This window comes from Runella aurantiaca (assembly GCF_003339505.1).
Lineage (GTDB): Bacteria > Bacteroidota > Bacteroidia > Cytophagales > Spirosomataceae > Runella > Runella aurantiaca.
In genome coordinates, this window is record NZ_QPIW01000009.1 from 1 (window position 1) to 114,296 (window position 114,296).

The 114,296-nt window shown below is 44.7% G+C and carries 112 protein-coding genes, 1 tRNA gene and 1 pseudogene; 57 read left to right on the forward strand and 57 right to left on the reverse strand.

The window, feature by feature from the left end:
* The 12 genes and pseudogenes from DVG78_RS30340 to DVG78_RS12585 all read right to left on the reverse strand — a co-directional run.
* Positions 1-292, reverse strand: a pseudogene (locus tag DVG78_RS30340) (hypothetical protein); the annotation flags it as partial.
* 52 nt (positions 293-344) lie between these two features.
* Positions 345-1,424 (reverse strand): iron-containing alcohol dehydrogenase family protein, encoded by a 1,080-nt coding sequence (locus DVG78_RS12540; protein WP_114461433.1) that lies wholly within the window; start codon positions 1,422-1,424, stop codon positions 345-347.
* 62 nt (positions 1,425-1,486) lie between these two features.
* The gene (locus DVG78_RS12545) at positions 1,487-1,996 is read right to left on the reverse strand and encodes a DUF6169 family protein (RefSeq protein ID WP_114461434.1); all 510 of its coding nucleotides are present in this window, start codon (positions 1,994-1,996) and stop codon (positions 1,487-1,489) included.
* Complete coding sequence (locus tag DVG78_RS30060; RefSeq protein ID WP_158550018.1) at positions 1,986-2,147, reverse strand: hypothetical protein; 162 nt, start codon at positions 2,145-2,147, stop codon at positions 1,986-1,988. The genes DVG78_RS12545 and DVG78_RS30060 overlap by 11 nt, the downstream gene beginning before the upstream one ends.
* Before the next feature lie 130 nt (positions 2,148-2,277).
* Complete coding sequence (locus DVG78_RS12550; RefSeq protein WP_114461626.1) at positions 2,278-3,486, reverse strand: DegT/DnrJ/EryC1/StrS family aminotransferase; 1,209 nt, start codon at positions 3,484-3,486, stop codon at positions 2,278-2,280.
* 117 nt (positions 3,487-3,603) lie between these two features.
* Positions 3,604-5,253: a hypothetical protein gene (locus DVG78_RS12555; RefSeq protein ID WP_147277068.1), complete on the reverse strand. Its 1,650-nt coding sequence runs from the start codon at positions 5,251-5,253 to the stop codon at positions 3,604-3,606.
* Positions 5,254-5,331: 78 nt separating this feature from the next.
* A complete protein-coding gene (locus DVG78_RS12560) occupies positions 5,332-5,913 on the reverse strand; it encodes a peptidylprolyl isomerase (RefSeq protein WP_114461436.1) in 582 nt (193 codons plus the stop codon).
* A gap of 105 nt (positions 5,914-6,018) precedes the next feature.
* A complete protein-coding gene (locus tag DVG78_RS12565) occupies positions 6,019-7,143 on the reverse strand; it encodes an efflux RND transporter periplasmic adaptor subunit (protein ID WP_114461437.1) in 1,125 nt (374 codons plus the stop codon).
* A gap of 99 nt (positions 7,144-7,242) precedes the next feature.
* A complete protein-coding gene (locus DVG78_RS12570; protein WP_229598214.1) occupies positions 7,243-8,388 on the reverse strand; it encodes a TolC family protein in 1,146 nt (381 codons plus the stop codon).
* A 411-nt stretch (positions 8,389-8,799) separates the two neighbouring features.
* The gene (locus DVG78_RS12575; RefSeq protein ID WP_114461438.1) at positions 8,800-11,937 is read right to left on the reverse strand and encodes an efflux RND transporter permease subunit; all 3,138 of its coding nucleotides are present in this window, start codon (positions 11,935-11,937) and stop codon (positions 8,800-8,802) included.
* Between the two features lie 47 nt (positions 11,938-11,984).
* Positions 11,985-12,701, reverse strand: a complete 717-nt coding sequence (locus DVG78_RS12580) for a VIT1/CCC1 transporter family protein (protein WP_114066448.1) — start codon at positions 12,699-12,701, stop codon at positions 11,985-11,987.
* A gap of 183 nt (positions 12,702-12,884) precedes the next feature.
* Positions 12,885-13,265, reverse strand: a complete 381-nt coding sequence (locus DVG78_RS12585) for a hypothetical protein (RefSeq protein WP_114461439.1) — start codon at positions 13,263-13,265, stop codon at positions 12,885-12,887.
* Between the two features lie 305 nt (positions 13,266-13,570).
* Between DVG78_RS12585 and DVG78_RS12590 the strand changes: the two genes are divergently transcribed.
* Together DVG78_RS12590 and feoB are read left to right on the forward strand one after the other, a co-directional pair.
* Complete coding sequence (locus DVG78_RS12590) at positions 13,571-13,798, forward strand: FeoA family protein (RefSeq protein ID WP_114066446.1); 228 nt, start codon at positions 13,571-13,573, stop codon at positions 13,796-13,798.
* A gap of 6 nt (positions 13,799-13,804) precedes the next feature.
* Positions 13,805-15,934 (forward strand): ferrous iron transport protein B, encoded by a 2,130-nt coding sequence (gene feoB, locus DVG78_RS12595; protein ID WP_114461440.1) that lies wholly within the window; start codon positions 13,805-13,807, stop codon positions 15,932-15,934.
* 66 nt (positions 15,935-16,000) lie between these two features.
* Here the strand turns inward: feoB and DVG78_RS12600 are convergent, their stop codons facing one another.
* Positions 16,001-16,918 carry a histone deacetylase family protein gene (locus tag DVG78_RS12600; protein WP_114461441.1) on the reverse strand — a complete coding sequence of 306 codons (918 nt, stop codon included), beginning with the start codon at positions 16,916-16,918 and terminating at the stop codon, positions 16,001-16,003.
* A gap of 70 nt (positions 16,919-16,988) precedes the next feature.
* On the opposite strand from DVG78_RS12600, the gene DVG78_RS12605 reads away from it, so the two are divergent.
* Positions 16,989-17,597 (forward strand): DUF4136 domain-containing protein, encoded by a 609-nt coding sequence (locus DVG78_RS12605; protein ID WP_114461442.1) that lies wholly within the window; start codon positions 16,989-16,991, stop codon positions 17,595-17,597.
* Positions 17,598-17,665: 68 nt separating this feature from the next.
* Entirely contained in the window at positions 17,666-18,334 is a 669-nt protein-coding gene (locus tag DVG78_RS12610) for an OmpW family outer membrane protein (protein ID WP_114461443.1), read from the forward strand.
* A gap of 73 nt (positions 18,335-18,407) precedes the next feature.
* Here the strand turns inward: DVG78_RS12610 and DVG78_RS12615 are convergent, their stop codons facing one another.
* The 3 genes from DVG78_RS12615 to DVG78_RS12625 are packed head-to-tail and all read right to left on the reverse strand — an operon-like array spanning position 18,408 to position 19,711.
* On the reverse strand, positions 18,408-18,830 hold the full coding sequence (locus DVG78_RS12615) for an OsmC family protein (RefSeq protein WP_114461444.1): 423 nt from the start codon (positions 18,828-18,830) through the stop codon (positions 18,408-18,410).
* Between the two features lie 39 nt (positions 18,831-18,869).
* Positions 18,870-19,235 carry a DUF3471 domain-containing protein gene (locus DVG78_RS12620; protein WP_114461445.1) on the reverse strand — a complete coding sequence of 122 codons (366 nt, stop codon included), beginning with the start codon at positions 19,233-19,235 and terminating at the stop codon, positions 18,870-18,872.
* 32 nt (positions 19,236-19,267) lie between these two features.
* Positions 19,268-19,711, reverse strand: a complete 444-nt coding sequence (locus DVG78_RS12625; protein ID WP_114066439.1) for a peptidylprolyl isomerase — start codon at positions 19,709-19,711, stop codon at positions 19,268-19,270.
* Positions 19,712-19,907: 196 nt separating this feature from the next.
* Between DVG78_RS12625 and DVG78_RS12630 the strand changes: the two genes are divergently transcribed.
* On the forward strand, positions 19,908-21,140 hold the full coding sequence (locus tag DVG78_RS12630) for an NAD(P)/FAD-dependent oxidoreductase (RefSeq protein WP_114461446.1): 1,233 nt from the start codon (positions 19,908-19,910) through the stop codon (positions 21,138-21,140).
* Positions 21,141-21,173: 33 nt separating this feature from the next.
* Here the strand turns inward: DVG78_RS12630 and DVG78_RS12635 are convergent, their stop codons facing one another.
* Complete coding sequence (locus DVG78_RS12635) at positions 21,174-22,139, reverse strand: NAD(P)/FAD-dependent oxidoreductase (protein WP_114461447.1); 966 nt, start codon at positions 22,137-22,139, stop codon at positions 21,174-21,176.
* Between the two features lie 136 nt (positions 22,140-22,275).
* A complete protein-coding gene (locus DVG78_RS12640; protein WP_114461448.1) occupies positions 22,276-22,998 on the reverse strand; it encodes an SGNH/GDSL hydrolase family protein in 723 nt (240 codons plus the stop codon).
* Between the two features lie 110 nt (positions 22,999-23,108).
* Here DVG78_RS12640 and DVG78_RS12645 point away from each other — a divergent pair, with 110 nt between their 5' ends.
* A complete protein-coding gene (locus DVG78_RS12645; RefSeq protein WP_158550019.1) occupies positions 23,109-23,645 on the forward strand; it encodes a DinB family protein in 537 nt (178 codons plus the stop codon).
* A 69-nt stretch (positions 23,646-23,714) separates the two neighbouring features.
* Here DVG78_RS12645 and DVG78_RS12650 read toward each other — a convergent pair whose 3' ends face one another.
* From DVG78_RS12650 to DVG78_RS12660, 3 genes are all read right to left on the reverse strand, one after another.
* On the reverse strand, positions 23,715-25,004 hold the full coding sequence (locus DVG78_RS12650) for an adenylosuccinate synthase (protein ID WP_114461450.1): 1,290 nt from the start codon (positions 25,002-25,004) through the stop codon (positions 23,715-23,717).
* 3 nt (positions 25,005-25,007) lie between these two features.
* Positions 25,008-25,508: a Fur family transcriptional regulator gene (locus tag DVG78_RS12655; protein WP_114066434.1), complete on the reverse strand. Its 501-nt coding sequence runs from the start codon at positions 25,506-25,508 to the stop codon at positions 25,008-25,010.
* Positions 25,509-25,625: 117 nt separating this feature from the next.
* Entirely contained in the window at positions 25,626-27,887 is a 2,262-nt protein-coding gene (locus DVG78_RS12660) for a RelA/SpoT family protein (RefSeq protein ID WP_114066433.1), read from the reverse strand.
* A 251-nt stretch (positions 27,888-28,138) separates the two neighbouring features.
* Here DVG78_RS12660 and DVG78_RS12665 point away from each other — a divergent pair.
* The 4 genes from DVG78_RS12665 (at position 28,139) to DVG78_RS12680 (ending at position 31,183) form a co-directional block, all read left to right on the forward strand.
* A tRNA-Leu gene (locus DVG78_RS12665) sits at positions 28,139-28,220 on the forward strand.
* A 151-nt stretch (positions 28,221-28,371) separates the two neighbouring features.
* A complete protein-coding gene (tig, locus tag DVG78_RS12670) occupies positions 28,372-29,712 on the forward strand; it encodes a trigger factor (protein WP_114461451.1) in 1,341 nt (446 codons plus the stop codon).
* A gap of 93 nt (positions 29,713-29,805) precedes the next feature.
* Positions 29,806-30,375 (forward strand): Crp/Fnr family transcriptional regulator, encoded by a 570-nt coding sequence (locus DVG78_RS12675; RefSeq protein ID WP_114461452.1) that lies wholly within the window; start codon positions 29,806-29,808, stop codon positions 30,373-30,375.
* An 88-nt stretch (positions 30,376-30,463) separates the two neighbouring features.
* Positions 30,464-31,183: a sterol desaturase family protein gene (locus DVG78_RS12680; protein ID WP_114461453.1), complete on the forward strand. Its 720-nt coding sequence runs from the start codon at positions 30,464-30,466 to the stop codon at positions 31,181-31,183.
* 93 nt (positions 31,184-31,276) lie between these two features.
* Here DVG78_RS12680 and DVG78_RS12685 read toward each other — a convergent pair whose 3' ends face one another.
* From DVG78_RS12685 to DVG78_RS12700, 4 genes are all read right to left on the reverse strand, one after another.
* Positions 31,277-31,858, reverse strand: coding sequence for an O-methyltransferase (locus DVG78_RS12685; protein WP_114461454.1), 582 nt, complete (start codon positions 31,856-31,858; stop codon positions 31,277-31,279).
* 71 nt (positions 31,859-31,929) lie between these two features.
* Positions 31,930-32,721: an alpha/beta hydrolase gene (locus tag DVG78_RS12690; RefSeq protein WP_114461455.1), complete on the reverse strand. Its 792-nt coding sequence runs from the start codon at positions 32,719-32,721 to the stop codon at positions 31,930-31,932.
* A gap of 30 nt (positions 32,722-32,751) precedes the next feature.
* A complete protein-coding gene (locus DVG78_RS12695) occupies positions 32,752-33,858 on the reverse strand; it encodes an alcohol dehydrogenase catalytic domain-containing protein (RefSeq protein ID WP_114461456.1) in 1,107 nt (368 codons plus the stop codon).
* A 44-nt stretch (positions 33,859-33,902) separates the two neighbouring features.
* Positions 33,903-34,685, reverse strand: a complete 783-nt coding sequence (locus DVG78_RS12700) for a hypothetical protein (RefSeq protein WP_114461457.1) — start codon at positions 34,683-34,685, stop codon at positions 33,903-33,905.
* Positions 34,686-34,825: 140 nt separating this feature from the next.
* Here DVG78_RS12700 and DVG78_RS12705 point away from each other — a divergent pair, with 140 nt between their 5' ends.
* Entirely contained in the window at positions 34,826-35,668 is an 843-nt protein-coding gene (locus DVG78_RS12705) for a universal stress protein (protein WP_158550020.1), read from the forward strand.
* A 99-nt stretch (positions 35,669-35,767) separates the two neighbouring features.
* Here DVG78_RS12705 and DVG78_RS12710 read toward each other — a convergent pair whose 3' ends face one another.
* From DVG78_RS12710 to DVG78_RS12725, 4 genes are read right to left on the reverse strand one after another with little or no spacing between them, the layout of a single operon-like run.
* Positions 35,768-36,544: a hypothetical protein gene (locus DVG78_RS12710; protein ID WP_147277069.1), complete on the reverse strand. Its 777-nt coding sequence runs from the start codon at positions 36,542-36,544 to the stop codon at positions 35,768-35,770.
* A gap of 12 nt (positions 36,545-36,556) precedes the next feature.
* Entirely contained in the window at positions 36,557-37,480 is a 924-nt protein-coding gene (locus DVG78_RS12715; RefSeq protein ID WP_114461460.1) for a hypothetical protein, read from the reverse strand.
* Positions 37,477-39,372: a M56 family metallopeptidase gene (locus DVG78_RS12720; RefSeq protein ID WP_114461461.1), complete on the reverse strand. Its 1,896-nt coding sequence runs from the start codon at positions 39,370-39,372 to the stop codon at positions 37,477-37,479. The genes DVG78_RS12715 and DVG78_RS12720 overlap by 4 nt, the downstream gene beginning before the upstream one ends.
* Positions 39,373-39,396: 24 nt before the next feature.
* Positions 39,397-39,759, reverse strand: a complete 363-nt coding sequence (locus tag DVG78_RS12725; RefSeq protein ID WP_114066420.1) for a BlaI/MecI/CopY family transcriptional regulator — start codon at positions 39,757-39,759, stop codon at positions 39,397-39,399.
* 139 nt (positions 39,760-39,898) lie between these two features.
* Between DVG78_RS12725 and DVG78_RS12730 the strand changes: the two genes are divergently transcribed.
* The 6 genes from DVG78_RS12730 to DVG78_RS12755 all read left to right on the forward strand — a co-directional run bounded on the left by DVG78_RS12730 (position 39,899) and on the right by DVG78_RS12755 (position 44,875).
* Complete coding sequence (locus DVG78_RS12730; protein ID WP_114461462.1) at positions 39,899-40,741, forward strand: dienelactone hydrolase family protein; 843 nt, start codon at positions 39,899-39,901, stop codon at positions 40,739-40,741.
* A 350-nt stretch (positions 40,742-41,091) separates the two neighbouring features.
* A complete protein-coding gene (sufC, locus tag DVG78_RS12735; protein ID WP_114066418.1) occupies positions 41,092-41,847 on the forward strand; it encodes a Fe-S cluster assembly ATPase SufC in 756 nt (251 codons plus the stop codon).
* A 79-nt stretch (positions 41,848-41,926) separates the two neighbouring features.
* Positions 41,927-43,246, forward strand: a complete 1,320-nt coding sequence (sufD, locus tag DVG78_RS12740) for a Fe-S cluster assembly protein SufD (RefSeq protein WP_114461463.1) — start codon at positions 41,927-41,929, stop codon at positions 43,244-43,246.
* A 136-nt stretch (positions 43,247-43,382) separates the two neighbouring features.
* Positions 43,383-44,315: a D-2-hydroxyacid dehydrogenase gene (locus DVG78_RS12745; RefSeq protein WP_114461464.1), complete on the forward strand. Its 933-nt coding sequence runs from the start codon at positions 43,383-43,385 to the stop codon at positions 44,313-44,315.
* 48 nt (positions 44,316-44,363) lie between these two features.
* The gene (locus DVG78_RS12750; RefSeq protein WP_114461465.1) at positions 44,364-44,585 is read left to right on the forward strand and encodes a hypothetical protein; all 222 of its coding nucleotides are present in this window, start codon (positions 44,364-44,366) and stop codon (positions 44,583-44,585) included.
* Positions 44,582-44,875: a type II toxin-antitoxin system RelE/ParE family toxin gene (locus tag DVG78_RS12755; protein ID WP_114461466.1), complete on the forward strand. Its 294-nt coding sequence runs from the start codon at positions 44,582-44,584 to the stop codon at positions 44,873-44,875. The genes DVG78_RS12750 and DVG78_RS12755 overlap by 4 nt, the downstream gene beginning before the upstream one ends.
* A gap of 164 nt (positions 44,876-45,039) precedes the next feature.
* On the opposite strand, the gene DVG78_RS12760 is transcribed toward DVG78_RS12755, so the two are convergent.
* From DVG78_RS12760 to DVG78_RS12785, 6 genes are all read right to left on the reverse strand, one after another.
* Positions 45,040-45,411 (reverse strand): hypothetical protein, encoded by a 372-nt coding sequence (locus DVG78_RS12760; RefSeq protein WP_114461467.1) that lies wholly within the window; start codon positions 45,409-45,411, stop codon positions 45,040-45,042.
* Positions 45,412-45,882, reverse strand: coding sequence for a hypothetical protein (locus DVG78_RS12765; RefSeq protein WP_147277070.1), 471 nt, complete (start codon positions 45,880-45,882; stop codon positions 45,412-45,414). It lies immediately after the preceding gene.
* 65 nt (positions 45,883-45,947) lie between these two features.
* Positions 45,948-48,275: a TonB-dependent receptor gene (locus DVG78_RS12770; RefSeq protein WP_114461469.1), complete on the reverse strand. Its 2,328-nt coding sequence runs from the start codon at positions 48,273-48,275 to the stop codon at positions 45,948-45,950.
* Positions 48,276-48,293: 18 nt separating this feature from the next.
* Positions 48,294-49,154, reverse strand: coding sequence for a DUF4249 domain-containing protein (locus tag DVG78_RS12775; protein WP_158550021.1), 861 nt, complete (start codon positions 49,152-49,154; stop codon positions 48,294-48,296).
* 107 nt (positions 49,155-49,261) lie between these two features.
* Positions 49,262-50,332: a DUF4848 domain-containing protein gene (locus tag DVG78_RS12780; protein ID WP_114461471.1), complete on the reverse strand. Its 1,071-nt coding sequence runs from the start codon at positions 50,330-50,332 to the stop codon at positions 49,262-49,264.
* A 150-nt stretch (positions 50,333-50,482) separates the two neighbouring features.
* A complete protein-coding gene (locus DVG78_RS12785; protein ID WP_114461472.1) occupies positions 50,483-51,139 on the reverse strand; it encodes a Crp/Fnr family transcriptional regulator in 657 nt (218 codons plus the stop codon).
* 401 nt (positions 51,140-51,540) lie between these two features.
* On the opposite strand from DVG78_RS12785, the gene DVG78_RS12790 reads away from it, so the two are divergent.
* Both DVG78_RS12790 and DVG78_RS12795 read left to right on the forward strand, forming a co-directional pair.
* Positions 51,541-53,862: a glycoside hydrolase family 65 protein gene (locus DVG78_RS12790; protein ID WP_114461473.1), complete on the forward strand. Its 2,322-nt coding sequence runs from the start codon at positions 51,541-51,543 to the stop codon at positions 53,860-53,862.
* Between the two features lie 170 nt (positions 53,863-54,032).
* Positions 54,033-54,932 carry a glycosyltransferase family 2 protein gene (locus DVG78_RS12795; RefSeq protein WP_114461474.1) on the forward strand — a complete coding sequence of 300 codons (900 nt, stop codon included), beginning with the start codon at positions 54,033-54,035 and terminating at the stop codon, positions 54,930-54,932.
* A 66-nt stretch (positions 54,933-54,998) separates the two neighbouring features.
* On the opposite strand, the gene DVG78_RS12800 is transcribed toward DVG78_RS12795, so the two are convergent.
* On the reverse strand, positions 54,999-55,886 hold the full coding sequence (locus DVG78_RS12800; RefSeq protein WP_229598215.1) for an alpha/beta hydrolase: 888 nt from the start codon (positions 55,884-55,886) through the stop codon (positions 54,999-55,001).
* Between the two features lie 257 nt (positions 55,887-56,143).
* Positions 56,144-56,737, reverse strand: coding sequence for a 2OG-Fe(II) oxygenase (locus tag DVG78_RS12805; protein WP_199563243.1), 594 nt, complete (start codon positions 56,735-56,737; stop codon positions 56,144-56,146).
* A gap of 255 nt (positions 56,738-56,992) precedes the next feature.
* On the opposite strand from DVG78_RS12805, the gene DVG78_RS12810 reads away from it, so the two are divergent.
* On the forward strand, positions 56,993-57,520 hold the full coding sequence (locus tag DVG78_RS12810) for a GNAT family N-acetyltransferase (RefSeq protein ID WP_114461477.1): 528 nt from the start codon (positions 56,993-56,995) through the stop codon (positions 57,518-57,520).
* A gap of 44 nt (positions 57,521-57,564) precedes the next feature.
* A complete protein-coding gene (locus DVG78_RS12815) occupies positions 57,565-58,077 on the forward strand; it encodes an FKBP-type peptidyl-prolyl cis-trans isomerase (RefSeq protein ID WP_114461478.1) in 513 nt (170 codons plus the stop codon).
* A gap of 80 nt (positions 58,078-58,157) precedes the next feature.
* On the opposite strand, the gene DVG78_RS12820 is transcribed toward DVG78_RS12815, so the two are convergent.
* The gene (locus DVG78_RS12820; protein ID WP_229598216.1) at positions 58,158-59,228 is read right to left on the reverse strand and encodes an agmatine deiminase family protein; all 1,071 of its coding nucleotides are present in this window, start codon (positions 59,226-59,228) and stop codon (positions 58,158-58,160) included.
* A gap of 121 nt (positions 59,229-59,349) precedes the next feature.
* On the opposite strand from DVG78_RS12820, the gene DVG78_RS12825 reads away from it, so the two are divergent.
* The gene (locus tag DVG78_RS12825) at positions 59,350-59,886 is read left to right on the forward strand and encodes a DsrE family protein (protein WP_114461479.1); all 537 of its coding nucleotides are present in this window, start codon (positions 59,350-59,352) and stop codon (positions 59,884-59,886) included.
* Positions 59,887-59,938: 52 nt separating this feature from the next.
* On the opposite strand, the gene DVG78_RS12830 is transcribed toward DVG78_RS12825, so the two are convergent.
* From DVG78_RS12830 to DVG78_RS30640, 3 genes are all read right to left on the reverse strand, one after another.
* Positions 59,939-60,199 (reverse strand): hypothetical protein, encoded by a 261-nt coding sequence (locus DVG78_RS12830; RefSeq protein WP_114461480.1) that lies wholly within the window; start codon positions 60,197-60,199, stop codon positions 59,939-59,941.
* Between the two features lie 53 nt (positions 60,200-60,252).
* Positions 60,253-60,510 (reverse strand): integrase core domain-containing protein, encoded by a 258-nt coding sequence (locus DVG78_RS30635; protein ID WP_147277071.1) that lies wholly within the window; start codon positions 60,508-60,510, stop codon positions 60,253-60,255.
* A 134-nt stretch (positions 60,511-60,644) separates the two neighbouring features.
* Complete coding sequence (locus DVG78_RS30640) at positions 60,645-61,052, reverse strand: IS3 family transposase (RefSeq protein ID WP_510186799.1); 408 nt, start codon at positions 61,050-61,052, stop codon at positions 60,645-60,647.
* A gap of 47 nt (positions 61,053-61,099) precedes the next feature.
* Here DVG78_RS30640 and DVG78_RS12845 point away from each other — a divergent pair, with 47 nt between their 5' ends.
* Both DVG78_RS12845 and DVG78_RS12850 read left to right on the forward strand, forming a co-directional pair.
* Positions 61,100-61,405 carry a transposase gene (locus DVG78_RS12845; RefSeq protein ID WP_114461483.1) on the forward strand — a complete coding sequence of 102 codons (306 nt, stop codon included), beginning with the start codon at positions 61,100-61,102 and terminating at the stop codon, positions 61,403-61,405.
* Between the two features lie 2 nt (positions 61,406-61,407).
* On the forward strand, positions 61,408-62,232 hold the full coding sequence (locus tag DVG78_RS12850) for a DDE-type integrase/transposase/recombinase (protein ID WP_229598217.1): 825 nt from the start codon (positions 61,408-61,410) through the stop codon (positions 62,230-62,232).
* Between the two features lie 270 nt (positions 62,233-62,502).
* On the opposite strand, the gene DVG78_RS12855 is transcribed toward DVG78_RS12850, so the two are convergent.
* Together DVG78_RS12855 and DVG78_RS12860 are read right to left on the reverse strand one after the other, a co-directional pair.
* Positions 62,503-62,799 carry a helix-turn-helix domain-containing protein gene (locus tag DVG78_RS12855; protein WP_114461484.1) on the reverse strand — a complete coding sequence of 99 codons (297 nt, stop codon included), beginning with the start codon at positions 62,797-62,799 and terminating at the stop codon, positions 62,503-62,505.
* Positions 62,800-62,818: 19 nt separating this feature from the next.
* A complete protein-coding gene (locus DVG78_RS12860; RefSeq protein ID WP_114461485.1) occupies positions 62,819-63,232 on the reverse strand; it encodes a hypothetical protein in 414 nt (137 codons plus the stop codon).
* Positions 63,233-63,283: 51 nt separating this feature from the next.
* On the opposite strand from DVG78_RS12860, the gene DVG78_RS12865 reads away from it, so the two are divergent.
* Positions 63,284-63,565 carry a helix-turn-helix domain-containing protein gene (locus DVG78_RS12865; protein WP_114461628.1) on the forward strand — a complete coding sequence of 94 codons (282 nt, stop codon included), beginning with the start codon at positions 63,284-63,286 and terminating at the stop codon, positions 63,563-63,565.
* Positions 63,566-63,586: 21 nt separating this feature from the next.
* Here DVG78_RS12865 and DVG78_RS12870 read toward each other — a convergent pair whose 3' ends face one another.
* Together DVG78_RS12870 and DVG78_RS12875 are read right to left on the reverse strand one after the other, a co-directional pair.
* Positions 63,587-63,892, reverse strand: a complete 306-nt coding sequence (locus DVG78_RS12870; RefSeq protein WP_114461486.1) for a helix-turn-helix domain-containing protein — start codon at positions 63,890-63,892, stop codon at positions 63,587-63,589.
* A gap of 90 nt (positions 63,893-63,982) precedes the next feature.
* Positions 63,983-64,390 carry a hypothetical protein gene (locus DVG78_RS12875; RefSeq protein ID WP_114461487.1) on the reverse strand — a complete coding sequence of 136 codons (408 nt, stop codon included), beginning with the start codon at positions 64,388-64,390 and terminating at the stop codon, positions 63,983-63,985.
* Positions 64,391-64,631: 241 nt separating this feature from the next.
* Between DVG78_RS12875 and DVG78_RS12880 the strand changes: the two genes are divergently transcribed.
* Positions 64,632-65,750: a DNA polymerase III subunit gene (locus tag DVG78_RS12880; protein WP_114461488.1), complete on the forward strand. Its 1,119-nt coding sequence runs from the start codon at positions 64,632-64,634 to the stop codon at positions 65,748-65,750.
* Between the two features lie 93 nt (positions 65,751-65,843).
* Complete coding sequence (locus tag DVG78_RS12885; RefSeq protein ID WP_114461489.1) at positions 65,844-66,107, forward strand: GlsB/YeaQ/YmgE family stress response membrane protein; 264 nt, start codon at positions 65,844-65,846, stop codon at positions 66,105-66,107.
* A gap of 73 nt (positions 66,108-66,180) precedes the next feature.
* Here the strand turns inward: DVG78_RS12885 and DVG78_RS12890 are convergent, their stop codons facing one another.
* The 4 genes from DVG78_RS12890 to DVG78_RS12905 all read right to left on the reverse strand — a co-directional run bounded on the left by DVG78_RS12890 (position 66,181) and on the right by DVG78_RS12905 (position 75,531).
* The gene (locus tag DVG78_RS12890) at positions 66,181-69,546 is read right to left on the reverse strand and encodes a VCBS repeat-containing protein (protein ID WP_114461490.1); all 3,366 of its coding nucleotides are present in this window, start codon (positions 69,544-69,546) and stop codon (positions 66,181-66,183) included.
* Positions 69,547-69,663: 117 nt separating this feature from the next.
* Complete coding sequence (locus tag DVG78_RS12895; RefSeq protein WP_114461491.1) at positions 69,664-70,374, reverse strand: hypothetical protein; 711 nt, start codon at positions 70,372-70,374, stop codon at positions 69,664-69,666.
* A gap of 162 nt (positions 70,375-70,536) precedes the next feature.
* The gene (locus DVG78_RS12900) at positions 70,537-72,396 is read right to left on the reverse strand and encodes a RagB/SusD family nutrient uptake outer membrane protein (RefSeq protein ID WP_114461492.1); all 1,860 of its coding nucleotides are present in this window, start codon (positions 72,394-72,396) and stop codon (positions 70,537-70,539) included.
* Positions 72,397-72,414: 18 nt separating this feature from the next.
* Positions 72,415-75,531 (reverse strand): SusC/RagA family TonB-linked outer membrane protein, encoded by a 3,117-nt coding sequence (locus tag DVG78_RS12905; RefSeq protein WP_114461493.1) that lies wholly within the window; start codon positions 75,529-75,531, stop codon positions 72,415-72,417.
* 208 nt (positions 75,532-75,739) lie between these two features.
* Between DVG78_RS12905 and DVG78_RS12910 the strand changes: the two genes are divergently transcribed.
* The 3 genes from DVG78_RS12910 to DVG78_RS12920 all read left to right on the forward strand — a co-directional run bounded on the left by DVG78_RS12910 (position 75,740) and on the right by DVG78_RS12920 (position 78,058).
* Positions 75,740-76,225 carry an ATP-dependent zinc protease family protein gene (locus tag DVG78_RS12910; RefSeq protein WP_114461494.1) on the forward strand — a complete coding sequence of 162 codons (486 nt, stop codon included), beginning with the start codon at positions 75,740-75,742 and terminating at the stop codon, positions 76,223-76,225.
* A gap of 109 nt (positions 76,226-76,334) precedes the next feature.
* A complete protein-coding gene (gene rimK / locus DVG78_RS12915; RefSeq protein WP_114461495.1) occupies positions 76,335-77,237 on the forward strand; it encodes a 30S ribosomal protein S6--L-glutamate ligase in 903 nt (300 codons plus the stop codon).
* 113 nt (positions 77,238-77,350) lie between these two features.
* Positions 77,351-78,058, forward strand: a complete 708-nt coding sequence (locus DVG78_RS12920; RefSeq protein WP_114461496.1) for an NUDIX hydrolase — start codon at positions 77,351-77,353, stop codon at positions 78,056-78,058.
* Here the strand turns inward: DVG78_RS12920 and DVG78_RS12925 are convergent.
* Positions 78,055-78,777 carry a DUF3667 domain-containing protein gene (locus tag DVG78_RS12925; RefSeq protein ID WP_158550022.1) on the reverse strand — a complete coding sequence of 241 codons (723 nt, stop codon included), beginning with the start codon at positions 78,775-78,777 and terminating at the stop codon, positions 78,055-78,057. The genes DVG78_RS12920 and DVG78_RS12925 overlap by 4 nt on opposite strands.
* Before the next feature lie 274 nt (positions 78,778-79,051).
* Here DVG78_RS12925 and DVG78_RS12930 point away from each other — a divergent pair, with 274 nt between their 5' ends.
* The 15 genes from DVG78_RS12930 (at position 79,052) to DVG78_RS13000 (ending at position 93,485) form a co-directional block, all read left to right on the forward strand.
* Positions 79,052-80,068 carry a glycoside hydrolase family 5 protein gene (locus tag DVG78_RS12930; protein WP_114461498.1) on the forward strand — a complete coding sequence of 339 codons (1,017 nt, stop codon included), beginning with the start codon at positions 79,052-79,054 and terminating at the stop codon, positions 80,066-80,068.
* A gap of 154 nt (positions 80,069-80,222) precedes the next feature.
* Entirely contained in the window at positions 80,223-82,178 is a 1,956-nt protein-coding gene (locus DVG78_RS12935) for a sialate O-acetylesterase (protein WP_199563244.1), read from the forward strand.
* A 24-nt stretch (positions 82,179-82,202) separates the two neighbouring features.
* On the forward strand, positions 82,203-83,192 hold the full coding sequence (gene mgrA / locus DVG78_RS12940; protein WP_114461629.1) for an L-glyceraldehyde 3-phosphate reductase: 990 nt from the start codon (positions 82,203-82,205) through the stop codon (positions 83,190-83,192).
* A gap of 213 nt (positions 83,193-83,405) precedes the next feature.
* Positions 83,406-84,599 carry a mechanosensitive ion channel domain-containing protein gene (locus tag DVG78_RS12945; RefSeq protein WP_114461500.1) on the forward strand — a complete coding sequence of 398 codons (1,194 nt, stop codon included), beginning with the start codon at positions 83,406-83,408 and terminating at the stop codon, positions 84,597-84,599.
* A 62-nt stretch (positions 84,600-84,661) separates the two neighbouring features.
* A complete protein-coding gene (locus tag DVG78_RS12950; protein WP_114066385.1) occupies positions 84,662-85,273 on the forward strand; it encodes a fumarylacetoacetate hydrolase family protein in 612 nt (203 codons plus the stop codon).
* An 86-nt stretch (positions 85,274-85,359) separates the two neighbouring features.
* Positions 85,360-87,366, forward strand: a complete 2,007-nt coding sequence (locus tag DVG78_RS12955) for a M23 family metallopeptidase (protein ID WP_114461501.1) — start codon at positions 85,360-85,362, stop codon at positions 87,364-87,366.
* Positions 87,299-87,748 (forward strand): thioredoxin-dependent thiol peroxidase, encoded by a 450-nt coding sequence (bcp, locus tag DVG78_RS12960; RefSeq protein ID WP_114461502.1) that lies wholly within the window; start codon positions 87,299-87,301, stop codon positions 87,746-87,748. The genes DVG78_RS12955 and bcp overlap by 68 nt, the downstream gene beginning before the upstream one ends.
* 89 nt (positions 87,749-87,837) lie before the next feature.
* Entirely contained in the window at positions 87,838-88,695 is an 858-nt protein-coding gene (locus tag DVG78_RS12965) for a transketolase (RefSeq protein ID WP_114461503.1), read from the forward strand.
* A gap of 12 nt (positions 88,696-88,707) precedes the next feature.
* Positions 88,708-89,298, forward strand: coding sequence for a Uma2 family endonuclease (locus DVG78_RS12970; protein ID WP_114461504.1), 591 nt, complete (start codon positions 88,708-88,710; stop codon positions 89,296-89,298).
* Between the two features lie 16 nt (positions 89,299-89,314).
* Positions 89,315-90,301 (forward strand): AAA family ATPase, encoded by a 987-nt coding sequence (locus DVG78_RS12975; protein WP_114461505.1) that lies wholly within the window; start codon positions 89,315-89,317, stop codon positions 90,299-90,301.
* On the forward strand, positions 90,298-90,861 hold the full coding sequence (locus DVG78_RS12980) for a DUF4276 family protein (protein WP_158550023.1): 564 nt from the start codon (positions 90,298-90,300) through the stop codon (positions 90,859-90,861). The genes DVG78_RS12975 and DVG78_RS12980 overlap by 4 nt, the downstream gene beginning before the upstream one ends.
* 21 nt (positions 90,862-90,882) lie before the next feature.
* Positions 90,883-91,839, forward strand: coding sequence for a transketolase family protein (locus DVG78_RS12985; protein WP_114066378.1), 957 nt, complete (start codon positions 90,883-90,885; stop codon positions 91,837-91,839).
* Between the two features lie 78 nt (positions 91,840-91,917).
* Positions 91,918-92,475 carry an RNA polymerase sigma factor gene (locus DVG78_RS12990; protein WP_114066377.1) on the forward strand — a complete coding sequence of 186 codons (558 nt, stop codon included), beginning with the start codon at positions 91,918-91,920 and terminating at the stop codon, positions 92,473-92,475.
* A 112-nt stretch (positions 92,476-92,587) separates the two neighbouring features.
* Complete coding sequence (locus DVG78_RS12995) at positions 92,588-93,025, forward strand: hypothetical protein (RefSeq protein WP_114461507.1); 438 nt, start codon at positions 92,588-92,590, stop codon at positions 93,023-93,025.
* A 34-nt stretch (positions 93,026-93,059) separates the two neighbouring features.
* Entirely contained in the window at positions 93,060-93,485 is a 426-nt protein-coding gene (locus tag DVG78_RS13000; protein ID WP_114461508.1) for a Spy/CpxP family protein refolding chaperone, read from the forward strand.
* Positions 93,486-93,560: 75 nt separating this feature from the next.
* On the opposite strand, the gene DVG78_RS13005 is transcribed toward DVG78_RS13000, so the two are convergent.
* A complete protein-coding gene (locus tag DVG78_RS13005; RefSeq protein WP_114461509.1) occupies positions 93,561-93,911 on the reverse strand; it encodes a LytR/AlgR family response regulator transcription factor in 351 nt (116 codons plus the stop codon).
* A 121-nt stretch (positions 93,912-94,032) separates the two neighbouring features.
* Between DVG78_RS13005 and DVG78_RS13010 the strand changes: the two genes are divergently transcribed.
* The 3 genes from DVG78_RS13010 to DVG78_RS13020 all read left to right on the forward strand — a co-directional run bounded on the left by DVG78_RS13010 (position 94,033) and on the right by DVG78_RS13020 (position 96,395).
* Positions 94,033-94,554, forward strand: coding sequence for a 3'-5' exonuclease (locus DVG78_RS13010; protein WP_114461510.1), 522 nt, complete (start codon positions 94,033-94,035; stop codon positions 94,552-94,554).
* Positions 94,555-94,645: 91 nt separating this feature from the next.
* The gene (locus tag DVG78_RS13015) at positions 94,646-95,200 is read left to right on the forward strand and encodes a TetR/AcrR family transcriptional regulator (RefSeq protein ID WP_114461511.1); all 555 of its coding nucleotides are present in this window, start codon (positions 94,646-94,648) and stop codon (positions 95,198-95,200) included.
* Positions 95,201-95,306: 106 nt separating this feature from the next.
* On the forward strand, positions 95,307-96,395 hold the full coding sequence (locus tag DVG78_RS13020) for an MBL fold metallo-hydrolase (protein WP_229598218.1): 1,089 nt from the start codon (positions 95,307-95,309) through the stop codon (positions 96,393-96,395).
* 43 nt (positions 96,396-96,438) lie between these two features.
* Here the strand turns inward: DVG78_RS13020 and DVG78_RS13025 are convergent, their stop codons facing one another.
* The 4 genes from DVG78_RS13025 to DVG78_RS13040 form a co-directional block, all read right to left on the reverse strand.
* Entirely contained in the window at positions 96,439-96,702 is a 264-nt protein-coding gene (locus tag DVG78_RS13025; RefSeq protein WP_114461513.1) for a NifU family protein, read from the reverse strand.
* 36 nt (positions 96,703-96,738) lie between these two features.
* A complete protein-coding gene (locus DVG78_RS13030) occupies positions 96,739-97,845 on the reverse strand; it encodes an Mrp/NBP35 family ATP-binding protein (protein WP_114461514.1) in 1,107 nt (368 codons plus the stop codon).
* A gap of 204 nt (positions 97,846-98,049) precedes the next feature.
* Positions 98,050-99,486 (reverse strand): PQQ-dependent sugar dehydrogenase, encoded by a 1,437-nt coding sequence (locus tag DVG78_RS13035; protein ID WP_114461515.1) that lies wholly within the window; start codon positions 99,484-99,486, stop codon positions 98,050-98,052.
* Between the two features lie 150 nt (positions 99,487-99,636).
* A complete protein-coding gene (locus tag DVG78_RS13040; RefSeq protein ID WP_114461516.1) occupies positions 99,637-100,965 on the reverse strand; it encodes a spinster family MFS transporter in 1,329 nt (442 codons plus the stop codon).
* Positions 100,966-101,314: 349 nt separating this feature from the next.
* On the opposite strand from DVG78_RS13040, the gene DVG78_RS29900 reads away from it, so the two are divergent.
* From DVG78_RS29900 to DVG78_RS13070, 7 genes are all read left to right on the forward strand, one after another.
* Positions 101,315-101,527: a hypothetical protein gene (locus DVG78_RS29900; RefSeq protein ID WP_147277072.1), complete on the forward strand. Its 213-nt coding sequence runs from the start codon at positions 101,315-101,317 to the stop codon at positions 101,525-101,527.
* Positions 101,528-101,650: 123 nt separating this feature from the next.
* Complete coding sequence (locus DVG78_RS13045) at positions 101,651-102,721, forward strand: sensor histidine kinase (protein ID WP_114461517.1); 1,071 nt, start codon at positions 101,651-101,653, stop codon at positions 102,719-102,721.
* 57 nt (positions 102,722-102,778) lie between these two features.
* Positions 102,779-103,558, forward strand: coding sequence for a LytR/AlgR family response regulator transcription factor (locus DVG78_RS13050; protein ID WP_114461518.1), 780 nt, complete (start codon positions 102,779-102,781; stop codon positions 103,556-103,558).
* A 168-nt stretch (positions 103,559-103,726) separates the two neighbouring features.
* Positions 103,727-104,956: a hypothetical protein gene (locus DVG78_RS13055; RefSeq protein ID WP_199563245.1), complete on the forward strand. Its 1,230-nt coding sequence runs from the start codon at positions 103,727-103,729 to the stop codon at positions 104,954-104,956.
* Between the two features lie 100 nt (positions 104,957-105,056).
* Complete coding sequence (locus DVG78_RS13060; protein ID WP_114461519.1) at positions 105,057-106,721, forward strand: DUF8832 domain-containing protein; 1,665 nt, start codon at positions 105,057-105,059, stop codon at positions 106,719-106,721.
* Between the two features lie 78 nt (positions 106,722-106,799).
* Complete coding sequence (locus tag DVG78_RS13065) at positions 106,800-108,230, forward strand: MBL fold metallo-hydrolase (RefSeq protein WP_114461520.1); 1,431 nt, start codon at positions 106,800-106,802, stop codon at positions 108,228-108,230.
* A gap of 23 nt (positions 108,231-108,253) precedes the next feature.
* The gene (locus tag DVG78_RS13070) at positions 108,254-108,718 is read left to right on the forward strand and encodes a hypothetical protein (RefSeq protein ID WP_114461521.1); all 465 of its coding nucleotides are present in this window, start codon (positions 108,254-108,256) and stop codon (positions 108,716-108,718) included.
* Positions 108,719-108,744: 26 nt separating this feature from the next.
* On the opposite strand, the gene DVG78_RS13075 is transcribed toward DVG78_RS13070, so the two are convergent.
* Positions 108,745-109,257, reverse strand: coding sequence for a hypothetical protein (locus DVG78_RS13075; RefSeq protein WP_114461522.1), 513 nt, complete (start codon positions 109,255-109,257; stop codon positions 108,745-108,747).
* A gap of 118 nt (positions 109,258-109,375) precedes the next feature.
* On the opposite strand from DVG78_RS13075, the gene DVG78_RS13080 reads away from it, so the two are divergent.
* Both DVG78_RS13080 and DVG78_RS13085 read left to right on the forward strand, forming a co-directional pair.
* On the forward strand, positions 109,376-109,747 hold the full coding sequence (locus DVG78_RS13080; protein WP_114461523.1) for a BlaI/MecI/CopY family transcriptional regulator: 372 nt from the start codon (positions 109,376-109,378) through the stop codon (positions 109,745-109,747).
* A gap of 62 nt (positions 109,748-109,809) precedes the next feature.
* The gene (locus DVG78_RS13085; RefSeq protein WP_158550024.1) at positions 109,810-111,198 is read left to right on the forward strand and encodes a M56 family metallopeptidase; all 1,389 of its coding nucleotides are present in this window, start codon (positions 109,810-109,812) and stop codon (positions 111,196-111,198) included.
* Positions 111,199-111,253: 55 nt separating this feature from the next.
* On the opposite strand, the gene DVG78_RS13090 is transcribed toward DVG78_RS13085, so the two are convergent.
* Positions 111,254-114,244, reverse strand: a complete 2,991-nt coding sequence (locus tag DVG78_RS13090; protein ID WP_114461525.1) for a leucine--tRNA ligase — start codon at positions 114,242-114,244, stop codon at positions 111,254-111,256.
* Between the last annotated feature and the right edge of the window lie 52 nt (positions 114,245-114,296).

The window sequence follows — 114,296 nt, forward strand, 5'->3', positions numbered from 1 at the left end:
TTGACTGTGCAAAATCGTTACGATTTGCTCCTCTGTAAAATTGCTTTTTTTCATTTGGATACCGTTTAAAAGTGAAATTTATAATTTTTTCTACTTTTAAATGGATACGGTTCGGGGAATGAGGACATAGGCAGTAAGCATATAATTGGCAAACTGGATGTGTATGTTTTTGAAGCTGTTGTAAAAAATAGTGATAATTAGTATCCTTTATAAACAAGTTGTTGTTATGAACAGCATGATTGAATACATGGTAACAGCGACTGGGTTCAAAGTTATCAAGATGTTTGCCCATTTTATAGTAAATTAACCTTAATAAGGTTTCAAACCTTATTAAGGTTATCCAATTATAGTCTCCTGAAAATTGCTTCTATGTCCTCAATCGTTACTTTTTCTTTCCAGTCGTACCCTACTGCGTGGTTCCACATGTGGTCTAGTTTATAAGAAACATGCGCCATGGCGTTGATTTGGGCGTCGGTCCAGTCTTTAGATAACCCTTGCGGAAGCGTAATGTTGTGTTTGGCAACCATTTCCTTAAACTCTGCTACGCCTTCTGGATAATAGTCTGCCAGATGGTTGAACGCAATGCAGTTGGAATAGCAATGGCGCATTCCCAAAATTTTGGAAAGCCCGTAGCTAATTGCATGACATATACCCACTTCTGAGTAGGTCAGGCTCAAACCACCCATGAGCGACGCCACCATGAGTTTATCGTCGTTTTCGGTGGTTTGCCCGCTGTTTTCTCCCAGATAAATCTCGCGGCAAAGTTTCATGGATTGCTCAGCGTATGCGTGTGAATACGCGTTGTTGAACTGCCCATTTTCGGACTCGATGCAGTGAATGTAGGTGTCCATCCCCACATAAAACCACCAATCGCGCGGTACTGTGGCAATCAGGTCTGGGTCGAGGATTACCTGATTAAACACCGTCCATTCACATTTTAACCCTAATTTCTTCTCGGGGCCCGTCAATACGGCGGTCATGGATACTTCCGCACCCGTTCCAGAGATAGTAGGAACACCGACGTGATAAATGCCAGGTACTTTAATCAAATCCAAGCCTTGATAAAGGGTCGAAGAACCTTCATTTGTTACCATCAGGGATACGCACTTGGCAATGTCCATAATGGCACCGCCGCCGATACCGATGATGCCCGATGGAAGGCCTTTGGTGGCCAAAATCTCGTCGCGGAGCGTGTCAATCTGTTCGGTTGTTGGCTCGTGTGGGTCTACGTCAATGAAGTAAACCGTATCTTCGGGCAATAAAGGCAGACGACTTTCAAGGTCTTTGCCTTTAAAGTAATTGTCTACGATAAACACCATGTAGCGATTGTTTTCGCGGCGGTGCGGGGCGATGATGTCGCCCAATTGGTTAAAACTTCCCCGTCCAAAAACGGTTTTCTCGATTCCTTTGAAATTTTTATGCATAACTTAATTTCGTTGCGGTTGGCCGCGTGTGTACCCTTATGAGGAATACAATTTTAGGTTATTTATTTAGGTTGATTATATCTATCGGCTAATTCATCCAAAGCGGTAATGATTTGAATTTTGAGTTGATTTTCAGATTTGAAAATAAGTGAAGCGGAATAGCTGAAACCGTCAGCTTCGTGGAAACCTTGGTCAATTTTCATAAAGCCTCTACCTTCAAAATTAAGATAGACAAACCAGCCGTCAAATTTGCGTTTACGCGCTTTCCCTCTGCCGTCGCTGTCATCACAAACGTAAATAGCTATATTCTGCTCTTTTTTGAAAAAATCTTCTGCTATTGCAGCGATTGTATGTAAAATTTGCTCGTCGGGTGGAATAGGCCCTTCCGGCTTTTCAATGCGTGCAATGACCAATTCATATACATGGTCTGCAATGGCTGGGTCAGCATCAAGGACGTAGAAACTGGGCTTGAATTTAACAAGGTAGCCTACTTTAAATTTTGTAAAGAAGAAGTAAACATTGTCTTTACCTCCCAAAAACTCAATTTGGTAGGGAGTTTGACTATTTCCCATTTGCTTTTTTCAATCGTTCGATAATAGCCCGATATTTAGGATTCGTCCGAGCTTCCTCCTGCATTTCTTTTTGTGTTTGGCGCTTACTTTCCATCAACCAACGCCCCAGACTTTTGGGTGGTTCGGTAAGTTTTTGTTCCGGTGTTTTCATTGGTCTTGCCGTTATGTTATACTTTTGACTTTTTATGGTCTTTCTGCAAAATGCTTTTTAATAAAAGCAATATCAAAATCAATAAACATAATTTTGATATTGCTTAGTTTCCTTTATGCAGGGTTGAAAATTAACACGTATACGCCACCATGGCTTTCCGAATGGCTGCTTCCAGCTTATTGGCCAACGTTTCTAACTCTGTCTGGGTCCAAGTGACACGAATGCCAAACGAAATCAAACGCCCGATAACTTCCTGTGATTTCGGTAGTTCTACATTGGCGTAATCTTGGGGTGCACCCAATACCTGCACGGCCAGCTTGCCAGCAGTGCGCATTTCTTTGATGTGGTCCCACTGATTGATGAAGTGGTACATGTTGGTAAACCAATAGTTAAAACCACCTACACCCGCAGCATTGAGTTCATTGACCACGGATTGTGCCGAATCGGTATCTGGTAGCAACAGGTTTAAGAACGTCGCAGAGTCGCCGTCTGGATCGGGGATACGTGCAAAACTTACGCCCGGTACATTGGCCAACCGGTTCATCAACCATTTTTTATGTTCATTGTTTTTCTCCACCATAAACGGAACCCGGCGCGTTTGGGCCAAACCTACGGCGGCGTGCAGTTCCGAAATGCGGTAGTTAAATCCAATAACAGGGTGCTGTTCCATGCCGCGATTGGAGCCGATGTGGTCGTGGCCGTGGTCTGAGTAGGAATCCGCTATTTTGTAGGCTTGCTCGTCGTTGGTGACAAAAACGCCACCTTCACCCGCCGTGGCAATTTTGAAGAAATCGTAAGAATACGCCCCTGCCTTGCCCCAAAGCCCCGTGAACGTACCTTTGTAGCTCGCGCCCATGGCTTGTCCTGCGTCTTCGACCAACACCAAATTGTGTTCCTTGATGACTTCCATGATGGCGTCCATGTCGGCCATTTGTCCGCACATGTGTACGAGACAAACTCCTTTTGTTTTGGGAGTGATGGCTTTGCGAATTCCATCGGCAGAGAGACAGAGTGTTTCGTCAACTTCGGCAAAAACGGGCAATGCCCCAATCATCAAAGCCGCCTCAACGGTGGCGATGTAGGTAAAAGGCGGAACGATGATTTCGTCACCGGCACCGATGCCCGCGGCCACCATGGCGCATTGGGCTGCCGTGGAGCCGCTTGATACCGCATGGGCATATTTAGCATTTACCACTTTACACACTTCCGCTTCCATTTCGCGGGCTTTCCAGATATTATTGCGTTGGGCTTCGTGGTTATAACGGAAAAAGATTCCGGTTTCTAACACATCGTTGATTTCTTTGCGCTCTTCGGCGCCGTATAATTCAGTTCCCGGCATATTGTTGTTTTTTTTTATTGAAACAAACTTTTGAGTATAGTCAGAAAAGTACAAACTCAAAGTGTTTTGAATGCCACAAAGTTAGTGATTTTACGAACTAGCCATGCACTTTTTATCCTATAAACGAAAGCTCACATTGGTTTTTATGGGAGGGTAATTGACGGGTTTATCGGAGAAAAAAAGAAAGTAAAGGGCGTACTTGCCTTTCATAAAGTGTTTTTTGGGGAGAATAATTTCTAATTGAGGTAATGAGACGCCGCGCCTGGCGTTTTCGAGGTGTATGTCGACAAGGATTGTCTGGTCGTTATCGGGTTGCGTAAATATACTCTTCTGACAATCAAACGGCAAGGAGTCGTTTTGGAAGACCAAATATTTAAGAAAAATTTCCTCAAATACTTTTTCAGCCTCCATCGGTTCAAGAATACTAATATGTAAATGGAGATTCTTTTGGGTGGTATAGGCTTTGTCTACACGGAGTTTTACGGTTTGTATCAGCAGATAACGATTGAGGCTGTCATAATAGCTCTTGGGATAAACTGGGTGTGGAATTGGATAGCTATAGAAACCGTTTTGCGCTAACCTATCTAAAATCTTAACTTCCATACAGGTATACCCCGACCGATTGAGGTGGTAGTTTTCCATTGCCATCAGGAGGCTGTTTTTCGTAGCATCTGCAGTTTTCAGTTTTATCGTGATGTATTTCAGATGGGCTGAAATGGAAAGAAAGGTCAGCCCTACAAACACGTATGTTTGAAGAGATGGTACATTTTTCAAAAAATCATACATTATCACGACCGAAGCCGCGGCTAAAAGCATAGAATAAATGACGTAACGTTCAGCCAAAGCCAAACTGATGTCGTGTTCATAACGTGAAAGAGCAGTTAAAACACTAATGGCAATCCCATACGTGAACAGTAGAAAAATGAAGGGATTTTGCTGATAATATCGGCGAATAATAATGGTTAAAAACAGTCCTAAAAACAAAACACCTACGATTTTGGCAAGCCAAATCAGCTGGGCCATTCCTCCCAGAAATGTCAGTAAAAAGGAAAAAGCTTCTGGTAGTTGCTCAAAAAGATTTTCGGCGGTGGGATGCTTGTAAATTTTTTGATAATCATAGAAATACCCCCCCAGTATCAAAATGCCAAAGAGAATCCAGTAGGTAAGCAGTCGATAGCGGCGCTGAAAAAAGAAGACGCATCCAATCAAACCAAAGCAAACAACGCCTCCGCCATTGGAAAAAATACCCAAAAGGGTGAATAAAAAAACGTAAAAAGTATTGAAAAAAGAATCAGGACTTTTGAGCGAAAAGTGAAATGCGGCAATACAAAATAGAACCGAAAACAAATTGGCATTTTGCATGGCCGCAAATGTGTTTGAAAGGGGCGCAAACAAAATGAACGCAATGGGAATAAGAAGCCAAGGTGTTTGTTTTAAATTTTGGTAAAAAATCCATACCACAAAAGGTAGGCAAAGATTGCCTGCAATAATCCACCAACGCAAGTCTATGTATCCTGAAATACTGTATTGCAACAATGCAAAAAGGCGGGTTACCAAGATTCTGTGTTCATTGTGCTGGCTAAACAGAATCTTAACTTTTTCCGAAAATGTATCAGCTTCGTGAAGCTGATTAAACATTTCCATCGTAAAAATATCGTCTCCTGTGGGCAGGTTAGTGAGGTATCTGTAAATAATGTACGTGAGCAGCAACCCAGGAATAACACACACATACAGTCCGTATCTTTTCAAATATGGTACAATAATCACGAGGAAAGTAGTTGAGGTAAAAAAACTCCCCCTTGTTAAAGAGGGGGGAATTTTAAAGAAATGAAATAGAAAAGGACTTTAGCGCGGTTTGTAGCCTTTTTCCCTTAATTCTTTGGCTGTTAACTGAATAACGCTCACTTTGAGAGAGATGGGCGACAACGGCGCGTCAAGTGAGTCAGTTTTGACGGCAGTGATGGCATCTACTACGTCCATGCCTTTGAATACTTGACCAAAAACCGTGAATTTATCGTCCAAACGGGCAAGGCCGTTTTTGTTTTGAACAATGTAAAACTGGCAACCCGCCGACAGCATTTCGGGGTTGTTGTCGCGCCCAGCTCCAACGGCACCGTATATATGACGTATTTCTTTCCGAAATTCGGGCTTTAATAAGTAAGGCGAGTCTGAAAATCCAGCGGGCGTATCGGGGCAGCCGCCTTGCGCTACAAAGTTGTTGATGACGCGGTTGAATGTGAGAGTATCCCAGTAATGTTGATTGGCGAGTTTGATAAAGCTCGCTTTATGGTTGGGCGTTTCGTCGTAAAGCTGGAAAAGTATCTCGCCTTTAGGGGTTTTGATTTGCCCTACGGCATACGTTTTTTCTTTATAAACAGAGCTTACGAGGACGATGGAAAGGGTGAGCAATGTGAGAGTTTTAAACATATCAGAAAGAGTAGGAGATGACGTTTCTCCAAAAATAAGCAAGAATCAGCAGAATTGAAAAAGTGGCCATTCTGTAAATGGCCACCGAGTTACCTTTTAAATTTCTTACTCTTCTTCTCCCAATCCTTTGGTCAACTCTGCCTGCACCGTTTGCGCACCCGTGATAACGATGGGAACGGAAGGCTTTTTGGTAAAAATGACTTCCACGAACCCATCTTGCGTCACGCCCGTTTTGACGTCGATGGGCTGGTAAACGCCTTGGGGTGTTTTGATAAATACATGGGCGGCTTCGCCCGTGCGCACCACCGCCGATTCAGGTAAGGTTTCGGCCTGACGTGGGAAGGCTTCAAGTTTACCATTGATGTATTGGCCCTCCAACAGGCGTAAGCCGTTGAGGTTGGCGTAGGCGTCTACGGTACGGCTCGTGGGGTCGAAGTTATTACCCAGCCCCGTGATGGTTGCCGAGCCTCCCGTAAATATCACCTTTTGCCCTACTTTGACTTGTGGGAGGTCTTTTTCAAATACTTTCAACACCAACCGAGCACCCGATTGATTCACAATTTCAAACAAAGATTCGCCCGCTGAGATGGATTTTCCAATCGTGGCATCGGTCATTTTGACCACGCCCGCAATGGGCGACCGTACGGCAATGGTACGCACGATTTGGTTTGTTTTTAGGTTTTTAGGGTCGATTCCAACAACCTGCAATTTGGCTTCCAATCCTTGTTTAGCTGCTTCGAGTACGCGGGCGTCAGATTCTGCCTGCTGAAGTTTGCGTTTTGCACCGACGTCTTCCTGCGTGAGGGTAGCTTGGCGTTGACGTTCTTGCTCCGCAAAAGTCAATTGTCCAACTGTTTTCCAGTAATCTTCCTGTAACTGAATGAGTTCCAGGCTTTCAACGGTGGCCAAAGTGCTGCCTTTACCCACTTGACTTCCTGCCAATACGTTGATACTGCGCACGATGCCACCGAGTGGAAAACTCACCGATGCAGTTTGTTGGGGTGGCGCTTCCACAACGCCGTTGAGGATAATGGCGTCATACACCATCCGCATTTCTGGACTGCCGAGGGTAATTCCGAAGTTTTTTTCTTGCTCGGCCGTGAGTTTGAGTTCGGTGGGAACGGCGGCAGTGGCTTCTTCGGTTTGGGCAGTTTCGGTTTTGGAACAGCTCAGGAGAAGAAGGCAAAAGGTAAAAGGCAAAAGATTTATCAATGCAGGTGTATTTTTCATTTTCTAATTATTTTCAATTTCAACATTCTTTAATTGGTCTATCGTTATTCAAAAAATCGCCACTGCGGCAGACTGCTCGTATATTCATCCCTTGTCATTCTATTCAATTCCTAGCCACTTCTCCAACTCAATGACCGTTTGGCTGAATTGAAGCTGTTGGTTGAGATAACCCTCACGGATTTGCCACGCCTGACGGGTATTCTGAAAAAACTCAATGTATTCGATGTCGCCCAAACGAAATTGTTTATAGGTAGTTTTTAGTAGTAAATCAGCCTGTGGCAGTGCTGATTGCTCGTAGTAAAGAAGGGTATTTTGAAGTTTGGCCAAGGTTTCGCGTAAGATTTTGACATTGGCTTCGGTTTGAAACTGCACCGCTTTCAGTTGATTTTCGGTGGCCTGTTCGCTGATTCGGGCGGCTTCGATGCGGGCTTTTTGGGGCTTGGTGTTGAGCGAAATACCTAATCCCCCCGAAACGTAAGTAAAACCCAACCGTTTTTCAATGGATTGATTGGCCACTCCAACGCGCCAGTCGGGCTTGAGTAGGGCACGCTCTAAGTCCGTAAACGTGCGACTGAGTCGGTTTTCTTCTTCTGCCAATGCCACATAACGATTGGTGCCTTCCTGCATCGCCGAGGAGCGCTGCAAACTCACTAACGTATCTATTAGAATGGGTTCATTGGAATACAACAACGCCTGTAAGCCCATGTAAGACGTTTGTATTTCGCGTACCAAAACTGCCTGACGGTTTTGCGTTTCGCGGCGATTTGTCTCCGACGCAACGAGCTCCAATTGGGTACTTTCACCCGTTTTGTAGCGAACAGTCGCCGCCTCTACCGCTTTTTGATAGAGGGTATCCTGCCCGCGGAGCAATTGTTGGAGGCGGTACAGATACAGGAGTTGATAGTATTGCTGTTTTACGTTAAAGACCAAGTCATTACGCTGAATATCCTGTTGCTTTTGGGTTACATTCACTTGCTGCGTCAGTACTTTTTCTCGACTACGATACACCCCGAACGGCTCAAAACTTTGCACCGCACTCAGCGTATAATCCAAGGGGCGATTCTGAATTTGCCCCGCCAATAAATCGGCGGATAATTTAGGCAACGACCACGCCGATTTCACCAACGCTTGCTGCGACTGTACGTTGAATTGCGTGGTTTTGAGCGTCAGGTTTTGCTGCGTTGCGCGTTCGATTGCTTGGGTGAGGGAGAGCTGGGCTTGGGAGGTAAGCGAAAGCGTCAGCACCAGTGAAAAAATGAATCCTTTCGGGGTGGCGAAAAAAAGGCATTTGTCACCCTGAAAGGGTCTAAGTCGTTGCCTTTTCGATTTAAAGCTACTATGCGAATTGTGGCCCTTTTCAGGGTGACAAATTACATTTCCTCTATTTTTTCGTTTAAAAATTTCCATGTTGGGTTGAAGTCGTTTATGAGTGCTTCTTTTTTATCTCTTTTAAAAAGCTTGATTTCTTTCTCCGATTCTATGGCATGCCATACAAATTGAAATCGCTGCCAAAACACGTGGTAAATACATTTGTACTTTCCAGCAAAACTTTTTTTTGTGCCTTTGGCATCGGTTTCATGTTCTTTCAGTCGTCGTAAAACCTTTCTGACTTCCTACTTCATTTTAAGTGTCCGCACTTTGAGATTTTAGATCCTTTCAGGATGACAAATCATTGCTTTTGTCTTTCGTAAATAGCGCATACAGCACGGGTAGTACGACTAGCGTCAAAAGGGTGGCGGATAAAATTCCTCCAATCACTACTGTAGCCAAAGGTCGTTGAACTTCTGCTCCGCCGGAGTTTGAAATGGCCATCGGAAGAAAACCCAACGATGCCACGGTAGCGGTGATGAGAACGGGACGAAAACGAACTTCTACCGTACGCATGATGCGCTCTCTAAGGTTACTAATTCCTTCTTTTTCAAGGTCATTGAGGTAACTTATCAGTACAATGCCGTTCAAAACCGCTACTCCAAACAAGGCAATAAAACCTACCCCCGCCGAGATGCTGAACGGCATGTCGCGCAGCCAAAGGGCAATGATGCCACCGATGGCCGACATAGGTACCGCCGTAAAAATGAGCAAGGATTCTTTGATGGAATGAAACGTGAAGTAAAGCAGTGCAAAAATCAGGAACAGTGCCAAAGGAACCGCAAAACTCAGGCGGTCTTTGGCGCGCTGGAGGTTTTCAAAGGCCCCGCCGTAGGTGTAAAAATACCCCGAAGGAAGCGTTGTTTTTTGTTCAAGCTGCGTTTGTACATCATTGACTACGCTCTCAATGTCGCGGTTGAGGACGCCGATACCGATAGTGATGCGGCGGCGGGTTTCTTCGTGCGAAATCTGAGCGGGGGCTTTGCGAAAATCAATGAGCGCTACTTCTGCCAATGGCACAGTGCCACCCGAAGGCAGGGGCACAAGCAACTGACGAACATTTTCAATGTCCTGACGGTGAGCGGAGTCAAGGCGTACCACCAACTCAAAGCGACGTTCTTCTTCGTAGACGGTTCCGGTGGTTTCACCCGCAAATCCAGAGCGAACCAAGCGGTTGAGGTCGGCGATGTTGAGTCCGTATTGGGCTATTTTAGCGCGATTATAGGTAATGCTTATTTGCGGTAACCCCACAATTTGTTCTACCCGCACACTGGCTACGCCATTCACTTTTTCAATGATTTTGGCGGCGGTATTGGCCCGTTCGTAAAGAATGTCCAAGTCATTACCAAACAGCTTGACCACTACGTCAGAGCGTACGCCCGTAATCATTTCATTGAAACGCATCTGAATCGGTTGCGTCATTTCTACGCTGGTACCAGGGAGCTCTTCGGCCAAAACGGCGGCCATTTTCTCCGACATTTCTTCGCGGTTTTGGGCGCTTTTCCATTCCGAAATGTCTTTCATGTTTATCATCTGGTCTACCATCTCGATGGGCATCGGGTCGGTGGGAATTTCGGACGCCCCCACGCGGCCCACAATTTGTTGGATTTCGGGAAAATGCTTTTTTAGAATTTGGTGGGCTTTATTGGCTGAATTGATGGTTTCGGTCAATGAAGTTCCCGAGGCAGTTCGAAAATCAATGGCCAAATCGCCTTCGTCGAGGGTGGGTACAAACTCGCCGCCTAACTGTGAGAAAATATAAAGTGAAACCCCAAAAAGGGCAACGGTGATGCCAACGGTCGCTTTTTTCCAGTTCAAAGCCCAGCGAATCATGGGTTCGTATCCGCGATAGAGCCACTTAAGAAAGCGCTCCGAAAAAGTCCAGTGTTTGTTTAGATTTTTGCCCATGACCAACGATGACATCATCGGTACGTAGGTCAACGATAGTACGAATGCCCCAAAAATGGCAAAACCCACCGTGAGCGCCATGGGCTTAAACATTTTGCCCTCTATGCCCACCAACGATAAAATGGGCAGGTACACCATCAAAATGATGATTTCCCCAAAAGCCGCCGACGTACGGATGCGCTTGGCGGTTTCGTACACCATGTTGTCGCGCTCGGCAGGGTCGTCTACGTTGTTTCGTTTGTTTTCCTCGTACCACACCTGAAATCGGTGAACGATGGCCTCCACAATAATCACGGCTCCGTCTACAATTACCCCAAAGTCAATGGCACCGAGCGACATGAGGTTGGCCGAAATGTCAAACGTGTTCATCATGCCAATCGTAAAAAGCATGGCGAGTGGAATCACCGATGCCGCTACCAAACCCGCGCGCAGACTCCCCATGAGCATGACCAAAACCACAACGACGATAAGTCCGCCGAGGAGTAGGTTTTCGGTAACGGTCGAAATGGTTTTGTTAATCAACTTTGTTCGTTCAATAAACGGCACGATTTCAATGCCTTCGGGTAGGGTCTTTTGAATACGGGCTACCCGTTCTTTCACGGCGTTTACGGTGTTGGCAGAGTTGGCTCCTTTGAGCATCAGCACGATACCACCCACGGCTTCCCCTTCGCCATTACGGACCAACGCTCCGAAGCGGTTGGCGTGCCCAAAACCGACGCCCGCCACGTCTTTGACCAAAACAGGGATGCCGTTCACATTCTTAACCACAATCTGTTCAATGTCAGAAAGGCTTTTGACGACGCCTTCGCCCCGGATAAACTGCGCTTGGCCTACGCGCTCAATGTAACTGCCGCCCGTGTTGGCGTTGTTGGTTTGGAGCGCCGTAAATAACTCAGGAAGCGTGATGTTGTGACTGCGTAGGCGCTCGGGGTTGACGCTTACTTCGTATTGTTTGACAAACCCTCCGAAACTGCTGATTTCAATTACACCCTCAATACCTACCAACTGCCGTTTGACTATCCAGTCCTGAATGGTACGAAGTTCGGTCAGGTCGTACTTGTCGTGAAAACCTTCTTTGGTAGCAAGTGTGTATTGGTAAATTTCACCTAATCCCGTTGTCAGTGGTGCAATCATCGGTTTGCCGAATTCCGTGGGAATATCAGCTTCCACCATTTTGAGCTGTTCGGATACCCATTGTTTGCCCCTGACAATATCCATTTCATCTTTGAACACGACTGTGACCACCGATAGGCCCAGTTTGGAAACGGAACGGATTTCGGTGACATCCGGAATATTGGCCAATGAAAGCTCAATAGGAGTAGTGACAAACTGTTCTACCTCCTGCGCGGCGAGGGTAGGGGTAAGGGTTAGGATTTGAACTTGGTTGGTGGTAATGTCGGGAACGGCATCGACGGGCAAACGCGAGAGCGAGTAGCCGCCCCAAATCACCAATGCCAGCACGGCCAACCCGATGATAAGTTTGTTTTTGATACTGTAATGAATCAGTGAATCAATCATGGTACGTTTTTAAGTTGTATTTGAGAAGTCAGGGTTGGTTATTAAGTTTAATCGAACAATTTTGCCACTCCGAAAGCGGCGGCGGCGGCTACTGCGCCGATGAGGGTTACTTTCAACGCGCCTAACCAAGGCGCTTGGCCAGTGGCTCTGCTTTTGAAATACCCAAACACAAACAAACAAAGCAGCGTCATTGCCGCTGACCATGCCAAGCCTTCGGTAGGTGTACTCGTTATAAAATAGGGCAATAAAGGAACAAAGCCTCCCATTGCGTACGAAATACCGATGGTAAGTGCGCTTTTACGGGCCTGATTTGGGTCGGGTTTTTGTAGCCCTAGCTCATATTTCATCATAAACTCCACCCATTTGTCTTTATCTTTGGCAATGTCTTCAACTACCTGATTCTGCAAGGGTTCGCTTATGCCCATATCGGCAAAGATTTCCTTGATTTCCGCTTTTTCTCGCTCTGGTAAATGGTCTACTTCCCAGTATTCACGTTTGAACTCCGCATCGTAATGTTCTACTTCGGTTTGTCCAGCCAGAAAACCGCCTAATCCCATTGCGATAGAACCCGCCACGATTTCGGCGATTCCAGCCGTGATAACCAGCGCGTTGCTGTCAACAGCGCCGCTTAATCCCGCCGCTAGGGCAAAAGGAACGGTCAAGCCGTCAGACATACCAATGACGATGTCGGTAATGAAAGCCGAACTGCTCAAGTGTTCTTCTTTGTGAAGAATAGAGCCTTCATGATGGCGAATGGTATCCATGAGGAGTAATGCTTAAAATTTTATGTGATAGAGTTTGCCTGAATGATTAAGAAGTAGGAGCTTACGCTTCGGCCAGAGTTTGTGAAAAAATTCAGAAATAGCGATACGTAAAATAGAAACGAACTTAGTCGGCTGCGTAAACGCATCCGAAAAGAGCCAATGCTCCCATGAAGGAAAATAAAACTACGCTCGGGGTGGACAAATCAACGCCTTGAAGGAGAGAAAGGCGTACGAATTAAGCCATTGGAAATTGGCTTTTTTGGCAAAAACAGGTAGACTGTAATGTTCAAGGGCAATCGTCACCGACGGCAAAACACAAAGACCCGCTACGCCGTTGAAATCAACACTCGGAAGGTGGTGTTTGGTTTGTTTGGTATGGTTTGAATCGGCAGAATAATGCATGAGCATAAACTGCCAAAAGCTCAATGGTTGGGGCGATTCCTGCTTATGTTCTTCAAAGTGGGCCCATACTTCTGGCGAGCGCAGCAGGTCAGCCGCCGCCCGGGGGAGGAGACTTTGTGCCAGCACCACAAATGCCAAACTGTATGCTACCAAAACTTTCATTAAGAAATGTTGTTAATCAACAAAAATAGGTTTATCCGTCGAAGAATCGACTCGTCGTGTTCATTTTGTTGGGAATTTAGAATTAGTATAGATATTATTATCTGTAAAGTATTGATTTGTAATAAATTATATTTTTTGTTTTGGAAGGATGACGCTTGTCATTTGATATTCTTGCAATAGAAATGTTATTTTGTAGTTGTTTATTTAAACTCAATCTAAATAAATTCGTTATTAACCATTATTTAGCTCTTTCATTGATTTGAAAGGCGAAAAGATAAAAACGAATAACGGACGGAGAATACAGAATGAAAACCATTGCTGATTTAAAAATAGGAGAACGCGCTTTTGTAAAGGCATTTCGCCAAGTGGATTTATCGTTGAAATTGCTGGAAATGGGCTGCCTGCCCGGTTCTGAAGTAATGTTGGATTTTATAGCCCCCTTTGGCGATCCCCTCGGTATTCAGGTCAATGGCTACTGCCTTGCCCTGCGCAAAGACGAAGCAGCAACGGTTTTGGTTGAAGATAGCATTTAATACACTTTGAAAAAGACACCCACCATAGCCCTTATCGGCAATCCCAATAGCGGCAAATCTTCCTTATTTAATCAACTCACCGGCTTGCGCCAAAAGGTGGGAAACTTCCCAAGCGTAACGATTGAAAAAAAATCGGGAACGTGGTTGTTGGACCCCAAAACTGAGTCCATCGTCATTGACTTGCCCGGTTTGTACAGCTTGTACCCCAAGTCGCTGGATGAACGGGTGGTGATTGATATTTTGGCCAATCCCGCCCATGAAAACTACCCCGATGTGGTGGTGATGGTAGCCGATGCCTCCAATCTTAAACGCAATTTATTGCTTTTTACGCAAGTGGCAGATTTGGGGCTGCCCGTGGTGTTGGCGTTGAATATGCTAGATGTGGCGCGTGACAAGCACCTTCAGGTCAATGCCGTAAAATTGGCCATGAAACTTGGCGTACCCGTGGTGCGTATCAATGCTAGAGTGGGCGAAGGCTTAGATAATTTGAAGCAAGCCGTCGTGCAAACTCTCGAAAGACCCGTAATCACGACGCTGAATCAAAAATATTTTTTTAATCCTGCCGATCAATTCCCAGAATTAATCAACGACGTTAAGCGTACCAATCAACTTTCCAATAATTATCTGGCGTTGCACTACGTGCAGCAGCACGATATTTTTTCGTTTTTGAACACCGAAAAAAGAGTCGCTTTTGACCAACTCATTGAGAAGTATGACTTCAAAGAAAGTGGGTTTCAGGCCGCCGAAACCATGCATCGCTACGCGGTGATTGATGGTTTGGTCAAGGATTCGGTCAAAGCGGCGGATGATTTTTTGGTAAAACCGCTGTGGACCAAGCGACTAGATGCCATTTTGCTGCATCCTTTTTGGGGGTATGCGGTGTTTTTGATGGTGTTGCTCACCATTTTTCAAGCCGTTTTTACGCTCGCCACCTACCCGATGGATATGATTGATGCGGGTGTGTCGGCGCTGAATGATTGGCTAAAACAACAGCTGCCGCCCGGAGCTTTAACAGATTTATTGACCGATGGACTCATTGCGGGTATTGGCGGCGTGGTGATTTTTATTCCTCAAATTGCCTTTCTCTTTTTTCTGGTGGCTTTGTTGGAAGAATCTGGCTATATGGCCCGGGTGATGGTCATTATGGATAAACTGATGCGTAAATTCGGTCTAAACGGCAAAAGTGTGGTGCCGCTGATTTCGGGCGTGGCTTGTGCAGTACCCGCCATTATGTCGGCGCGAAGCATCGGGAACCGTAAGGAGCGTTTGCTTACCATTCTCGTAACTCCCCTGATGAGCTGCTCGGCACGTTTGCCCATTTTTACCATTTTGATTGCTTTGGTGGTTCCTGCAACGCCCGTTTTGGGCTTTTTTACCTTGCAGGGATTGACGCTGATGGGGCTTTACCTGCTGGGTCTGGTGAGTGCGTTGCTTTCAGCTTGGGTCATCAAAGGAATGGTGAAAAATACCGAGCGCGGTTATTTTGTGATGGAAATGCCGACCTACAAGACTCCAAGGTGGTATCATGTGGGCTTGTCGGTGTGGGACAGCGTCAAATCTTTTGTGACCGAAGCGGGAAAAATCATCGTAGCGATTTCGATTATTTTGTGGGTGTTGGCGTCGTATGGCCCAGGCGATACGATTGCGCGGGCGGAAGAAACGGTCCAGAAATCCAATCCTGCACTGGAAGGCGCCACGCTCGACAATGCCGTTGCGGCTTATAAATTAGAACATTCTTACGCGGGGCATTTCGGTAAATTCATTGAACCAGCCATCGCGCCTTTGGGCTATGATTGGAAGATTGGCATTGCCTTGCTGGCGTCATTTGCGGCCCGTGAGGTATTTGTCGGAACGATGAGTACCATTTACAGCATCGGCAGCGCCGCAGATGACGACAATGGCACCATTAAAGCCCGAATGCGTGCCGAAATCAATCCCAAAACGGGTAAGCCAATGTACACGCCTGCGTTGGCGTTTTCGCTGTTGATTTTCTACGTATTTGCCATGATGTGCATGAGTACCATTGCGGTTGTCTACCGCGAAACCCACGGCTGGAAATGGCCCCTGATTCAGTTGGCTTATATGACGGCGCTGGCGTATGGACTGGCTTTTGTGACGTATCAGTTGTTGAAATAATTATTTATGCGTCCGAATTTATGCGTTCGACGGTTTTGAACCGTCAGACGCATAACGGAAGTTTTATCAAAAATACATTTTCTGCGCAATCCGAAAGGTGTTGCAGTGTGCTTCTACAATGTCGGCAATGCGCGGGGAATACCCCCCACCCATCGACACCACCACGGGAATATGGTGCGCTTGGCATTGTTCAAACACAAATTCATCGCGTTGGCGACAACCTTCGATACTTACTTTAAGGTTACCCAATTTATCCGTCCCCAAAATGTCAACGCCCGAAATGTAAAAGGCAAAATCGGGGTTTTGCTGTTCAAAAAGAGAAGGTAACGTTTGGGTAAGAAGTCCTAAATATTCGGCGTCTTGGGTGCCCGTTGGCAGGGCAATATCTAAGTCAGAGATTTCTTTGTGCAAAGGATAATTGTCTTTACCGTGCATTGAAAAAGTAAACACGCGCGGGTCGTTCTGAAAGATAACGGCAGTGCCGTTTCCTTGATGCACATCTAAGTCAATGACCAGTATCTTAGTAGCTAATTTGTTTTCCAACAGATAATTAGCGGAAATGGCAACGTCATTCAAAAGGCAAAAACCTTCGCCACGGTCGGCGTAAGCATGGTGCGTTCCACCAGCTACGTTCATCGAAATACCGTATTTTAAGGCATGGTGCGTACATTCAATCGTGCCTTGGGCAATGCGGGTTTCGCGCTCAATGAGCCGCGCCGACAACGGAAAACCGATGCGTCTGACCATCTTTTCTGAAATCCGTAACTGCTTCAAATCTTCCCAATATTGGCGGGTATGTACGCCCAAAATCCAACGCTCGTCTAACGTGCCGGGCGAAAAGAAATTTTCGGTTGAGCAAGTGCCTTCGTAGAGGAGTTGCTCAGGAATGATTTCGTATTTGAGCATTGGGAAACGGTGTGGTTCGCCATTGGGGCCTGTTGGTAACTGATGACAGAAAATAGGGTCGTTGGCAATATAGAGCATGAATGGATGAAATGATTTGGGGGATATTTTCGTTAATAACAGACACACATTTAATCAATTTCGTAAAACAATGAAAGTTAATTATTTGAACATCATGATGGGGCTTGCGGTGGCGGCAATGAGCTGGTCGTGTAGCCCAGATGCCTTACAGGACCTAACGCCGGAGGATTCACAAGTGTTTATAACAAACTACGAGAAAAACACCAATTTCGGAAATTATAGCACTTTCAGCTTGGCGGATAGTGTATTTGTGGTTCAAAATGACCGCTCGGGAGTAGCCACGACGGCGTTGGATTTTCGCGTGTTGAGCCGCGTGGCCGAAAATATGACCAAGCGAGGCTACGCCCGGATAGACAAGACTGCCAAGCCTGATTTTGGGGTAAACGTGCTTCGTATCAGCGAAACTCAGACGGGGGTGGTAGCCAATTATAATCCTTGGAACAGTTATTGGGGCTATGGTGGCGGCGGTTTTTATTATCCGCCTACGTACTCTTATTATCAAAGTACGGAAAGGTATTGGTACGTTGAAATCATCGATCTTAAGAATGCTGGCACAAGCGACAAAGCAACGGTGGTCTGGAATGCGCAAATACGAGGCGATGGAATTTTTGATGAAAATGCCGTTGCATCGGTCATTGACGCAGTTTTTACGCAATCAACCTACCTTAAAAAGAATTAAAAATGCAGCAATAGGCGGGGTTTTTGGACCCATAAACCTCAAACGTTGCTCGTTAAATAATACAAAATATGAAAAGAGTCATTAGTTTGGCCATTGCCCTTGTCTTTTCGGGAGAACTCTTTGCGCAGCAAGTGGTTGACCGGCCCGAACTGTTTAAACGTCAGTCTCCCTACGAACGTTATACTACTTACCGGGTGTCGGTAACGGGCGGATTGGGACTGCCAACGGGTACATTTGGTAATTACATGGATAACACAACGCTGCGTAATTACAACGTTGCGGTTGACTTTGTCTTTCCTAAAACGAACTTGTCGGCGGGTCTTTCCATAGGCTCGCAATACTTCCAAAATCGTATTGGAAGGCAGCTTTATAGCTCTGACAATCAGGATGTTTCTGCGGTTCAAACGCGTACTTTTTCGGCCGTACCTTTGGTGCTGACGGGGAGTTACCACGTTGGCAACGTAAATGCCCGCGTGCGTCCTTATGTGCAAGTAGGGCTCGGTGGCGCGTTTGCCGAATTGATCAATTATTGGGGAAACATTCCGACGGGAGATAATGGCTTTCGATTCGTGGCCCAAGCGGGAGCGGGAGTGCGTGTGCTGTTTAAAAAACAGGGGAAATTGGGCTTGGAAGCAGGAGCTACGTACCAACACTTGCCGTTTGAGTCTGTCGCCGAAGGAATCAAAGACGCTTCAACCCTCAACGCCCGCGTAGGACTGTTCTATCGTTGGTGGTAGAATGAGTAGGCAGTTTGCAGCAGGCAGTACTATTTTGTATACTGCCTACTGCAAACTGCCCACTGCTTACTATTTAAGCTTCAATCGTAATCTCGTGCGAGATTTCGGCCAATGGTTCAAATTGGGCCGTTGCGGAGCAGTATTTCTCCATGGAGAGTTTTACGGCGCGCTCTACTTTGGCGCGGTCGAGGTTTCCTTTGAAGAAATAATGAATGGTTATTTTGCGGAAAGGCGAGCGCTCAGTATCATCTTCTTTGATTCGGTCGCCTTCAACCGAAATCCGAAAATCCAATATCTCCTGACGCTGTTTTTTTAATACCAGCACGACGTCAATGGCCGTACAGCCACCGAGTCCCATCAGCAATAACTCCATCGGGCGAGCGCCCATGTTTTTGCCGCCAATGTTTGGAGAAGCATCGGTGTGTACTTTTTGGTCCGATGAACCCGTGGCCTCAAAATGAAAGCCGTCGTCTACGCGTACTAATTCTACTTTCATGATTTTTGAAAAGTTAACCGTTATCTTTTGGCCAACACGCTATTGTTTGTCCGCCAACATTTCTGTATCCTGAATCAGGAGCGAAAGCCCGACCACTTTTTTGGTTTCAGGATTACGTTTGAACGTGATGATTGAGCCGTATTGGCTGGTGGATTTGAACGTATCTGGTTTATCTTGTTTCAGTAGCTTATTGGCTCCGTTTTCATCGGCTTCTCCAAACAACGCGCCCTCTTTGAGGGTGATTTTGTACGCACTAAAATACCCGTTGTCTTTCATTTTGTACGTTCCCACGTAGTCAGACAATGAATCGGCTGTGCTTGTTGAAAGCGCCACCGGGGAAGAATTGGTCAGGGACATCAACAAGACGCTGATTCCCAGAAAACAAATTGGAATCCACTTTTTCATCTTCGTATGTTGGTTAAGGGTAAAGACGAAGCCTAAGCTTCGTCTTCGATGATGTTGATTTTGGTAATTTTATCTCCTTGTCGGATGGCATCAATGACGTCCAAACCGTCGGTTACTTTGCCAAAACACGTGTGGTTGCGGTCGAGGTGGGCGGTGTTGGTGCGGCTATGGCAGATAAAAAACTGTGAGCCACCCGTGTTGCGACCTGCGTGTGCCATCGAAAGAACACCACGGTCGTGGTACTGATTGTTGCCCGTCAATTCACATTTGATAGTGTATCCTGGACCGCCACGGCCAGTTCCTTGTGGACAGCCTCCCTGAATCATAAAATTAGGAATGACGCGGTGGAAAGTAAGGCCATCGTAAAATCCACTTTTTGATAATTTGATAAAATTGGCAACGGCAATAGGGGCATCCTGATCGTAAAAATCAATCAACATGGTCCCTTTTTCGGTAATCATTTCAGCTTTAGGCATTTGTGTATATATTAACGGTTATTTTTCGCCGGAGCGAGTGGTTTTATTTAATTTGGGATACAAAGGTACGCAAACAGTTTTAGATTGAATTTGTTGATACCATAGATTTTAAGGAGCGGAGGGGTCGTTAAAAACAAAAAAAACGTTGGTTTGAACGAGGCTTCCGCTTTAATTTGTGCAAAACTCATTTACAATCATGGCCAATCACGAAGTCATTATTATCGGAGCGGGTATCGCAGGTTTGTCTTGCGCCAATTACTTATCACATTTTGGCATTACCCCTCTGGTACTGGAGGCCGCCGATGCGGTTGGCGGACGGGTGCGAACCGATAAAGTCGATGGCTACCTGTTGGACCGGGGCTTCCAGATATTATTGACGGCGTATCCAGAGGCACAACGATTGTTGAATTACAACGCATTGGCGTTAAAATCGTTCCGTTCGGGCGCTTTGATTCGCAAAGACAATGAATTTTCGGTCATCAGTGACCCCTTCAAAGAACCTACTCAAGTGTTCAAAACCCTTTTTTCATCGGTCGGGACGCTGGTTGATAAGCTCAAGGTACTTCAATTGTCAAACAATGTAAGCAAAGAAGCTACCGAGGCTTTTTTTTATGAACACGCCACCGATACGCTTACTTATTTGCGCAATTATGGCTGGAGCGATGAGATGATTGCCGATTTCTTTAAACCTTTTTTTGGGGGCGTATTTCTGGAAAATGAATTGGAAACCTCCAGTAACTTCTTTCGGTTTATTTTCAAGCAATTTTACACTGGCGACGCCGTCATTCCTGCGGGAGGAATGCAGGCCATTCCCGAGCAAATGGCGGCTAAATTACCGCCTCATACCTTGCGATTAAACACTAAAGTAGAAAAGATTGAAGGTAATAAAGTTCATCTATCCGATGGTAAAACGCTAACTGCTAAAAATATAGTCGTGGCAACCGATGCCCGACAAGCTGATGTGCTGTTGGGGCGGAACCTGAAACGGGAATATAACGTAACGACCTGCACCTATTTTGCCGCCGAGCGTTCGCCGTTGAAGGAAAAGATGCTGGCGCTCAATCCTAATCGGTTGTCTGTGGTGCACAACTTGTGCGTGCCCAGCGATATTGCTCCCTCGTATGCGCCCGAAGGCAAAGCGTTGGTGTCGGTGAGTACGCAGGGGTTAGAATTGTTTGACGAGAAAAAACTAACCAACCACATCGTACAGGAACTGACCGGTTGGTTTGGTGATGAAGTAAAAACGTGGAAGCACCTTCGTACGTATCATATCCCTGAATCGTTGGTCAAATACCCCGCAAATGCGCCCGCAACTAATTTGAAAATCAGCGAACATTTGTACGAATGCGGCGATCATACTTCTTATCCGTCGTTGAATGCCGCAATGGCCACGGGTCGAGCGGTAGCCGATATGATAGCGGGGATATGAAGTCCGAAATTCAGTTTTTCAGGGTGTTTATATCTAAAATTTAAGCAAAAAGTTGGCCATTTGCCGCCCCGATTGAAACGCTCCTTCCACATTTCCCTGCCCGAATCCGTCCCCACCCATCAATAGTGAAAACGGAGTTTTACAGACGTAATAGGGCTTAGGGTAAGATTTTTCGGCTAAACTGTACCGCCAACGATGTACCTGAAACGATTCAATATGCGCTTTGGGAATCCACTCACTGAGCGAATCAATGAGCAATTCACCCGTTGTGATAAGGTCTTCTTCTAATTGCTGCTTGCTAAAGGCGGTACTGGCATGAATGGTGATGGACGTTGTTTCTGAAATCCCTTTTTGGGAATTATCGGCCACCCATGCCACGGGGCCTTGCCCAAATTTGAGGATGCCTGGCGTTGGAATATGGCTATTCCCATTCAAAAGTACCATTACCGCAATGCAGGGGGCATATTCTATACTTTCAAAAACACTGGACTCGGCTGCTGAAAGCAGATAACTGTCGTTTAAAAGCACCAAGGCTTGCGGGGCAGGAAGGGTAAGAATGAGCGTATCGGCCTCATAGGCGTGTCCTGATTCGGTCAGAACAATACAACCGTTTTCATCCCCTGAAATGTGTATTGCGCGTTGGCTAGTTTGTACATTGAGTGGTTCCGCCATGTATTTGGCAATGCTGCTCATGCCCTCCACTCCCACAAAACGCGGATGATGAAAAGAAATATCACTAAATTCGGTTTCTTGCAAGGCCCATTCCTTAACGATTCCTACTTCGGTTAGTGCCGAAATAAATTGTTGAAACTCGGCGGTACGGGCCGTAAAATACTGGGCACCGTGGTCAGCGCGGGCATTGGCCAGACGTCGGGTTGCCATGCGCCCGCCCACGCCACGCCCTTTGTCGAGAACCGTGACGTTCCAGCCGTTTTGTTGAAGTATATGCGCGGCAGTCAGCCCCGTCATTCCCGCACCAATAATTATACAAGAAGGCATTTTTTATGAAAAGTTGATTTATGGAGCACCTGCTTTGGCAGATGTGTCTATTAAACTTGGCAGAGGAAAATAAGTTTTGAAAAAAAGGGGATGATGTGAGGGAACTGCTGAAAAATAACTAGGTACTTTCCATCAGTCACTTTTCCATGGCCTTCAAGGCTGCTTGTTTCAGGAGCTCCAAATTCTTTACCGATATTTCGTTCGACCAAGAAGGCTTTGCCGTTGTGAGGAAATCAAAGTTGGCTTTATGTGTCAATGTTCCGTACACCGTGAAGGCCGCCAAAAGACTGCCCGTCATGCTTGGATGAAAATTGTCGTTGCCATATAACGGCAAGCTTGGCGTTGATTGCCAAGCGTATTTCCAGGCTAAGCCCGCTGGGCAGAGCAGCGATTGGGTTTGTTTGGCCGCTTGGGTGTAGGAGTAAATGACGTTGTCTAAATCTAAAAAACGGGTCGAAGAGGGCCAAACCATGTAAATGGCCATTGAGGCATTGTTTTTTTGACAAACCTCCGCCAACCGTCGGGCATATTCAAGCAATAAAACCTGCGATTCGGGCAAGGCGGAAGGGCCTTGCTGGGCAACGACAAAATCATAACGACCCGTTTCGATCTCCTTTTGCACTTTGCCTTCATTCCAGTGGTCTTCCAATGAATAGTTGGGGAAAAGAAAGGTAGTATACTCAATGCTGACGCTGTCGTGTTTGCCCATTTCCTGCACCAATTGTGGCAGATCGTTGGTATACGTAAGGCTGTTGCCAACAAACAAAATCTTCAGCGTCGATTTTTTGGTAGTAATTTCTGTGGCGTTCGTACACCCACCAAAAAAAGTAAAAAGAAGTACAAGGCTACGCAAAATCATCGGTCAAAAAAGTACATTTGTTAAATCATTTGATGATGTAAAATACAAAATTTTCAGCTTATTGAAAAACTACCCTAAAGGGTATGTTTCTTTTTTTTCTATTCCTGCCTATGAAAAATTTACTTTTTGCCCTTTTGCTGACGATTGTTTCAGCCGCCGTTGATGCCCAGCCCAAAGCTACTTTTGTGAGCGATGCTCTCAGTAAATGGAAAGGTATGAAAAGCTATACGCTTGCCGTAGCCCAAGCGATGCCCGAAGAAAAGTATTTATACAAGCCCACCCCCGACGAAATGACGTTTGTGCATCAGTTGGTACACATGGCGGGCAACATGTATTTTCTCTCGGCCAAACTGATTCGCGGCATTGATCCACCCGTGGATATAAAAGCCCTTTTGGAAAAGGCTGATCAAAACATTACCAAAAAAGAAGCAATGGAAATCATCAGTAGAGCCTTTGATTATACCGAAGAGACCATTGCCCAAATGACTGAAAAAAAACTGGAAGAAGAGCTGGATTATTGGGGCGGGCATTCCACTAAACGTAAGATTGTTTTTTTGCTAAACGACCACCAAACCCATCATCGCGGTCAGTTGATCGTTTATCTGCGCCTTAACGGCGTCAAACCCCCGTCGTATATCGGGTGGTGAGGTGGCAATAAAAAAAGGTGCGAACCTAAGCCCGCACCAATCAATAACGTTGAAAAAGTATCTTTTCGACTAAGCTATTTGTGCTTCGCGGTGAATGATGGCTTCGCGGTCGGGACCTGTTGAAATAAAGCTGATGGGCAAATTAAGTTCAGCTTCCAGAAACTCAATATAAGCGGCCAACTCGGCAGGAACTTCGTCGTAGGTATGAAGATTTTCGAGCGACTGCGCCCAGCCTTTCATGGTTTTGTACACGGGCGTGGCCTCATTGGTACACAAGTCGTACGGGAAACGGTCGGTGAGGGTTCCGTCGGCCAATTGGTAGTGCGTACAGATGTTGATTTCTTCGAAAATATTCAACACATCCACTTTCATCATCACCAATTGCGTCACGCCGTTAATCATGATGGCGTATTTAAGCGCTGGCAAGTCTAACCAACCGCAACGACGTGGGCGACCCGTAGTAGAACCAAATTCACGGCCTTCTTGACGCATCCGTTCGCCCACTTCGTCCAACAATTCGGTAGGGAAAGGGCCGCTACCTACGCGGGTGCAGTAGGCTTTGAAAATCCCGAATACTTCCCCGATACGGCGCGGCGATAAACCAAGACCCGTGCAGGCACCGGCGGTCGTGGTGTTGGAACTCGTTACGAAAGGATACGAACCAAAGTCAATATCAAGTAAAGAGCCTTGGGCGCCTTCGGCCAATACCGTTTGCCCCGCTTCAACCGCTTCATTGACGAGGTATTCGCTATCTACAAAATTATAGTCTTTCAAAAATTCCGTTGCTTCAAAGAAGGTTGCTTCGGCATCGGCGAGCGTTGAAGAATAGTCGTATTGGTAAAAATCAAGGATAACCTTGTGTTGGTCAACCAAACGATTGTATTTCTCCTTAAAATCAGGCGAAACAAGATCACCCATGCGTAATCCCTGACGGGCTACTTTGTCCTGATAGGCAGGCCCGATACCACGCAAGGTAGAGCCGATTTTGGAGTCGCCTTTCGATTTCTCATAAGCAGCATCCAACAAACGGTGGGTCGGTACAATGACCGATGCTTTCTTGGAGATAAAGAGGTTTTGCTTGAGCGGGAGGTTGTATTTTGCGAGTCCGTCGATTTCTTTTTTCAAAACAATCGGGTCAAGAACCAAGCCATTGCCGATGATGTTTTTGATTTCAGGACGAAAAATTCCCGAAGGTATTTGGTGCAGTACGTGTTTAAAACCATCAAATTCGAGGGTGTGGCCTGCATTCGGGCCGCCCTGAAAACGTGCTACTACTTGGTATTGGGGCGCCAAAACGTCCACAATCTTTCCTTTCCCTTCGTCGCCCCATTGGAGGCCCAGTAATACGTCAACTTTCATAAGTTATTCTATTTCAATTCTTTGGGGTCTTTCGTTTATTTTATTTTTATTTTCGCAGTTTACGCGCTGGCAGTTGCCGTAGAAGATGAGCGAGTGGTGCAATACATTGAATTTGAGCAAATCACCGACCATATTTTGGATATTCTGAACGCGCGGGTCGCAAAACTCCATCACGTGGTGGCAATCCATGCAAATGATGTGGTCGTGCTGACGGTAGCCGTAGGCTTTTTCGTACTGCGCCAGGTTTTTGCCAAATTGGTGTTTGGTTACTAAATCACAATCAACCAGTACATCAAGCGTGTTATAGACGGTGGCGCGGCTCACCCGATATTTTTTATTCTTCATTGATATATACAGCTCATCCACGTCGAAGTGGTCTTCGCGGCTGTATATCTCCTCCAATATCGCAAAACGTTCGGGCGTTTTGCGCAGACCTTTACGTTCCAAATAAGCCGTCAGGATGCGTTTGGCCGCTTCTAAATTTTCGTGTTTGGCTTGGGGCATTTTTTTCTTGGTTGACAGGTTAAGGTTAAAAGTCACTGGCGCGTACTCACTGCAATTAATAATTGACGCGTGGGCACCCGTGCGATTAACAATTAACGGGGGCAAAAGTACGAATTTTCAATCAAAACGTGCGACTTTAAATACACCTTCCACTTTTTCCAGTTTTTGTAGAAGCTGTTCTAAGTGGCGGGTATCGTACACGTACAACTTAATGATGGCCTCAAAAATCCCCTCGTCTGTTTCGACCGCAATAGACCGAATATTGATGTGGAGTTCGTTGGAAATGATTCGGGTCAGGTCATTGACCAAGCCCACGCGGTCGGTGCCTTCGATGCGGAGTCCCGCCAAAAACGCCAATTTCTGTTGCGAAGTCCACTTGGCTTTGATGACACGGTTGCCGTGATTGGAGAGCAATTCGGGCGCATTGGGGCAGGTGGTACGGTGAATTTTAATGCCTTCATTGACGGTCACGAACCCAAATACGTCGTCGCCGGGGATAGGGTTACAGCATTTGGCCAAGATGTAGTCAATCTTGTCCATGTCTTCTCCAATGAGCAGCGCGTCGGCGTCGGCACGTTCACCGTGCATCTTTTTGAGCTCTTTGGTAAACTGCTTGCCGTCTTGCATTGTATCGGTGTTGATTTTGGCCAACACATTCAACTTTGCTTCTTTTTCGTGCTTGAATTTCTTGATTTCGTCGGCATTGATGTAGCCTTTTCCGAAACGATAATACAGGTCGTTGGGTGTTTTGCAGTTGAAATACGCCCGAAGCTGATTAATCAATTCATTGGTTACTTCCAGGTGCAGAATCTTGCACTTGCGTTCAATGATGCTGCGCCCATCCGTAAGGTATTGCTTATTTTCTTCTTTGATAAGCTCTTTGATACGCGCTTTGGCCTTCGACGTCACGACAAATTTCAGCCAGTCTTCGCTAGGTTTCTGTCGTTTGGCCGTAATGATTTCTACTTGGTCGCCGTTGTTGAGCGACTGGCTGATGGGCACGAGCGAGTTGTTTACTTTGGCCGCAATGCAGCGAGCTCCCACTTCAGAGTGAATATCAAAGGCAAAATCTAGGGCCGTAGCGCCGCGCTGCAATACGCGCAGTTCGCCTTTTGGGGTAAACACAAATACTTCTTCGGCAAAAAGATTGCTCCTGAAATCATCCAAAAATTCCAACGCGGCGGCTTTGCTGTCTTTGGTAGCTTCGAGCATTTCGCGCACCTGATTGATCCATTGGTCGATTCCCTGACTGGTTTTGGTGTCGTTACCTTTGTATTTCCAGTGGGCCGCTACGCCTTTTTCGGCGATTTCGTCCATGCGTTTGGAGCGAATCTGCACTTCTACCCATTGGGCTTTGTCGGTGCCTTCGGGGCGGTACATCACCGTAATGTGGAGCGATTCGTAGCCGTTGGCACGCGGAGTGGCCAGCCAGTCTTTCAGTCGGTCGATGTTTGGGGTGTAGTGGTCCGTGACAATCGAATACGCGTGCCAGCAGTCAGATTTCTCTTCTTTGGGGTCGTCTTTGGAATTCATAATGACGCGCACCGCAAACAAATCGTAGATTTCCTCGAAGGGTTTTTTCTGTTTCCGCATTTTATTCCAGATGGAATAAATGGATTTCGGACGCCCTTTGATGGCAAAATCGTATCCCTGCTCGCGGAGGTCGTCCTCAATCGGCTCGATAAATTTGGCAATAAACCGGTCGCGGGAGGCGCGGGTAGCCCTCAACTTGCTCCTTATTTCTTCAAAACCTTCGGGCTCGGTATATTTAAGGTACAGGTCTTCGAGTTCGGTCTTGATGGAATGCAATCCCAAACGGTGGGCGAGAGGCGCATAAATAAAGATGGTCTCGGAAGCAATCTTCAACTGCTTGTCGCGCGCCATGCTATCGAGGGTGCGCATGTTGTGCAGACGGTCGGCGAGTTTAATCATGATGACACGAATGTCGTCCGACAGCGTCAGCAGCATTTTGCGAAAGTTTTCGGCTTGCTGCGACGTTCCAAACTCAAACTGGCCCGAAATTTTGGTGAGGCCATCAATGATTTGCGCTACTTTTTTCCCAAACTGGCGCTCAATGTCCTGAAGGGTATAGTCAGTGTCCTCGACAACGTCGTGCAAAAGGGCGCAGATAATAGAGGTAGTTCCCAAGCCGATTTCTTCAACGCAAATCTGAGCAACGGCAATGGGATGATAAATGTAAGGCTCGCCAGATTTCCGGCGCATGTCTTTGTGGGCTTCAACAGAAAGATTGAACGCTTTTTTGATGAGTTTGGCGTCATTGTCTTTCAAAAAGGGCTTGGCGGCACGTAGAAGTCTGCGGTATCGTTTCAGAATCTCCAGACGCTCAAGATCCAAATCAATTTCTACTTCGATGGGCATGTTTATGGATGGGTCGGTGGACCGAATTTGTTGTACTCAATACGACTAAAGTAGTCAGAATTATTTTTTTTTACAACTATTTTCTGATTTATGAGCAAAATACAAACGGATATATTTTTAGTAAATTGTTGATAAACAGCTAGGTAGTTTGGTTTGAAAAAAAAATCAAAAATAAAGACGTCAAAACTTATCTATTTATTTGCATTTATTACAAATCTATTTGTAATTTTGCAGCCCCAAACACACACGTTGCGGGCGTGGTGAAATTGGTAGACATACCAGACTTAGGATCTGGCGCCGCAAGGCATGGGGGTTCGAGTCCCTCCGCCCGCACCTTTAGTGGCCGTCGTCCGTGAACAAAAATACGTTTCGGAAACCGTCAAAAACTAAACCCTCAAGCTCGCAAAGTTTGAGGGTTTTTTCAATGAGTAACCATTCAATCATCGTCCGCTCAAACGGATAACAGATAACTAATAACTGCAAAATGGAGGTTCTGTTAGAAAAAAGTACACCCACCAACGCCACGTTGACCGTAAAGTTGGCAAAAGAGGATTACCAACCAAAAGTAGATAAAACCCTCAAAGATTATAGCAAACGCGTTAATTTGAAAGGGTTCCGTCCGGGTAAAGTGCCCGCGCAGGTGATTCAGCGCATGTACGGAAAAAGCATCGTTATTGACGAGGTCAACCAATTGTTGAGCGACACCGTCAGTGGCTACATCCGCGACAATAAACTTCCAGTAGTTGGTGATCCGCAGATTGACCGCGAAAAAACATCAACCATCGACTGGGACAAGCAAAGCGAATTTGAGTTTGCCTACGAATTGGGATTGGCTTCTGACTTTGAGGTGAATTTGAGTACTTTGCCGTCGGTTTCTAATTATACCATCGAAGCGGGCGAAAAAGAATTGAATGATACCATCGAAAACCTGCGTACGCAATTTGCGGGGCAAATCAATCCCGAAGTTTCGGAAGCGGGTGATATGATTTATGGCGAGTTGAAACAAGGTGACTTCTCAACCAAAACGGCCATTCCTTCGCGCCAAATCAAAGAAGAAGCGCAAGCGCAGTTTATCGGTTTGAGCAAAGGTAGCGAGATTACGTTTGACATTCGCAACACCTTCGTTGACGACAAAGCCGTAGCGCATTTGACGGGCTTGAAAGACGAAGATGCCGCTGCATTGGCGGGTGATTTTACCTTCACGGTAGAAGACATCACGCGTCAGGCACCTGCTGAAATCAATCAGGAGTTTTTTGATAAAGTATTGGGCGTGGGTAAAGTGGATAACGAAGAAGCTTTCCGCGACCAAGTAGCCGAAATCATCAAAAACAACTACGCTCGCGAAGCCGATTCGTTGTTACGTCGTGACATCGACCAAGCATTGTTGGACAATATCAGCATTGATTTGCCCGAAGAATTCCTGAAAAAATGGTTGTTTAACGCCAACGAAGGAAAATTCACGCCTGAGCAAATCGACGCCGACTATCCGCAGTTTACGAAGTCGCTGAAACTTTCGTTGATTAAAAACAAGATGGCCGAACAAGTCGACATCAAAGTGGAGTCAGAAGAGGTGATTAACCGCGCCGAAGACATGGTACGTGAGCAGTTTGGTTTCTATGGCAACGAAATGGGCGAGCAGATGAACGACACCATCCGTAAGATTGCGATGAACTACCTGACGTCAGAAAAAGAAAATAACTACTCCAAAATGTTCAACCTTGTGTTTGACGATAAGGTGTTTGCAACCCTTAAGACGCAACTGCCGTTGGAGGATAAAACCATTGATGTAGAGCAGTTTCAGGAGATTGTGAAGAGCCTGAGCTAAGCGCGTTTTTGGATAAATAATTTTTCAGTACTAAAATGGCTGCACATCAATGTGCGGCCATTTTGCGTTTAAAACCCTGAAACAACCCAAAATATGGAAAAGCTGATTGAACTCACCAAACAACTGTGGCCTTCGATGAGCCATGCGTTTGAGGAGGTACTGCGAAACTCCTTGGTGAAGGAAGTCGTGCCCAAAAAACAATTGATTTTGAAAGAGGGGCAAACGGCGCATCGAATGCACTTTGTGGAACAGGGATGCTTGCGGGGGTATTATCTGAAAGAAGGAGAAGAGATCAACTCGTGGTTTATGAAAGAAGGTGATTTTGTGATCTCTATTGTCAGCTTTTATACCCAAACGCCTTCCGAAGAGATGATTGAGACGATAGAAGACTGTATTTTATGGTCTATCTCTTTCCAACGCCTCCATCAATTGTATCTACAATACCCCGAATTTAATCGGGTAGGGCGGCTTTTGACTGAACATTATTATGTGTTGAGTGAGCAGCGCACCCAAAATTTAAGAAAGAAAATCGCAGATGAACGCTACCGACATTTGGTCACTTCTTTTCCGGATATCAGCAACCGCGTGCCGCTCAAATACATTGCTTCTTACCTTGGCATCAGCTTTGAAACCCTCAGCCGACTCAGGGCTAAGAAATGGTAAAGTCCGATTTTTGAATTGATTTATGTCAATTTTTTGCGGTGAATTTGGGGTGAGTTTTGTAACCGAAACTTAAAAAGCTAACAAAGAGATGCTTACACTCATTTTTATCGTTTTTGGATTTTGCTTTATCTTAGAACGACTCATTCTGGGTTGGAAACTTCCTGACGTGCCGACTTGGACCATTAGAGTTTTAGCGGTAAATTTTGTTCAACTTGGCGTAGTAATTCTGGCAGGTTACACGTGGGGAAAGTGGTTTTCGGTCTATTCATTATTTCATCTTTCCGACCACGTAAACCCTTATTTCGGGGGAGTGATTGCGTATTTTATCGCGACTTTTATTTTCTATTGGTGGCATCGTTGGCGGCACACCGTTGATTTTCTATGGACCCATTTTCATCAAATTCACCATAGTCCGCAACGAATCGAAGTCATTACTTCTTTTTACAAGCACCCATTAGAAATGACTGTCAACTCAATCATTGGGAGTCTGCTGGTGTATTTTTTACTTGGATTAAGCATGGAGGCTGGCGGAATTTATACGCTTTGCACCGCACTTGGGGAGTTTTTTTATCATACAAATGTTAAAAGCCCGCAATGGGTTGGTTATATTTTCCAACGTCCTGAAATGCACAGAATTCATCATGAATACAACAAACACACCAATAATTATGGTGACATTGTTTGGTGGGATATGCTTTTTGGAACCTATGAAAATCCAAAAGAATTTAAGACTTCATGCGGTTTTGACAACGAAAAAGAGCAGCGACTTGTCGATATGTTGAAATTTAAAGATGTGCATAAAGAATGATTGTCAGTATCACTATCGACGGCTGTAAAACCAAACCACAGAGCAGAGTTTGCAAGACTTTCCAAGTTTTTAAAAACTTGGAAAGTCTCTGATTTATGCCTTTTTGACCAATATAATCACACCCGATGCCCACGACATTTTAACCATTTCAAAACGGGTATCTTCTTCGAGGGTTTTGATAAGCGCTGCTACTTTTTCGGCGTGTCCTTCGGGCCAATTGGGTTGGGGGAGCATATCATCGATGATATAAAACCCGCCCGGTTTGACCAAATTCAGGGTTTCGGCCAAATGATTGTATTTGCCAGGCCATGTATCGGCAAAAATCAAATCAAAGCTATCGGTAGGAATGGTCACAATGACCTCTTCGCCGGGAAGGCAAATCAACTCCAATCGCGGGTCTTGGCCAAGGTGTTTTTGGGCAATGGCAATCAGGTTTTCATCAAATTCTACCGAAATGAGGCTAGAATCAGCGCTCATTCCTTCCAAAATCCAAGCCGTGGCGCGCCCCGCACCCGTTCCCAATTCCAGAAATTTCCCCGCAGGTTTGGAAGCAATAATGGTGCGGAGAAATACCCCCGTCAAATCGTCGGAAGGTTGACCAAAGCTGATTTTTGCGGCATCCGCATCTATTTTTTCAATAACAGAGGGTTTGTGGGTAATGGCTGTATCGTTCATAGCGTTGTTTTAGTATCGCACAAAGGTATGACTCCGAACGAAATTTCTTTGCTCCTTTGCGTGATAAAAAATCAAGGACAAAAACGACCAAAAAAGAGCAAAGAATCCACAATGTGCTCTTCCCAATAAGGCCACTCGTGCCCACCTGAAAACTCATTGTATTGATGGTCAATGCCGTGCTGCACCAATGCCTGATGCAGGTGTCGATTGTATTCAATAAGAATATCATCTGTGCCACAATCAAACCAAAAAGGTGGGAGCGTGGCTTTGTGTTGCAGTATACTCTCTAGAACTGATTCTTGTGTTTGAACAGATGAAAGCAGTCTGTCAAAGTCTTCCACAAATTGGCTCAATTGGCCCAACTCCGTCACGGATGAATGACCGGAAAAAGCCCTGAATCTATCAGAATATTTGGCGCCCAACCGCATGGCACCGTACCCGCCCATCGAAAGCCCCGTGATGAAAAGCGGCAATGGACGCCCCGCGATTTGTTGGGTCACCACACTGACCACATCTTCCACAATCCATTTTTCATAGTCTTCCGACACATGAGGAACATACCCACTGCCATCGGCAAATAGCCCATCGGAAGGCATGACCAGAAGCATGGGCGGCATTTTGTTTTCATTAATAAGCCTATGGGCGGTTTTATGCACTCCACCTTTCAGCGTCCAGGCCCAATGACTTCCATACACACCGTGCAGGAGAATGACCATGCCTTTGAGTTCAGAAACAGGAACACTGGGTACAAAGACGCTGATATCGGCGCGTTTGTTGAGAGCCATGCTTTTGACCGTAATCAAGCGCAGATTGTCGGATTCAAAACGTGGGTCGGAGAGTTCGACGGTGAAGAATTGGGACATACATTATAAAATCAAAATGATGGAGTGGCTCTAAAACACAATCACCCCCTTCGCATTTCGGCCCGCGTGCATATCCGCAAAGGCCTCGGAGAGTTGGTCTAGAGCGTAGGTTTTAGTGACCATTTTGTCCAGAATCAAATCGCCTTTGGCGTAGAGTTGTTGGAGAATCGGAAAATCTATTTGTGGGCGTGCTTTGCCGTAGAGGGGGTTGATGTAGATTTTGTCCCATTCAAACAGGTTCATGTCAATGCTAATTACCTGCTCAATGCCACTCACCTGACAGGCTACGCCCGCGTTGCGAACCATAGCGAGCGGTGCCGCGCCAAGTTCGGGAATAGCGGTACACTCAAAGGCGTAATCAGCGCCGCGCCCGTTGGTCATGGATTTGACCGTTTGAGCGGCCTGCAATAAGCCTTTATCGGCTTTGTCGGCCAATACCGTATCGGTAGCGCCGTATTCTCGGGCCATGTCGAGGCGTAAGGGATTGATATCTACGGCGATGATTTTGGCCGCGCCCGCAATCCGCGCTCCCTGAATAACGTTTAGCCCCACGCCACCCGTGCCGAGTACCACGACCGAACTCCCCGTTTTGACCTTGGCGGCATTGACCACTGAGCCGTAGCCCGTCATGACGCCGCAACCCACAATGGCTGCTGACGAAAAAGGCATCTCGACCGTGATTTTGACGCAGGCCGCTTCTCGCACCAACGTGTATTCTGCCATCGTACCGAGGCTGAACGCGCGCTCAATGGGTTGACCTTCCAGAAGGGTAGAGGCCAGTGTAGCGTGGCCGCCAGAGGCCTTATTGCCCGCCGTAACGGGCGAATTGACTTCGCAAATATGTTGGTTGCCTTCCTGACACTGAAAGCATTTGTGACACGGGATGGCCCAGTTGAGCATCACTTTGTCGCCTACTTGAAGATTCGTTACATCAGGACCGATTTGGGTTACGATGCCCGCGCCTTCGTGGCCCATTACGAGGGGTTTGCCCCACGATTGCGAATCCCAATCTGTATGACAGATGCCCGCCGCTTTGATTTGTACCAGCACTTCATCGCTCTGCGGGGCGGCTACTTGGAGCATTTGAATAGAAAAACTGCCCGTGCCGTTGGCAATGGCTGCTTTTGCGTTAAGCATTTTATTTTGGAAAAAGGATATACGGATTAACGGATAACGGATTTCTACTTGGCTTTCGGATATTGGCTTAAATCAGGGCGTTTAAAATCGGTAAAAATGCTTTCGGGAAGTTTATCGAACACCATGATGTCGGTGAGGTCGCGGTCGCCACGCTCGCCAGAAATCATGATTTTGCCGTGTTGCTTGTAGTCGGTCCACGGACGAATGAAGCCCGGCTTCTCGGCATCAAACTTGGGATAATAAGCCCATTGCCACACCATAGGGTTTGTTTTCTTTACCCATACTTTGTATTTATTGTCGGGGGTATTGCCTACGCCTTTAAAGGTCAATTGGATTACATCGGCTTCTACGCCGTCCTGCGTTTTGTCTTCGCCGAGGTATTTGAGGGTTACGCCCGAATCTTTCAGTTTAAAAGGCATTAAGAGCCAATAACTGTCGTTTATCCAAGCGCCTTTTCCACTTTTTACATATTTGGCGGTCGAATCGGGAGCCGTTTGTTCCTGTCCGTATTTGAACACGCGTCCTTTGTCGGTATTGATGTTTAAAAGAATGGTCTGGTCGTTATTGACATTGTCGATGCGCACATTGCCAGTCCATTTGTCCCAAATCAGTTTTCGATTTCCGAAGAAATTCCAAGCGATGTAGCGCGTTTTATCCCAATTTTTGCGCCCTCCCATGTTTTCCATCACTTGGTCGGCTATTTCGATGGCTTTGGCGTCAGAGCCCGCGGCGTCGAAGCCTGCGGCGGCTGGGTTCTTCTGGGCAAAACACGCCGAAAACAATAGGAAAGCGAGCAAATTGAGTGTAAATTGTTTCTTCATTGACATACATTTTTGACGTTAAAACGGGTTTTTTCAGTAGTTCTACCCAGAGGGGTGATTTTTATCACCAAGGTAACTGATTTTTGTCATATAGTTTCACCCTTAAATAGCACAATTTTATGGCATCCAACCAACGTAGAAAAACAATGAGAACAATTTTGGTACCCACGGACTTCTCTGACAACTCCCAAAAAGCGCTTGAATTTGCGCAAATAATTGCAGAAAGGTACGATGCGGGAATTTCATTGGTACATGCGTATCATCCGCCAATCATTGACCCTAACCTGCCGCCGGAAGCATTGATTGCACTGGCTGAACAGACGGAGAAAATTGACAGAGAAAAGCTAGAAGCGTGGGAAAACGAATGTAACCAAGATGGGTTTGCGTGTGAAAGTAAACTCGTATTTGGCTCGGCAACAGAGGTGATTTTGGACGAGGTCATCGAGCAGAGGCCGATTTTGGTCGTCATGGGCCGCACGGGCAAAGGGGGCTGGCTCGATAAACTGATGGGCAGTGTAGCCACGAGTGTTTCGGCCAAGGCCGCGTGCCCTGTGTTGGTGTTGCCGCCGCAGGCGCACACCAAAGACATTAAGCGAATCGTGTATGCCACGGAGTTGGAGCGACCCGAAGAAAATGCCTTGGGCTTTGCGTTCAATTTAGCCGAACATTTTAATGCTGAATTGGACCTTGTAAAAGTAAATGCGTCTTTTGAAGTGAATGTGTTTGATGATGAGCAGTTTATCGGCGACATCAAAGCGGCGTTTGGGGATAAAAAGTATACCCTCCACGCCATCGACGAAGAGTCGGTTGTGGATGGATTGCAAAAATATGCCGACAAACATCATGCAGATTTGATTGTCATGGCTACCCGTAAGCGGGACTGGTTATCGGGATTGATTAATCCGAGCCTTTCCAAAAAAATGGTGTTGGCGTCGCATATCCCGATACTGATTTGTCACTTAGAACAAATGGAGACATTGGAGGCGTAAGAAATTTGCCTCATAAAAATATTAAAAATCTTGCGAGAATGGGTTGTTTAGAGTACACCTGGGCCTGCTTTGGCCCAGGTGTCTTTGTGTTTGGGGGGGCTAAAAATCGCCCGAATAAAAAGGGCTGAATACATAATAACTCGAATCGCGTTTCAAACGGTTGGGTGCCCGTTCAATCCAGATGACGAAATCAGTTTCGTGGGGTTTGCGGGTGGAGGCTTGAATCATTTTTAATTCAGGAACTGGCTTTTGATTATTCCGGTATTCCTCGGTAACACCATATAAATTTTCTTTTGAGGCGCGCTTGTGCGCATATACGTGGGCTACCTGCCTGATGTGCACATTCTCTAGTTCTTCCAATGAGACTTGCTTTCCATCCACAAATACCGTCACGCTTTTCTTGTATTCATCGTAAAGAGCTAAGTGATGATTGGCCCGAACGTAGAGCATGGTGTTTTTTCGTTTAAAAAAACTTGCTTCCATGAGTTGATTCATGTCGCCCGTCCAAGTGTAGGAGGTATGTTTATTCGGGTTGACCATTTTAACCCTACTCACCAGCTGGCCTTGTTTGTAGTTTTCAAAGATGATGGTATCCCCTGAGTGAGAGGTTGTACTGACGGTCATTTGGGCAATATTTGGCCTCTGGCTTTTATCATTTTTAGGAATGGCTTCTTTCTCTGGCTCCGATTGCAGCAGTGGCTGACACATCGCTGTTAAAAACAACAATAAACTCAGTGTGATATACCGCCAACTGCTTCGCCATGTGGATTGACGATTCATCATCTCAATACGACTATGTAACCTTGATTTATTTGAATGCACCTCACCGAAGTGGTTGGTGAAGGTGAAATGGTCTGGATTAGTGAGGGTTTTCATGGCTGTTTGAATTTAAGGATTAGTATGAACAAGTAGATACGTCTTTTTGGCATAATCTTTCTTTTCATCATAGATGTCGAAGATGAATGCATCTTTTATCGTTTTTACATCAAGTTTGGCTAAATCTTCATGGGCAATCGGGTGTCGGTTAACTCGTGTAATCGCACTCGGATGTTTTAATGCTTCTTTTAATATTTCTGCGCCTGAAAGTTTATCTTTCCAAACAGAAGTGGATTTTCCCGATAACACTCTAAAGAACGGCGATTGGTTTTCAGGAAAAGAAGTGACAGTTAGATATTGAATATTTTCCCAAAATGTTCCCAGTTGCACCTGTTTCTCTCTTAATTCATATTCAAGGGCATTTTCGTTATAGGCTTTCTCTGCCTCTGTGCGGTCTTCCAGCACCACTTTCTGTAAGTCAGCCAAGGGAGATTCTCTGCTATGATGAATGATTTTGTTTGTCTTGAGATCCAATTTTAGAAAACCGCACCTAATAGGCCGAAGTGAATGCGGGTTTCCGTAGTGGGAAGAACCTGCACTTTTCTCAGTACTTTCCATGGTAGCCATTTGTTGGACATACAAGTGTAAAGGGTCTAATTGATACGATGTTATTTCAAACGTTCCGCCATGCGCTTCGATAGCTTCCTGTATTTTCGTCAAATCCTTCATTGTAATTTTGGGCGTAATAACCCACTCAATGGCATCATCTGTTTGAATTAAATACTTTGTTTGGTTATTGGCGATAAGGTAAGGCTTTGAAAATGAGAGTACTATAAAGAGTACAGGCACGAATAGGAAGTACTTGCCGACCGTCTTCCAAGTCGTATATTGTTTGTTCATCATCTCAATCCGCGTTTTCAACAGTGATTTATTGAAATGCGGTACGCCAAAGTGGTTGATGAAGGTGAAATGGTCTGGTTTAGTGAGGGTTTTCATGGCTTATTAGAATCTTTTGTGAAAATTATCATCGTTCGATGGGCTGATTTGCGTGTGGAGTCTGTGTAAAGTGCGTAAGAAACTATATAACGAATTTCATCAATGGTTAACTTTTCTGCCTGTTGAAATGTACTTGGCTGATTATTAATGAAAAACTCAGAGGATTTGTAGAGATTCTCAATACGCAGTTGCCTTTCTTCAAAATAAATACGATTGCGAGCACCCATTTGGCAGAGATTTTGGAGAGCGTCTGGGCTGAATTTGGCTATTCCATTTGGGGTTTTTAAAGGGCTGGAATAAAATTTATTGGTACTACCTCTCCATTGAGACTCATAGTTTCTCAATTCGAGTTCACCTTTACGACTTTCTGCCTCCAATTCGGCTTTACGATATTCCTTAGAATGACTTGCTCGCCATTTATCCACTTTTTCTTTGTCCGCTGCTACAACTGAACTGAACTGGCTATCAAATGAAGTTTTATCTATTTCAGCCCTACCACCTTCAATGGCTACCCAGCCCCCAAAAGCAGTAATGGGTTCTTGCTTTGCACCCGAAACATTGGTATAACAATCTTCACCATCTTTCAAAAAAGAAGTTTTCAGGTAAATGCGTGATAAATAATGGCTTATGGGGTCGTAATCGGTCTTTTTTACGTAAAATGTAGCACCTACTTTTTCAAATTCTTCATGGATAGCAAGAAAATCTTCAAAGGTCATAGTGGGGGTAACGACCCAATGCAGTTTGTTATCCTTGTATATGACATACTTGGTTTGCGAGACTAAAGTGTCTTTTGATGATGAATTGACTGAGACAACGGTTTTCTTCTCAGGTTTGGGGGGGGCTTCAAGTACAAAGTCATTAAGCTGCGTCAAAGGAGGATTTTGTCTTTCAAAAACTTCCTTCAATTCTGGCACTTTCTCTACAATTTTTGCCGCTATTTCAGCCCGATAGGGCTTGGTAAAAGCCGCACAAACCCACAGCGTTGCCACAAAAAGGAAGTATTTCCCCACGCCCATCCATTTGGATTTTGACTTGTTCATCATCTCAATGCGCGTTTTCAACAGCGATTTATTGAAATGCGGTCCACCAAAGTGGTTGGTGAAGGTCTGTTTGTCGGCTGAGAGTGTAGTGCGAAGCAAATGGTATTGATACGATTTCTTTTCGATGCCGCTGTCCAGCACCGCGCGGTCGGTGATGAATTCGAGCGTTTCTTGCACCAGTCGCTGATGCCACCATGCAAAGGGATTGAACCAAAATACGATTTTCAGCACCTCGGCCGTGAGCATATCAATGCTGTGGAGTTGGTGCGCGTGTACACATTCGTGCGCCCACACCTGCGCCCATTCGTCGTCGTTGTGGTGGGTAGGATTGTAAAAAATACGGTTGAAAAACGAAAAAGGTGAGGCAATTTTATCACTCTCAATCAAGTACACGCCGTCTTCGGTTTCGTACTGAGTACTGCCGTGTTGCAGTCGCCAGAGGGCTCCCAGCTGAATCAGTAATTTCAGCACCAACAAACCTGCCACTACGCCATATACGATGCCGATCCAATCCCACACCGAAAGCGATGAATCTTTCAAAACCGCGCTTGATACCGTCGTTGCCTGAGGACTGGGAGCAATGAATGGCTCCGATTTTGTCACCTTTGGCACTGGGTTAGCTGGTTTGAGTGGCAAAACGACGGCCACGGCTTGGGCGGGGGCATCGGGCACCCATTCCAAATCGGGGAGGGGAATGATGGGCAACAACAAGGTGGCCGCTACATTGATCCATAACAACCACCGATTGACGTTCAAAAAAGTCTCACGTTTTACCAACCACGCGTAGGCGGTGGTCAAAATGGCCAATACCAAACTGGCTTTCAGGAGATAGGAAAGGAGTTCGTAGTTCATGGTTAAGCGTTAATGGGTTTGCTGTTATTCGTTTTGTTCAATCATGCGCAGGATTTCCCGCAGTTCATCGGCACTTACTTTGTCATTTTGGGCAAAATACGATACCAGATTTTTGTAAGAGTTGTCAAAGTAGTCACCAACCAATTTGTTGATTACGAACTGGTTCTGGTATTCCTCTTTGCTGATTAGCGGGAAATATTCATGTGTATTCCCAAACGAACGATGATTTACATAGCCTTTTTCTTCAAGATTACGAATGATGGTCGACACCGTGTTGTAATGCAGCGGTGGGTTGGTAAAATAAGGCAATAGGTCTTTCACAAAAGCACTTTCGGCTTTCCAGAGCGCCTGCATGATTTCCTCTTCTTTGTTGGTGAGCTTTTCCATAAAACAAACATATAACTATATTTATAGTTTACAAACTATTTTTATAGTTTTATTTTCAAGTATTGTTTTCTGAACCATTTTTGTCAATTTTGGTTAGAATTACGTGTTACTACAGTTGTTCACCTTATCACATTCAAAAATGAAAAAACTGATTCTCGTTGGGGCGATGTTTGCCATGCAGGCGTTTACCCCTCGTCCGCTGGAAGCGCCCATTCCATTGTGCCAAACCTCGGAGCACGACATGGCTATGCTAGGGGCTGACCCTGCTTTCCAGATGCTTCACGAAGCGCCGTTGCCTTTTCATTACGCGGGCAAAGGTGAGATGATTACCTTCGCAACTTCTGACGGCAAACCTGCGTCGGCTTTTTTTATCAAATCAGCAAAAAAATCGGATAAGTGGCTCTTCGTTTATCAAGAATGGTGGGGGCTGAACGACCACATCAAAAAAGAAGCTGAAACCTTCTATAATGACCTCGGCGACGTAAACGTACTGGCCCTTGATATGTATGACGGACAGGTGGGCACCACGCCCCAAGAAGCGGGTAAAATCATGCAATCAACGCCCAAAGAGCGCTTGGAGGCAATCATGAAAGGGGGTATTGCCTACGCAGGAAAAGACGCAAAAATTGCGAGTGTGGGCTGGTGCTTTGGCGGAATGCTGTCGTTGCAATCGGCCTTGTTGGAAGGAAAGCAGGCGGTGGGTTGCGTGATGTATTACGGCCGTCCGGTGGATGATGTAGAAAAACTCAAAACCCTGAATGTAGACGTGTTGGGTATTTTTGGTAGCCAAGACCAAGGAATTCCACCGACTACGGTTGCGAAATTTGAAGAAAATATGAAAACGGCGGGTAAGCAGGTCACGATCAAGATGTACGATGCCGTACACGGTTTTGCCAATCCAAGCAATCCCAAGCACGACCCAACTGCTACCGCCGATGCTTATAAAAACGCTTTGGGGTATTTGAAAAAGAAATTGAGCTAGTTATACCCGATTATCCCTATTGTAGGGGCGGGCCTTGCGTCCGCCCTTTTTTTGTTTTAGTCCATTTTTTTAGTTCGCCCTTTTTATTCCTCTTCCTCGTTATCGGGCAGACGCGAGGCCTGCCCCTACGGTATTCCGTTTTAAATTTATCATTTTTGGGTTCTTCTGTTTTTCGGTTCACGAAAAAGGGCTGCCCTTATATTTTATTTCTTTTCTCCCAACTTTTCCTTATTTAGAATTGTTATCAAATATCATAAGGGTTATTTGAACTCTTTGTTGTAATTTTGCAGACTTTTTCTGATATACTTCGGAGGTTTGCTCCGTCCTGAACAAGATAACATACACGTATTATGCTTACAATTACGGATTTACAAGCGTCGGTTGACGATAAAGAGATTTTGAAAGGAATCAATTTGGAAATCAAACCCGGCGAAGTCCACGCAATAATGGGCCCCAACGGCTCGGGCAAAAGTACCCTCGCATCGGTATTGGCGGGGCGTGAAGAATATGAAGTAACGGGAGGAAGTGTTGAATTTGAAGGGCAGGATTTGCTCGAAATGTCGCCCGAAGAGCGCGCTGCGGCGGGAATCTTTTTGGCGTTTCAGTACCCTGTCGAAATTCCAGGCGTCACGACCATCAACTTCTTGAAAACCGCGCTCAACGAAATCCGCAAATCACGCGGGGAAGCGCCTTTGGACGCGGCGCAGTTTTTGAAACTCATGCGTGAAAAGGCCAAAATCGTTAACATCGACGATGCGTTGCTGAAACGCTCATTGAACGAAGGCTTTTCGGGTGGTGAGAAAAAACGTAACGAAATCTTCCAAATGGCCATGTTGGAGCCTAAATTGGCTATTCTCGACGAAACCGATTCGGGATTGGATATTGATGCTTTACGAATTGTGGCTGAGGGAGTTAACAAACTTCGTTCGCCTGAGCGTGCGGTCATCGTCGTAACCCACTACCAACGTTTGCTTGACTACATCGTTCCCGATTACGTACACGTATTGTACAAAGGTCGTATTGTAAAATCGGGCTCGAAAGAACTCGCCTTTGAACTCGAAGAAAAAGGTTACGATTGGATCAAAGCCGAAGTGGCAGCGTTGTAAATGAGTTAATGGTTAAAAGTTAACGGTTACGAAAAGTATATAGCTAACGGTTAACGATTGACAATCCTACAGGAAAAAAATGAGCAATATCCTCAATAACGATTTAAAACAACAACTCGTCGCAGATTTTCAGGCTACGGAAAGCCGCCTGAATGGTGAGGCCAAAACCGAAGTCCACCAAAAGCGTCGCGAAGCTATGCAACGCTTTGAAGCGTTGGGTTTCCCGACCATCAAGCACGAGGAATGGAAATACAGCAACGTCAATAACCTGGTAAAACAGGCGTTTGATTTCAACGTAAAATCTGACTTTGGCGCGAACGACGTAGAAACGCTCGAAATTCCAAATTTGCAGGGCAACGTGCTGTATTTCGTCAACGGAATGTACAATGCCGAGCTTTCGAGTATTGTTTCTCCCGAAAGCCAGTTGCAGATTCTTAATTTTGGTCGGGCGGTAAAAGAGAAACCCGAACTGTTGGCTACCTATTTTGCCCATTACGCCAATTACCAAGACGAAGCATTTACGGCCCTCAATACCGCTTTTGCGCACGATGGCGTGGTCGTTCACGTTCCTGCGGGCAAAGTTGTGGAAGAGCCTATCATTCTGCGTTTTATTACTGATGCCCGCACCGCCAATGCCGCATCGCAGCCCCGCAATTTGATTGTGGTGGGCAAAAACGCGGAAGTGAAAATGGCCGAAGCATTCCGGACCATCGGCGACAACGGTTCGTTTACCAACGTGGTGACGGAAATTGTGGTGGAAGAAAACGCCAACGTTCAGTATTACAAAGTACAAAACGAGACCGAAAAGGCCTACCACATCGGTACAACGCAGGTGATTCAGAAAGACAAGAGCCACTTTTATGCCGTAACCGTGACGGTAAACGGGGGTTTTGTGCGCAACAACCTCAACATCGTTTTGGACGGCCAACACTGTGAGTCTTTCATGTACGGCTTATATTTTCCGAACGGAAAACAGCACGTCGACAATCATACGCTCGTTGACCACGCCAAGCCCAATTCGTACAGCAATGAGTTGTACAAAGGTATCTTGAAGGATACATCGACGGGGGTTTTCAACGGTAAAATCTTTGTGCGCGAGTACGCCAGCAAGACCAACGCGTATCAATCATGCCGCAACGTAGTGCTGTCGGACGAAGCTTCGATGAACACCAAACCGCAGTTGGAAATTTACAACGACGACGTAAAATGCTCGCACGGAACCACGACGGGGAAACTCAACGACGAAGCGATTTTTTACATGCGCTCACGCGGGATTCCTAAAGCCGAAGCCGTTACGCTGTTGATGTATGCTTTCTGCGAGGACGTGATCAGTCAAATCAAAATTGAATCAATTCGGGAATATTTATCGGGACTGATTGTTGAAAAGTTGGCCCAATAAATGATTCTGAAAACCAATATTGAATCCCTGTCGTGAGATAGGGATTTTTTTATGGGCTTTTTTTGAGGGTAATTTTTCCTGTTTTATTGCTTTTGTGAATAGATAAAAAAGCTATTTACCAATTTCTTAATACACCGTGAAAATCGTTTTTTTAGACGCCCGTACCCTCGGCGATGTGCCCAATTTGGGCGAATTGAACGCCTTGGGCGAAACCATCCTGCATCCTGATACGCAACTTGAGCAAGTAGCGGAGCGCATTCAGGGCGCTGAAGTGGTGATTACCAACAAAGTAAAAGTGACGCGGGAGGCGATGGCCAGCACGCCAACGCTTAAACTCATTTGTGTAGCGGCTACGGGCACAAACAACGTAGACCTGACGGCGGCGCATGAGTTGGGCATTCAGGTCAAAAACGTAAAAGGTTACTCGACCGACAGCGTGGCGCAGCAGACGTTTGCGTTGCTGTTGGCTTTGCTCAATTCTACGGCCTATTATGATGATTATGTAAAAACGGGAGAATATTCCAATGAGCGCATTTTTACGCACTTGGGCCGCCCTTATTGGGAGCTGAACGGAAAGCGTTTCGGGATATTGGGCTTGGGCGAAATCGGTCGACAGGTAGCGCGGATTGCCTTGGCTTTCGGCGCTGAGGTGGTGTATTTCTCGGCTTCGGGGCAAGAATATAACGTTATTTATGAGCGGTTGGAGTTGGATGAATTTCTCAGAACCTGTGATGTGATTTCCATTCACGCGCCCTTAAGCGCGGAGACAGAAAATCTGCTCAATTATGCACGCATTTCTCAAATGAAACCCACGGCCTTGCTCCTCAATACCAGTCGCGGGGGCATTGTGAACGAAGCTGATTTGGCCAAAGCGCTTGACGATGAGTTGATTGCGGGGGCGGCCATTGATGTATTTACGCAGGAGCCGATTCCTGCCTCACACCCGTACATGCAATTGCAGAAAAAAGAAAAATTGTTGTTGGCACCGCACATTGCGTGGTCGAGCATCGAAGCCCGCACGCGATTGGTGCATAAGGTAGCCGAGAATATTCGGGGATATCTCCAATAAAATTAGTCGGGTATTTATTATATTTGTTAACACTTTACGCAAAACGCCATGTCGACTTTAGTTTTAGAAGTAAATCAAGAACAGGAAAAAGTATTGGAATCTCTTCTCCAATACATGAAAATATCTTTCCAAAAAGTACAAACAAACACTGATTTCTGGGATTCTTTATCGCCCCATGTCAAAGAAAGGATAGCAAAAGGGTTGGTAGATGCAGAAGTGGGCAATTACACGCCCGCTCAAGACTATCTGAAACAATTATTAGCGCAATGAGGGAACTCGTAATTACTGATACCGCTAAGGAGGATATTGAATCTATTGCACTTTTTCTTGAAAATACTTATTCAAATCGTACAAAAACGGAATTTTTGCTTCGCTTATCAGAACACTTTTCGCTCATTGAATCTATGCCTTTTATGTTTCAGGCATCAGATACAAATCCCAATGTGCGTCGTTGTGTAATTCATAAAAATGCTGCCTGTTTTTATAAAGTAACCGACAAGATGATTTTAATTTTATCGGTCGTTGATACGCGTACTAACCCTGATGCTATTCAGTTTTAGAAATACGTTGTGGTTTTGCCATCTATGGCGGTTTAATCCAAAAAATAGTCGAAAGGCCCGCACGCGATTGGTGCATAAGGTAGTCGAGAATATTCGGGGGTATTTGGCAGGATAGTTTTCATCGTTACGGGCTGTTTTAGCAGCAGCCTGTAACGATGAATCTCCTAATGAATTTGCGTTTTAATCTTGAGTTTTCCTTTTTTGGAGCCTTTGGGTTCAAACTTGATCCAAATTTTATCGCCGCCATAAAAATCATATTGGGTAAAAATATTCACGGCTCTTTTTTTCAGTTCATACGTGTAGCCCCCGTAATTTTCTGGCAGGGAGGCGTACGAAATGGTAGCGCTAGAATCTATTTCTCCTGTAATGCTTACATCCACATGGGCGTGACTGTCGTGGCGGCCTGTGGAGACGGAATCCACAAAGTAATGCGCTTTGGAAACGTCATTGACTTCAAACTCACCAAAAGGTTGCTCGCGGGGGTAGAGCAATGCAACGACGACGGCAATAAGTATACTCCATTTAAACAGTTTCATTTATTTTTTATCATCGAGGGGCTTAGAAATGACTCTTAAACGGTCTTTTTCGACCTCAGGATAGCCTGTAGTATAGGTAAAAGTTAAGTGCCCTTTTTTTGCTTTTTTGGGGATAAAGTGACTTGTCTCCGGAGCAGCATACTCAATCATATAGTACCTTTTCACTTTGCCCTTGGGTAAACAATATTTGTATTTATAGTTGCGTGGATTTTCTTTTTTTTCACTACTAGTAGGATGGTAATGCATAACTGTAAACGAAAAATCTATTTCAACTTCTTCATCTAACTCCCCGTCGATGTAGACGTAATAAGGATAATCAAATTGGAGCGGGATGACTTTATGCAGGGTAAAGTTCCACGTAGTATCTTTTCCGACATTGGTGATGGTAACGACTTCTTTTTGTCGGTAAAACATCGCTACCAGCAAGTACCCTACCATCAGAAACAAAAGACTCCAGTTGAACAGTTTCATTACGGAATAGCTTTTAGGATAACTTTTTTCGGCTTTACGATAGCCTGTAGGGGTGTTAATGCTACTTAAAATCTCCTTTCATATCCAAGAGAAGGAACAATGGGAAACAGCGAAAACTGCTTTAGTTTTCCATTTTCAGGATAAATAAAGAAAGCATTTTGACGATTATAAGCATTATAAACAGAAAAAATCCAAGTACGCTCTCCTCGTTTTTTGGGCTTAGAGGCCCGATAATTAAAGTCCAGTCGGTGGTAAAGAGGAAGCCTGAAATTATTTCGATTTGGCAATTCACCCAATTGATTGAAATAATTTAAGTAAGCTGCCTGTATGGATAAATTTGTGCCATATAAAGAGGGTTGTATTCCCGAAAAACGGGATGTAGGCAAGGAAAGAAGGCTACCGCTCATAAGGCTGAATACAAAAGATAATTCGCGCCGCTTGTTGAAATTGTACGACGTATTGAGCGACAAATTATGGGTTCTATCATATTTGTAAGGGAAAGATACCCCTTCGTTCAAGGCTTGAAATGTTCGTGTTGTTTTAGAAAGTGTGTAACTTACAAAGCCGGTCATTTTGCCGCGTGTTTTTTGTAAGAAAAACTCTATTCCTTTCGATTCGCCCGTACCAATCACTACTTTATCAAACCACCGCCCCGACAAGTCATTCAAAAAGGAAGTACCTTCTCCATACTCTAACTGATTATTCATTTTCTTGTAATACAAATCAGCCGACAGTACCCAACTGCCCCATTTTTTGGAGATACCTACCGAAAGTTGATTCGCTGATTGTGGAGGAATTTTATCAGTAATAGGTACCCACAGATCAGTTGGCAGACCCAAAGACGAATTGGTCAATAAATGCAAATATTGATACGTATTGAAGAACGCGGCCCTAATGCCCCAACTTTTTGAAAAATCATAATTTACATTTATTCGTGGCTGCAAGCTATGGTAAAACTTATTATTCACCCATAGTGCGTTATAGTGCAATCCGCCATTGAAGTTTAAATGAGCGTTTATCTGAAAAGTTTGCTCAATGTAGCTTTGTAGATCCTGCACATCAACTGGAGGGTTTTCACGTCCCTGTACAGTAGGAGTAGTTCCTTCCTCTTTTACCTGTAATATCTCAGGAGCAAAACGATGATTGGTAAAGCTGAATCCAAAACGGGTAGTGTGATTAACAGAAGGTAAATATTCAAAATCAGTTTTTATAGCCCAGTCGCGAATATCTGACCTGATTTTACTATAAAAAGACTCGCGTCGCGACTTTATTTCATTCTCAATGTTATAGCTATATTTAGTGTAACTTAGGGTTGTATTTTTGAATAGTTTTTGACTGATGATTCGGTTCCATCGCCCGATTACTGTATGATTTCCCCAATCAAATTGATATTTATTAGATTCTAAATTTCCTATTTTATCTTGATTTTTAAACAAATCACGGCCTGTGTATAAACTAATATACAAGTGGTCTTTTTTCGTCAATTCATAATTGACTTTTGCATTTAAGTCATAAAAACTATAGGCTAGAAATGATCCATTACTTGTTGCTCTTTGGAGTGAAGTAGTTATCAAATCTAGCCATGTTTTTCGGCCTGTTATGATATACGAAGCCTTTCCTTTTTTGATTGGGCCTTCTAAACTGAACTTACCCGAAATAGGACTAACTGAAAAACTGCTTTTTCTTTCTTTATTATTACCTTCTCTCATGGTGAGGTCTATGACGGAAGACAAACGACCACCGTATCGTGCAGGTAAATCATTTTTATATATTTTGACTGCGGATACTGCATCTGGATTAAATACGGAGAAAAAGCCAAAAAAATGGTATACATTATAAACAGGAACACCATCTACCAATATCATGGTTTGGTCCGGGCTTCCACCTCTGACATAAATCCCCGAGGTGCCTTCAGTGCCTGCTTGAATACCGGGCAAAAACTGAATAGCCTTCATAATATCGGCTTCTCCTAATATGGTAGGGCGTTTTTTAATCCATTCAATAGGTAAAGAAAAATTTCCCTGACGATCAGCGTAAGAATCTTTTTCAGCTTTGATAACGACCTCTTCTAAGTCAAAGTTAAGTTTCTCTAATTCAATGTTTAAAATAGTGTCATTTTGAACATTGATATTCAGAGATTTGTAGTTCTCAGAAAAAAAGGTAACCATTGCTTTTTGAGTAGGGACCAGCAAATTATAATACCCAAATTTGTTAGTTTCAACAAAATTGTTTCCTACATATATTTTTATTCCATTCAGTTTCTCTCCCGAAAGCTTGTCTTTTACCGTGCCGCTGATTGTTATTTTTTGAGCATATAAATCCCCTGAAAAAACCAAAAATACAGCTACTAAAAGCATGGTAATTAATATCTCACCTCTTGTCTTCCTTTTCATAAACCTATTGATTGGACATTATTTTGGCCGTTTTACTACTACTAATCGGGTCTGTACCGATCCCAGAATACCAATTCCCCCTGTTACATTTGAGTAAATTGTAACAGGTTCATAGAAAGGATTGTTTAATCCTCCTTCATTGTTACTCACTCGATTTTCCCACGCTACAATTGCTGTTTTTAAGTAGCGGTCGTAACTGTAACTGACATCTAAAAATTGAACGTATAGGGAACTGTCTTTATTAAATTGGTTTCCGGGTACTCCTTCAATAGCTAATTTGCCTATATACTCGGGCTTTATTCGAATATTAAAACCATGTAAAGTCTTTCCGTTTAAAGATTTAGAACTGTTAAATAAATCTAAATAGACCGATTCTGAAAAAAAGGGTTGAGGACGTACAATTACCGGGGGACTCGCCCGGTAATATGTAATAGAAAACCAATTATAACTTTTTGATTCTCGCTGAATTTCTAATTTAAAATCAGGATTATAATTCACATTTTGCAAATTATCTTTTGTAAGTTCTACGCTAAAATTAATAGGAGATGGCATCGTATCGGTAGCCGTAATCATTTCTGAATCTATTGAGGCCTGTATTTTGTAAATACTTTTGCTTTTGGGTGTTTTTTCTAAAGAATATATTCCATCTTTTTGATGTGATAATTCACCTAATAATATGCCATCTTCAAAACACAAAACTTTTGCATTTGTAATAGGCGGATAGACCGTATCCGTACTTGTAACGGGTAACGTATTACTTAAACGAATAGAAATGGGTTTGTTTGGCTCTAAAGTTCCCATTAATACTTTTTGAGGCTTGTAATCGGGATAGGGAATGTCAATATTTCTGATGCAACCTGTTAAGATTGAGGCCGTCATAAACAATAGAATCATTTTGCTCTTTGTTCGAATCATTATTTTCAGGGCTTATTAATTATATAGAACCAACGGGCTGACAATATTCAGTCAGCCCGTTGGTTCTGATTTTAAAAACTGTTTGTACAACTACATTCCAACGAGGAAAAATTCTGTGTACCCGTCATGTCAAAAGTACTGTTAAATCCTGTGTTTAGATTATATGCCTGGTTATAATAAAAATGATATGCAGGTTCAGAAGTATGGCCATCAAATCCACTTCCTAATGTGATTGTATTGGGTCCACTAGGAGAAGATGGAAGCCCAGGCCAATATGAATCTAAATTATGGGTAAAACCCCAAGTTCCTCCTACACTATATGAAGTTGTTTTATGGTTTGTCCATTGACCGGTCCAACCTTTTCTTCTAAGTATCATCTTTATTTTTGCTCCTACTGTAGAAACAGTAGTAATACCATATCCCACAATAGTATACCATTCATAATAACCATCTGACCAAGCTTGCATATTATAATCATGGTTATCATTATAATCAGAGCAATATTGAAAATTATTTGTAGGACGACCATTAGGTATTAGCTGTTTGGAGGTAATACGAACGGGAAAGTAGCGAAGATTCGGTGTTTGGTTTTTTTCATTTATTGTGGATAATTTAGTTACTTGTGAATAATCACCGTCCAAAACCACTTTAATGTAGTTAGACCCGTATCTTACCAATGATTTTCCTATTTTCACAACACCGTCTTTATTCAGCAAATTAGCATAATCTGAATCATATAAATTCAGTTCAATACCGGAGTTATCTACCTTGACCAAGCTTTTAACTTCATCAAGCTTATTACTGTTTTTGTGCTTTAGCGTTTTAACCAGCATCGGATTCTTTTGAATCATTTTTTCTTCTGCATCAAACGCGGCACTCTCTTCATCTACAATTTGTTCATAAATACTCCGTAATGAGACAAAATCCTTTGTCCTATCCCAAGCATCAAGTTCTTCTCTACTCATTTTAGACGTTTCCATTAGTGCTTTTTTAAAATCCTCTGGCTTCTCAAATCGAAGATAAGCAGCTTGAGGAGTTACTTGTTCAGGATTTGGCAGTGTTGTTTTGTCGTTCTGACAGGCTCCAAATAGGAGCATTACTAATGTAACGCTAATTGATGCGTTAGTACATAACTTTTTCATACTTTTGTGTTGGTTTAATTTATGAAACGATTAGACTCATAAGCCTCCCACGTCCGCCAAGATGTTTGGGGGGCTTACTTGTTACAAATCAAATAACTATTTTTAAAACCCAAGGTAGTTTAAACTACCAAATGCAGGAAGGGTCAAAAATTATGCCTTTTTGTGGGTAAGCTGCTTTCGGATTTTGCACAACGTCACGCGGTGAATGCCGAGATAAGAGGCGATGTGCTTTACCTTCAGGCGATTGGGTAAATGTGGATGATGTGCCAAAAATGCTTCATATCGCTCATGGGGCGTACGATAACGAAGCAAAGCCGTACGTGCGTGATGTAATTCTAACAAATGACCGTACAAACCGCAAAAAGCGTGGCTTAGCTCTGGATACAGGCCAAAAAGGCGTTGCAAATCCTCAAAACTAATCGAATACAAAACGCTAGGCTCTTCGGCACAGATAGATTCTGTGGAGGGCTTTTGAGAAAAAAAACTGCTGAACGCGCAAAAAAAATCTCCTTCTTGGTAAAGACCCGTCGTTATATCATCAGTATCAGTATCAGTATCAGTATCAGTATCAGTATCAGTATCAGTATCAGTATCATAAAAAGAACGTACTAACCCTGATTCAATCCAATACATACGGTCGTTGGTGTGCCCTTCTTGGACGAGCAATTCCAGCTCTGAAAGTGAATGAATGTCGAGACATTTTGCAAATGCGTCTTTACAGTCGTCGGTTTGCGATGCGTATCTCTCAATAGTTTCAAAAATCTCGCCAGAAACAAATGGTGCTGTTCCTAAAAAAAATGGTGACATGAATTGATAAGCCTTTTAATTGAAAAAATTCAATTTCGAGCGCTTTTCATACAGAAGAGTAAGACTGATAAAATTATAAAAAAATAAACGGTTTAAAAAAATGCACATGGTGTTTAAGGGCTATAATATCGGTGAAACCTACCTATTTGCCGGTGAAATGATTGTTTTAATGCACTATGAATGCAGAAAAGTATGTTGAATAATACAAAAAAATGCGTTGCGTACTCAAAAAGCAGGGGCTTTTGAAGAGGAGGAATAAGTAAAAAAGTACAATTGCTTAGGTTCAAACCAGTGAGCTGTTTTTGCCTTAAAGAGTCAACACATTGTTAATTAATGACAAAATAGATACAAAAACCTTCGTTGTAAATTTCTACTTTTGGGCTTCAACTGACCTTGTCCCGATGAAAAATTATATAAAGCACGATCCGTGGTGTATTATTGAAGATGGCTTTTATGCCGAATACAACGAAATCACCGAAAGCCTCACGAGCCTTGGCAACGGCCGCATGGGGCAACGAGGTAATTTTGAGGAAAAGTTTACGGGAAAAACCCTGCTCGGAAACTACGTAGCGGGGGTTTTTTATCCCGATAAGACCCGCGTAGGTTGGTGGAAAAACGGCTATCCGCGCTACTTCGCCAAAGTCCTCAATGCCTGCAATTGGATTGGAATTGACGTGCAAATCGACGGTGAAACGCTTGATTTGGGACTTTGTCCCGTCTCCGAATATTCGCGGGTACTCAACATGAAAGAGGGTATATTGGAGCGTACCTTCGTGGCGACCTTGTCGGACGGGAAGCAGGTACGCGTTCATTCTCAGCGGTTTTGTAGCATTGTCGACGACGAAGCGGGCGCGATTCGCTACGCTATTACACCGCTTAATTTTGACGGAAAAATCACCCTCACGCCTTACTTGGACGGGGATATAAGCAACAAAGACTCCAATTACGGCGAAAAATTCTGGGACGAAATCCGTAAGGAAACCGCCTTTGGAGAAGCGTATCTCGAAATGCGAACCAAGGATACGCCGTTTAAGACGGAGCTTTTCAACGTCTGTACTGGAATGAAAATAGACCTTACGCTTAATGGCGAACCCGTTGATTTTCAATCTAAACCCGTTAAGGCGGAGAAGTTTGTGGCCTGCAAGGTAGAAATAGAAGCCAAAGCGGGTGAAGAAGTGGCGTTGTATAAATACGCCGTTAATCTGGCATCTTTAAATCACCCGACCGACCGGTTACTCGCTAACGCTAAGGCCTATGTTGAGCGAATTGCCGACAAAGGTTTTGCGAAAATGAAGGCCGAGCAGATAGAAGCCTGGGCGGAGCGTTGGGACAAAAACGACATTGTCATTGAAGGCGACGATGCCGCGCAGCAGGGCATTCGTTTTAATATTTTCCAACTCGAACAAACCTACACCGGCGAGGATGACCGCCTCAACATCGGCCCTAAGGGCTTTACGGGTGAGAAATACGGCGGCAGTACTTATTGGGATACGGAAGCCTACTGTTTGCCTTTTTATTTGGCGACTGCCGACCAAAAAGTAGCGCGTAACTTGCTCATTTACCGCCATAAACACTTACAAAAAGCCATCGAAAATGCGGCTAATTTGGGCTTTAAAGACGGCGCTGCTCTGTACCCGATGGTGACCATGACGGGCGAAGAATGCCACAACGAATGGGAAATTACTTTTGAGGAAATCCACCGCAATGGTGCCATTGCGTATGCCATTTATGATTACATTCGGCACACTGGCGATGAGGGTTATTTGGCCGAATACGGTTTGGAAGTATTGATTGGCATTGCGCGTTTCTGGGCGCAGCGGGTCAATTGGTCGAGCGATAAGCAAAAATACGTGATGCTCGGCGTGACGGGCCCCAATGAATACGAAAACAACGTCAATAATAACTTTTACACCAACTATCTGGCGGTCTGGTGTTTGCGGTTTACGTTGGAAGGCGTCAGTCGCTACAAGTTAGAAGTGAGTGAATTGTTGCAAAAAATCAATTTTGATTTTGAAGGCGAAACGGCTAAATGGCAGCATATCATTGACAATATGCATTTCCCCTATGACGCCCAGCGGCAGGTGTATTTGCAGCAAGATGGTTTTCTGGATAAAGAATTATTGACCGTACATGACATCGCTGAACACCGGCCCATCAACCAAAAATGGTCATGGGATCGGATTTTGCGCAGTTGTTTTATCAAACAGGCCGACGTGCTTCAGGGGCTGTACTTCTTTGAGGAAGATTTTGACCTCGACACCATCCGTCGCAACTTTGATTTCTACGAGCCGATGACCGTGCATGAGTCGTCGCTGTCGCCGTGTGTACACGTGATTTTGGCGGCGATGTTGGGTTACAAAGAAAAAGCCTACGAAATGTACCTGCGAACCTCGCGCCTCGACCTCGACGATTACAACAACGATACAGAAGATGGCCTGCACATTACGAGTATGGCTGGAACGTGGATGTCGGTTATCAAAGGTTTTGCGGGAATGCGGATTCGAAATGGCGTGCTTTCGTTTGCGCCTTATTTGCCCGACCAATGGCAAGGATATTCGTTTAGGATTACTTTCAAAGGGCAGATAATTCGGGTTTCGGTCAAGCCCGAAGCCATAGAAGTGGAGAATTTTTCAAACCAGCCCGTGTCGTTTGTCGTTGACGGAAACTTGGTTGAACTTGAAGCAAATGGACAGAAAATGCTTGAAATCGCGGTAAAAAAGTAGATATAAATCGTTTTTTACGGACGCCGGCAGGATTAATCTTGTCGGCGTTTATTTTTTAAGGCGAGTGTGGGTTTTGGTAAAAAAATGGGGGTTGTGTGCAACAAATTGAAGTTGTTGTGCGTAGGGGCTTATAGATTGTATGTTACACCACCACCATTATTACTTCTGTCATGATCGAATATGTAAAAAGTTCGAAGGCATCCCCGTCGCCTTTGTTTTCCATCATCATTCCTACGTGGAATAATCTGTCTTATTTACAAACTTGCATCAGGAGCATCCGCCAAAACTCTGCGTATCCTCATCAAATTGTTTTGCACATCAATGAAGGCAAAGACGGTACGCCCGAATGGGCCAAAAAAGAAGGGATAGATTACAGTATTTCAGCCGAAAATGTAGGAATATGTATGGGCTGTAACGCCGCTTTTTCGTTAACCCAAGCGGATTATGTGCTCTACATGAACGATGATATGTATGCCTGCCCCGACTGGGATACCCATCTGTATCAGGCCATTAAGGACTACGGAAAAGATGATTTTTATTTTTCAGGTACGCAGATAGAGCGGCATCCCAATCCCTACGGTTACGTAATCGGGGGCCATGATTATGGCGATTCACTGCAAAATTTTCAGGAAAATAAACTGTTGAAAGAATATAAGAACTTGGCCGTGGCTGATTGGCAGGGGGCTTCATTTCCGCCCAGCGTGATGCACCGCCATACGTGGAACCTGATTGGTGGATTCAGCATTGAATTCAGTCCGGGTATGTATTCTGACCCTGACATCAGCCGTAAAATGTGGGAAGTAGGCATTCGGAATTTTAAGGGAATCGGCAATAGTTTGGTCTATCATTTTGGTTCTAAGTCCGTTAGCCGTATTTCCCATAACCCCGGCAGGAAGCAATTTTTAAGAAAATGGGGCGTAACTGCCCGAACTTTCTACGACTTTTACCTCAATTTTTACAGTAAAAACAGTACAAGTTTTGCTGTGTCAAATTCATTTACTTCCAATTCAGACCTATTTCGGTTTAAATTTAAAGTGCTTTTAGACCGAATTCGATTATACTTTTGGTAAAAAGAGGCGCGGCCTTTGATGAACACAATGCATCAAAGGCCGCGCCTCTTTGTGATTATTGCCGTTTTATTGAATATATCCCATTCCAACCAGCCATTGATGGCAGCTTTCGGGCCAACTGTGCACCGAGCCTTTGAGTTTTTTTGCCAGTCCAAACCCATGCCCACCGTTTTCGTAAAGTAGCATGGACGCAGGAATCCGAAGTTTGCGAAGGGCGTCATAATACAACATGCTGTTCTCTACGGGTACGCCTTTATCGTCAGTAGCGTGGACGAGTAGGGTAGGTGGCGTTTGGGCAGATACCTGTTTTTCGGCCGAATAATGCTCTAATTGTTCGGGTGAAGGCGTTTTTCCAAATAGTCTTTCAAATGAACCCGCGTGTTTAAATGGTCCCGAAGTAATCACGGGATACATCAAAATGGAGAAATTAGGTTTACACACTTGCGTGTCAGACAGATTTTCGAAGCCTTTTAATTCTTTGGCTTGGTGCCAAAGCGTGCTGACCGTGGCGGCCAAGTGTCCCCCTGCCGAAAAGCCCATAATCCCAATACGATTGGGGTCAATTTTGTATTTATCGGCACTTTCTCGAATTATTTTAATGCCCTGAAGGGCATCCTGAAGGGCTACTTCGTGTTTGTTAGACCAAAGTTTATCGTCGGGCAATCGGTATTTCAACACAAATGCCGTCACACCGATGCTGTTGAACCACTTCGCTACATCTACACCCTCATGGCCCGATGCTTCGATGGCGTAGCCACCGCCAGGGCATATCATCACCGCCGCTCCATTGGGAGTGGTAGGAACATAGACCGAAAGCGTGGGAAAAACAATGTTGCTGATTCGTAAAATACCGTCGTTGCCTACTTCGATTTTTTCATGAATTGAACGATTTTGTAAATCATTGGGCATCTGTCCATTGGACCAAAGAGAAATGACGGTTTGGGAACGCGACATGGTGGAATGCAGGCTAAAAAATAATAATGGTAAAACGAAAACTAAACGATAACAGCGCGGCATAACGGTTAGGAAGTTGAAAAACAAAGGAATTTATTTTTGTATTTCATATAAAGTAATCAACTTATAAAAGCTAACCTATTTTATAAATATTGGTTCATGGGTGCTGGAAAAATGGAGAATAAAAATGTGTCAAAATGTGCTTTTTGTTTCTGATTATCAGTTGTTTATGGTTAGGTTTTGGGGTTTTACTTTTATCAATAGGTTTTGAGCCAGCCCGTCAAACTGAGGCGCTCGTGCGTAGCGGGAAGAACCTCATGCTCCAATACATCGGCTTCAAAACAAACCAGCCTTCCGCCAATGGGGGAGATTTTGACGGGTGGTTTGTTGGGCAAATAAATCACCAACTCGCCGCCGTCGGTGGCCTGCCAATCCTCATTCAAATAACAGACGACTGATATTTTGCGGTGCGAATCGGTTTTGAAACGGTCGAGGTGGCGCTTGTAAAAAGTCCCGATGGGGTACAATGCGTAGTGAAACTCAAAATCTTTCAGTCCCAAATAACAGCTTTGATTGAGGCTTTGAATCAGCGCGTTGATTTTTTGGAAGTAAACCTGCTCTATTTCAACGACCGAAAACTCCTCCAACCACAAAATTTGGTCGCCTCTAACCCGAATTTGAACGTGCTGGGCACTGCCTTGTCCGATGCCAGCGTCTTTAAAACTGCCCGCCGCATGGCGTTTTCTGAGATTGATGACCAAGTCGTTTATTTCTTCGGTGGTCAGAAAAGAATCAATCACTCCGTAGCTTTGCTCGGAAAGACTATCCATCACATTATCAAACAATTCCATCGTTTGTATTGATAACCAAGTTGTCTTCCAACAAATGACTCTCAACGGTTAGGGGAGAAGCATTGTTGCTATCCTTGCTCAAAAGTAGACATTTTTTTACCTTTGTTACGCAATCTAACTTTATTGCCTCTGCAACTCACAACTTTCATCTCATTGCCTGATAGGGTGGCGTAACGGCGCTGAGCCGCTTTGATTACTTTGTGGATACATTTCACAAAGCATAACTGTATTGTTTACGTCCAACTAATTTTTCCCATGTTTCAGTTAGAATCAACTCGTTTGCGGTTAATTCCGCTCAATACTACCCAATTGCAACTACACGCGGCCGACTACGACGCGCTTCAACGCTCGTTGGGGCTGGTTTCGCGCCCAATGCAGATGGAAGAATATTTTCAGAAGGAATTTGATGATGCCTTGGCCAATTATTGGCTGCCCGAAACCGCCGCCAACGCCTCGCGATATGAATGGTTTACCAATTGGCTCATCGTGTACAAACCAGAGAATTGCGTCGCTGGCGGAATCGGCGTGGCAGGCCTGCCCAATGACCAAGGCGAAACAGAAATTGGCTACGGAATCGACCAGTCTTTTCGGGGGCAGGGCATTGCCACCGAAGCGCTCGAATGTCTGGCAGAATGGGTGTTTAAAAACCGTGCTCTAAAGGCGTTGATTGCCCATACCCCCGTGGCGCTGGTCAATTCACAACGGGTTTTGATGAAAGCGGGTTTTGAGCAAATAAGTGAAAATGAAGGGCTTATTTTGTGGCGAAAATTAAACGCAAATTAGGTATCACTCCCGAAAAACCGTAGGTTTGCTAAAAATTTGTATCAATGAAAATAGCACCTAATCAAGTCGTAGCGGTAACCTACGAACTGAGTCTTTTGAACGACGGCGACGAATGGCAAATGGTCGAAACCGTTGGTGATGACCAACCTATGTATTTTATTCAAGGCATGAGTGGCCTTCCCGAAGCATTTGAAGACCGCTTGAATGGTCTTGCCGAAGGCGATACTTTTGACTTTAAATTAGACCCAGAACAGGGTTACGGAGATTATGACACCGAAGCCGTTGCGGAGATTCCTTTGGAAGTATTCAAAGTGGATGGCAAGCTTCAGGATGACATCCTCCAAGTAGGCAATATGGTTCCGATGACCAACGAAGAAGGTCATCGTTTGATGGGACAAATCGTTGAAATTGACGAAGAGTTTGTCTTGATGGATTTTAACCATCCATTGGCCGGACGTGAAATGCATTTTGTGGGAAAAGTACACAAAGTGCGCGCTGCTACGGCCGAAGAACTGGAGCATGGCCACGTCCACGGTGACGGCGGAGTGCATCACTAAGAGGCTAACGTCGGCGAGGGCTGGGCGCCCCCGTTTAAACCCTCGCCGACATTGTTGTTTTAAAACCTCTCCGACGTAGTTTACACAATAGGTTCCTGCTGACTCAGGCAGTGAAAACTTCCTAAGCCCCACACGATTTCGGTTGAATCAATTCCCACCACCTTTCGGTCGGTAAAACACTGACTCAGAATGTCTAACGCGCGTTGGTCATTGGCGCAGCGAAACGTGGGTACAATGACGGCGGCATTGCTGATGTAAAAGTTGGCGTAGGAGGCTGGTAATCGCAGCTCATCACTGTATACAGGCGTTGGCATCGGCAACTCCACGATGTTGAGTTGTTTGCCGTTGAGCAACCGCATTTGCTTCAATTCGTGCAGGTTTTCCTGCAAGATTTCGTAGTTAGCGTCCGATTTATTTTCTTCAATAATGGTCACCACGGTATCTTCGTTCACAAACCGAACGGTATCATCAATGTGTCCGTCGGTATCGTCGCCCACGATGCCATCGCCCACCCAAAGAACCTGCTCTACTCCATAAAAATCGCACAGATACTGCTCAATTTGTCCTTGATTGAGGTGCGGATTGCGGTTTTCGTTCAACAAACACGCCCGGCTCGTCATCACAGTCCCTTTACCGTTGAACTCTACGGAGCCGCCTTCCATGATGATGCCCGGTGTGACGTACTCCAACCCTAAATAATGAGCGATGGCTACGGGAATCAGGTCATCGTTGTCGAAAGGAGGATACTTTCCACCCCATGCATTGTAGCCCCAATTCAACACCAAACGTTGATTAGTGTCAGGGTTGATGAGAATACCCGGCCCGTGGTCGCGGCACCATGAGTCGTTGGTGGCGTGGAGTGGCAATTCGATTTGATTCATGTCCACCCCCGCGTTGAGCAACTGGAGCTGTATGGTTTGTCTCACGATTTCGTTGTGGGCATTGATGCACACTTTTTCGCCTTCGCTGATGGTTTTGATAAATTCAAGATACGCAGGAAGCATTTTCGGCTGACGTTCGTATGTCCAAGAAGCCTCCGTATGCGGAAAACTCAGCCAAGTGGCGCGGTGTGGGTGCCATTCGGCGGGAAAAAAAAAGCCCCGTTGTTTGGGCGTGGATTGATTTGACATATTGCTGATATGCTGTTTCATGTTTTGCGGCGCAAAAATAGTGAGAATTGTAGATTGTTTTATGCGCAAGTTGTCACCCGCTTTCCCAAAATACCCTTATATTTAGTGAAAAATTACATTCATTTACAAACCTTTCTACCCCATGCGTACCAGCTTTTACTCTCTTTTAGCTCTTTTCTTTTTTATTAGTTTTGCCAGTCAGGCGCAGAAAAAATTTCCTTTTATCAAGAGCGGTGGCAGCATGTTTGAAGTGCCAGAGGCGGAGCCTATTGCCGATAAAAAGATGAAATACAAGGTATTGTATGAAATCTCCAAAGGCGCCGATAAGCCAGATTCTGTCAATGCTACCTTAGATAAACTTGCACGTTTAGTCAATCTGCATCTATCGGCGGGGATTCCCAGAGAGAATTTAGACGTGGTGGCAGTGGTTCATTTTTTGGGTACACCCTTGATTTTGAGCGACGAAGCCTACAAGAAAAAATACGGGATGCCCAATCCCAATACCACCCTTATCAACGAGTTGACCGCCAACGGTGTCAAAATATATATCTGTGGACAATCTCTCTACATGCGTAAAATGGAGAAAGAACCCCGCAATCCCAACATCAAAGTGACGCTCTCGGCCATGCTGCTGATGACTACGTTACAGTCGAAGGGGTATGTGATGGTGATACCTTAGTGAAAAAAAGCCTGTTTCAAGTGCTTCATCAAAAAAAGTGAGGTATTTGTAACTACGCCCCCTTTTTTTTACGGAGAGTAGTACTCTTTGGATTCTTTTTGGTCTTTTTACTTTTTGATTCTTTCTCACTCTCTTGTTGTTTTAATAAGGGTTCAACAGTATTATGTTCTCTTTTTATAAAAAAGCGAAGTTGCTCTTTTTTATAAAACTCATTATAAAAAGTCTTGTAACCAAAAAAATAAGCTAATAAAGTGACTAAAATTTTATACTCTTTAATTTTTAAAAACTCAGATTTCAGAATACCAAGAATCATACTAATAACATTCTGAAGTTATGCTGCTCCCCAAAGTTTGGACAACTTCTGAGTTACTTTAAGAGATAATCATACTGTTCATTAATTGTACTTTCCCCTTTTTTCTCAGCTTGAATATACCACTGAGAAGGTGTTTGATAGCCTAATGCTTGGTGTTTACGAATATAGTTATAAAAATGAAAATACTCCGTAAGACCGCGCTGTAAAGACAAACCATCCTTATAAGCATGTAAATAGATATGCTCATACTTTACCGTACGCCATAGTCGTTCAACAAAAATATTATCCAGAGCTCGTCCTTTTGAGTCCATACTTATTTGTGTATGAGCAGTAAGACAGTTAAGAAATTTAGAACTTGTAAACTGACTTCCTTGCGGGGCCGCCCGCGCGGTCTGAATTGAAGATTTTCGGTTCTCCCCATCTATTTCGTGCTTCCTGTAGAGCTTCAATGCAAAAATCTATCGCACGGGCGACCCCGCAATAACGTATTTGAAAGTCGCCAACTTAAAACAAATCGACTAAACCAATCTATAATGACACACAGATACAAAAAACCGTTAGCCATTGGAATATACGTGATGTCTGTTGACCAGACCTGATTAGGAAACTCTACAACTACGTCGCGCAGTAAATACGGATAGATTTTATGACCTTCAGCAGGTTTAGACAGATTAGGTTTGGGATAAACAGCTTCCAGCCCCATTAATCGCATCAGTCGCCGTATCCTTTTGATATTCAATAGATTTCCAGAATCAATTAATTCCTGATGCATCCTTCTGACGCCCATTTCCGGCCGATCGGTAAAGAGTTTATCAATTCGCTTCATCAAGGCCAGGTTTCTTTCCAGCCCGATAAAAGTTTGGACACTAAGCTAAGGGAATCTCTTAACTTGTAGTTCAAATGAGCAAACACCGCAGACATTGGAGCGAAAGCGAGAAAAAAGCCATCCTCCAGTATTACCAAGAACACGGAGTCACCTCTGCTTCCCGTCAATTTGAGGTTTCGACCTCTATGATTTACCGATGGGCATCTGACTCCTCTTCAGCCACAGTAAAAGAGGTTGAGACTTCTGTTTCAATCAAAGAGTATCATCGTCTTTTACGGGAAAATCAAGCACTTAAAGAACTGGTAGCCGAGAAAGAACTTGAAATTCGTATAAAAGACGCCCTGTTAAAAAAAACTTCCCCACTCAACAAGAGCGGTTGATAGTGGCACAGGAATTCATTCAAACCCACTTTCCTAAAAATAAAGTGTTGGCCCTATGCTATATTGCTCGAAGCAGTTATTACTACCGGCCTTCTGAAGGAAAACAGGGTCGTAAACCCTATGCAAAAGCAGTTGATAAGAATGGGGAAGTTATTGCTAAAGAGATAATAATTGAATATATTCATCAGCTTTTCAATCACCCATTTGTTGATTACTGTTATTACAAAACCTACATCTACTTGCGAAGAAAGAAGCAATTGAAAATCAGTAAACATTTGGTTTATAGGCTCATGAAAAGCCATCAATTACTTAGAAGTCAATATGTTAACAGCTCGAAAAAGTCTAAACGCAACTGGGTCAAAGATTTGTTACCACAAGTGGAGGCCGCCTTCTGCTACCTTGAATTTGATATTAAATTCGTATGGGTTGCAGGACAAAACAGAAATATGCAGGTTTTGACCGTTTTAGACGTTTATTCCCGTTGGAATATCAGCCATCACATCGGTTATTCCATTAAATATCAAGATGTTATTAGCTTATTTGAAAGAATATTTCAATACATGATAATTCCTGACAAAATGTATGTACGATGCGATAACGGGGCACAATTCATCGCCGAAATGGTTCAAAAGTATTTCAAAGACAAACAGGTTGTTCAGGAATTTACAAAACCTGCCACACCTCAGCAGAACAGCCATATTGAATCGTATCATTCTATCATGGAAAGCGCTGTCTGTCAGAAGTTTGAGTTTGCTAATATAAGCGATGCAAAAGAAATAATGAATCAATTCCGTGATTTCTATAATCGCTTCGGCGCTCCGATTTGAAAGAATTCATAGCGGAATCAATTTTCTGAGTCCTGCCGAGTTCCTTCTTCAAAAAGGAATCGACATGAAAAGCAATCCCATTAACCGAGTTCCCATTCTCTAAAATAAGGGACGCTTTTTTGTCCAGTTTTTATCGGTCAGCACAGTTTTCCATAGACACCCCAACCGGCTGATAATAATAGCTTGAACGAGCTAAACCCAATAGGGAGCATTGTTGATTAATGCTTAACTCGGGGTGCAAAGGGTCAATTAACAGGCGTAAATCTGCTATCAACTCGTCCGTAATTTTTTTTTCAGGTAATCGTTTTCTACTTTTAATTGACCAATTTGTTGAAAAAGAGGAGCTTCGATTTGCTCTCGTTCTTGAGCTGATAAATCTACATTGCTTTTTCCGGCAAACAGCGAAGGTAATCCTTCCAGTGCCTGTTGTTTCCAGAGAGTTATTTGTGTGGCATGAATACCATATTCGCTGCTTAATTGAGCCAATGTCTTGTGCCCCTTCAGAGCCTCTAAGACAACTTTTGTTTTGAATTGTGCGTCGTGAACGCGTCGAGATAACTTTGCCATAGTTGGACATTTCGTAGTTCTAAGTTAATTGATTTTTACTTATTACAGTTGTCCAGTTTTTGGGGAGCACTATACTCTCAAAATATTTATCCCCAATATCCTCTCCCAGCTCCATTTTAAAAGAGTACCAAACATTCTTGCCTTTTTTGAGCTCAAATTTTAAATCGGCTGCTCCTTTACCAATAAGCAGGTTATTACCACCTAAATATGCAATTACAGTGGGAACTAAGTCCGATGTTTCTATGCCACCTTCTTTTAACTTTTGATTTAGTCGAAGAGGTTCAACTTTTATTGTTTTTCCTTCCCAGTAAGCCATTGATACGACAGTCGTAGATGTACCAAAATCAATACCAATGAAAGTCGCATTTGGATTGACAGTTAAATTATTCTCTAAAAAAGGGACTAAACTGTTGATAGTAATATTTTGTGGCATGGTACTGAGAATTAAATAATGGGTAATTAGTTTTCAATTATGAGGTCAGTTGTGACAAAAATCCGTGATAATAGCTCACTCAAACGCTTTGGCTCAAACCTTCCTAGGCTCCGAGAATCGAAAGGTCTGAGCCAAGAGGAACTTTATTTTCGTGCTAACCTCTCCAAAAACCAAGTCGGCAACATCGAACGCGGCGAGGTCAACACCACCATCAGCATAGCCTACGCCTTGGCCCAAGCTTTGGAGATTGAGGTATCAGAGCTTTTTCAGTTTGAAAAAATGGATTTTCAAGGGAATCTACCTAGTTTTTGGCTATTATTTATCAAACGGTAGGTGGATAGATATTTTTGGGTATTAAGCCGGTTCTAAATGAGGTGAGGCGGGAATAATAAATAGCGTAGTGTCTAAGTAAGACTCTATTAGATACAGGGTTTCCAATGTAAAATTGTGCGTACCGGAAAGCCATTTAGTTACTTCCGATGGGTTTTTGTGCATCGCCTCGGCCAATTGTTTTTTGCTCCAACCTTTTGCTTTGAGGGCCTCATCAATCAACGCTGCCAACAACATAGTACGTTTGGTTTTATTAAATTGTGCTGGGTCTCTTTGTGCCAAAAAATCAGCGACAACTTTACTACGATATTTTTTTGCTTGAGTTTCCATTTGATTATCAACGTTTTAATCTTCAAAAATAAATGTTCCTTCCAAACGATTTTGGTCAGCAGACCACCACAAATCTCCTGTTTTAAATGCTTAAGTAATTTTTTTAGAAATGTATCGGAGTAGATAGTTTTCCTGTTTTAGTTTTTCATCTTCCTGCAATGCCCTTACATTTTTGTTGCCTCCTCCTCCAAGTACGATACAGGTACTGCCATAGCGTATGCTGTAGAGTCTGAGTTTCTTATCGGGAGAGTCATACAAAGCGCAGACCCCGTCGCCAAGTGTCCCTTCATTGAGTTTGAAATAGTGCTCTCTTGCCCCTGTAAAATGCCCGATGATTTCGAGTCTGTCAAGAATAGAACCTAATTCATCTGGATACAGCGTCTCGTTTTCCTGAACAAATTGGTCAAATAATGTGGTATTGGCATCGTCTATAAAAACAGAATAAATACTTGCTTTTACCCCCGAAAATTCGTCCAGTTCTACAATTTCAAATTTCATACCACAAAGATAATTATTTTACTTATAAGTAAAATACATACAATTGTCGAAAGAGCAATTAAGTAGAGTAGAGCGTTCCGGAACACAGTTTATCTTTATCCCTACCAGCGAAGGTAAATAAACGTCCGAAAAACAGTTGTAAAGCCAGCCCTTGTACATTTACATTATAATTTCCCGCCAAATCCGCCCAAAGCAAGCCGACATTCTTTAATTTTACAGCCAACATCCAATTGCTTCTATTTTGCTTTTTAAGAATATACTCGGTCACGACGATACCAAGCGGGCGCTGATTCGCTCCGTACAGAATAACCACGTAGCGCACGCCCAACTTTTTGACGGGCCAGTGGGCGGGGCGGGCATTGCGTTGGCGTGGGCGTTTGCCACCTTTGTCAATTGCGAAGACCGTCAGCCTGACGATGCCTGCGGGCGTTGTGCTTCCTGCTCCAAGATGCGTAAGTTGGTCCACCCCGATGTGTATCATATCTTTCCATTGCCTCGTACTCCCAAAGAAGGAGAGGATTTATTGGGTGAACTAACGCCCAAATGGCGTGCTTTTTTGGAAGAACATCCTTACCGAGCGCTCCCCGAATGGTTGGCATACATCAACGCCACGGGCAATCAGCAGGGAATTATTCCCATCAAAGAATCGAGGAGTATTGTTAGTAAGCTGTCACTCAAAGCGTTTGAGGGGGAGTTTAAAATTATGCTCTTTTGGCAACCCGAATTGCTCAATGTACAGGCGGCCAATGCGCTGTTGAAGATTCTGGAAGAACCGCCCGAAAAGACGCTGTTTTTGATTGTTTCCAGTCAATCAGACAAGTTATTGACTACCATTATCTCACGTACACAGCGGGTAGCCATTCGTGCCTTTACGGATGAGGAAGTGACGCAGTTTTTGGCCCAAAAAGGGATTGATGAGCGACGGGCGCGGCAGATTGCGTACCTCTGCGAAGGAAATCTTGCCGAGGCCATGCGTCTGACCAACGAGACGGAAGACGACCGCCACGCGTGGTTTGCGCAATGGATGCGTAAATGCTACTCGCGCGATTTTGTGTCCTTGGTCAAACTTGCGGATGAATTTGATACATTGGGCAAAGAAAAACAAAAAGGGATTTTCGACTATACCCTCAACCTGTTTCGGGATTTGTTTTTGTGGCAAAACGGCGTGGAAGAATTGCTACGGTTGCAGGATGAAGAGCTGAGTTTTGTGCAAAAATTTGGGAAGGCTGTCAACCCAGGAGCCATCGAGTTACTGATTCAGGAAATCACCGACGGTTACTATCACCTCGAACGCAACGCCCGCGCCAAAGTGTTGTTTCTGGATATTTCATTGACGGCAGCCCGAACGATGCGCGGCTAATCAACTGTTTTTTTTAAGAGAAAGGCAGTTAAAGGTGACTTTTGGGCAATTAAACGGTCTTGAAGGGCAAACACTCTTAAACTTTCAATCATAATGAATATCATCATCACCATCGTCGTTGGGGCCGTTGCCGGGTGGTTGGCAGATTTAGCCTTCAAACGTTTTTCGTTTTCGACCCTTTATCAAATCTTATTGGGTATTGCAGGGGCTTTTGTAGGAGGGTATCTCTTTGACGGAGAATTTCACACCATGCTCGGGTTGCCGGACTTCATAAGCCGGGTTTTGGAAGCTTTTAGTGGAGCCGCCATTATTTTATTAGCGATTATTTTATACCGAAGCCTTACTGCCAAAAAGTAAGTTAAAATCGTTTTATTTTGAAAATTACCAATAAAAGTCATCGGCCAATCTTAGTTGACCGATGACTTTTATTTTATATCCCTTCTTTGCGGTATGTTTTAAGCACACCTTGATTTATTCCAAACAACAATTCGTTGTTTATGGATAAAATGCCTCTTACTTCGCCATTGATATAAAAACCAGAGCTATGCTGGGGAACATAACTAAACGTTCCGTTGCCGTTGTTGTGGAGCAACGTACCAAAATTGGCGTCGTACTGCCCGAGACGGAGACGGGTGCGGAGTTGATTGCCACAAAGGAGCAAATCCTTTTTTCCGTCTTTGTCATAATCCAATGAAATCAGGGCGTGAATGGGAGAGGTCTGGACTTCGATGGGTAATTTTTTGGCCGTAAATTTTCCAGCAGGGCCTTGCTCAAACCAAGTAGTAGCCAAGTGATTGGCTTCCAGTCGCGTGGCACCTTCAAGCTCTGATGATGTAAATACATCTTTGAGCGTAGCGTCAGAATATGTTTTGTAATCAGGATACCGCTTGCCCATGATGGGTAATTGTCCAATCAATTCGTCGCGGGTGATGTAAGGGTAGCTTTTTCCTTGGATGTACGTACACAAAATGGGGTCAATGCGGCCGTTTTGGTCAAAATCCTTGAAATAGAGTTCGGCGGGTTGTTCGGGCGAGGCTTTCACTTGGCTATTGAGCCCCAAATTCCCGACAATTAAGTCCATTTTTCCGTCGTTGTTGAAGTCGTCCACTAGCAGTTTATTCCACCAACCGCTGTAGTTTCGGTCAAAGTATTTATCGGTTTTGTTCTCCAGTTTACCGTTATTGTTTTCAAAAACCGTCAAAGGCATCCATTCTCCTACCACAATCAATTCGGATTTTTTATCTCCGTTGAGGTCGAGCCAAGCGGCGTCGGTCACCATGCCAATTTTTTGAAGCTCAGGGGCCACAGAAGCGGCGGCATCTTTAAAATTGCCTTTGCCGTCGTTGAGCAAAATAAAACTGGGGGGAATTTCGGGATAACTACCGGGCACCACGCGTCCACCCACAAATAAATCGGGTTTTTGGTCCCCGTTTAAGTCAGTCACCCGGACGCAACTTGTACTGACAGGCATGGGCGGAAGAGCGGCTGGGTTTTTGGTAAAATTGCCTTTTCCGTCATTGAAATACAGCGCATCTTGCAACAAAGCATCATTGGGCTCAAAATTGGCATAGCCCCCGTGACAAACATACAAATCGAGAGAACCATCACCGTTGACGTCGAAAAATACCGCGTCGGAGGCATCGCTTTTGGCGTCGATTTCAAAAGCCGCTTGTGGTTTTTTGACGAACCGTGGCGTAGAACCTTTTTGTTGTAAAAACAAGGCCCCTGCCTGTCCGTTACCGCCGCCAACAAATACATCTTCTAAGCCATCACCATTGACATCGGCCTTGGCCAGTGCCGGACCCACGTATGATTGCGGATTGACCATCAGAATCTGCCTTTTAAAATCATTGTAGGCTAAAGCGGGTTGGGCATAACTGATGCCTGATGGAGTTTCTTTAAACAGAGGTTTTTTAGGAGCAGACGCACCGATGGCTTCCTTTGCGTCCTTTTCGTTCAGGGTTAGCCATTGGTCTCCTTTAACGTTGGAAAGGCGCTGTTGTTTGCCGTTGGGCCACAGTACTTTTAGAGAATCAATCGTTATGGCGTTGCCTAATCCAAAATGCAGTACGTTGGAAACGCTCGACTGATACCCACGCATGGGCATTTGCTCTAGGTACTGGGTTTGGCCCTTTTGGTACAAAATAACCTTTGTCCCAATGCCCGAACGGTTGAGTTCATTGCCCACTAATGTCACTTTTAGGTAGTGATTTTTGAGCAATTGTTGGGCTTCGTTTTGGTAGATAAATGCGGACTGATTTACGTTGTTGACCACCAAATCCAAGTCACCGTCGTTGTCTAAATCGGCATAAACGGCTCCGTTGCTGTTGGAATTTTGTCCCAATCCCCACTGCATCCCAACATTTTTGAACGTCAGGTCTTTGTTGTTTTTATAGAGGTAATTCACCACGTTGGATGCGGGCATCTGCTGCACCAGATTCAGCACATCCTGCCGCCCAATGTTGGGTTGGTTTTGCTGAAAATCGTTCATGTATTTCAGAAAATCGAGGTTGGTGTAGTCGCGCAGGTAGCCGTTGGTAATGTAGAGGTCTTTCCATCCGTCGTTGTCATAATCGGCAAAAAGCGCCGCCCAACTCCAATCGGTGTTTGAAACCCCTGCAAGTTGACCAATTTCTGAGAATGCTACTCCTCCCCCTGACTGAGGAGAGGTTGGGAGGGGGGTATTCAACTGCAACATATTCCGCATGTACTGCTTATGAAAACCCGACCGGACTACCATGTCAAATTTCTCATAGTTGTCGGGGGCCATGAGGAGTTTTTGACGGCGATTTTCTTCGGGCAACATATCAAGTGTGAAAATATCTGGCGTGGCGTCGTTGTTCACATCGGCTACGTCATTGCCCATAGAGAAATGAGAGGTATGTTCTATTGCGGTTGTGAGTTGGTCCACAAAACCACCTTTTTTGTTATTTATGTAAAGATGGTCCGGGATGGTATAGTCATTGCTGACGTAAATATCTGGCCAGCCGTCTTGGTTAAAATCAGCGATACCCGCTCCCAGACCGTAGGAGAGGGGAGAACTGTTGATACCCGCTTTGGTGGTGACATCAACGAAACGTTTGCCTTCATTCCGAAAAAGCCGAGAGCCACTTACGGGGTCGTCTTGTTTGTTGAATTCTGCGCTGTTGGATTCATTCAAAACGGGCAGGGACTTTATGTTGTGGTTGAGTAAAAACAAGTCCAAGTCACCGTCGTGGTCGTAGTCGAAAAAGTAGGCATTTGTGCTCGATGAAGGGTCGTTTAGGCCATACTCTACGGCTTGGTCTAGAAATGTTGGAATGCCTTGGGCGTTGTTGCCCTGATTGATAAACAACTCATTGGCTTTCTTTTCCAGGGGAAGATTGCCCGAATGACAAACGAAAATATCCAATTTTCCGTCGCCATTGACATCTGCCATGGTCACTCCAGTCTTCCAGGGGCCTTCGCGCCCGGCGGCTCCCGAGGCGGCGCTGATGTCTTCAAACTGCATTTTTCCTTTGTTGAGGTAGAGTTTGTTGGCGCTGAGGTTGGCGGTAAAGTAAAGGTCTTCCAGTTTGTCACCGTTCAAATCGCCCACCGCAACGCCGCCGCCGTTGTAAAAATACTCATACATCAACACGTTGGTATTGAGGCCTTCATTGATGATATTTTGAAAATCGACATTGGTTTTTTCAGGAGTCAGCAGGGTGAAAAGCGTGGGTTCGGTTACTTCCGTTTGGGTATCTTTTTGTTCTTGGCAACTTGTCGATATGAACAACACAATGATGCACCCTGCGAGCAGTGTAAGATGTTTCATCAATAGAAGATAAAATAAAGCTAAAAAATTTAATGAGGTCTCAAAGCGCCTTTTGGCGCACAAAGCGAGTACAAATTGAGTAAAAATGAATGGTTATAGCAAATGACGAATATTCATTTATTGGGATAATTCACTGCAAAATTGAAGTATTTTTTTGAGATGGTCTTCATTTTCTAGGTCAAGATTTTCGACTTTGAAATAGTCTTCAATGGCCTTTTTATGGGTCGGGAAGAGCTTCAAAAATCCTCCTTTGGTTGTTTTGTAAAATCGGTGGTTTAAGTCCATCAAAAAATACATTTTTTCTTTTGAAAACACTATGTCTCCTTTTGAGGCAAGTTTCTGGACCGAACTATTGCCCGTAGAGAGCATGTTGACTTCTCTAATGGACGACGTGGCGGAGGATTTACCCATGGCGGCCATTTTTTCGACGGCGGCTACTTTAAACATGGTTTTGACCACTAAGTAAGCTTTGGGATACGTAGCCATACGCTCTACATACCCGTGGGCAACGTCATAGTAAAAGGTATTTTCACCAATTTGAATCTGTTTAATGCTTTGTTCATTGGCCAAGGATAAGGTGTCTTTGGTTAGGCTAAGAAATTGTACTTCTCCCAGCTGAAAATTGTAATTGAGTTTCGCGGTTGCGGGAGCAGCGTTGAAAAAAGATACTGTCCCCTCTTTGAATTGAGGATATCGATACCGTTCAGCTACTGGAATGGCGTATTTGAGGTCGGTATCGGCTTTTACTCTGATTGTTTTGGTGTCTTGCGCCTTTAACACCAACGAAAAAACTCCAAAAATGACCGATAAAATAATGCCTGTTTTCATGATTTCTGTTTTTAGGAATAATATTTCTTAATAAACAAATCTACACAAAGTTCTCTGTATGAGGGTATAAATTAAAAAAATCTATGCCCCGCATTTTTTGAGAGCATAGATTTTAAAAGTCTTGGAGAGCTATAAGGCTCTCCAAGTGCTTATGAATCCCAATTAATAACCAGGGTTTTGAAGCAGTTTTGTGTTCCGGTTCATTTCGTTCCGGTCAATTGGTAAATAGTACAGTTTGTCAGCCCAGCTGCGGTTTTCCTTACCTGGATCAATTTCAAATACGGTGTAAGCGTAGTTGTAGTTTTCTTTATCGTATTTATAAAGACTAACCGTTTTGCCAGGCTTGAGTGTACCTACGATGCTGATACCGTTGGCTTTGCGTCCTAAGGTAGTAGGAGCAATCATCCAGCGGCGGGCATCATGAAAACGCTGCTCTTCCAAGTACATTTCAATGCGTTTTTCGTTGCGGAAACGTTGTCTCAGCGCATCTCCTGACTCAGTAATTGCGGGCATACCAGCACGGAAACGAATCTTGTTCAACCAAGTACGGGCTTCTTCGTCCTGACCTAGCTCAATACAAGCTTCGGCGTAGTTGAAGACCATCTCAGTGTAGCGCAAGATAGGCCAAGGTACTTCTTGCCATGTATTTTGGTCAACGATGGCAGGGTTTGGATCGGTAAATTTACGGATATAATAGCCAGTATAGCTTCCGTTCCAGTCTTCGATTGGGCTTTGGCGTGTATCCAAACCAAAGTGGGTTACTTTAGCACCAGAAGCGTTTACGATTTCGTAACGACCTGTTTGGATTTGGCTTGCTGGGTCACGGGGTAAGTTGGCATTGCTGCGCACTTTCCAAGGTGAACCTTCGGTCAAGATAGACGCATAGAAACGAGGGTCACGATTTGCGTAAGGATCAGAAGCTTGGGCAGGGTTTTTCCAGTCAAACTTAGTTCCGTCCATCATTTCGTAATCATCAACCATTACTTGGATAGGGGTATTACCTGCCCAGTTGTTGTAACCGTTAGGACCGTTGAAAAGTCCCTGACGTCCGCCGTTTTCTTGTTTTGCGTTGATAAAATAACGCGCCATCAACAACTCGTTTTGACCGCCATTGCGCGACAATGAGTTGTTCATGTAGTTGGTCGTTCCTTGTTGAGCAGAGACGGGAGCCGTAAGGTTGAGCAGGTTACCATATCCTGACAAATCCAAAACTGCTTTAGCGGCAGCTTTTGCTTTTTGCCAACGGTCGGCCTGTGAGCCTGTCACGTTTGCTACTAATTCAGGTTTTGTGAAAGACGAAAGTACCGTAGATTTAGCTTTCATCTTGGTAGCATCGTGCAAATCGCTGGCATCGTAGGTTAACATACGTGCTTTAAGCGCCAAAGCAGCGGCTTCATTAGCCCGACCAGCAGCCATGCTTTTACCCTTTAAGAGTGCAGCCGCATCGTCCAAATCTTTGACAATAAAGGCGACTGTTTCGGCCCAAGTGTTACGAGTAGCCATGTAATCGGCTTCTCCCAAATCATACGGACGATCCACCAAAGGTACGCCGCCGTAGTAGCGGGCCAACTGATGGTAAAAATAAGCACGCATGAATTTGGTCTCACCCGTCAAACGCTCTACGATGTTGCCCGTGTTGGTAAACTTAGGACTTGCCAGATTTTTGAGGGCAAGGTTACACGAGCGAATGCGCAGGTACATTTGCTGCCAGCTGATTGTGCCGTTTACCCAACCGATGTCGGCGGGGTTTGAACGGCCCTCGGTGATGGTCGTAATACCGCGGCCGGGGTGAGTAAAGATGGTTTCGTCGGTCAACGAAGCCAACATTTGCTCATCAAAACCACCGTTTCCGAAGCCAGCGTAAATTTCAGAAACAAACGCTTCTGCAAGCGCAGCATCCGTCCAAACGGCGTTTTCTGAAAGTTCGTTTAGGGGTTGTGTGTTAACAAAATCGTCGTTACAACTGGTAACAACTACCGTCGCAGCGATAAGGGAAGCGACTAAAAGTTTGTACTGTTTCATTTTTTTCTGGTTAAATGGTTAGAATGCCGCAACAAGACCTACGTTCAGGATTTTTTGCTGAGGATAATACTGTCCAGTAGAGTTATCTGTTTCGGGGTCAAATACCTTTAACTTATCAACCGTAAAAAGGTTTAAACCATTGAAATATACGCGAAGTGTGTTCATTCCGATTTTCTTCACCAAAGTAGCAGGAACATTGTATCCAATTTCCAAGTTTTTCAGGCGGAGGTAGTCGGCATCTCTGAGCCAGTAGTCGTTTCCACCAGAGAAATACTGGTCGTTACGGTTGGCAATGCGTGGGTGTTTGTCGCTTGGATTGTCAATTGTCCAACGATTTTCGTACATGTCCAACAGGTAGTTACCGATGTTACCCATCTCTGCAGCACTTACAAATTGCTGTGCTCCTGCGGCTCCTTGAACCAAGATTGTCAAGTCAAAGTTGCGGTAGCTAGCTGAGAGGTTAACCCCACCCGTAAACAAAGGAATGTTGGTGAAGTTGTTACGTACTTGGTCATCTGGAGTGATTTTTCCGTCACCATTGTAATCTTTGTACTTCATGTCGCCAGGGCGGAGCGTGTTTACGATGGCCTTGTAGTCGATGGTGTTGGCATCAATCGCAGCTTGATCTTTAAATACTCCGTCGTAGAGGTATGTCATGTAGGTAAACATAGGCTTACCGGTTGTTTGCTGCCAAGCAGGGGCTCCCGGAGCTTCATCCCAGAACAAGATTTTGTTTTGAGCATATCCACCGTTCACGCTTACGTTGTACTTGAAGCCATCCTTTTGGTTACGGTAACCGATGTTAAATTCCCATCCTTTGTTGGCTACTTCTCCCAAGTTTTGTCTTGGAAGTGTCAAACCTGTACTTTGTGGAACTGAAGCGTTTTTGGTCCAAAGAATGTTGGTACGCTTGTTTTTGAACACGTCAAATTCGAAGAATACATTACCGTTAAACAGCTGTCCTTCCAAACCTAAGTTAGAGTTTGTGGCTACTTCCCACGTAATTTGGGTGTTAGGGATACGTGCTTCAAACAACGTTTTAGTTTCAGCATTTCCTAAGATATAGCTTCTGAATCCGTAGGTAGAAAGGTACTGATACGAAGGAATTTGGTCATTACCCAATTGGCCGATTGATCCGCGCAATTTTAGGAAATTAACCGCAGGGAGTGCTTTTTTGAAGAATTCTTCTTCCGACAAAACCCAACCTGCCATAATTCCTGGGAAGAAGCCATAACGGGTTTCTTCAGGGAAGATGTCCGAACCATCATAACGCCACAAGAATTCGGCAAGATACTTTTCTTTGAAGTTGTAACCTACACGACCGAAGTAGTTGATACGAGCTGTTTCAAACGCACCACCGTTGTTGTTACGTTGCAAGTCACCACCTGCAAACATTTGATCGAGGGCAGTCGAAAGGAAGAAACGACGGAAGGCCGAGAAGTTATCGCCTTTGATGGTTTCACGGTTGGTACCAGCCAATAAGTTGATGGTGTGATTACCAAGGGTTTTGTCATAAGAAAGCACCGTACCCAACAAGATATTGAGCTGATTGATGTTCACTTGGTTTAGGCTTGGATCAGCAGGTCCTCTTTTGGCAGGAACAAGGTTTGGATTGCCGTTGGCATCTACTCCTGAGCCTTTTTGATACAGCGTCCATGGAATCAACCAAGTTTTGTTGTTTTGTGCCAAATTATCAACGGCCGCATTCATACTCAATTTCAAGCCTTCTACGCCGGGAATCTTGATGTCAAGCTGACCATTTGATTGGAAATAATTGCGGGTATCGCGGTCATAACCAGCCAAGTCAGTTGTGATTACCACGGGATTTTGTCCGTTTTCGATGTCTGGACCCGGACGGCCATCAGGCCAGAAAGCAGGCTCTTGGGGTTTTCCGCGCATCAACATCCGGAAAATAGCACCGGGAGATTGTGTAGAATAACGACGCGCTTCCTGACGACCCACTACGCCCAAGGTCATGGTTACATATTTGTTGATTTTTGCGTCAAAGTTCAAACGCATATCGTACTGCTTATAACCTGTAGACGACTGGATATAGTTGGCATCTTGGTTTTGGTAACCCAATGAAGCCAAGTAAGAAAAGTTTTCGGTACCGCCGTTAAGTTGGAGGTTGTGACGTACCTGTGGCGACCAGCTTTTGAGGGTAGAACCGTACCAGTCAGTGTTGGGGTAGTTCCATGGGTCTGAGCCATCGGCGTATTTCTGGATAGCCTGCGGAGAGAAAGGCGCGTTACGTACAGTACCATTAGGGCGTGTGAATGAGCCCGTTGTTTTGTAGGCTTGGTTGGCAGCGGCCCATTCTGAAGTTGGCAAAGCGTAAATATCCAAGTCGTTGAGCATACTTGTATACTGGGCAGCATTTGTCAACTTAGGAATAACGGTTGGGTTTGACCAACCTTGGTTGAGCGAGTATGACAACTCAGGCTTACCGGTCTTACCACGCTTGGTAGTAATCAAAATAACACCGTTGGCTGCCCGTGAACCGTAGATAGCCGCTGCGGCATCTTTCAATACAGAGATGCTCTCGATGTCGGCAGGGTTGATGCGGTCAAGACCACCAGCGCGGTTAGGGATACCGTCGATTACGATAAGTGCACCGTTGTTGTTCAACGTATTTGAACCCCGGATTCTGATGGCAGAGCCATCACCACCCGGCAAACCGCTGCGGTTTACGGCGGTTACACCCGGTAAGCGCCCAGCCAGAGAGTTGGAGAGGTTGGCCGCTGGCGATTTTACCAAGTCAGTTCCTTTTACCGATACCACAGAACCCGTAACGGTCTCTTTCTTTTGGGTACCATAACCTACTACAACTACCTCACTCAGTGCGGCAACATCTTGCTGCATGGTTACATTTACGGTGATGCCCGAAGGAGTAATTTCCTGTTTGGCAAAGCCGATGGCGCTTAAAACGAGCGTACTTCCGGGAGCCATTCCAATTTTAAAGTTCCCATCTGCGTCAGAGTTGGTACCTTTGGTCGTACCTTTGACCAAAATACTTACCCCGGGTAGTGGTGCACCGGTAGGGTCTTTGATCAGACCCGACACTGTTCGTTCTTGAGCGAACAAGCTCAAATTCGCCCACAAACAGACGAATAGCAGTAGTAATTTCTGCTTCATAGAGTAATTGTTTAGTGTAAAATAGATAAATGAACTTTAAAAACGTACAAATGAACTTCAAAATAAGGAAGAGAATATCATTTTATATCGAATAAATGTTGATATTTTTTTCCAACAACAAAGGTACTAAGCAAAATGTTGTCTGATTGACTCTCTTTTTGCATAAAATCATACTATTTTAACAGAAAATATTGTTTTTTTGGGATAAATGAGATCTGCGAGAATAGCCGATAGGAATATCTCCTTAAAGGGAGAAATACGGGTGATAGGTCGTACTGACAGTGTAGATTTCCCCGATTTGGGCTTGGCGGATGTTCGCGCCAAAATAGATACAGGGGCTTATACTTCCTCCATTCACTGTTATAATATAAAATTGACGAAAGAGAAACTTGTCTTCTATTTGCCAGCGCATAAGGGAGAAAAACGAAAACGATTTGTAGCTAAAGCATTTGAGCTGAAATCCATCAAGAATTCATTTGGACAAACTGAAATGCGTTACGTAATCAAAACGCGGATTGTGATTTTCGGCAAAGCTTTTCAGGCCGAATTTTCCTTGGCTGACCGTGAAAAAATGCGTTACCCCGTATTGCTCGGGCGAAAACTTCTACGAAATCGATTTTTAGTGGATGTTTCTTTAGAAGACCTTTCGCTCACCCAAAAACGAACTGCTGCCGCCGAAGCAGCCCTGCTTTAACAAAAAGATAACCTTGATTCAATCAACTTCCCATTAATTTTACCCCACCGTTATGGCTTCGTTGTGCTATAAATAGCAAAGCTAATCGGTTGATTATGTAACTATTATAATGAAAATTGCCGTTCTTTCTACCAACCCCAAATTATACTCTACCAAACGCTTGGTAGAAGCCATTCGTACGCATGGCCATGAAGCAATTGTAATCAATCACGCTTTGTGTCATGTGATGATTGAAGAAGAAAAACCCGTCATTTTATACAAAAACAAACCTGTTGAAGGCATCGATGCCATTATTCCGCGCATTGGAGCTTCAGTCACCGACTATGGGTGTGCGGTAGTGCGGCAATTCGAAATGATGAAAGTATTTACCACCGTCAAATCTCAGGCCATCATGCGTTCGCGCAACAAGTTGAGAAGCTTGCAAATCCTTTCAAAAGCGGGTGTACAGATTCCTAAAACTGTTTTTGCCAACCAGACAAAAGACATCGAAAGCCTCATTCACTTGGTGGGTGGGCCGCCCGTTATTATTAAACTATTGGAAGGAACCCAGGGCGTAGGGGTGGTTTTGGCGGAATCAGAAACTGCCGCGAAATCAACTATTGAAGCTTTTTATGGACTGAAAACCAACGTCTTGATTCAGGAATACATCGCAGAGTCAAAAGGTGCGGACATTAGGGCTTTTGTGGTTGGCAACAAAATTGTTGCCGCCATGAAACGTCAAGGCAAAGCGGGAGATTTTCGCTCAAACCTCCACCGAGGGGGCAAAGCAACCCCGATTTTATTGACGCCACAGGAAGAAAAAGCCGCCCTTCAAGCTGCAAAGGCCTTGGGGGTGCGCGTGGCAGGGGTTGATATGATTGTGTCGAATCGGGGGCCGATGATTATGGAAGTCAATTCGTCGCCGGGTTTGGAAGGAATCGAAAATTGTACGGGCGTCAATGTCGCCGACTTGATTGTGTCGTTTATTGAAGAGAAAATACCCGCCGACGAAAACGATACCATCGGCGTATAGGGTAAAAATAAGGAGCTTTTATCTTTATCGTAACATTAAACAGGGAATGATTTTGTACTTTTTTCTTGTTAACCGTACGCTAGCACTTAACCTTTGATTAATTCTCTTCCTGTATGCTGGATAAAGCATCTTATGACACCCAACCGAAATGCCTTGTAGCACTGGATTCCATCATTTTCGGTTTTGACGGTGAACTCCTGAAAATTTTGTTGGTAAAACGCGGCCCCAATCTACACGCTGATACGTGGTCGCTGATGGGCGGTTGGTTAAATCCCAACGAGAATTTGGAACAATCGGCCGAGCGTATATTGTTTGAGCTAACGGGGCTGAAAGAGGTCTATTTGGAGCAACTTTACACTTTTGGCGACATCAACCGCGACCCCATCGACCGAACCGTTTCGGTGGCTTATTTTGCCTTGATAAACATTGAACACTACGATTCCAAAATTTCGCAGGCGCACTTTGCCCATTGGTTTCCCGTCAGCGAAATGCCCGATGAACTTTTGTTTGACCACCGCCAAATGATTGATTTGGCGATTCAAAAACTTCGTTATAAGGCGGCACTACACCCGCTTGGTTTTGAACTTTTGCCAGAAAAATTTACGATTCCGCAACTGCAAAAACTGTACGAAGCTATCTTCCAAACGACTTTTGACAAGCGAAATTTTAGCCGTAAAATCCTCTCAACGCACTTGCTTGTAAAGCTCAAAGAAAAGCAAAAGTCCTCAAAGAAAGGCGCTTATCTTTATGAAGTCAATAAAGAAAAGTACAATACATTCAGCAATTCTTTTCTCAATTTTGTCTCAAATCCTGAGTTTTAGTGCTGACGCCAAATCCCAAAATAAGCAACTATCGAAAGAATGAGGGTAATGGTCATTTGGGTGAAGAGAATGACCAAAAAAGCTTTGAGAATTGTAAGCCATTTAGGCCCCCCAAAAAACTGAACTTTTGCCCAAGCCGAAAAAATAAACCAAGCAATCATGTAGATGCTGAGCATGTAAAAATAATACGAACGAAATAAAAGTACCAACGGCGTAAATATCAGAATAAAGAAAACCACGCGAAAGCCCCCTAAAAAGGCTTGAAAGGTGAGGTTTTCTGCATAGTTGTACCCTTTTTGGCGAAAGACCAACCACGAATAAAAGGACGAAATAGGGACGGCAATAAACAAAATAAGGTTAAAATACTTCGAGGAAAGCTCTGTGACGGGGTTGACCTTTTGGCTGTTGTTTTCCATCAAATGAAAATAATGGGTTAGAAACGCCGAAATGGCTACCGTAAGTACCAGATAACTAAATGGGTTATAGTATTTCTTTCGTTTGCCTGCTACATATTCTTTTACTACAATCCCGGGTTTTAGCGCCAATTCTTTGGTCAAATAGATTACTCCTTTGTCGGCGTGGACAAAGGCATGCACTACATCGTGCCAAATGTGGTGCATATCAATACGGTGTATGTGGGCTGATTGACCGCATTTAGCGCAGAAATCATCTTTTGTCCCCAAAGAGTTTTGGCAGTTTTTGCAAATCGCAGAGTTCATAAAAGGTTTATAAAGGAATGGTAGGGCAAGATACAAATTTGGACGAATTGTATTCTTCGAAAATGGCAAAATAGTCTTAGAAACAACCTTGAAACACTTTTTTCTAATAAAAAAACAGTAGCTGTTTAATACCCAGCGCCACTTGAAGATGAAAATTTGAGCCACCTGCATCGCCCACCTCCTCCCGCAAATAGTTAGGTAACGGCGGAGGGTATGGTTGGGTGTTTTGATGCTTTTTAGGTGAGTAGCGATGCGCGATTAACGTACATATCACATGTTGAAATTAAAAACACCCCTGTTGCTTCTGACTTTTAGCGTCTTGTTCAGTTCGGCGATTGCCCAAAACTCCCTTAAAAAAATAAAAGTACAGGGGAATCAGTTTGTAACCGAAGACGGTAAAGTGATGGTATTCAGAGGGCTAAACGTAGCCGACCCCGACAACCTGCACACCAAAGGGCATTGGGAAAAAGCATTTTTTCAGGAAATCAAAAACTGGGGAGCCAACATTGTTCGATTTCCCGTCCATCCTTCCGCGTGGCGAAAACGGGGGAAAACTGAGTATTTGAAATTACTGGATGACGGCGTAAAATGGTCGACGGAATTGGGCTTGTACGTCATCATTGATTGGCATTCGATTGGTAATCTACGGACTGAAATGTACCAATCTGATAATTATGAAACGACCCAAAAAGAAACCTTTGAGTTTTGGCGGACCATGGCCAAGCATTTTAAAGGGAACAACACCGTTGCTTTCTTTGAATTGTTTAACGAACCCACCGTGGCGGGTGGGCAGTTGGGAACGTGTTCGTGGGAACAATGGAAAACCTTAAATGAAGAAATGATTGGCATCGTTCGTGCCCACAGCAACGACGCTATTCCTTTGGTCGCAGGTTTCAATTGGGCCTATGACCTGACTCCCGTCAAAGAAAACCCAATCAATGCTGCTGGCATTGCCTACGTAAGTCACCCATATCCCATGAAAAATGGGGGAAAACCTTGGGAAAACAAATGGCCGACTGATTGGGGATTTGTGGCTAAAAAATACCCGTTGATGCTGACCGAAATCGGTTTTTCAGGAGCTGAAGAAGTAGGGGCACACGTTCCGGTCATCAGCGACGAATCGTACGGTGATGCCATCACCAAATATACTGCTGAGCAGGGCATCAGTTGGGTGGGCTGGGTCTTTGACGACCGCTGGGCACCCCGTATGTTTTCCGATTGGAATTTTACGCCCACAAGGCAAGGAAAATACTTCAAAAAAGCGCTTTTGGAGTATAATTCCAACAAATGAAAGTTAATTTGAAGTCGAGCGACTTTTCTAATTCTAGCCTTTAGGCTGGAGAGGAATAAAAGGGTATGAATGATGGGCTTTAGCCCTGCAGAACAAAAACCTTTACTCAAACTTTAGTGATATTTTATTTCACCAACATTACTAATCCTAATCTATGATGAAAAGATTTCTACTTTTTTGCTTTCTCCTCGTTCAAATTCAAAGCTTTGCTCAACTCAAACTTGCCCGTTTGTTTTCTGACCATGTGGTCTTGCAACGTCAAAAGCCCATTCCTGTATGGGGCTGGGCCAAGCCTAAAGAAAAGGTAACGGTGACGCTGGCGGGACAAAAACAAATTGCTACAGCGGATGCCGCTGGAAAATGGTCGGTGAAATTTACGCCGTTAGAAGCGGGCGGCCCGCACCAGATGACGGTTACGGCTAAATCAGAAAAACTTGAAGTAAACGACATTCTGATGGGCGAAGTGTGGCTTTGCTCTGGGCAGTCAAACATGGAATGGCCCGTTAGACAAGCTGATAACTTTAAATTGGAGAAGAAAAATGCGGATTTTCCGCAGATACGCCACTTTTTTGTGGCGCATGATGTCACTATGCAGCCGCAAACTGATTTGACTTCGGGGGAGTGGAAAATTTGCAATGAAGAAAATGTGGGAAATTTTACGGCCGTTGGATTTTTCTTCGCCCGTGAGCTGTACCAAAAACTCAAGATTCCCATTGGGCTTTTGCATTCGTCGTGGGGTGGTTCGCAATTGGAAGGCTGGCTAAGCAAAGAAGCCATGCTGACCCATGAGGAATTAAAACCTGTTGCTCAAAATTTGCCAAAAACCTGGGAGGAAGCCGACGCGATTCTGGACTTGAAAACGCGGAAACAATTGCTGAAAACGGAAGTAAATTCTACCATGGCCGACGAGAAAAAATACACCGAAGCAGGATACGACTTTTCTAAATGGCACAACGCCGGCAGTCCGATTGGTCAGTGGGATTGGAAAGGAATCTGGATGTTTCGGGGCAAAGGGTTCATGGCCCGGACGGTGGATGTTCCCGAAGAAATGATAGGACAAGCCACTACTTTGGGTTTGGGAATCCAAGATAGTTTCAACGAGATTTACATCAACGGACAATTGGTGTCGCAGGGAATTATGGAAGGAATGCGCAAAATCACCTTACCAGCCAACACGTGGAAAAGCGGTAACAATCAATTGGTCATCAAATTTGGCAATATGGTGCAGTTTCCGTGGTATGGGCTGGGCATCAATGGTACACCCGAAGACTTGTTTGTTAGCGCAAAAGACAGCAAAGTTAGCTTGGCTACGGGTTGGTATCTGATGCCTTCTTTTGCCGAAACTCACACCTACAATCACAGTTGTAACAACGTAGCGACCACGATTTATAACGGAATGATTGCCCCGTTGGTGCCGTTTGCCATTCGGGGTGCATTATGGTATCAGGGAGAGTCCAACGCGGGGCGGGCGTACCAATACCGCCAAACTTTCCCGTTGATGATTAATGATTGGCGGCAAAAATGGAAAGACGAATTTTCATTTTATTTTGTACAGCTTTCGAGCTACGGGGCGTATCAAAACAGCAATGATGGCAGCGATTGGGCCGAACTTCGCGAAGCGCAAACCATGACAATGAGCCTTTCCAAGACGGGAATGGCCGTAACGACCGACGTTGGCAATCCCAAAGATATTCACCCTACCAACAAGCAGGATGTGGGCCACCGCCTAGCCCTCAACGCCCTTAAATCTAATTATGGATTGGAAGTCTTGCATTCTGGACCAATGTATGAATCGGTTCATTTTGAGGAAGATAGGGCCGTTGTTACATTTGATTATACAGGAGAGGGTTTAACGGTTAAAGATAAATTTGGTTACGTAAAAGGTTTTGAAATTGCGGGAGAAGATAAAGTGTTTTACTACGCCAAAGCCGAAATCATTGGCGATAAAGTAGAAGTGTATCACCCCAAAGGACAAAAGCCGATTGCGGTGCGCTATGCATGGGCGAATGCGCCCGAAGATGCCAATTTGTTCAACAGCGAAGGTTTGCCCGCAAGCCCTTTCAGAACAGATGATTGGCCGGGAAAAACGAAAGGTAAGAAGTTTGAGTAAATGCAAAAAACTAAAATTAATCCAATGACTTACGTTCCCAATCACGCCCGTTACGAACATATGTCGTACCGCCGCTGCGGCAAAAGCGGCCTTAAATTGCCCGCGATTTCACTGGGCCTGTGGCATAATTTTGGGGGTGTCGATGTGTTTGAAAACTACCGCGCCATCCTTCGCACCGCCTTTGATGCGGGAATTACCCATTTTGATTTAGCCAACAACTATGGCCCACCGCCCGGCTCGGCCGAAGAAAACTTTGGGGTATTGCTCAAAAAAGACTTTGCCGCTCACCGCGACGAACTCATTATTTCGTCCAAAGCAGGACACTTGATGTGGCCTGGGCCGTATGGTGAATGGGGCTCACGCAAATACTTGATTGCGAGCTGTGACCAAAGTCTCAAACGCATGGGCTTGGATTACGTAGATATTTTTTACTCGCACCGTTTTGACCCCAACACCCCGCTTGAAGAAACAATGGGCGCGCTCGACAGCATTGTTCGTCAAGGAAAGGCATTGTACGTAGGAATCTCCAGCTATACGGCCGAAAATTCAGCCAAAGCCATTCAGATTTTGAAAGATTTGGGTACGCCCTGCCTCATTCACCAACCCAAATACTCAATGTTTGAGCGTTGGGTCGAAGGGGGCTTGATGGATGTTTTGGAAGAATCGGGCGTGGGCTGTATTCCGTTCTCTCCTTTGGCGCAGGGGCTTTTAACCGATAAATACCTGAAAGGAATTCCGTCAGATTCGCGGGCGGCGAAAGAACATGGCTTTTTGAAAACGAGTCAAATCACGCCCGAAACGCTTCAAAAAATCGAAAAACTCAACGCTTTGGCATTCGAACGCGGTCAAACCTTGGCGCAAATGGCGTTGGCGTGGCTGTTGAAAGACCCTCGGGTTACGTCGGTTTTAATCGGAGCGAGTCGCGTGTCTCAACTGAAAGATTCCCTAAAATGCCTTGAAAATCAGCATTTCAGCGCCGAAGAATTATCGAAAATTGAGGATATTTTGTCGTAGGGGCGGGGTTTACCTCCGCCCATTGAGCAGACGCCGCCTAAACAGGGCAGACGCCTATCTAAACAGTACAGACGCAGCCTAAATTGGGCAGACGCAAGGCCTGCCCCTACAATATAAATTGGGTAGAAATGCTACCCAAATCGCCAATTTGTTATTTTTTTATGTAAAATGACTGAAAAATTCGTTATTACAAGGTAACCAACGTCATCTTTCATGCCTCATTTTCGCCTTATATACACCACCCTTTCTGGATTATTTCTTACGTTTTTTCTTGTCTTACACGCTCAAAGTCAAACCTTCCCTACAATTTCGCCCGCACAATTGTTTGGCGATACGACCTCGTCGGAGTCTTTCCGGGGGATGTACACGCAATTGGGAGGGTATCCTACGTTGAGTGACTGCCGGACGGGGAAAATCGTACGAATATTGCCAAAAGGAGCGTATCAGGAGCTTAAAGACATTTATAAAAAAGCCCGTCGGGAGAAATTAAGCCGGGTGTATGTAGAAATAGACGGATACTACGCCGATAAAACCAAAGACCAGGTGGTAGCCCAAGAAATTGTGTTGTTTCAGAATATTCAGGTGTGCCCTTCCCAAACCAAAACATTTCTGGTCAGGCTGAAAACCCAATTCATTGAATATTCGGAAACGCTGGTTGAATGGGGGATAAAATTCGGGACAGCGTTGGTTATCTTATTGTTGGGATTTGGCCTGATTAATTGGTTTGACCGCCCACTAAAATCATTTATTGATAATCGTCGGCGCGTCGACCCTTCCGTTAAAAGTTTTATTAAAAGCCTGATTTCTATTGGTTTACGCCTTAGTGTTATCATGTTTTCAGGGGCGTTTTTAGGACTAAAAGTAACGGGTTTTGTGGCGTTGTTTAGTGCCGCTACCTTGGCCATTGGCTTTGCGTTGCAAGGCAGCTTGTCCAATTTCGCGGGCGGTTTTATCATTTTATTGATGAAACAATTTAAAGTGGGCGAAAAAATCACTTCCCAAAGTTATACGGGTGTTGTGCGCGATATTTTGATGTTTAATACTGTATTAGACACGGGCGACGGCCGCCGTGTCATGATTCCTAACGGGCCTTTGCTTAACAACACCATCATCAACCACACCCGCGCTGGTTTTGAAAAAAGGGGATTAAAAATTTATACCGCGTCAGATGTGGATACCGAGCATCTTAAATCAATGATTGTCGAGCAAATGGCAGAGATTGAGACGCTGGTGCAGCTTGCCCTCACCCCCGATGTTAAAATTACGGACTGGAATGGAGAACGGCTAGAGATTACGATTTCGTACCAAACGCCCACCCTACGAAGCGAGGAAATATTTGAAAAGGTAGTTCAGCGCCTTAACAATCGCCTTCACCAAGAGAATTTAACCTTTTATACTTCCATGTAGACGTCTAACAAGGCGCATTTTTGAGAAATTCTGTACCTTTGAGGCTTAAAAAATGCCTTATCATGAAAATCATTTGTATTGGCCGCAATTACGTTGATCACATCCACGAACTTCAAAACGCCGTTCCCGAAGACCCCGTTATTTTTCAAAAGCCCGACACGGCGCTGCTCAAAGACAACGCGCCGTTTTATTATCCCGATTTTACCCAAGACCTTCATCATGAAGTAGAAATCGTGGTGAAAATCAGTAAAATGGGTAAAAATATTGATGAAAAATTTGCCCACAAATACTACGAAGAAGTCGGCATCGGTATTGATTTTACCGCCCGCGATTTGCAATCCAAACTGAAGTCAAAAGGCTTGCCGTGGGAATTGGCCAAAGCGTTTGATGGTTCTGCGCCCGTTTCGTCGTTTGTTCCTAAATCGCAATTTGCTGATTTACAGAACTTGAATTTCCATTTGGATGTCAACGGTGAAACCCGTCAACAGGGTAATACCTCGTTGATGTTGTTTAAAATTGACTATATTATATCGTTTATCTCTCGCTATTTTACCCTAAAAACGGGCGACTTGCTCTTTACGGGCACCCCAAAAGGCGTTAGTGCGGTCAAAGTAGGGGATACGCTTACGGCTTATATTGAAGGTACTAAAATGCTTGAGTTTGAGGTAAAATAAAAAAGACAGGAGGACGTGAAATGGACTGATTTGTGCATCTGCGAGCCTTGTGTGTGATTTTGTGATAAAAAAATGATGCTTGCAGCATGACTAAAGGACGATTTATATACTTTTTTTGCTTTTTTCTCGGCATTCTTCAATCGGTTGTTGCCCAACGAGAATCCTTTCCGAAAGGGTATTTTCAGTTTCCGATTCATCCCGGTCAGAAAAACACTTTGGCGGGGGTTTTGGGAGATTTGCGCACGAATCATTTTCACGCAGGGATTGATATTCGTACCCAACAACGGGAAGGATTGCAGGTATTGGCGGCGGCCGAAGGGTATATTTCGCGCATTAAAGTGCAAACGTCGGGTTATGGAAACGTGATTTTTATCAAACATCCCAACGGCATGACGACGGTGTATGGGCATTTGCTCTCGTTTGCCGAGCCGATGGGGAGTTACTTACGCCAAAAACAGTACGAACGTAAATCGTTTGAAATAGAACTAAATCCCTCACCCGACCAGTTTCCAGTGAGCAAAGGACAACTGATTGGACTTTCGGGAAACACTGGCGGCTCGGCGGGGCCGCATTTGCATTTTGAAATTCGGGACTCCAAAGACAATTATCTCAACCCTTTGTTCTTTGATTTTGCCGAAATTGAAGACAATACGCCGCCTTATTTTACGTCAATGGCCATCCGCCCCATGTCGCTATTGAGTCGCATCAATGGAGAGTTTGAAAGAATAACTTTTCGGCCAGTGCGTCAAAAAGAAGGCTTTTATTCCGTGGCGCAGCCCATCAAAGCTTGGGGAGAAATCGGTCTTGAACTGATTGCCTTTGATGCCATGACCGGGGTAAACTTCAGAAATGGCGTAAATTGCGTTGAAATTAAGCTCGACGGGCAGGAAGTATTTGCTTATAATATGACCTCGTTTCCATCGTGGTCTACCCGCGATTACAACAACCTTATCGACTACGCCACCGAACAAAAAACGGGCGCTCGCTACCTGAAATGTTATAACCCAGACGGCAATCAATTTAATGTGCATAAAACCGACGGCTATCGCGGAAAACTGCAAATAAGGGACACACTTATGCACGATGTGGAGGTGACGCTCTTTGATTCTTACGAAAATTCGGCGGTGTTGCGACTGAAAATAAAGGGCGAAGCGCCCGAGGAGCTGTTGCCTCTCTTGGAGGAGCCAGAGGCACTGCCAACGGTGGCCTATCTTAAAACCGATGCGGTAGAAAATGTGCTCAAAATCACCGCATTTGGGCTTTCTCAATTGATAGAGGCCGATATTTACGTAAAAAATAAAAGTATAAAATTGGCCCCTGCCTATCGGAGCAGCGGTGAAACGGTCTATTTGCTCGATTTGCGCGACTACTTGCCCGATTCGATTCAAATCGGTAACAAACAGCTCAAAACAAACTTTCGGGAACGGATTCGACCCAATATCATTGAGACGTACAACGGCGACCGCTACACGCTACGCTTTGGCAACCAAAGCATTTTTGATACGCTTTATCTGGCTGTGCAGTCGCGGGCGAATGGACTTGTCATCAATGAAGAAAATATACCCCTTCGGGATGCCATCGGGGTTAATTTTCGACCTGATGTAATGCCCGCTAATCCCGAAAAAACGCACGCTTACCGTTTTGACGGCGAACGACTGCGTTTTGTGGGCGGAAAATGGCAAGGCGAAATGCTGGATTTTGCCACCCGTGAGTTGGGCGATTTTTCCATCGCTACCGACGAAACCCCTCCGTCGTTAAGGTTGATTCAATCTTCCAAAAAAAGCATTTCGGCGCGTATTTCCGACGGAATGTCGGGAATTGGCTCGTTCAATGCGTTTGTGAATGGAGAGTGGGTTTTGATGAATTATGACTACAAACGAAACTATATTTGGTCCGATAAACTGGTTGACACCCTTGATTTTGAGGGGGAATTACGGCTCGAAGTGACCGACCGCGCAGGAAATATCGCTATCTTGCAGGCCGAAATCAAAGAACCTGTTGTCAAACCCGCTACCCGTAAAAAACATGGCACTGCAAGTAGGCGAAAAAGCTCCCCTGTTCGAAGCAAAGGATCAAAACGGAAACGTCGTTAAACTGACTGATTTTCACGGCAAAAAAATTGTCCTCTATTTTTATCCCAAAGATGATACGCCCGGCTGTACGGCCCAAGCGTGTAGCCTACGCGATAGCTACGATGCCATGCTGGCTAGAGGCTACGTAGTGCTCGGGGCAAGCGTCGATAACGAAAAATCGCATAAGAAATTTGCCGAAAAATATCAGCTTCCCTTTCCTCTATTGGCCGATACCGAGCACCAAATCGTGGAAGCCTACGGTGTTTGGGCCGAAAAATCTATGTACGGCAAAACTTATATGGGCACCGTACGTACTACTTTTATTATTGACGAAAATGGTGTAATTCAGGAGATTATCTCTAAAATAGACACCAAAAACCACGCGGAGCAAGTGCTTTCGTAAATTAAGTTTTCGTTAGTATATGATAAAAGTGTCATTCTGACATTTATATTTGTAACAATTTAAAAACTACGCATATTTCCATTATCCAAATGACTGAACTTCAAAGCATTGCTTCGCAGGTAAGACGCGATATTTTACGCATGGTCCACGGCTGTCAATCTGGTCACCCGGGCGGGTCGCTAGGTTGCACCGATTTGTTGGTGGCATTGTACTTTCAACAAATGAAAATCAACAACCGCAAAGGTAAAGGCGGTTATTTGTCATTCAATTTGGATGGCAAAGGAGAGGATTTGTTCTTTTTATCAAATGGCCACATTTCGCCCGTATTTTATAGCGTATTGGCGCGTCGCGGGTACTTTGATGTCAAAGAATTGGCTACCTTCCGTAAGATAAACACGCGTTTGCAAGGTCACCCCACTACCCATGAAGGACTGCCGGGCATTCGTATTGCGTCGGGTTCTTTGGGCCAAGGGCTTTCGGTATCGATTGGGGCGGCGTTGGCGAAAAAACTCAACGGCGAAAAAAACATTGTGTATTGCCTCATGGGCGATGGTGAGCAGCAGGAAGGCCAAGTGTGGGAAGCCGTGCAGTTTGCGCCCAACAACAACGTCGATAACCTCGTTGCGTTTGTGGACGTAAACGGTCAGCAGATCGACGGTTCGACCAATAAAGTAAACAACAACCGCGATTTAGGCGCAAAATACAAAGCTTTCGGCTGGCGTGTAGTAACCGTCGACGGTAACAACATGGACGAACTGACAACTTTGTTGCGCAAAATAAAGCGCCTTGTGGGTAAAGGTCAGCCTATCGCCGTGATGATGAAAACCGAAATGGGCCAAGGTGTAGACTTTATGATGCACAGCCACAAATGGCACGGTGTAGCGCCCAACGACGCCCAATTGGAGCAAGCTTTGGCGCAATTGCCCGAGACGCTGGGAGATTATTAAATAATCAGGAGGATGGTAACAAGTCTTGACCAACTGGATTTATCAAAGCAATACAGCTACGCAGACTATCTTAAATGGAAGTTTGAAGAGCGTGTAGAGCTGATAAAAGGGCGCATTTTTAAAATGTCGCCTGCTCCGGCGCGCAAACATCAGACTATTTCAAGATATTTTATCTCACAAATGGTAAAGTATTTTGATGAACACCCTTGCGAGTGGTATCATGCGCCGTTTGATGTGCGTTTGGCGCGTAAATCTGACAATACCGATAAACAGGTATATACAGTGGTGCAGCCTGACCTTTGTGTGATTTGCGATAAATCTAAGTTGGATAAGCGAGGCTGTATTGGTGCGCCTGATTTGATTATTGAAATTCTCTCGCCCGGCAATAGTAAGAAGGAAATGAAAGATAAGTTTGAGGTGTATGAAGAAGCTGGGGTGCGGGAGTATTGGATTGTACAATCGACCGATAAGAATGTACTGGTTTACACACTCAACGAACAGGGCGTTTTTATCGGACATCGGCCTTTCATTGAAGACGAAATCATGCACTCGTTTATTTTTCCTGAACTGAAAATCAATTTGTTAGAAGTCTTTAAAGATTGACGGGCCTCCGTTGCCAATGAAACTCCAAAAACTCCATATCAAAAATTTTAAGTCCATTGTGGATTTGGAAATCGTCGAACCCAACCCGTTTACGGTCTTTGTCGGCCCCAACGGGTCGGGTAAGTCGAATATTTTTGAGGCATTGGAGTTTATAAATTTCATATCGAATTTTTCCAATAAAGAAAACTCTAAAGAAATCAGTGCTCTATTCGGCGGGCCAGAAAATTATTTAAATAGAAATCAAAGTATAAATGACGCTTATGGAGAGATCACTATTGGCCCATTTAAACTAAAAAACGATTTTAAAAATCTTTCAGAGGATGTGGAAGAACCAGAGTTTTACAAGGGAGATGAGGCAAGTAAACTTGTAAATGCATTAAATAAATTTCATAATTTTTCAAGACTGTTTGTTAACTCCCCCAAAGAACTGAAACTTAATTTCCAGGGGGGGAATGCGTTAAATACTAAATCATCTAACCTCGAAAAAGTCCTCAAACGCATCCTCCAAGACGAAATCAAACGGGAAGAAATCAAAGAGTGGCTTGACTTATTCATCCCTGGTTTTGAGAATATTGAAATCGTTTCAAGTGAATTGAGTGGTACAGATACCTTGGTGATGTACGAAAAAGGAATTAAAAAGCCTTTTACCAAAGATTTACTTTCGGATGGAACCTACAACATCCTGGCACTTTTAACGGCCGTTTATCAATCCGATGAGCCGCAGTTTTTGTGCATTGAAGAGCCGGAGAATGGATTGCATCCACAAGTTATCCGGGAATTAGTGTATTTTTTTAGAGAAGCTTGTATACAAAAAGGGCATTATATCTGGCTTAATACACATTCTCAAACATTAGTGGCAGAACTAAAAAAAGAAGAGGTGATCGCAGTCAATAAAATAGAAGGAGAGACCCGTATTAAGCAATTTCGTGACAGAAAATTATATGATTTGCCAATGGATGAAGCATGGCTTACAGGTGTATTGAACGGAGGTTTGATAAGATGAAAATAGGTTTTCTATGTGAAGGGCCGACAGATGAATATTTTTTGAAGTCGTCAGAATTTAAAAAATTATTGGATTCGCTTGAAATAATTCTAATTGGAGTTAGAAACTTAAATGGAAAAGGAAATTTGAAAACTTCTAGAGTACTGACGCAAAGCAGGATACTTTTTGATGAAGGAGCAGAGAAAGTCTTTGTTTTGGTGGACTTAGATCATGATAAATGTATCACAAAGACAAAAGAACTTATTCCCGAACATGATAATCAAACCATTGTCGTTGCCGTTAGAGAAGTAGAAGCTTGGCTGTTGGCTGATCGGCAAAATATGGCTGATTTTTTAGAAGTTGATTATGAATTAGAATTCCCAGAAAAATTATCAGATCCCAAAAACGAAATGCTTGAGCTGGCCAGAAGTAAATTTTCACCAAGGATACTTACCGAAACAAAAGTGTTTTATAGAATTATGGATAATGGTTTCTCCCTCCGACGCGCGGCGCAGCATCCCAATTGCCCCAGTGCCGCTTACTTTTTGAATAAACTTTCAGTACTTAATACCCAATACTAATTACGCAATACAACACAAAGAATGAAAAAATATACGTTCACCGAAAAGAAAGATACCCGCAGCGGATTCGGCGCGGGAATGCAGGTTTTAGGCCAAACCAACCCCAACGTCGTGGCAATGTGTGCCGACTTGGTGGGCTCTTTAAAACTCGACGCGTTTATCAAAGAAAACCCTGAGCGCTTTATCCAGTGCGGTATTTCGGAAGCCAACATGATTGGGATGGCCGCAGGTCTGACCATCGGCGGAAAGATTCCGTTTGCGACCACATTCGCCAATTTTGGTTCGGGACGCGTCTACGATCAAATCCGTCAAAGCGTAGCCTATTCTGACAAAAACGTCAAAATCGCGGTATCACACGCGGGCCTGACGCTGGGAGAAGATGGGGCAACGCACCAGATTTTAGAAGACCTTGCCATGATGCGCGCCCTGCCCGGAATGACCGTCATTAATCCCTGCGATTATAACCAAACCAAAGCGGCGACCATCGCCGTGGCAGAATACGAAGGGCCCGTTTATCTGCGTTTTGGTCGCCCAGTGATTCCAGTATTTACGGATGCTGACCAAAAATTTGAAATCGGCAAAGCGTGGATGGTCAATGAAGGTACCGATGTAAGTATCTTTGCCACAGGCCATTTGGTGTGGGAAGCTATCCAAGCGGGCGAAATGCTCGAAGCCGAAGGCATCAACGCCGAAATCATCAACATTCACACGATTAAACCTTTGGACGAAAAAGCCATCTTAAAATCGGTGAAGAAAACGGGTTGTTTGGTATCGGCCGAAGAGCATCAGGTAGCGGGAGGATTGGGAAGTGCCATCGCTGAGTTATTGATTCAGGGTACACCTTATCCGCAGGAATTTATCGCCGTGAAAGACAGCTTCGGAGAAAGCGGGACGCCAGCGCAACTCATGGAAAAATATGGCCTCACCGCCAACGATATTGTAGCAGCCGCCAAACGGGCGATTGCCAGAAAAAAGTAAGAAGAAGTCAGGAGTGAGAACAAAAAAATCACTCCTGACTCCTGACCGCACGGGCGGCACCGTACTCACTCCTGAAAGATGACCGATCAAGCCATTCTTGAAAAATTTGCCAATCCCGAAAGCCGCAATTTTGCTTTCAATCAGTTGGTACGAAAGTACCAGCAAAAAATTTATTGGCACATTCGCAAGATGGTCATTGACCACGACGATGCCGATGATTTGACGCAAGAAACGTTCATTAAAGCGTGGCAGGCATTGGAAACATTTCGGGGAGATGCGCAGCTTTTTACGTGGCTGTACCGCATTGCTACCAACGAATGTTTGAATTTTTTGAATAAAAAACGTCGCCGATTTTTTATTCCCATTCACGATGTAGAAGGCGAGTTACTAGAAAAACTGGAAGCCGCTGCGGGCGAAACCGACTCGCCGCTTTCGGGAGACGAAATTCAGTTGAAGCTGCAAAAAGCGCTGCTAACCTTGCCCGACAAACAGCGGTTGGTGTTCAACATGAAGTATTTTGATGACCTCAAATACGAAGATATTGCCGACATCACCGGCACTTCAGTAGGAGCGTTGAAGGCAAGCTATCACCACGCCGTGACAAAAATTGAAAAGTTTTTAAACGGAGAAGATTAAACTTTAGTATAAAAGCTTTGTCAAAAGATAAATACGGTTTCTTCACGGCTCATTTTACGTGATTGAAAACGATTCACTACTTCATCCACAGCATCGCAGAACCTGAGAAAAAATGAAACGGATAAAACTAGACGACCTCGAACGTAAGCTTCCTTTTCGGGAACCAGAAGGGTATTTTGAAAAACTACCTTCGATGGTACAAACCCACATTTACGAACAAATAGCTGAGAAAGAAACCTCTTTTACGGTTAGTTGGTCGTGGAAACGAACCGCTTTGCTTGGAGCGGCGGCGAGTGTGGTCGGCGTGTTGCTTTGGGTGACTTATCCACAAAAACAACTTTCGCTGGGCGAAGAAACCCTGAGCCAAGTATCAGATGCTGAGATTATTACGTATTTGAAAGATAATCACATTACCCAGCAAGAAATGGAGGAAGAGCCTCAGGTAAATGAGACCTATGCCGGAGAAGATGTTTTGTTGCAACAACTCAATGTTAATGACGAAGACCTCCGCAAAGCCATTCTGGAAGAAGACTTAGAGGAAGCAATTTAGTGTATCAATCCGTTATTTGAAACTTATTCTAGTGATGAAAAAAATCGTATTTGTATTTATTTGCACCCTATTGGTTAGCGCCTCTTACGCACAAGACGGAGGCCATCAGAAAATCGAAAATGCCAAAATTGGCCTGATTACCAACCGCTTGAACCTTACCCCAGAGCAGTCGCAGCAGTTTTGGCCCGTCTATAATGAGTTTGACGATAGAAAAAAGGAGATTCGTAAGCAGATGAGAAAACTTATCGTTGAAACGAACACACTCACAACGCCCGACGAAAAAATTCTGGCTAATCTCAAAGAAACGCTCAATCTCCAGCAAAAAGAAGTGGATTTGGAGCGTGAATACATGAATAAATTCCTTAAAGTGATTAACGTCAGGCAGTTGGCGGAGCTGTATAAAGCCGAGCAGATGTTTACGCAAATGCTCATTCAACGCCTGAACAAGAAGCAACAATAGAAATTTTTTTGGATATAGCCTTCATTTAGGGTTCATAGAGGCAATGCTTTCGCGTCGAGGGCATTGCCTCTTTGTTTAGGCAACGTCTCGCAGGGCTTCGAGTTGTTTTATTTTTCTTCGTGATACTGGAATTTCGTACCCGTCTTTGAGTCGGAAATGTTCACCCAACGAAAAGTCTAAGTAGGCGGTATTGATAATACAACCTCGATTGACGCGGATAAAGTTGGGCGGCAGTAGCTCTTCGTAGAACCCAATGGTTTTTGAAACCAATATTTTTTGACCGTTTCTGAGGACAAACAGGGTGTAATTGCGCTGCCCTTCAAGGCGCATGATGTCGCGTAGTGGAACGAATACTTTGTGGGAGTTTAGCGGCAAACGGAGGCCTTCTATGCCATTGGGCGTTCGTGCAAGGTGTAGAACTGTCATAACATTAAGGGTTGAATGTGCCCTACAAAAGTGCGATTTTGGAAGAGGGGAAATCAACGGGCGTTTGCCCGTATCGTTTCGGTATTTTTCCCGTATTTTTGTGCCTTATATACGCTTTTTTATGTTTGCCATTGTAGATATTGAAACCACCGGCGGCGCGTACGATACGAGCCGAATTACCGAAATTGCTATTTTGCGTCACGATGGCCAGCAGGTCATCGACTCTTATCAAAGCCTCATTAATCCCAAATGCTGGATTCCGGGGTTTATCACCCAACTGACGGGGATTGATAATCAGATGGTCAAAGATGCGCCAACGTTTGAAGAAATTGCGGATGATGTGCGCCGATTGACCCAAAATGCCGCTTTTGTGGCGCATAATGTCACTTTCGATTATGGATTTGTAAGGCGCGAATTTGGGCGTTTAGATGAGTATTTTGACCGTGATACCTTGTGTACCGTGCGGCTAAGTCGTAAGATTTTTCCGGGCTACAAATCTTATAGCTTGGGTAATATTTGCCGAGATTTACAAATCCAGCACACCAATCACCACCGTGCCATGGGCGATGCCGCCGCTACAACGCGCCTGTTTGAACTGCTTCTCCAACATGACCATCAGGGCTTACTGAAAGGCTGGGTGTAGTAAATAAATCAATGTTTTTTGACTAATTTTTAAACATCGGGAACCCTCGAAGGCTGATTTTAGTTTTGTAAGTGATTACTCACTTTTAGTTATGACCGAAAAAAAGGAACTGATTCTAGAAACAGCGCTGAAACTTTTTGCAGAACGTGGATTTGATACGACTCCCACGAGTATGATTGCCAAAGAAGCGGGGGTTTCGGAAGGACTGATTTTTCGTCATTTTACCAATAAGGAAGGATTAATGGATGCTATCTTGGCGATGAGTGAAGAACGAATGGCTCGGCATGTCAAATCCATTGTTGCATTGGCGGAACCTTTGGCCAAGATTCACGCCACAATTGAACTACCCGTGAAGCTATTTAGCGAAGAGCGCGAGTTTTGGAAACTGCAATTTTCGCTCAAATGGCAGAAAAAATACCGGGGGCAGTCGTACCGTCCGAGTGGTTATTATCTTGAGTTGGTGGAGGTTATCACCGACGCATTTCGCCAACTGGGCTACGCCGAACCCGAAAAAGAAGTTTTGTTGCTGGTTATGCTCATCGACGGTTTGAGTAATCAGTTGATGCAGCAACCTTCTGAGGCATTTATCGAGCAAACGCTCTCATTTCTGAAATCTAAGTATCAACTGGACAAACTCAAAAGTTAAGGAATCCAATTTTATAAACCCACAATTTGTGTGGTCAAACAGTAAGTAAGCACTCACTTATTAATTGTCAATGTAGCAACCCATGTTTAGTAAATTTAAAAAAACAATGTTGATTTTATTCATTCTCATTGCGGTCATTGCCCTGAGTGGGTACGTGTACATGCAGCAGCCACAATTCGGAAAAAATCCCGCCGAAATCCGTCTCGAACGTATTCGTACTTCGCCGCATTACAAAAACGGAGCCTTTCAAAATGAGCACTTTACCCCTGATTTGGCCGAAGGCGTTACTTATTTTGACATCTTAAAACTGTATATTCCGAAGGTTGAAAACAAAGAGCCAAGCAAAACACTGCCTTCGGTTAAGACCGATTTAAAGAACATCTCTTCTGATAAACCCGTGGTGGTTTGGTTTGGGCATTCTTCGTATTTTATGCATATCGACGGAAAAAATATACTGGTAGATCCCGTTTTCAGCGGAAATGCCTCGCCAGTATCTTTTTTTGGGGCTAATTACAGCGGAAGTAATGTGTATTCAATTGATGATTTTCCTGAACTCGACCTGCTGATTATTACGCACGACCATTACGACCATTTGGATTATGAAACGGTCAAAAAGCTACAACCGAAGGTAAAGCGGGTCATTACGTCTTTGGGAGTAGGGTCGCATTTGGCGCATTGGGGCTATAATGAGTCTCAGATTACAGAATTGGATTGGTGGGAGAAGACAGCACTCGACAGTACGTTTGACATCACTGCTGCACCTGCCCGACATTTTTCAGGGCGTGGTTTTAAACGTATGCAGACGTTTTGGTCGTCGTTTATTCTAAAAACACCGCAGCACAACATCTACGTTGGCGGGGATTCGGGGTATGATACGCACTTTAAAGAAATTGGAGAAAAATACGGCCCGTTCGACTTGGCTATTTTGGAATGTGGGCAATACAACGACTATTGGAAGTACATTCACCTGATGCCCGAAGAAACGGCCCAAGCGGCGGTTGAGCTGCGAGCCAAATTACTTTTGCCCGTTCATTGGAGCAAATTTACGCTGGCGTTGCATCCGTGGAATGAATCCATTCAACGCGTGACGAAAAAAGCAAAAGCTTTGAATCAACCCATTACAACGCCCATGATTGGTGAAAAAGTGGAAGTTGACAGTGGTGAGTATCCCGTCAAAGAATGGTGGAATTACTAAATCATTAAGGGTTCAAAAAACGTTTTTTGAACCCTTAATGATTTTAATAGGCAGGTGTGAGGTTGATGGCCTCTACTTTTTTGATTTCAGGAACGGATTTTAAAATCGCCTCCTCTAGTCCTGCCTTGAAGGTCATGGTTGACATGGGGCATGAGCTGCATGAACCAACAAGTTCGAGTCGAACCGTCATGTCGTCGGTAATCTCTTTCACCGCTACGTTGCCGCCGTCAGCTTCCAGATAAGGGCGGATGCTGTTGAGCGCCATTTCGACGCGAGCTTTAAGTGAATCAGCTTGAAGTGTTTCCATTTTTTATAAAATAATGCGCTAAGATGCTATTTTCAGTTATACTCTAATCTCTACCTGCTTGGTTTTGGCCAAGGTGGCATTGCGAATGGCTACCTGCTGTGCGAGGTTTTCGGCCGCTTCCTGAAAAGCTTCTTTGGTGATGAGGTCATCGCTCAAATACGCTGGACGACCTTCGTCGCCGCCTTCGCGAATTCCCTGCACCAACGGAATGTGTCCTAATACCTGAACGTCAAATTTGTCGGCCAATTGCTGCCCGCCGTCTTTCCCAAAAAGATAATACTTATTGTTGGGCAATTCGGCAGGGGTAAAGTAGGACATATTTTCCACAATTCCCAAGACTGGTACGTTGATTTGCGGCTGGCGAAACATAGCCAAGCCTTTGATGGCGTCGGCTAAGGCTACTTTTTGAGGTGTAGTCACGATGACCGCTCCCGTAACAGGCAACGCTTGCACAAGTGTCAGGTGAATATCGCTGGTACCTGGAGGCAAGTCAATGAGTAGGTAGTCTAGTTCGCCCCATTCTACATCGCCAATCAATTGGCGTAATGCCGTACTGGCCATCGGGCCGCGCCATACGGTGGCACTGTCGGCGGGGACCAAAAAGCCCATCGAAATCAATTTAATGCCCCATTGTTGGATGGGGACCATCATGTTGCGACCGTCGCGCTGCACGATACGGGGCTGCATGTCTTCGGCTCCAAACATAACAGGCATTGATGGCCCGTAAATATCAGCGTCAAGAATTCCGACTTTGGCGCCTGAGCGCGAGAGCGCCATGGCCAAATTGGCCGTAACGGTCGATTTGCCGACGCCTCCTTTTCCAGAGGCTACCGCAATGATGTTTTTTACCTGCGGCACCACTGGTCCGCCCGTGCGCGTTGTTGTGACGTCGGCGGTAAGTTTTATATCTACCCGAATGTGGTCACCGAAAAATTTATGAATGGCATCCGTACATTCTTTCCGAATGAGTTCTTTGAGTGGACACGCGGGCGTGGTAAGCACCACGGTAAAGCTGATGAGGTCAATGCCTGTTTCAACATCGCGAATCATGCCGAGGGTCACGAGGTCTTTCTTGAGGTCAGGTTCCTGAACTGTACTGAGGGCCTGAAGTATCTTTTCTTTATTGATGGTTAGGTCGCCCATGGGGGAATGTAATCCGTTATTAGTTAAATGGTTTACTGGTTGATTAATAAAAACTCAGTTAACGCTTTTTGTTGTACGTAAATAGAACCGTAAAATTAAAAGGAAAGTTTGCCAAAATCCTATTTGTACCTTTAAAAGACGGTTTTGTGTGCAATTAAAAAGGCCGGGGTGGCCCGACCTCTTTGATTGAATTACGTAATTTTCTTATTTCATCGGAACGGGCACCAACCGGAACACGTATCCGGGGTCTTCGACCGACACGTAGATGTAGCCGTCATTGCCCATTTGTACGTTTCGCAAACGCCCCAGATTTTGAAGGAGAATCTCTTCTTTAACGATTTTGCCGTTTTGTACTTTACAACGATTCAAGTACTTAAAACGCAACGAACCTACGAGCAAATCGCCTTTCCAAGCGGGGTAGCGGCTACCCGTAACGAAGGTCATACCGCTGGGGCCAATGGAAGGAATCCAGTAGTGATTGGGTTGTGCCATGCCTTGTTTTTCCGTGTTTGGGGTTAGAACGGTTCCGTCATAATTGATTCCGTAAGAAATCACGGGCCAGCCATAATTGGTTTCTTTTTTGATGATGTTTACTTCATCGCCGCCGCGTGGGCCGTGTTCGTGTTCCCACAATTCGCCCGTGGTTGGATTGAGAGTGGTGCCTTGCGGATTGCGGTGACCGTACGAAAAAACCGAGCCGTGGGCTTTGTCTTTTTTGACAAATGGATTATCGGTAGGGATGCTGCCGTCGTCGTTGAGGCGGTGGATTTTTCCACAGTCATTTTCCACTGATTGAGGTAGCAGTGGGACGTGCTGCCCACGGTCGCCGACCGAAACATATAAAAATCCATTTCTGTCAAATTCGAGCCGGGAACCGTAGTGGTGGCGGGTTTTGAGATAAGGTTGTGCTTCAAAGATGATTTTTTGGTCCGACAGCGATGTGCCTTCCAACTTGGCTCGCATCACGGCCGTTGTCGAAAGTTTGTCGTTTCCTTCGGTTTTGAAAGCAGAATACGAAAAATAAATAAAGCCGTTTTGGGCGAATTTGGGGTGTAACTCTACGTCAAGCAATCCACCCTGTCCTTCGGCCAATACCGCAGGACCGCCAGTCACTTTGGTTTTCTGTTGGTTTTTGCCCACCCGATAAATCTCTCCCGTGCGGTCGGTCACGATTAAATCTCCGTCGGGCAAAAATACCATTCCCCAAGGGCTGCTCAATCCACTGGCTACCGTGTCTAATTTTACGGTAAGTTCAGCCGAAGCAAACACATTGGATTTAGGTTTGGCAGCAAAACTGTATTTGCTGCCCTTTTCAATGCCTTCCAGAATATAGTCTGCCAATTCTTCAATTTCTTTGGGTTTGAGTGCCGCACCCCACGATGGCATTCCGTTGTCGGGATACCCCCCTGTGATGCTTTTTATCAAATCAGGCTTGGTTTTGCCGTGTTTCCATTGGCGGTCTACAAACATTTCCACTTTTTCTCCATGACAGCTCGAACAGAAGTTTTTGTAGTTATTCTGCGCGGTTTCGAAGGCGGACAAGGTGGAATTGGAGACCGCTACGGGCATAGGTTCGGTCGCAGTTTGACGAATGAGCAGGAGCATTGTCGCTGCCGAAGCAATGGCTATGTATTTTATCATTTTATCGCTTTAGTTATTGATTAATAACTAAAGCGAGGAGAGTGGTTTTTTTACCGAAAAACCAATAATACCCACGAAGCTATTGAGCTTCTGAATAGCTTTACTCAAACAGGGAGTTGCGTTTTGTGCCCAAAATAGGGGCTTGCCTTACTAATTGACAGCCAGTCGAGCATTCTCAGTACTCCGAACGAACGGCTTTAAGCCTCGGTAAAGGAGCAGGCACGAAACCCCGCATCCTAGCAGTACCGTACAAGCCAATGAGAGGTGAACCTGATTAGGGTCGCCAAATATTTTATCATTGATGAAACCGACCGCCAAAGGCCCGCCGCCTAGACCGACGATGTTGACCACAAACAGGAAAAAGGCGGAAAAAGTGGCCCGCATCGGGGCGGGAACCATTTCCTGAAGAGCAGCCGTAGCGGCACCGTAAGGAAGAGCCGTGAAAAAGCAAATCAGTGCCAATAAAACCACAAACACGGGCAAAGGAGCCGAGGTAAATGCCATCATTGCCAAAATAGTGACGGCCAGAAAAGTTCCGATGAGCATTCCTTGGTAGCCAACGCGCATTTTGGCGTCGGGGTAGTTGTCTTTGGTCAATTTGTCGGCATAGCGACCGCCCACATAAACACCAGCCGTTGAAAAAATGGTGATGATTCCTCCTAACAATAAGCCTGCCTGGGCTTCGCCCAAGCCGTATTTGCGTACAAAAAGGGTAGGGGTCCAGGAGGTGGTAGCGTAAGAACTAAACGCCATGAAAGCGATTCCGAAAAACAAAGACAACAATGAAAAACGATTGGCGCTGAAATACGCTCTGATTTCTGACATCTCCACTTTTGCCTTCGAGGTTTGCTGGCGCACGGGTTCTTTGACCGTAAAGGCAATCAGCAACACAATCAAAAGCCCCGGAGCGCCTACGATTAGAAATACCGTCTGCCACGGGTATATTTCTCCGAAAAACGGTACTTGCCACATGCCTTCCACGCTGATAAGCTTGAGAATGAGGGCCACTAACAAGATTGAAAGGCCAGAGCCAACGTACACGCCTAAGTTGTAAATACCCATGGCGGTGCCTAGTTTATGACGCGGAAACAAATCGGTAATCATCGAATAAGCGGCAGGCGACAAGGCGGCTTCGCCGATTCCTACGCCAACGCGCGCCAGAAAAAGTTGGCTGTAGGTGTCTGTGACGCCGCAAATGGCGGTCATCAAACTCCATAAAACAATTCCCCACAGGATGATGCTTTTGCGGCTGCGTCGGTCGGCCAAGCGGCCAATCGGAATGCCGAGAAATGTATAAAAAATGGCAAAACTGAACCCAATCAAAAGCCCTACCTGCGTATCGGTAACGCCAAAATCCCGTTTGAGTGGTTTGACCAGCAAAGTGAGCACCTGACGGTCAATAAACGAAGAAATATAGGCAAGCATAAGCACCGCTACGACGTACCATGCATAGCGGAGGGAGGGAGTTTGGGCAGTCATGAAGAAAGTGGTTTAAGGTGTATAGTCAAAAGTAAGGGATATGTACTATTGAAATGTCTAATTTTATATAAAAATTCTACTATTGCTAAAAAAGCCAATCGCTTTGTAAGTCTTGCAACGGTGCTGATAATCACGAAATTGAAAAAGGAAGCATTGGCTTTCCGAAAAAGTATCAAGTTCATCCTGTCTGGGTGGCTAAATTTGTAGGGGTTGAAACTGATGCGGTAAGGGAGTATAGAAATTTTGGGCGACGATAATTAATTTATTGATAAATCAGGGTAATAATGTAATTTTGAGCGTTTTATGAGCGTTGATACATCATATTCCTGAACTCACAAACGATATAGCCATGTTAAAAAATAGACTTTACTTAAAAAAACTCCTGTTTTTCAGCGTCTTGGTTGCCATCGGCGGTTGTAGCCTGAGTTCAGAATCTCTGTCGCTCAAGGCGGCTTTTAGTCATCCTTCCGTGAAATCGTCGGCTACTAAATGTGAAGATGGAGCGTTGGTATGCTGCAAAAAAATCAACGAGCGCAGCAGCAGAACCCGGCCTGTTATTTAACCTTTGAATTTTAAATTACGACGGTTCAGCCTCTATTTTAGGGCTTTCGTTCGCCTGCAACCCTCGATTTGTTAATTATAGGTTTAAGTTTGTAATTAACTGAATGAATTTTTTGGCACTGCGATGAAAGTCACCCTCAACGATAAACGATTGCTGTTCCTTGGCCCGATTGTTCTTTGGGCCGTTGCAACCGTTTTCTTTAATTTACCTACTCTCTGTATTGATACCTTCACTGCGGCCAAATTTCTCATTGCGGGGTTGGCTTCGGTTTATTTTTCGTGGCTTGTGGGGCGTTGGATGATTATTGAGGTGCGTCGCCGCAATCCGGGCCTTGAAAATGTTCGCCAACGGCTCATTGCGTTGGGGTTACTGAGTGTTCCAGTGGTGGTGGTGTTGGTGGCCCAACGGTTGATTCTCTTCGATTATTTTGTTTACAGCGATAAACCCAAATTTGACTGGTTTTATCCCGAAACGCTCTTTATGGTTGGGCTGAATCTTTTTTATCTGGCCATCATTTTTGCCGTTTATGAAAGCCGTTATTTTTTTCGTCAATGGTTAATCAGCAAACGCCAAACGGAAGAACTCAGCCGTGCCAACCTTGAAATGCAGTTGGATTCGTTGAAAAACCAAGTACAACCACATTTTTTATTCAATAGCCTCAACACGCTTCAGGCATTGGTAAAATCAAACGAAAACAAAACGGCCGTTCGGTTTATTGGGGATTTGTCGCAGGTGTATCGGTATCTCTTGCAAAGCAATGAGCAACAACTGATTTCTCTCGAAAAAGAACTAGAATTTACCCACGCTTATTTTGGGTTGTTGAAAACCCGTTTTGAAGACGGTATTGCTTTGGAAGTAAACGTTGACCCCGCGTACCGCCACGCCCAAATCCCACCTTTGACGCTTCAATTGTTGGTAGAAAATGCCGTTAAGCACAATATGGTATCCATTGCTAAACCATTGCATATCAAGATATTTACCAATAATTCGGGCGAACTAATTGTACAAAATAACCTTCAGTGTAAGCCCAATAACGGTATGCCTTCGAGCAAAAAAGGACTGATGAATATTGCTTCAAAATACGCCTTGCTCCGACAGCCACACGTGCAGATTTATGAAAAAGAAGAGGTTTTTGAGGTGAGAGTGCCGCTCATCGGCGAATTGAGCGCCACCGAAAAAACGGTTAAAGCGTAGTATAGCCCTTCGGAAACGGGAAAGTAACAATCAAGGATTGATTTAAGACAATAGATGATGAAAGTAGTCATTATTGAAGATGAAGCACTGGCTGCTCGGCAATTAAAAGCGATGGTACAGGAGTGCGATGAAAACATTGAGGTAATCACGATGCTCGACAGCGTAGAGTCGTCGATTCAGTGGTTGCGCGACAACGAGCGCCCTGATTTGTTGTTGATGGACATTGAATTGTGCGACGGGCAAAGTTTTGAAATATTCAGTCAAGTGGAAGTGAAAAGCCCCGTTATCTTCACGACCGCCTACAACGAATACGCTATTCAGGCTTTTAAGGTCAACAGCATAGATTACCTACTCAAACCCATTGATGAAGATGCCCTGAAACGGAGCCTGTATAAATTTCAGGAACTGAAGAAATTGTACGGAACAACGGCCGAAAATCACTTGGACGTCAATGAACTCGTGCATCTTATCAAGCAAACAAAAGTATCGCCTTCGGACTACCGGGAGCGTTTTTTGTTGAAACAAGGCTCAAGACTGGTGCCAGTTTCGGTCGATGATATTGCGTATTTTTACAGTCAGGAGCGATTAAGCTTCGTCAAGACTTGGGACGAACGTTCGTACGTGGTGGATTATACCCTTGACGAACTTGAATGTATATTGAATCCGAAGCAGTTTTTTCGGGCCAATCGGCAGATTATTCTTTGTCCGAAATCCGTGGATAAAATCCATTTACACTTCAACAGTCGGCTCAAATTGGATTTGCGCCCGTGTACCGAAGAAGAGGTGTTTATCAGCCGAGATAAAGCCGGAGAATTTCGAAATTGGATGGGGGAATAGTGCGTTTGAATTGTCATTGGTTTTTAGTACTTTTAATAGCCCATTCAGCACGTTTTGGCGTAGAGAATAAGGACTATTTTTGTCTTTTTGAAAAGAAAGAATGGTTTGATTTTCTGTACCGCTTGTGTTCCTCCTCAATCAACCTATTAACCTTAATTCGGATTCGTTATGGCAAGCCCGCTTTCGCCCGCTATTGAAAAAACATCTGACTATCAGCGCGTTTCATCGGCTGACTTTCTTCTAGGCATTCCTCCGTATCTATATGCGGTTGTATTTTCATCCTTTTGCGTTATTGTAGGTCTTATTTGGGACATTTGTTGGCACCTCAGCATTGGTCGCGATGGCCTTTTTTCACCGCCTCACGTCATTATATACGTGGGAGCGATTGTTTCTGGGCTTTTTTCGGGCTATCAAGTGTTGTATACTACGTTCAAAGGTTCGGTGGTCGAGAAAGCACAAAGTGTAAAGGTTTGGGGCTTTTTTTATAGCTCGTTGGGGGCCTTATTCTGCATTTGGGGCGCGTTGATGATGCTCACATCGGCTCCGTTTGATGATTGGTGGCATGGTACGTACGGGCTTGATGTGCAGATACTTTCTCCGCCGCATACCGTTTTGGCGTTGGGAATCATCGGGGTGCAGTTTGGGGCAATTGTGAGTGTTTTGGCCGTAAAAAATCAAATGACGGGCGCTCAGAATACACATACAGATTATACCAAACGACGTCTTCGTCGGCTCAATCTGCTCTTTGCGATGTCGGCGGGTTTTTTGGTTACGATGTGGTTTACCCTGCTTTCTGAAGAAATAGGAAAATGGGAAATGCACAATTCAAGTTTTTATAAAGTCGCGGCCATGGCGTTTCCGTTGGTGCTGTTGGCTTTTGGACGAGGAGCGGGTGGCCGCTGGACCATCACTTCGGTTACGGGCGTTTATACGGCCTTGATGTGCCTTACTTTATGGATTATTCCTTTGTTTCCTGCCGAACCTAAGTTGGGGCCCATCTGGAACCACATTGACCATTATCAGGGGTTTGCTTTCCCTTTGTTATTGATTGTGCCCGCTTTGGCGATGGACTGGATTCTGAACCGTTATACTTACATTAACGATTGGGTGATGGCGGCCATCATGAGCGTGGTTTTTGTGGTAATTATGTTTATTGTGCAATGGCCCTTTGGCTCGTTTTTGCAGGAATCACCTTACGCCCGTAACTGGTTTTTTGGCAGTCATTATTATTACTTCGGCAATGATCCCGATTGGGAATACCGCTACAAATACGCGCCTTGGGTGTTACAAAATGCCACTGATTTTAGCATTGGAATCGCCTATGCGCTTGGGTTTGGCTACATTTCTTCCCGAATAGGATTGGCATGGGGCAAGTGGATGCGCAAAATTCAACGATGAAAACGCGCAAAATCACCTTGCCAATCAACTTTTAATTCACCTGAAGAGGGCGAGGTAACACCTGCGCGCCCCTCTCTTTTTATTCTTAAAATTCCTGACCATGCGTTTTCTGAAAGCCTATTCCTTTTTTGTTGTTTTTTCTTTTTGCCTTTTATATTCGATTGCTTCTATGGCGCACGTGGGTAGCGCTGGCGTGTTGTTTCAGGGGCAGGCGGGTGCTTATCGCGTGTTGGTTAGCCTGCAACCACCCGATGTCATTCCTGGCACTGCGCAGGTGACGGTCTATGTGGAAAGCGGAAACGTAACCAGTGTACTGGCGCGGCCCATTTATTTTCGTACGGGTGACAAAGGTGCTCCGTCTTCTGATGTCATCAGCCCCGTGCCAAATCAAGCGGGACAGTTTCAGGGAATCGTGTGGCTCATGGCGGGTGGTGCTTCCAGTGTTCAGATTACGCTGGATGGAGACGATGGGAAAAAGGAATTGATTGTTCCGATTGTGGCGGTTTCGACGGCTCAACGTGACATGCCGGCGGGTTTGGGCGTACTGCTGAGTATTTTGGGGTTGTTATTGGTCGTGATTTTAATTACCGCCATCGGCGCCAGTGCCAGCGACGGATTGCTCAGAAAAGGAGCGAGTCTTACCCCAAAACAGCGTCGTTCGCGTTGGGTTTCGATGGGAGTGGCGGCGGTGGCCTGTACTGGAATACTCTACATCGGCAGCAGTTGGTGGAACAGCTGGGCTGGGGATTATAAAAAGTACATGTACAAGCCTATTTTGGGCAATGCTAAGATTATTAACAAAAACAATGAGCGCGTTTTTCAACTAACAGTAGATACCAATTCCATCAATAAAAGTTCACAACGCCGTACGGTGATGAGCTTTCTCATCCCTGACCACGGTAAATTGATGCACTTGTTTTTGGTGCGCCAAAATACGCTGGATGCCTTTGCGCACCTCCACCCTGAGCGTCGCGATACGACCACCTTTGAGGCGTATTTGCCCAAATTGCCCGCTGGTAGGTACTTGGTTTATGCCGATGTGGTGCAACGCTCTGGCTTTGCCGAAACCATTACAGATACCATTGATATTCCAGAAATATACGGTAATGCAGCAGTGAAAACCGACCCCGAAGATACTTACGTGGTGACCGACCCGCTCAACAATCCCAAGCAAATCCCCGTTGATGAAAATGTGGTTATTTGTGGGAAACCAGGTACCAAAACCAAACTGAAAGATGGCACCTCCATCGTGTGGCAGGGCAAACCAGAAGTTTCGTTTGAGGCAGGGAAGCCTTACCAACTGGCTTTTGAAGTCTTCGGTCCCGACGGAAAACCTGCGGTATTGGAGCCGTATCTGGGCATGAATGGCCACGCGGCCATTGTGCACTCCGATGGCTCGGTCTATATTCACTTGCATCCTGTAGGCACGTACTCGATGGCGGCGCAGCAAATCATGCAAAACCGTCTGGCCGATACTACCAAAATTTTTCGGTATTCTGGCGATGCCAAATCCTTTCGGGATAGCATTGACCGCTATATTGCTGGGTTGAAATTGTTGGCACCTGCCGAACGTGACCAGCTGTTGATGAAAAGCATGAGCGGCATGAGCGCGCACGACATGGAAGGTATGAAACACGAAAACCGAATTGTGTTCCCGTACGCATTCCCCAAAGAAGGGCAGTATCGGATTTTTCTGCAAATCAAACGAAATGGTCAGGTGTTGACGGGGATTTTTGATGCTAACGTAAAAGAGGCTTCAATGTGATTTTGGGGGCGACGCGGAACTAAGCCTTTTTAAATTTGATTCATTGAGTAGTGAAAATGGGATGTAATTCATACGAAGATGAAAATCGAACAAATTTATACGGGTTGTCTGGCGCAGGGAGCGTATTATATTGAAAGTGAAGGCGAAGTGGCGGTCATTGACCCCCTCCGTGAAGTAACGCCCTACATCGAACGAGCCGCCCGCGACGGCGCCAAAATCAAGTACGTTTTTGAAACCCACTTTCACGCTGATTTTGTATCGGGGCACTTGGATTTATCCAAAAAAACGGGTGCTCCGATTGTCTACGGGCCGAATGCCAAAACGGGCTTTGAGGCCCACATTGCCACGGACGGAGAGCTTTTTTCGGTAGGAAATATCACATTAAAAGCCATTCATACACCAGGGCATACCTTGGAATCAACCTGTTATTTATTGTTGGATGAAAATGGGCAAGAAAAAGCGCTTTTTAGCGGCGATACCCTCTTTATCGGCGATGTAGGGCGGCCCGATTTGGCCCAAAAATCAGACCTGACCATGGACGATTTGGCGGGTTTTTTGTATGATTCTCTCCGTACCAAAATCATGACTTTGCCCAACGAAGTCATCGTGTATCCCGCCCACGGAGCGGGCTCTGCTTGCGGCAAAAACATGAGCAAAGAAACTACTGACACGCTCGGCAACCAGAAAATGTTCAATTACGCCCTCCGTGCCGACATGACGAAGGCGGAATTTATCAAGGAAGTAACCGCTGGATTGGCGAAGCCGCCGCAGTACTTCCCGCAGAATGTTCAGATGAACAGAGAAGGCTACGAAAGCATGGATGCCGTGATGAATCGCGCGGCGCAGGCCTTGCCGCCGTCGGCTTTTGAGGCCGCCGCCAACGAAACGGGCGCAGTTGTATTGGACACACGCGGCGCACAGCTTTTCAGCAAAGGCTTTATTCCCAATTCTATCAACATCGGTCTGGGCGGCCAATTTGCGCCGTGGGTAGGCGCGTTGATTCCCGACGTAAAGCAAGAATTATTGCTGGTCACAGAAAAAGGAAAAGCGCAGGAATCCATTCTGCGTTTGGCGCGGGTAGGCTACGATAATGTGATTGGCTACTTAGACGGTGGCTTTGACGCTTGGCGCGAAAGTGGCAATGAAGTGGATGAAATCAGCTCAATTTCGGCCGATGAATTGGCCATCCGCCTTGAAAAAGATAAAAATTTGCCCATTATCGACGTGCGTAAACCCAGTGAGTTTTCGGCCGAGCACGTCGACGGCGCTAAAAATTTACCGTTGGATAATATCAACGATTTGATGGCGGAGTTTCCCAAAAAAGAAACGATGTATATCCATTGTGCAGGCGGCTATCGCTCCATGATGGCCGCTTCTATTCTCAAATCCCGGGGCTACGACAACCTTGTAGACATTGACGGCGGCTTTGCTGCCATTCAGAAGTCGGACCGCATTGCTACTACCGATTTTGTGTGCCCCACAACGTTGAAAAAATCGGGGAATGAATAAAAACAATACTGAGCTACAAGTAAATGGAAGGTGTACCCAAAGAACAAAAGTGGAACTTTGAAGCAGCAATGTTTTTCGGGATTTGGGGGTATGTGTTAATAGCACTACCTTTTCTTTTTATGAGTATAATGAAATCTCGTGAGAAGAAAGAAATAACTCATAATCAGATATTTGAGGTTGCAACGATAGATGGTATTGAAGAAAAATACCACACCAAAACGGGGACGATGTATTTGAGATTTCATTACCACTATCAACATAAAAATAGGCTATTCAGAGACAATATTGATTATAAATACAAGCGCTTTTTTGTTGAATTTACAGGACATAAAAGAGAACTGATAAAGCATAAAAAACTTCCCGTCATCCTGTCTTCAATAGACCCGTCAAAACACCGTGTATTGATTTTTTGGTCTGATTTTTCAAAATATAACCTACCTTTTCCTGATTCATTGAAATGGAGTGAAAAGCTCTTTTATAACAAGTGAAGCGTTACTCTATGCTTCAACTATAATTACTTCAGAGTAAATACGCCTTTTATTTTACGGGACTCACTTGGCTTGGTACTGTCTGCTGGTAAATCAATGGTAATAATCCATGAATAGTCGGTGGTTTTCCTTCCTGAAATACTACCAGAACGAATAGGAGAAGCATAGGGGCCAAAGATACTGCTCGTTTGTCCGCTGATAGCACGAATATTTTCTAATTCCTGCGCGGATGAATAGCTGAATTCAGAAAGAGAAGGGTCCACTTCGAAGGCAACGAAAGGGTAGCCGCAGTCATTGCATTGGCTCAAATCCATGAACTGATTTGTATAAACTGCTACGTGTTTATTGGCGCTTTCCTCAAAGCTGAACTGACTCAAGCTGGAATTGTTATAAGTAACTAATTTGATGGAGCGTTTATTCAACATTTCATACGTTTCTTTGGGCCAAACCTCCTTCTCTTTGCAACCTGCAAGCATCAAAACGGCTAATAGGACGAAAAAAGACAATTTTATGACTTTGCTGTTTGCAAAATTGTTCATGGCTACGCTGTTTTATTCAATCAAAAATAGAAAATAATCTCAAAATATCTACCCGGAAATTTGCTTTGAATTTTTTATATTCTACATTTGTAGAACAAAGTATCAAATTGTAGAGTATATGCAACTTTCTAAATCTGAAGAACAATTAATGGAGGTAATCTGGCAGCAGGGAACGGTCTTTATGAAAGACCTAATTGATGCCTCGCCCGACCCTAAACCCGCCTCCACTACCGTGGCTACGTTGCTCAAACGGATGCAGGAAAAAGGTTTTGTTGGGTATACTCTTTTCGGAAATTCGCGGCAGTATTATGCCTTGGTTTCCAAAGAGGATTATTTTTCTAAACACGTTCGCGGCATCATTAAAAATTTCTTCGGGAATTCGATGGCGCAATTTGCCTCCTTTTTTACAAATACCGCCGACCTCTCCAAAGAGGAATTGGAGGACCTGAAACGAGTGATTGACGAACAACTTAAACATAAAAAGCCATGAGCATTTATCTCTTCAAATTTGCCGTCTGCTCGGCATTGCTGCTGATTCTGTACCATTTGGTATTGGAAAAAGAAAAAATGCCCGTTTTTAATCGCTTCTACCTGTTATTCAGTCTATTGTTTTCGGGATTAGTTCCGCTTATTACGTATGAATTGCCCGTTGCAACGCTGCCAGCGGTTATTGAAAATACGCAAACACTATCGACCGTCATTCTATCCGGTCCACTTACTCCAAATGACCCCGTTTCAAGTTCAGCGGTTACAGATACGCTGCCTTTGACGACGTATCTGTGGGGACTCTATGGGGTAATTACCCTTGCCTTTCTGCTTCGTTTTACTAAAAATCTGTATTCTTTTTGGCAACTGATCCGCACCCATCCGGTCGTGAAAAAGGGTGAAATGAACTTGGTATTGATACCGCAGAATAATACCCCTTACAGTTTCGGTAAGTATGTTTTTGTCAATCGCCAGGCATTTGAAAACGACGAAATAGAAGCCGAAATCCTACAGCATGAACAGGCGCATATCCGTCAGCGTCATACGTTGGATGTCATATTTATAGAAATCTTTCTGGCGTTTTGCTGGTGGAATCCCGCCGTGTGGCTGTATCGTCGGGCGATTAGGCTTAATCACGAATTTTTGGCGGATGATTGGGTGATTAAAACGCACCGAAATCCACCTGCATATCAGTATTTATTACTTCATAAAATAAGCCAACACAGCGGCGTGACGCTGGCGAGCTCTTTCAATTATCTCCTCACCAAAAAACGGTTTAAAATGATGAACAAATTCACTTCAATGAAGCGTGCATACTTGCTTCAAACGACAGCTTTATGCGTTTTTTCAGCGTTGGTCTTTATCTTTAGCGACATCAGTTTTGCACAAACAGCGCCTTCTGTCACTCCAAAATCCGCTCCGGAAGCCGAATCAGGCAAAGACGGAGTTTCGCAGGCTATGGTGGAAGAGTATGAAAAAATTGTTGAAAAATATTTAACAAGAGGGGGAAAAGACGGGAAAGAAATTTATCGTTTAGATAGGCCGTCTGAGCCGGACCGAGTACGTTTGGAGGTAATTTTTAGGGCGATGAGTAAAGAACAGCAGTTAAAACAGAACTGGGCAATGAATCCGCCTTTAAGCCCTTTACCTCGAATAACTCCTACCGAAAAAGAATTTGAAGATTACAAAAATGCAACGATTTATGGGGTATGGATTGACGAAAAAAAAGTCCCTAATACCGCATTGAATAAATACAAAGCGTCAGATTTTTCTCAGGTATTTCTAAGTAAATTGTACAAAAATGCGCAAGCGACCATTGGTTTTAAGTACAAATTTCAACTTGATTTAATGACGAACGATTACTATGAAAAGTATCGCGATGAACGATTAGCTGATAAAAGATACTGGTTAGGTTCTAATAGGGAGAAATTCCGCCATGAGAATCAAAAAAAGTAGATGATATATAAAAGAAGGAGCCCGAAAATCATGATTTTCGGGCTCCGTTAGTGTGTTACAACACCACGTTCACAATTCGTTTTGGCACTACCACTACCTTTTTAGGGGCTTTGCCTTCAAGCCATTTCTGAACGGTTTCGTTGGCCAATACGCCCTGCTCAATATCTTCTTTGGACATATCTACGGGAAACGGAATGTTGGCGCGTACTTTGCCGTTGATTTGAATCGGATATTCAAACGCGCTTTCTTCCAAGTATTTAGGATTGAATACGGGGAAAGACGCTGACGAAATAGTACCTGCTTCGTTGCCTAATGCCACCCACAATTCTTCGGTAATGTGCGGGGCATACGGCGCCAACAAAATAAGCATTTCCTTCAAAATTGCTTTTTTATGGCATTTCAAATCGCTCAAATCATTAACTGCAATCATAAACGTAGACACGACGGTATTGAACGAAAGCCGCTCGATGTCTTCTTCCACGCGTTTGATGGTGCGGTGCAATACCTTCAATTCCTCGGCGGTAGGCTCGGCATCGGTCCATTTTTGTTTGCCGCTCTGGTCTTCAAAAAACAACCGCCAAAACTTACGCAGGAAGTTGAACGTACCGCTGATGCCGTTCATGTTCCAAGGCTTCGCATCGGTCAATGGCCCCAAAAACATTTCATACATACGCAGCGTATCGGCCCCGTATTTCTCAACGATGTTGTCAGGATTGACGACGTTGAACTTCGATTTGGACATTTTTTCGACTTCCCAACCGCAAACGTATTTTCCATCTTCCAAAATAAATTCCGCATTGGTGAAATCTTCACGCCAGTTTTTGAAAGCGGCTACGTCAAGGACATCGTTGTCAACAATGTTTACATCGACGTGCAATTTGGTGATGAAAGCAAAAGAAGGGGAATAAGAACAGACAATTTCACCAACTTTATCAGGATGTTTTTGTGCTATCTTTTTAGTAAGTTGATTCAGGTAAGTATCAATTTTAAAAATTGTATCATGATAGTTAGGGTCAATTGGACCTTTTTCAACTAAATCTACAATAGATTTTGAAATAAATATTTGGGGGATATCCTTACTTGGCAATAATTCTTTGTCCTCGTTTTTGCTTCCTGCTAATTCCGTTGAAGAAATCTCAGTTCTTAAACGATAAACAAAGTTGCTTCGTCCCTGAATCATGCCCTGATTCAACAGCTTAGCGGCAAATTCTTCGTGGGGTACGAGTCCCAAATCTTTCAGGAATTTATTCCAGAAACGGCTGTACAGCAAGTGTCCCGTGGCGTGCTCGGAGCCGCCCAAATAAAAGTCAACGCGCTGCCAATAGTCGATGGCTTCTTTGGAGGCAAAAGCGTCGTTGTTTTGCGGGTCCATGTAGCGATACCAATACCACGAGGAGCCAGCCCAGCCGGGCATGGTGCTCAATTCGTATTCGTATTCATTTTTATATTTCCAACCTTCGGCGCGGCCCAGTGGCGGCTCGCCCGTTTCGGTGGGGAGATATTTGTCGATTTTGGGCAATTCTAAAGGCAATTCACTTTCATCAATCAGATAAGGAACATGATCTTTAAAATAAACGGGCACCGGCTCACCCCAGTAGCGCTGACGGCTAAAAACGGCATTGCGCAGGCGGTACTGCACTTTTCCTTTGCCCAATTTGCGCTCTTCCAACCAGCCAATCAACGTATCGGTGGCCTCTTTATAAGTCATGCCGTTGATGATGCCCGAGTTGATGTAAGTCCCTTCTTTGGTGTTGTCGGCCTGTTGGTCAATGTCTTTTTGACTGTCCAAAATCGGGACAATCGGCAAACCAAAGTTTGTGGCGAAGTTCCAGTCGCGCTGGTCGCCCGAAGGTACGCCCATGACGGCCCCCGTTCCGTAGCCAGCCAACACGTAATCGGCCAAGAAAATGGGTACTTTTTCTTCACTCAGCGGATTGATGCAATAGCTGCCCGTAAACACGCCCGTCACTTTCTTTTCGGCCATGCGGTCTACTTCGCTGCGGCTCGCGGCCCATTTGATGTAGGTTTCGACGGCTTCTTTTTGCTCAGGAGTGGTCAATTCCAATGCCCATTCGTGCTCGGGAGCCAACACCATGAAGCTAACCCCGTAGATGGTGTCAACGCGGGTGGTGAATACCTCGATGTTAAGGGCATCGTTGTTTTTACTGGCTACTTTAAACTTCACACTTGCCCCTACGCTTTTGCCTATCCAGTTGCGTTGCTGCTCTTTCAAGGGTTCGGGCCAGTCGATGGTGTCTAAGCCTGTCAACAGGCGGTCGGCGTAGGCGGTGATGCGCATGGCCCACTGTTTCATCAATTTACGCTCTACGGGAAAGCCCCCACGCTCCGAGACACCGTCTTTTACTTCGTCGTTGGACAACACCGTTCCTAAGCCCGGGCACCAGTTGACGTACGATTCTTCGGGAAAGGTAAAGCGGTATTTCAACAGCAGGATTTGCTGCTCCTTTTCGCTCATGGCGTTCCAGTTTTCGGCGGTAAATTCAGGCGTTTCTTCGTCGCAAACTGCATTGACGGCGGCGGAGCCTCCTTTTTCAAACTGCGCAACTAAGTGAGTGATGGGCAGGGCTTTGTCGGCGTCTTTGTCGTAATAATGGTTGAACAGTTGCATGAAAATCCACTGCGTCCATTTGTAATAATTGGGGTCAGACGTGCGAACTTCTCGGCTCCAGTCGTAGCTGAAACCGATGTTTTTCATTTGACTGATAAACGTACTGATGTTTTGCTCGGTCGTGATGGCGGGGTGCTGACCCGTCTGGATGGCATACTGCTCGGCGGGAAGGCCAAAGCTGTCGAAGCCCATCGGGTGCAACACGTTAAAGCCTTTGAGTCTTTTATAACGCGAAATAATGTCAGATGCAATGTAGCCCAGCGGGTGCCCTACGTGTAGTCCGGCTCCCGAAGGATAAGGAAACATGTCGAGGACGTAGTACTTGGGCTTATTGTGGTCAATATCAGTCTTGTAGGTTTGGTTATTTTCCCAAAACTGCTGCCATTTTTTTTCAATTTCGCGGTGATTGTATTCCATAGTTAGTATTCAGTAGTGAGCAGTGAGTAGTGAGAATGGCTTAAATACTTAA

Excerpts from the sequence above, each read along its gene's own strand:
- DVG78_RS12540 (WP_114461433.1), bottom strand. The coding sequence starts at position 1,424 with ATGCATAAAAATTTCAAAGGAATCGAGAAAACCGTTTTTGGACGGGGA.
- DVG78_RS12545 (WP_114461434.1), bottom strand. The coding sequence starts at position 1,996 with ATGGGAAATAGTCAAACTCCCTACCAAATTGAGTTTTTGGGAGGTAAA.
- DVG78_RS30060 (WP_158550018.1), bottom strand. The coding sequence starts at position 2,147 with ATGAAAACACCGGAACAAAAACTTACCGAACCACCCAAAAGTCTGGGG.
- DVG78_RS12550 (WP_114461626.1), bottom strand. The coding sequence starts at position 3,486 with ATGCCGGGAACTGAATTATACGGCGCCGAAGAGCGCAAAGAAATCAAC.
- DVG78_RS12560 (WP_114461436.1), bottom strand. The coding sequence starts at position 5,913 with ATGTTTAAAACTCTCACATTGCTCACCCTTTCCATCGTCCTCGTAAGC.
- DVG78_RS12565 (WP_114461437.1), bottom strand. The coding sequence starts at position 7,143 with ATGAAAAATACACCTGCATTGATAAATCTTTTGCCTTTTACCTTTTGC.
- DVG78_RS12575 (WP_114461438.1), bottom strand. The coding sequence starts at position 11,937 with ATGATTGATTCACTGATTCATTACAGTATCAAAAACAAACTTATCATC.
- DVG78_RS12580 (WP_114066448.1), bottom strand. The coding sequence starts at position 12,701 with ATGGATACCATTCGCCATCATGAAGGCTCTATTCTTCACAAAGAAGAA.
- DVG78_RS12585 (WP_114461439.1), bottom strand. The coding sequence starts at position 13,265 with ATGAAAGTTTTGGTAGCATACAGTTTGGCATTTGTGGTGCTGGCACAA.
- DVG78_RS12590 (WP_114066446.1), top strand. The coding sequence starts at position 13,571 with ATGAAAACCATTGCTGATTTAAAAATAGGAGAACGCGCTTTTGTAAAG.
- DVG78_RS12600 (WP_114461441.1), bottom strand. The coding sequence starts at position 16,918 with ATGCTCTATATTGCCAACGACCCTATTTTCTGTCATCAGTTACCAACA.
- DVG78_RS12605 (WP_114461442.1), top strand. The coding sequence starts at position 16,989 with ATGAAAGTTAATTATTTGAACATCATGATGGGGCTTGCGGTGGCGGCA.
- DVG78_RS12610 (WP_114461443.1), top strand. The coding sequence starts at position 17,666 with ATGAAAAGAGTCATTAGTTTGGCCATTGCCCTTGTCTTTTCGGGAGAA.
- DVG78_RS12615 (WP_114461444.1), bottom strand. The coding sequence starts at position 18,830 with ATGAAAGTAGAATTAGTACGCGTAGACGACGGCTTTCATTTTGAGGCC.
- DVG78_RS12620 (WP_114461445.1), bottom strand. The coding sequence starts at position 19,235 with ATGAAAAAGTGGATTCCAATTTGTTTTCTGGGAATCAGCGTCTTGTTG.
- DVG78_RS12625 (WP_114066439.1), bottom strand. The coding sequence starts at position 19,711 with ATGCCTAAAGCTGAAATGATTACCGAAAAAGGGACCATGTTGATTGAT.
- DVG78_RS12630 (WP_114461446.1), top strand. The coding sequence starts at position 19,908 with ATGGCCAATCACGAAGTCATTATTATCGGAGCGGGTATCGCAGGTTTG.
- DVG78_RS12635 (WP_114461447.1), bottom strand. The coding sequence starts at position 22,139 with ATGCCTTCTTGTATAATTATTGGTGCGGGAATGACGGGGCTGACTGCC.
- DVG78_RS12640 (WP_114461448.1), bottom strand. The coding sequence starts at position 22,998 with ATGATTTTGCGTAGCCTTGTACTTCTTTTTACTTTTTTTGGTGGGTGT.
- DVG78_RS12645 (WP_158550019.1), top strand. The coding sequence starts at position 23,109 with ATGAAAAATTTACTTTTTGCCCTTTTGCTGACGATTGTTTCAGCCGCC.
- DVG78_RS12650 (WP_114461450.1), bottom strand. The coding sequence starts at position 25,004 with ATGAAAGTTGACGTATTACTGGGCCTCCAATGGGGCGACGAAGGGAAA.
- DVG78_RS12655 (WP_114066434.1), bottom strand. The coding sequence starts at position 25,508 with ATGCCCCAAGCCAAACACGAAAATTTAGAAGCGGCCAAACGCATCCTG.
- DVG78_RS12660 (WP_114066433.1), bottom strand. The coding sequence starts at position 27,887 with ATGCCCATCGAAGTAGAAATTGATTTGGATCTTGAGCGTCTGGAGATT.
- tig (WP_114461451.1), top strand. The coding sequence starts at position 28,372 with ATGGAGGTTCTGTTAGAAAAAAGTACACCCACCAACGCCACGTTGACC.
- DVG78_RS12675 (WP_114461452.1), top strand. The coding sequence starts at position 29,806 with ATGGAAAAGCTGATTGAACTCACCAAACAACTGTGGCCTTCGATGAGC.
- DVG78_RS12680 (WP_114461453.1), top strand. The coding sequence starts at position 30,464 with ATGCTTACACTCATTTTTATCGTTTTTGGATTTTGCTTTATCTTAGAA.
- DVG78_RS12685 (WP_114461454.1), bottom strand. The coding sequence starts at position 31,858 with ATGAACGATACAGCCATTACCCACAAACCCTCTGTTATTGAAAAAATA.
- DVG78_RS12690 (WP_114461455.1), bottom strand. The coding sequence starts at position 32,721 with ATGTCCCAATTCTTCACCGTCGAACTCTCCGACCCACGTTTTGAATCC.
- DVG78_RS12695 (WP_114461456.1), bottom strand. The coding sequence starts at position 33,858 with ATGCTTAACGCAAAAGCAGCCATTGCCAACGGCACGGGCAGTTTTTCT.
- DVG78_RS12700 (WP_114461457.1), bottom strand. The coding sequence starts at position 34,685 with ATGTCAATGAAGAAACAATTTACACTCAATTTGCTCGCTTTCCTATTG.
- DVG78_RS12705 (WP_158550020.1), top strand. The coding sequence starts at position 34,826 with ATGAGAACAATTTTGGTACCCACGGACTTCTCTGACAACTCCCAAAAA.
- DVG78_RS12710 (WP_147277069.1), bottom strand. The coding sequence starts at position 36,544 with ATGAAAACCCTCACTAATCCAGACCATTTCACCTTCACCAACCACTTC.
- DVG78_RS12715 (WP_114461460.1), bottom strand. The coding sequence starts at position 37,480 with ATGAAAACCCTCACTAAACCAGACCATTTCACCTTCATCAACCACTTT.
- DVG78_RS12720 (WP_114461461.1), bottom strand. The coding sequence starts at position 39,372 with ATGAACTACGAACTCCTTTCCTATCTCCTGAAAGCCAGTTTGGTATTG.
- DVG78_RS12725 (WP_114066420.1), bottom strand. The coding sequence starts at position 39,759 with ATGGAAAAGCTCACCAACAAAGAAGAGGAAATCATGCAGGCGCTCTGG.
- DVG78_RS12730 (WP_114461462.1), top strand. The coding sequence starts at position 39,899 with ATGAAAAAACTGATTCTCGTTGGGGCGATGTTTGCCATGCAGGCGTTT.
- sufC (WP_114066418.1), top strand. The coding sequence starts at position 41,092 with ATGCTTACAATTACGGATTTACAAGCGTCGGTTGACGATAAAGAGATT.
- sufD (WP_114461463.1), top strand. The coding sequence starts at position 41,927 with ATGAGCAATATCCTCAATAACGATTTAAAACAACAACTCGTCGCAGAT.
- DVG78_RS12750 (WP_114461465.1), top strand. The coding sequence starts at position 44,364 with ATGTCGACTTTAGTTTTAGAAGTAAATCAAGAACAGGAAAAAGTATTG.
- DVG78_RS12755 (WP_114461466.1), top strand. The coding sequence starts at position 44,582 with ATGAGGGAACTCGTAATTACTGATACCGCTAAGGAGGATATTGAATCT.
- DVG78_RS12760 (WP_114461467.1), bottom strand. The coding sequence starts at position 45,411 with ATGAAACTGTTTAAATGGAGTATACTTATTGCCGTCGTCGTTGCATTG.
- DVG78_RS12765 (WP_147277070.1), bottom strand. The coding sequence starts at position 45,882 with ATGAAACTGTTCAACTGGAGTCTTTTGTTTCTGATGGTAGGGTACTTG.
- DVG78_RS12770 (WP_114461469.1), bottom strand. The coding sequence starts at position 48,275 with ATGAAAAGGAAGACAAGAGGTGAGATATTAATTACCATGCTTTTAGTA.
- DVG78_RS12775 (WP_158550021.1), bottom strand. The coding sequence starts at position 49,154 with ATGACGGCCTCAATCTTAACAGGTTGCATCAGAAATATTGACATTCCC.
- DVG78_RS12780 (WP_114461471.1), bottom strand. The coding sequence starts at position 50,332 with ATGAAAAAGTTATGTACTAACGCATCAATTAGCGTTACATTAGTAATG.
- DVG78_RS12785 (WP_114461472.1), bottom strand. The coding sequence starts at position 51,139 with ATGTCACCATTTTTTTTAGGAACAGCACCATTTGTTTCTGGCGAGATT.
- DVG78_RS12790 (WP_114461473.1), top strand. The coding sequence starts at position 51,541 with ATGAAAAATTATATAAAGCACGATCCGTGGTGTATTATTGAAGATGGC.
- DVG78_RS12795 (WP_114461474.1), top strand. The coding sequence starts at position 54,033 with ATGATCGAATATGTAAAAAGTTCGAAGGCATCCCCGTCGCCTTTGTTT.
- DVG78_RS12800 (WP_229598215.1), bottom strand. The coding sequence starts at position 55,886 with ATGTCGCGTTCCCAAACCGTCATTTCTCTTTGGTCCAATGGACAGATG.
- DVG78_RS12805 (WP_199563243.1), bottom strand. The coding sequence starts at position 56,737 with ATGGAATTGTTTGATAATGTGATGGATAGTCTTTCCGAGCAAAGCTAC.
- DVG78_RS12810 (WP_114461477.1), top strand. The coding sequence starts at position 56,993 with ATGTTTCAGTTAGAATCAACTCGTTTGCGGTTAATTCCGCTCAATACT.
- DVG78_RS12815 (WP_114461478.1), top strand. The coding sequence starts at position 57,565 with ATGAAAATAGCACCTAATCAAGTCGTAGCGGTAACCTACGAACTGAGT.
- DVG78_RS12820 (WP_229598216.1), bottom strand. The coding sequence starts at position 59,228 with ATGAAACAGCATATCAGCAATATGTCAAATCAATCCACGCCCAAACAA.
- DVG78_RS12825 (WP_114461479.1), top strand. The coding sequence starts at position 59,350 with ATGCGTACCAGCTTTTACTCTCTTTTAGCTCTTTTCTTTTTTATTAGT.
- DVG78_RS12830 (WP_114461480.1), bottom strand. The coding sequence starts at position 60,199 with ATGATTCTTGGTATTCTGAAATCTGAGTTTTTAAAAATTAAAGAGTAT.
- DVG78_RS30635 (WP_147277071.1), bottom strand. The coding sequence starts at position 60,510 with ATGGACTCAAAAGGACGAGCTCTGGATAATATTTTTGTTGAACGACTA.
- DVG78_RS12845 (WP_114461483.1), top strand. The coding sequence starts at position 61,100 with ATGAGCAAACACCGCAGACATTGGAGCGAAAGCGAGAAAAAAGCCATC.
- DVG78_RS12855 (WP_114461484.1), bottom strand. The coding sequence starts at position 62,799 with ATGGCAAAGTTATCTCGACGCGTTCACGACGCACAATTCAAAACAAAA.
- DVG78_RS12860 (WP_114461485.1), bottom strand. The coding sequence starts at position 63,232 with ATGCCACAAAATATTACTATCAACAGTTTAGTCCCTTTTTTAGAGAAT.
- DVG78_RS12870 (WP_114461486.1), bottom strand. The coding sequence starts at position 63,892 with ATGGAAACTCAAGCAAAAAAATATCGTAGTAAAGTTGTCGCTGATTTT.
- DVG78_RS12875 (WP_114461487.1), bottom strand. The coding sequence starts at position 64,390 with ATGAAATTTGAAATTGTAGAACTGGACGAATTTTCGGGGGTAAAAGCA.
- DVG78_RS12885 (WP_114461489.1), top strand. The coding sequence starts at position 65,844 with ATGAATATCATCATCACCATCGTCGTTGGGGCCGTTGCCGGGTGGTTG.
- DVG78_RS12890 (WP_114461490.1), bottom strand. The coding sequence starts at position 69,546 with ATGAAACATCTTACACTGCTCGCAGGGTGCATCATTGTGTTGTTCATA.
- DVG78_RS12895 (WP_114461491.1), bottom strand. The coding sequence starts at position 70,374 with ATGAAAACAGGCATTATTTTATCGGTCATTTTTGGAGTTTTTTCGTTG.
- DVG78_RS12900 (WP_114461492.1), bottom strand. The coding sequence starts at position 72,396 with ATGAAACAGTACAAACTTTTAGTCGCTTCCCTTATCGCTGCGACGGTA.
- DVG78_RS12905 (WP_114461493.1), bottom strand. The coding sequence starts at position 75,531 with ATGAAGCAGAAATTACTACTGCTATTCGTCTGTTTGTGGGCGAATTTG.
- DVG78_RS12910 (WP_114461494.1), top strand. The coding sequence starts at position 75,740 with ATGAGATCTGCGAGAATAGCCGATAGGAATATCTCCTTAAAGGGAGAA.
- rimK (WP_114461495.1), top strand. The coding sequence starts at position 76,335 with ATGAAAATTGCCGTTCTTTCTACCAACCCCAAATTATACTCTACCAAA.
- DVG78_RS12920 (WP_114461496.1), top strand. The coding sequence starts at position 77,351 with ATGCTGGATAAAGCATCTTATGACACCCAACCGAAATGCCTTGTAGCA.
- DVG78_RS12925 (WP_158550022.1), bottom strand. The coding sequence starts at position 78,777 with ATGAACTCTGCGATTTGCAAAAACTGCCAAAACTCTTTGGGGACAAAA.
- DVG78_RS12930 (WP_114461498.1), top strand. The coding sequence starts at position 79,052 with ATGTTGAAATTAAAAACACCCCTGTTGCTTCTGACTTTTAGCGTCTTG.
- DVG78_RS12935 (WP_199563244.1), top strand. The coding sequence starts at position 80,223 with ATGATGAAAAGATTTCTACTTTTTTGCTTTCTCCTCGTTCAAATTCAA.
- mgrA (WP_114461629.1), top strand. The coding sequence starts at position 82,203 with ATGACTTACGTTCCCAATCACGCCCGTTACGAACATATGTCGTACCGC.
- DVG78_RS12945 (WP_114461500.1), top strand. The coding sequence starts at position 83,406 with ATGCCTCATTTTCGCCTTATATACACCACCCTTTCTGGATTATTTCTT.
- DVG78_RS12950 (WP_114066385.1), top strand. The coding sequence starts at position 84,662 with ATGAAAATCATTTGTATTGGCCGCAATTACGTTGATCACATCCACGAA.
- DVG78_RS12955 (WP_114461501.1), top strand. The coding sequence starts at position 85,360 with ATGACTAAAGGACGATTTATATACTTTTTTTGCTTTTTTCTCGGCATT.
- bcp (WP_114461502.1), top strand. The coding sequence starts at position 87,299 with ATGGCACTGCAAGTAGGCGAAAAAGCTCCCCTGTTCGAAGCAAAGGAT.
- DVG78_RS12965 (WP_114461503.1), top strand. The coding sequence starts at position 87,838 with ATGACTGAACTTCAAAGCATTGCTTCGCAGGTAAGACGCGATATTTTA.
- DVG78_RS12970 (WP_114461504.1), top strand. The coding sequence starts at position 88,708 with ATGGTAACAAGTCTTGACCAACTGGATTTATCAAAGCAATACAGCTAC.
- DVG78_RS12975 (WP_114461505.1), top strand. The coding sequence starts at position 89,315 with ATGAAACTCCAAAAACTCCATATCAAAAATTTTAAGTCCATTGTGGAT.
- DVG78_RS12980 (WP_158550023.1), top strand. The coding sequence starts at position 90,298 with ATGAAAATAGGTTTTCTATGTGAAGGGCCGACAGATGAATATTTTTTG.
- DVG78_RS12985 (WP_114066378.1), top strand. The coding sequence starts at position 90,883 with ATGAAAAAATATACGTTCACCGAAAAGAAAGATACCCGCAGCGGATTC.
- DVG78_RS12990 (WP_114066377.1), top strand. The coding sequence starts at position 91,918 with ATGACCGATCAAGCCATTCTTGAAAAATTTGCCAATCCCGAAAGCCGC.
- DVG78_RS12995 (WP_114461507.1), top strand. The coding sequence starts at position 92,588 with ATGAAACGGATAAAACTAGACGACCTCGAACGTAAGCTTCCTTTTCGG.
- DVG78_RS13000 (WP_114461508.1), top strand. The coding sequence starts at position 93,060 with ATGAAAAAAATCGTATTTGTATTTATTTGCACCCTATTGGTTAGCGCC.
- DVG78_RS13005 (WP_114461509.1), bottom strand. The coding sequence starts at position 93,911 with ATGACAGTTCTACACCTTGCACGAACGCCCAATGGCATAGAAGGCCTC.
- DVG78_RS13010 (WP_114461510.1), top strand. The coding sequence starts at position 94,033 with ATGTTTGCCATTGTAGATATTGAAACCACCGGCGGCGCGTACGATACG.
- DVG78_RS13015 (WP_114461511.1), top strand. The coding sequence starts at position 94,646 with ATGACCGAAAAAAAGGAACTGATTCTAGAAACAGCGCTGAAACTTTTT.
- DVG78_RS13020 (WP_229598218.1), top strand. The coding sequence starts at position 95,307 with ATGTTGATTTTATTCATTCTCATTGCGGTCATTGCCCTGAGTGGGTAC.
- DVG78_RS13025 (WP_114461513.1), bottom strand. The coding sequence starts at position 96,702 with ATGGAAACACTTCAAGCTGATTCACTTAAAGCTCGCGTCGAAATGGCG.
- DVG78_RS13030 (WP_114461514.1), bottom strand. The coding sequence starts at position 97,845 with ATGGGCGACCTAACCATCAATAAAGAAAAGATACTTCAGGCCCTCAGT.
- DVG78_RS13035 (WP_114461515.1), bottom strand. The coding sequence starts at position 99,486 with ATGATAAAATACATAGCCATTGCTTCGGCAGCGACAATGCTCCTGCTC.
- DVG78_RS13040 (WP_114461516.1), bottom strand. The coding sequence starts at position 100,965 with ATGACTGCCCAAACTCCCTCCCTCCGCTATGCATGGTACGTCGTAGCG.
- DVG78_RS29900 (WP_147277072.1), top strand. The coding sequence starts at position 101,315 with ATGTTAAAAAATAGACTTTACTTAAAAAAACTCCTGTTTTTCAGCGTC.
- DVG78_RS13045 (WP_114461517.1), top strand. The coding sequence starts at position 101,651 with ATGAAAGTCACCCTCAACGATAAACGATTGCTGTTCCTTGGCCCGATT.
- DVG78_RS13050 (WP_114461518.1), top strand. The coding sequence starts at position 102,779 with ATGAAAGTAGTCATTATTGAAGATGAAGCACTGGCTGCTCGGCAATTA.
- DVG78_RS13055 (WP_199563245.1), top strand. The coding sequence starts at position 103,727 with ATGGCAAGCCCGCTTTCGCCCGCTATTGAAAAAACATCTGACTATCAG.
- DVG78_RS13060 (WP_114461519.1), top strand. The coding sequence starts at position 105,057 with ATGCGTTTTCTGAAAGCCTATTCCTTTTTTGTTGTTTTTTCTTTTTGC.
- DVG78_RS13065 (WP_114461520.1), top strand. The coding sequence starts at position 106,800 with ATGAAAATCGAACAAATTTATACGGGTTGTCTGGCGCAGGGAGCGTAT.
- DVG78_RS13070 (WP_114461521.1), top strand. The coding sequence starts at position 108,254 with ATGGAAGGTGTACCCAAAGAACAAAAGTGGAACTTTGAAGCAGCAATG.
- DVG78_RS13075 (WP_114461522.1), bottom strand. The coding sequence starts at position 109,257 with ATGAACAATTTTGCAAACAGCAAAGTCATAAAATTGTCTTTTTTCGTC.
- DVG78_RS13080 (WP_114461523.1), top strand. The coding sequence starts at position 109,376 with ATGCAACTTTCTAAATCTGAAGAACAATTAATGGAGGTAATCTGGCAG.
- DVG78_RS13090 (WP_114461525.1), bottom strand. The coding sequence starts at position 114,244 with ATGGAATACAATCACCGCGAAATTGAAAAAAAATGGCAGCAGTTTTGG.